This window comes from Allorhizobium borbori (assembly GCF_014196535.1).
Classification (GTDB): Bacteria; Pseudomonadota; Alphaproteobacteria; order Rhizobiales; family Rhizobiaceae; genus Ectorhizobium; species Ectorhizobium borbori.
Genome location: NZ_JACIDU010000017.1, coordinates 1 through 114721, shown reverse-complemented (window position 1 = coordinate 114721; position 114721 = coordinate 1). Strand labels below are relative to the sequence as shown.

General features: G+C 62.3%; 102 protein-coding genes, 1 tRNA gene, 1 other RNA gene and 1 pseudogene (1 of these 105 cut by a window edge). 35 read left to right on the top strand and 70 right to left on the bottom strand.

Features of this window, described 5'->3' with window-relative positions; all coding sequences use genetic code 11:
- The 3 genes from GGQ66_RS18525 to GGQ66_RS18515 all read left to right on the top strand — a co-directional run.
- Nucleotides 1–34, top strand: partial view of a DUF4169 family protein gene (locus GGQ66_RS18525; RefSeq protein WP_183794397.1) — the 3' end only. The gene continues 161 nt to the left of window position 1, outside the view; only the last 34 of its 195 coding nucleotides appear in the window; its start codon lies beyond the left edge, outside the window; its stop codon occupies nt 32–34.
- A 130-nt stretch (nt 35–164) separates the two neighbouring features.
- Nucleotides 165–374: a ribbon-helix-helix domain-containing protein gene (locus GGQ66_RS18520; RefSeq protein ID WP_183794395.1), complete on the top strand. Its 210-nt coding sequence runs from the start codon at nt 165–167 to the stop codon at nt 372–374.
- A gap of 148 nt (nt 375–522) precedes the next feature.
- A complete protein-coding gene (locus GGQ66_RS18515; protein ID WP_183794393.1) occupies nt 523–897 on the top strand; it encodes a hypothetical protein in 375 nt (124 codons plus the stop codon).
- A 36-nt stretch (nt 898–933) separates the two neighbouring features.
- On the opposite strand, the gene GGQ66_RS18510 is transcribed toward GGQ66_RS18515, so the two are convergent.
- The 4 genes from GGQ66_RS18510 to GGQ66_RS18495 all read right to left on the bottom strand — a co-directional run bounded on the left by GGQ66_RS18510 (nt 934) and on the right by GGQ66_RS18495 (nt 10629).
- Nucleotides 934–4551, bottom strand: coding sequence for an AsmA family protein (locus GGQ66_RS18510; protein WP_183794391.1), 3618 nt, complete (start codon nt 4549–4551; stop codon nt 934–936).
- A 258-nt stretch (nt 4552–4809) separates the two neighbouring features.
- On the bottom strand, nt 4810–6222 hold the full coding sequence (locus GGQ66_RS18505) for an FAD-binding oxidoreductase (protein WP_183794389.1): 1413 nt from the start codon (nt 6220–6222) through the stop codon (nt 4810–4812).
- A gap of 106 nt (nt 6223–6328) precedes the next feature.
- Complete coding sequence (locus tag GGQ66_RS18500) at nt 6329–9451, bottom strand: efflux RND transporter permease subunit (protein WP_183794387.1); 3123 nt, start codon at nt 9449–9451, stop codon at nt 6329–6331.
- On the bottom strand, nt 9448–10629 hold the full coding sequence (locus GGQ66_RS18495; protein ID WP_183794384.1) for an efflux RND transporter periplasmic adaptor subunit: 1182 nt from the start codon (nt 10627–10629) through the stop codon (nt 9448–9450). Before GGQ66_RS18495 ends, GGQ66_RS18500 begins: the two co-directional genes overlap by 4 nt.
- Nucleotides 10630–10880: 251 nt before the next feature.
- On the opposite strand from GGQ66_RS18495, the gene GGQ66_RS18490 reads away from it, so the two are divergent.
- The 3 genes from GGQ66_RS18490 to GGQ66_RS18480 are packed head-to-tail and all read left to right on the top strand — an operon-like array spanning nt 10881 to nt 14920.
- Nucleotides 10881–13334 (top strand): ATP-dependent helicase, encoded by a 2454-nt coding sequence (locus tag GGQ66_RS18490; protein WP_183794434.1) that lies wholly within the window; start codon nt 10881–10883, stop codon nt 13332–13334.
- 17 nt (nt 13335–13351) lie between these two features.
- Nucleotides 13352–13726, top strand: coding sequence for a VOC family protein (locus GGQ66_RS18485; RefSeq protein WP_183794382.1), 375 nt, complete (start codon nt 13352–13354; stop codon nt 13724–13726).
- A gap of 48 nt (nt 13727–13774) precedes the next feature.
- Nucleotides 13775–14920: an amidohydrolase gene (locus GGQ66_RS18480; protein WP_183794380.1), complete on the top strand. Its 1146-nt coding sequence runs from the start codon at nt 13775–13777 to the stop codon at nt 14918–14920.
- 2 nt (nt 14921–14922) lie between these two features.
- Here GGQ66_RS18480 and GGQ66_RS18475 read toward each other — a convergent pair whose 3' ends face one another.
- Nucleotides 14923–16251 (bottom strand): DUF2778 domain-containing protein, encoded by a 1329-nt coding sequence (locus tag GGQ66_RS18475; protein ID WP_183794378.1) that lies wholly within the window; start codon nt 16249–16251, stop codon nt 14923–14925.
- 310 nt (nt 16252–16561) lie between these two features.
- On the opposite strand from GGQ66_RS18475, the gene pncA reads away from it, so the two are divergent.
- The 3 genes from pncA to panB all read left to right on the top strand — a co-directional run bounded on the left by pncA (nt 16562) and on the right by panB (nt 18979).
- Nucleotides 16562–17182 carry a bifunctional nicotinamidase/pyrazinamidase gene (pncA, locus tag GGQ66_RS18470; RefSeq protein ID WP_183794376.1) on the top strand — a complete coding sequence of 207 codons (621 nt, stop codon included), beginning with the start codon at nt 16562–16564 and terminating at the stop codon, nt 17180–17182.
- 113 nt (nt 17183–17295) lie between these two features.
- Nucleotides 17296–18150: a pantoate--beta-alanine ligase gene (gene panC / locus GGQ66_RS18465; RefSeq protein WP_183794374.1), complete on the top strand. Its 855-nt coding sequence runs from the start codon at nt 17296–17298 to the stop codon at nt 18148–18150.
- 1 nt (nt 18151) lies between these two features.
- Nucleotides 18152–18979, top strand: coding sequence for a 3-methyl-2-oxobutanoate hydroxymethyltransferase (panB, locus tag GGQ66_RS18460; RefSeq protein WP_183794372.1), 828 nt, complete (start codon nt 18152–18154; stop codon nt 18977–18979).
- 2 nt (nt 18980–18981) lie between these two features.
- On the opposite strand, the gene GGQ66_RS18455 is transcribed toward panB, so the two are convergent.
- The 5 genes from GGQ66_RS18455 to GGQ66_RS18435 all read right to left on the bottom strand — a co-directional run bounded on the left by GGQ66_RS18455 (nt 18982) and on the right by GGQ66_RS18435 (nt 23022).
- A complete protein-coding gene (locus tag GGQ66_RS18455) occupies nt 18982–19236 on the bottom strand; it encodes a DUF2164 domain-containing protein (protein ID WP_183794370.1) in 255 nt (84 codons plus the stop codon).
- On the bottom strand, nt 19229–21079 hold the full coding sequence (locus GGQ66_RS18450) for an aminopeptidase P family protein (RefSeq protein WP_183794368.1): 1851 nt from the start codon (nt 21077–21079) through the stop codon (nt 19229–19231). Before GGQ66_RS18450 ends, GGQ66_RS18455 begins: the two co-directional genes overlap by 8 nt.
- A gap of 87 nt (nt 21080–21166) precedes the next feature.
- Nucleotides 21167–22048: a 50S ribosomal protein L11 methyltransferase gene (locus GGQ66_RS18445; protein ID WP_183794366.1), complete on the bottom strand. Its 882-nt coding sequence runs from the start codon at nt 22046–22048 to the stop codon at nt 21167–21169.
- 112 nt (nt 22049–22160) lie between these two features.
- Nucleotides 22161–22751 carry an SCO family protein gene (locus GGQ66_RS18440; protein ID WP_183794364.1) on the bottom strand — a complete coding sequence of 197 codons (591 nt, stop codon included), beginning with the start codon at nt 22749–22751 and terminating at the stop codon, nt 22161–22163.
- Between the two features lie 106 nt (nt 22752–22857).
- On the bottom strand, nt 22858–23022 hold the full coding sequence (locus GGQ66_RS18435) for a hypothetical protein (RefSeq protein ID WP_183794362.1): 165 nt from the start codon (nt 23020–23022) through the stop codon (nt 22858–22860).
- A gap of 247 nt (nt 23023–23269) precedes the next feature.
- On the opposite strand from GGQ66_RS18435, the gene GGQ66_RS18430 reads away from it, so the two are divergent.
- The gene (locus GGQ66_RS18430) at nt 23270–23734 is read left to right on the top strand and encodes a chemotaxis protein CheW (protein WP_183794360.1); all 465 of its coding nucleotides are present in this window, start codon (nt 23270–23272) and stop codon (nt 23732–23734) included.
- Nucleotides 23735–23915: 181 nt separating this feature from the next.
- Here GGQ66_RS18430 and GGQ66_RS18425 read toward each other — a convergent pair whose 3' ends face one another.
- From GGQ66_RS18425 to GGQ66_RS18415, 3 genes are all read right to left on the bottom strand, one after another.
- The gene (locus GGQ66_RS18425) at nt 23916–24407 is read right to left on the bottom strand and encodes a CreA family protein (RefSeq protein WP_183794359.1); all 492 of its coding nucleotides are present in this window, start codon (nt 24405–24407) and stop codon (nt 23916–23918) included.
- An 89-nt stretch (nt 24408–24496) separates the two neighbouring features.
- Entirely contained in the window at nt 24497–25315 is an 819-nt protein-coding gene (locus tag GGQ66_RS18420) for an endonuclease/exonuclease/phosphatase family protein (protein ID WP_183794357.1), read from the bottom strand.
- Nucleotides 25316–25366: 51 nt separating this feature from the next.
- Nucleotides 25367–26824: a phospholipase D-like domain-containing protein gene (locus GGQ66_RS18415; RefSeq protein ID WP_237358986.1), complete on the bottom strand. Its 1458-nt coding sequence runs from the start codon at nt 26822–26824 to the stop codon at nt 25367–25369.
- A gap of 259 nt (nt 26825–27083) precedes the next feature.
- Between GGQ66_RS18415 and GGQ66_RS18410 the strand changes: the two genes are divergently transcribed.
- Nucleotides 27084–27617 carry a GNAT family N-acetyltransferase gene (locus GGQ66_RS18410; RefSeq protein WP_183794345.1) on the top strand — a complete coding sequence of 178 codons (534 nt, stop codon included), beginning with the start codon at nt 27084–27086 and terminating at the stop codon, nt 27615–27617.
- Nucleotides 27618–27635: 18 nt separating this feature from the next.
- Here the strand turns inward: GGQ66_RS18410 and ligA are convergent, their stop codons facing one another.
- The 26 genes from ligA to GGQ66_RS18280 all read right to left on the bottom strand — a co-directional run bounded on the left by ligA (nt 27636) and on the right by GGQ66_RS18280 (nt 58207).
- Nucleotides 27636–29804, bottom strand: a complete 2169-nt coding sequence (gene ligA / locus GGQ66_RS18405) for an NAD-dependent DNA ligase LigA (RefSeq protein WP_183794332.1) — start codon at nt 29802–29804, stop codon at nt 27636–27638.
- Between the two features lie 80 nt (nt 29805–29884).
- Nucleotides 29885–30268: a hypothetical protein gene (locus GGQ66_RS18400; RefSeq protein WP_183794329.1), complete on the bottom strand. Its 384-nt coding sequence runs from the start codon at nt 30266–30268 to the stop codon at nt 29885–29887.
- Between the two features lie 69 nt (nt 30269–30337).
- Nucleotides 30338–32011: a DNA repair protein RecN gene (recN, locus tag GGQ66_RS18395; RefSeq protein WP_183794326.1), complete on the bottom strand. Its 1674-nt coding sequence runs from the start codon at nt 32009–32011 to the stop codon at nt 30338–30340.
- Nucleotides 32012–32024: 13 nt separating this feature from the next.
- Nucleotides 32025–32891, bottom strand: a complete 867-nt coding sequence (locus tag GGQ66_RS18390) for an outer membrane protein assembly factor BamD (protein ID WP_183794323.1) — start codon at nt 32889–32891, stop codon at nt 32025–32027.
- A 223-nt stretch (nt 32892–33114) separates the two neighbouring features.
- Nucleotides 33115–34068 carry a UDP-3-O-acyl-N-acetylglucosamine deacetylase gene (gene lpxC / locus GGQ66_RS18385; RefSeq protein ID WP_183794320.1) on the bottom strand — a complete coding sequence of 318 codons (954 nt, stop codon included), beginning with the start codon at nt 34066–34068 and terminating at the stop codon, nt 33115–33117.
- 280 nt (nt 34069–34348) lie between these two features.
- Complete coding sequence (gene ftsZ, locus GGQ66_RS18380; RefSeq protein ID WP_183794318.1) at nt 34349–36190, bottom strand: cell division protein FtsZ; 1842 nt, start codon at nt 36188–36190, stop codon at nt 34349–34351.
- Between the two features lie 90 nt (nt 36191–36280).
- On the bottom strand, nt 36281–37603 hold the full coding sequence (gene ftsA / locus GGQ66_RS18375; RefSeq protein ID WP_183794316.1) for a cell division protein FtsA: 1323 nt from the start codon (nt 37601–37603) through the stop codon (nt 36281–36283).
- Nucleotides 37600–38499, bottom strand: coding sequence for a cell division protein FtsQ/DivIB (locus GGQ66_RS18370; RefSeq protein ID WP_272872542.1), 900 nt, complete (start codon nt 38497–38499; stop codon nt 37600–37602). The genes ftsA and GGQ66_RS18370 overlap by 4 nt, the downstream gene beginning before the upstream one ends.
- A gap of 17 nt (nt 38500–38516) precedes the next feature.
- On the bottom strand, nt 38517–39443 hold the full coding sequence (locus GGQ66_RS18365) for a D-alanine--D-alanine ligase (protein ID WP_183794312.1): 927 nt from the start codon (nt 39441–39443) through the stop codon (nt 38517–38519).
- 322 nt (nt 39444–39765) lie between these two features.
- The gene (gene aqpZ, locus GGQ66_RS18360; protein ID WP_183794310.1) at nt 39766–40452 is read right to left on the bottom strand and encodes an aquaporin Z; all 687 of its coding nucleotides are present in this window, start codon (nt 40450–40452) and stop codon (nt 39766–39768) included.
- 218 nt (nt 40453–40670) lie between these two features.
- A complete protein-coding gene (murB, locus tag GGQ66_RS18355; protein ID WP_183794308.1) occupies nt 40671–41645 on the bottom strand; it encodes a UDP-N-acetylmuramate dehydrogenase in 975 nt (324 codons plus the stop codon).
- The gene (gene murC / locus GGQ66_RS18350) at nt 41645–43057 is read right to left on the bottom strand and encodes a UDP-N-acetylmuramate--L-alanine ligase (RefSeq protein ID WP_183794306.1); all 1413 of its coding nucleotides are present in this window, start codon (nt 43055–43057) and stop codon (nt 41645–41647) included. The genes murB and murC overlap by 1 nt, the downstream gene beginning before the upstream one ends.
- A complete protein-coding gene (gene murG / locus GGQ66_RS18345; RefSeq protein WP_183794304.1) occupies nt 43054–44196 on the bottom strand; it encodes an undecaprenyldiphospho-muramoylpentapeptide beta-N-acetylglucosaminyltransferase in 1143 nt (380 codons plus the stop codon). The genes murC and murG overlap by 4 nt, the downstream gene beginning before the upstream one ends.
- A 7-nt stretch (nt 44197–44203) precedes the next feature.
- On the bottom strand, nt 44204–45358 hold the full coding sequence (gene ftsW / locus GGQ66_RS18340; protein ID WP_183794302.1) for a putative lipid II flippase FtsW: 1155 nt from the start codon (nt 45356–45358) through the stop codon (nt 44204–44206).
- A 1-nt stretch (nt 45359) separates the two neighbouring features.
- Entirely contained in the window at nt 45360–46769 is a 1410-nt protein-coding gene (gene murD / locus GGQ66_RS18335; RefSeq protein WP_183794300.1) for a UDP-N-acetylmuramoyl-L-alanine--D-glutamate ligase, read from the bottom strand.
- A gap of 6 nt (nt 46770–46775) precedes the next feature.
- Complete coding sequence (gene mraY / locus GGQ66_RS18330) at nt 46776–47876, bottom strand: phospho-N-acetylmuramoyl-pentapeptide-transferase (protein ID WP_183794298.1); 1101 nt, start codon at nt 47874–47876, stop codon at nt 46776–46778.
- 25 nt (nt 47877–47901) lie between these two features.
- Nucleotides 47902–49335 carry a UDP-N-acetylmuramoylalanyl-D-glutamyl-2,6-diaminopimelate--D-alanyl-D-alanine ligase gene (locus tag GGQ66_RS18325; protein WP_183794295.1) on the bottom strand — a complete coding sequence of 478 codons (1434 nt, stop codon included), beginning with the start codon at nt 49333–49335 and terminating at the stop codon, nt 47902–47904.
- Nucleotides 49335–50792, bottom strand: coding sequence for a UDP-N-acetylmuramoyl-L-alanyl-D-glutamate--2,6-diaminopimelate ligase (locus tag GGQ66_RS18320; RefSeq protein ID WP_183794293.1), 1458 nt, complete (start codon nt 50790–50792; stop codon nt 49335–49337). The genes GGQ66_RS18325 and GGQ66_RS18320 overlap by 1 nt, the downstream gene beginning before the upstream one ends.
- A gap of 74 nt (nt 50793–50866) precedes the next feature.
- Entirely contained in the window at nt 50867–52603 is a 1737-nt protein-coding gene (locus tag GGQ66_RS18315; protein WP_183794291.1) for a peptidoglycan D,D-transpeptidase FtsI family protein, read from the bottom strand.
- The gene (gene ftsL / locus GGQ66_RS18310; RefSeq protein ID WP_183794289.1) at nt 52603–53031 is read right to left on the bottom strand and encodes a cell division protein FtsL; all 429 of its coding nucleotides are present in this window, start codon (nt 53029–53031) and stop codon (nt 52603–52605) included. Before ftsL ends, GGQ66_RS18315 begins: the two co-directional genes overlap by 1 nt.
- 1 nt (nt 53032) lies before the next feature.
- Complete coding sequence (gene rsmH / locus GGQ66_RS18305; RefSeq protein WP_183794287.1) at nt 53033–54058, bottom strand: 16S rRNA (cytosine(1402)-N(4))-methyltransferase RsmH; 1026 nt, start codon at nt 54056–54058, stop codon at nt 53033–53035.
- Between the two features lie 65 nt (nt 54059–54123).
- Nucleotides 54124–54564, bottom strand: a complete 441-nt coding sequence (mraZ, locus tag GGQ66_RS18300; RefSeq protein WP_183794285.1) for a division/cell wall cluster transcriptional repressor MraZ — start codon at nt 54562–54564, stop codon at nt 54124–54126.
- Between the two features lie 386 nt (nt 54565–54950).
- Nucleotides 54951–55381: RNase P RNA component class A (gene rnpB, locus GGQ66_RS18295), an RNA gene on the bottom strand.
- A 59-nt stretch (nt 55382–55440) separates the two neighbouring features.
- Complete coding sequence (locus tag GGQ66_RS18290; RefSeq protein ID WP_183794283.1) at nt 55441–56631, bottom strand: NAD(P)/FAD-dependent oxidoreductase; 1191 nt, start codon at nt 56629–56631, stop codon at nt 55441–55443.
- Between the two features lie 68 nt (nt 56632–56699).
- The gene (locus GGQ66_RS18285) at nt 56700–57467 is read right to left on the bottom strand and encodes an N-acetylmuramoyl-L-alanine amidase (protein WP_183794281.1); all 768 of its coding nucleotides are present in this window, start codon (nt 57465–57467) and stop codon (nt 56700–56702) included.
- Nucleotides 57464–58207, bottom strand: a complete 744-nt coding sequence (locus GGQ66_RS18280) for a J domain-containing protein (protein ID WP_183794279.1) — start codon at nt 58205–58207, stop codon at nt 57464–57466. The genes GGQ66_RS18285 and GGQ66_RS18280 overlap by 4 nt, the downstream gene beginning before the upstream one ends.
- Before the next feature lie 267 nt (nt 58208–58474).
- Between GGQ66_RS18280 and GGQ66_RS18275 the strand changes: the two genes are divergently transcribed.
- From GGQ66_RS18275 to GGQ66_RS18265, 3 genes are all read left to right on the top strand, one after another.
- On the top strand, nt 58475–59686 hold the full coding sequence (locus GGQ66_RS18275) for a pyrophosphate--fructose-6-phosphate 1-phosphotransferase (protein WP_183794277.1): 1212 nt from the start codon (nt 58475–58477) through the stop codon (nt 59684–59686).
- A 19-nt stretch (nt 59687–59705) separates the two neighbouring features.
- A complete protein-coding gene (locus GGQ66_RS18270) occupies nt 59706–60341 on the top strand; it encodes a hypothetical protein (protein WP_183794275.1) in 636 nt (211 codons plus the stop codon).
- Nucleotides 60342–60446: 105 nt separating this feature from the next.
- Nucleotides 60447–61520, top strand: a complete 1074-nt coding sequence (locus tag GGQ66_RS18265) for a lytic transglycosylase domain-containing protein (RefSeq protein WP_237358983.1) — start codon at nt 60447–60449, stop codon at nt 61518–61520.
- A gap of 25 nt (nt 61521–61545) precedes the next feature.
- On the opposite strand, the gene GGQ66_RS18260 is transcribed toward GGQ66_RS18265, so the two are convergent.
- Nucleotides 61546–62976, bottom strand: a complete 1431-nt coding sequence (locus GGQ66_RS18260) for a putative bifunctional diguanylate cyclase/phosphodiesterase (RefSeq protein ID WP_183794273.1) — start codon at nt 62974–62976, stop codon at nt 61546–61548.
- Nucleotides 62977–63294: 318 nt separating this feature from the next.
- On the opposite strand from GGQ66_RS18260, the gene GGQ66_RS18255 reads away from it, so the two are divergent.
- The 4 genes from GGQ66_RS18255 to GGQ66_RS18240 all read left to right on the top strand — a co-directional run bounded on the left by GGQ66_RS18255 (nt 63295) and on the right by GGQ66_RS18240 (nt 67508).
- On the top strand, nt 63295–64560 hold the full coding sequence (locus GGQ66_RS18255) for a BtaA family protein (RefSeq protein WP_183794271.1): 1266 nt from the start codon (nt 63295–63297) through the stop codon (nt 64558–64560).
- Nucleotides 64557–65237: a class I SAM-dependent methyltransferase gene (locus GGQ66_RS18250; RefSeq protein ID WP_183794269.1), complete on the top strand. Its 681-nt coding sequence runs from the start codon at nt 64557–64559 to the stop codon at nt 65235–65237. Before GGQ66_RS18255 ends, GGQ66_RS18250 begins: the two co-directional genes overlap by 4 nt.
- A gap of 124 nt (nt 65238–65361) precedes the next feature.
- Nucleotides 65362–66141 (top strand): glycoside hydrolase family 25 protein, encoded by a 780-nt coding sequence (locus GGQ66_RS18245; RefSeq protein WP_183794267.1) that lies wholly within the window; start codon nt 65362–65364, stop codon nt 66139–66141.
- Between the two features lie 170 nt (nt 66142–66311).
- Nucleotides 66312–67508 carry a lytic murein transglycosylase gene (locus GGQ66_RS18240; RefSeq protein WP_183794265.1) on the top strand — a complete coding sequence of 399 codons (1197 nt, stop codon included), beginning with the start codon at nt 66312–66314 and terminating at the stop codon, nt 67506–67508.
- A gap of 485 nt (nt 67509–67993) precedes the next feature.
- On the opposite strand, the gene metF is transcribed toward GGQ66_RS18240, so the two are convergent.
- From metF to ettA, 4 genes are all read right to left on the bottom strand, one after another.
- A complete protein-coding gene (metF, locus tag GGQ66_RS18235) occupies nt 67994–68890 on the bottom strand; it encodes a methylenetetrahydrofolate reductase [NAD(P)H] (RefSeq protein WP_183794263.1) in 897 nt (298 codons plus the stop codon).
- A 35-nt stretch (nt 68891–68925) separates the two neighbouring features.
- Complete coding sequence (locus tag GGQ66_RS18230) at nt 68926–69909, bottom strand: ArsR/SmtB family transcription factor (RefSeq protein ID WP_183794261.1); 984 nt, start codon at nt 69907–69909, stop codon at nt 68926–68928.
- Between the two features lie 141 nt (nt 69910–70050).
- Nucleotides 70051–72390, bottom strand: a complete 2340-nt coding sequence (locus tag GGQ66_RS18225; RefSeq protein ID WP_183794259.1) for a methyl-accepting chemotaxis protein — start codon at nt 72388–72390, stop codon at nt 70051–70053.
- A 182-nt stretch (nt 72391–72572) separates the two neighbouring features.
- Nucleotides 72573–74222, bottom strand: coding sequence for an energy-dependent translational throttle protein EttA (gene ettA / locus GGQ66_RS18220; protein ID WP_183794258.1), 1650 nt, complete (start codon nt 74220–74222; stop codon nt 72573–72575).
- Between the two features lie 122 nt (nt 74223–74344).
- Here ettA and GGQ66_RS18215 point away from each other — a divergent pair, with 122 nt between their 5' ends.
- The 5 genes from GGQ66_RS18215 to GGQ66_RS18195 all read left to right on the top strand — a co-directional run bounded on the left by GGQ66_RS18215 (nt 74345) and on the right by GGQ66_RS18195 (nt 79726).
- Nucleotides 74345–75310, top strand: coding sequence for an alpha/beta fold hydrolase (locus GGQ66_RS18215; RefSeq protein ID WP_183794256.1), 966 nt, complete (start codon nt 74345–74347; stop codon nt 75308–75310).
- Nucleotides 75282–75731, top strand: coding sequence for a GNAT family N-acetyltransferase (locus GGQ66_RS18210; protein WP_183794254.1), 450 nt, complete (start codon nt 75282–75284; stop codon nt 75729–75731). The genes GGQ66_RS18215 and GGQ66_RS18210 overlap by 29 nt, the downstream gene beginning before the upstream one ends.
- A 139-nt stretch (nt 75732–75870) precedes the next feature.
- On the top strand, nt 75871–76842 hold the full coding sequence (locus tag GGQ66_RS18205; RefSeq protein ID WP_183794252.1) for a DMT family transporter: 972 nt from the start codon (nt 75871–75873) through the stop codon (nt 76840–76842).
- A gap of 25 nt (nt 76843–76867) precedes the next feature.
- On the top strand, nt 76868–78052 hold the full coding sequence (caiB, locus tag GGQ66_RS18200) for a succinate--glutarate CoA-transferase (protein WP_183794250.1): 1185 nt from the start codon (nt 76868–76870) through the stop codon (nt 78050–78052).
- A gap of 21 nt (nt 78053–78073) precedes the next feature.
- The gene (locus tag GGQ66_RS18195) at nt 78074–79726 is read left to right on the top strand and encodes a thiamine pyrophosphate-binding protein (RefSeq protein WP_183794248.1); all 1653 of its coding nucleotides are present in this window, start codon (nt 78074–78076) and stop codon (nt 79724–79726) included.
- A gap of 42 nt (nt 79727–79768) precedes the next feature.
- On the opposite strand, the gene GGQ66_RS18190 is transcribed toward GGQ66_RS18195, so the two are convergent.
- The 4 genes from GGQ66_RS18190 to GGQ66_RS18175 all read right to left on the bottom strand — a co-directional run bounded on the left by GGQ66_RS18190 (nt 79769) and on the right by GGQ66_RS18175 (nt 82318).
- Nucleotides 79769–80605 carry a glycosyltransferase family 32 protein gene (locus GGQ66_RS18190; protein WP_183794246.1) on the bottom strand — a complete coding sequence of 279 codons (837 nt, stop codon included), beginning with the start codon at nt 80603–80605 and terminating at the stop codon, nt 79769–79771.
- Between the two features lie 66 nt (nt 80606–80671).
- Complete coding sequence (locus tag GGQ66_RS18185; protein ID WP_183794244.1) at nt 80672–81016, bottom strand: RidA family protein; 345 nt, start codon at nt 81014–81016, stop codon at nt 80672–80674.
- A gap of 50 nt (nt 81017–81066) precedes the next feature.
- Nucleotides 81067–81408 (bottom strand): protein tyrosine phosphatase family protein, encoded by a 342-nt coding sequence (locus GGQ66_RS18180; RefSeq protein WP_183794242.1) that lies wholly within the window; start codon nt 81406–81408, stop codon nt 81067–81069.
- A 67-nt stretch (nt 81409–81475) separates the two neighbouring features.
- Nucleotides 81476–82318 (bottom strand): DUF4432 family protein, encoded by an 843-nt coding sequence (locus GGQ66_RS18175; protein WP_183794240.1) that lies wholly within the window; start codon nt 82316–82318, stop codon nt 81476–81478.
- 176 nt (nt 82319–82494) lie between these two features.
- Here GGQ66_RS18175 and GGQ66_RS18170 point away from each other — a divergent pair, with 176 nt between their 5' ends.
- Complete coding sequence (locus GGQ66_RS18170; protein WP_370686388.1) at nt 82495–83865, top strand: L,D-transpeptidase; 1371 nt, start codon at nt 82495–82497, stop codon at nt 83863–83865.
- Nucleotides 83866–83949: 84 nt separating this feature from the next.
- Here the strand turns inward: GGQ66_RS18170 and GGQ66_RS18165 are convergent, their stop codons facing one another.
- On the bottom strand, nt 83950–84666 hold the full coding sequence (locus tag GGQ66_RS18165) for an AAA family ATPase (protein WP_183794239.1): 717 nt from the start codon (nt 84664–84666) through the stop codon (nt 83950–83952).
- Between the two features lie 250 nt (nt 84667–84916).
- Between GGQ66_RS18165 and GGQ66_RS18160 the strand changes: the two genes are divergently transcribed.
- Complete coding sequence (locus GGQ66_RS18160; protein ID WP_183794237.1) at nt 84917–85537, top strand: DAK2 domain-containing protein; 621 nt, start codon at nt 84917–84919, stop codon at nt 85535–85537.
- Between the two features lie 81 nt (nt 85538–85618).
- Here GGQ66_RS18160 and metH read toward each other — a convergent pair whose 3' ends face one another.
- Nucleotides 85619–89389, bottom strand: a complete 3771-nt coding sequence (gene metH / locus GGQ66_RS18155; protein WP_183794235.1) for a methionine synthase — start codon at nt 89387–89389, stop codon at nt 85619–85621.
- A 400-nt stretch (nt 89390–89789) separates the two neighbouring features.
- Here metH and GGQ66_RS18150 point away from each other — a divergent pair, with 400 nt between their 5' ends.
- The 6 genes from GGQ66_RS18150 to GGQ66_RS18125 all read left to right on the top strand — a co-directional run bounded on the left by GGQ66_RS18150 (nt 89790) and on the right by GGQ66_RS18125 (nt 95504).
- Entirely contained in the window at nt 89790–91223 is a 1434-nt protein-coding gene (locus tag GGQ66_RS18150) for a DEAD/DEAH box helicase (protein WP_183794233.1), read from the top strand.
- Nucleotides 91224–91516: 293 nt separating this feature from the next.
- A complete protein-coding gene (locus tag GGQ66_RS18145) occupies nt 91517–92926 on the top strand; it encodes a circularly permuted type 2 ATP-grasp protein (protein ID WP_183794231.1) in 1410 nt (469 codons plus the stop codon).
- A 3-nt stretch (nt 92927–92929) separates the two neighbouring features.
- Nucleotides 92930–93868 carry an alpha-E domain-containing protein gene (locus tag GGQ66_RS18140; protein WP_183794229.1) on the top strand — a complete coding sequence of 313 codons (939 nt, stop codon included), beginning with the start codon at nt 92930–92932 and terminating at the stop codon, nt 93866–93868.
- Nucleotides 93869–93962: 94 nt separating this feature from the next.
- Nucleotides 93963–94778, top strand: coding sequence for a transglutaminase family protein (locus GGQ66_RS18135; RefSeq protein ID WP_183794227.1), 816 nt, complete (start codon nt 93963–93965; stop codon nt 94776–94778).
- Between the two features lie 67 nt (nt 94779–94845).
- On the top strand, nt 94846–95328 hold the full coding sequence (locus GGQ66_RS18130) for a hypothetical protein (protein WP_183794224.1): 483 nt from the start codon (nt 94846–94848) through the stop codon (nt 95326–95328).
- A 99-nt stretch (nt 95329–95427) separates the two neighbouring features.
- Nucleotides 95428–95504, top strand: a tRNA-Arg gene (locus GGQ66_RS18125).
- Here the strand turns inward: GGQ66_RS18125 and GGQ66_RS18120 are convergent.
- From GGQ66_RS18120 to trbG, 7 genes are all read right to left on the bottom strand, one after another.
- Nucleotides 95475–97133, bottom strand: coding sequence for a recombinase family protein (locus GGQ66_RS18120; RefSeq protein WP_090612816.1), 1659 nt, complete (start codon nt 97131–97133; stop codon nt 95475–95477). The genes GGQ66_RS18125 and GGQ66_RS18120 overlap by 30 nt on opposite strands.
- Nucleotides 97130–97528 carry an HVO_A0114 family putative DNA-binding protein gene (locus tag GGQ66_RS18115; protein WP_183794222.1) on the bottom strand — a complete coding sequence of 133 codons (399 nt, stop codon included), beginning with the start codon at nt 97526–97528 and terminating at the stop codon, nt 97130–97132. Before GGQ66_RS18115 ends, GGQ66_RS18120 begins: the two co-directional genes overlap by 4 nt.
- Nucleotides 97525–97878, bottom strand: coding sequence for a toxin-antitoxin system TumE family protein (locus GGQ66_RS18110; protein ID WP_029074250.1), 354 nt, complete (start codon nt 97876–97878; stop codon nt 97525–97527). Before GGQ66_RS18110 ends, GGQ66_RS18115 begins: the two co-directional genes overlap by 4 nt.
- Entirely contained in the window at nt 97875–98192 is a 318-nt protein-coding gene (locus tag GGQ66_RS18105) for a hypothetical protein (protein WP_029074251.1), read from the bottom strand. The genes GGQ66_RS18110 and GGQ66_RS18105 overlap by 4 nt, the downstream gene beginning before the upstream one ends.
- 135 nt (nt 98193–98327) lie before the next feature.
- Nucleotides 98328–98549, bottom strand: a complete 222-nt coding sequence (locus GGQ66_RS18100) for a DUF2274 domain-containing protein (protein WP_029074252.1) — start codon at nt 98547–98549, stop codon at nt 98328–98330.
- A 2-nt stretch (nt 98550–98551) separates the two neighbouring features.
- Entirely contained in the window at nt 98552–99688 is a 1137-nt protein-coding gene (locus GGQ66_RS18095) for a TraB/TrbI/VirB10 family type IV secretion system protein (RefSeq protein WP_031623920.1), read from the bottom strand.
- Nucleotides 99685–100602, bottom strand: a complete 918-nt coding sequence (trbG, locus tag GGQ66_RS18090) for a P-type conjugative transfer protein TrbG (protein ID WP_200523655.1) — start codon at nt 100600–100602, stop codon at nt 99685–99687. The genes GGQ66_RS18095 and trbG overlap by 4 nt, the downstream gene beginning before the upstream one ends.
- A 96-nt stretch (nt 100603–100698) precedes the next feature.
- On the opposite strand from trbG, the gene GGQ66_RS18085 reads away from it, so the two are divergent.
- A complete protein-coding gene (locus GGQ66_RS18085) occupies nt 100699–101076 on the top strand; it encodes a nuclear transport factor 2 family protein (protein ID WP_029074878.1) in 378 nt (125 codons plus the stop codon).
- A 5-nt stretch (nt 101077–101081) separates the two neighbouring features.
- Here the strand turns inward: GGQ66_RS18085 and trbF are convergent, their stop codons facing one another.
- From trbF to GGQ66_RS18040, 9 genes are all read right to left on the bottom strand, one after another.
- Nucleotides 101082–101771, bottom strand: coding sequence for a conjugal transfer protein TrbF (gene trbF / locus GGQ66_RS18080; RefSeq protein ID WP_183794220.1), 690 nt, complete (start codon nt 101769–101771; stop codon nt 101082–101084).
- A complete protein-coding gene (gene trbL, locus GGQ66_RS18075; RefSeq protein ID WP_183794218.1) occupies nt 101768–103123 on the bottom strand; it encodes a P-type conjugative transfer protein TrbL in 1356 nt (451 codons plus the stop codon). The genes trbF and trbL overlap by 4 nt, the downstream gene beginning before the upstream one ends.
- A gap of 2 nt (nt 103124–103125) precedes the next feature.
- Nucleotides 103126–103392, bottom strand: a complete 267-nt coding sequence (gene trbK-alt / locus GGQ66_RS18070; RefSeq protein ID WP_031623918.1) for a putative entry exclusion protein TrbK-alt — start codon at nt 103390–103392, stop codon at nt 103126–103128.
- Between the two features lie 14 nt (nt 103393–103406).
- Nucleotides 103407–104183 carry a P-type conjugative transfer protein TrbJ gene (gene trbJ / locus GGQ66_RS18065; RefSeq protein ID WP_029074258.1) on the bottom strand — a complete coding sequence of 259 codons (777 nt, stop codon included), beginning with the start codon at nt 104181–104183 and terminating at the stop codon, nt 103407–103409.
- Nucleotides 104180–106672, bottom strand: a complete 2493-nt coding sequence (gene trbE / locus GGQ66_RS18060) for a conjugal transfer protein TrbE (RefSeq protein WP_029074259.1) — start codon at nt 106670–106672, stop codon at nt 104180–104182. Before trbE ends, trbJ begins: the two co-directional genes overlap by 4 nt.
- 10 nt (nt 106673–106682) lie before the next feature.
- Nucleotides 106683–106964 carry a VirB3 family type IV secretion system protein gene (locus GGQ66_RS18055; RefSeq protein ID WP_029074260.1) on the bottom strand — a complete coding sequence of 94 codons (282 nt, stop codon included), beginning with the start codon at nt 106962–106964 and terminating at the stop codon, nt 106683–106685.
- Nucleotides 106964–107296: a TrbC/VirB2 family type IV secretion system protein gene (locus GGQ66_RS18050; protein WP_029074261.1), complete on the bottom strand. Its 333-nt coding sequence runs from the start codon at nt 107294–107296 to the stop codon at nt 106964–106966. Before GGQ66_RS18050 ends, GGQ66_RS18055 begins: the two co-directional genes overlap by 1 nt.
- On the bottom strand, nt 107293–108288 hold the full coding sequence (gene trbB, locus GGQ66_RS18045; protein WP_029074262.1) for a P-type conjugative transfer ATPase TrbB: 996 nt from the start codon (nt 108286–108288) through the stop codon (nt 107293–107295). The genes GGQ66_RS18050 and trbB overlap by 4 nt, the downstream gene beginning before the upstream one ends.
- 146 nt (nt 108289–108434) lie before the next feature.
- Nucleotides 108435–108569: a hypothetical protein gene (locus tag GGQ66_RS18040; RefSeq protein WP_255302509.1), complete on the bottom strand. Its 135-nt coding sequence runs from the start codon at nt 108567–108569 to the stop codon at nt 108435–108437.
- 49 nt (nt 108570–108618) lie between these two features.
- On the opposite strand from GGQ66_RS18040, the gene GGQ66_RS18035 reads away from it, so the two are divergent.
- Nucleotides 108619–109389: an alpha/beta fold hydrolase gene (locus GGQ66_RS18035; protein ID WP_031623917.1), complete on the top strand. Its 771-nt coding sequence runs from the start codon at nt 108619–108621 to the stop codon at nt 109387–109389.
- 76 nt (nt 109390–109465) lie between these two features.
- On the opposite strand, the gene GGQ66_RS18030 is transcribed toward GGQ66_RS18035, so the two are convergent.
- Nucleotides 109466–109939 (bottom strand): hypothetical protein, encoded by a 474-nt coding sequence (locus GGQ66_RS18030; RefSeq protein ID WP_029074263.1) that lies wholly within the window; start codon nt 109937–109939, stop codon nt 109466–109468.
- Between the two features lie 10 nt (nt 109940–109949).
- A complete protein-coding gene (locus GGQ66_RS18025; RefSeq protein ID WP_183794216.1) occupies nt 109950–111938 on the bottom strand; it encodes a conjugal transfer protein TraG in 1989 nt (662 codons plus the stop codon).
- 269 nt (nt 111939–112207) lie between these two features.
- On the opposite strand from GGQ66_RS18025, the gene GGQ66_RS18020 reads away from it, so the two are divergent.
- Together GGQ66_RS18020 and fabF are read left to right on the top strand one after the other, a co-directional pair.
- On the top strand, nt 112208–112714 hold the full coding sequence (locus GGQ66_RS18020) for a winged helix-turn-helix transcriptional regulator (RefSeq protein WP_031623797.1): 507 nt from the start codon (nt 112208–112210) through the stop codon (nt 112712–112714).
- Nucleotides 112715–112718: 4 nt separating this feature from the next.
- A complete protein-coding gene (gene fabF, locus GGQ66_RS18015) occupies nt 112719–113981 on the top strand; it encodes a beta-ketoacyl-ACP synthase II (RefSeq protein ID WP_084639837.1) in 1263 nt (420 codons plus the stop codon).
- A 123-nt stretch (nt 113982–114104) separates the two neighbouring features.
- Here fabF and GGQ66_RS23135 read toward each other — a convergent pair.
- A pseudogene (locus GGQ66_RS23135) lies at nt 114105–114290 on the bottom strand (DUF3363 domain-containing protein); the annotation flags it as partial.
- Nucleotides 114227–114721: LysR family substrate-binding domain-containing protein (locus GGQ66_RS23130; protein ID WP_237358982.1), on the bottom strand; the 495-nt coding region annotated here is incomplete at its 5' end. The pseudogene GGQ66_RS23135 and the gene GGQ66_RS23130, both read right to left, overlap by 64 nt.

The window sequence follows — 114721 nt, the reverse complement described above, 5'->3', positions numbered from 1 at the left end:
CGGTCGCCTCGAAGGCAAGGATAGCGAGGAATAACACTCCGCCCTGACCGGAAATGAATCCCGGAACAGGCACTTGGCTGCAAAAGCTGAATCAATTTGCCAAGCCCCTCACCCGTGACATGAGCGGCTTTTCTCCGTCGAACCACCAACGGAAACGTCCCGCAATGATCCGCAAACACTCGATCACCCTGCACGGACACCGCACCAGCCTGTCGCTGGAAGACGCTTTCTGGAGCGAACTCAAGTCGATCGCAGATGCGCGGCACATTTCCATTGCCGCCCTCATTGCCGAAATCGATGACGCCCGCGAGACCGAAAGCAATCTCTCCTCCGCCTTGCGCATCCATGTGCTGAACTGGCTGAAGGCCCGTTAAAACCAGCCTCCCCCGCCGCAATCTTTCATTTACCAATCAGGGCTAGAGTGCCTCTATGAAAAGTGGGAAATATTCCCACATAATCGGGTGAATGATTGCCCGGACCGGCTGCATGAAGCGGCTCGCTCCAACGTCCGCGAGACTTTCCATGACCAACATCTCATCCGTTTCCAGCGTCTCCACCATCCTGTCCTCTGCGACATCCACCACCTCGTCGTCCGATAGCAGCAGCACGGTGGCCGAGCTTCAGTCGCAGATCGCTGCCAAGCAGGCCGAACTCTCCTCCGCGAAGACGGATGAGGAAAAGCAGGAGGTTGAGGACGAAATCACCGAACTCAAGGCCGAACTCGCCAAGGCACAGGCCGCCGCAAAGCAGGCAAGCGAGAAGCCTTCGGCAAGTGCCAGCCAATCCCAGAAGCCCGTCTCCTATGCCAGCGAAAAACTGGCCGGCGAAAGCGAGCGGATCGGCACGGTGAATTTCTCGGAAGATACGCCGTTCGGCGACCGCACCGCCTGGGTCTGATCGAAGCGATCAGGACGCCTTCATCGGGAGCCGCCGTCAGGGTGCGGCGCTGGCTGGCGGCAGGGGCCGCTGGATGACGCGTTCGCGATCCGGCACCGGCATCTGGCTGGGCACCGGATTGCCGATTTCCTCGGCCGCGCGGCGCGCATCCTCCTCCGCGCGGGCTTTTGCCTCGGCATCGGCCTTCGCCTTGGCAATGCGGGCGGCTTCCGCCTTGCGTTCCTCGTCACGGAACTTGTAGAGGGCTGCTTCACGCCGCAGCCGCTGCTTTTCCATCACATTCGCCTGCGTGCGTTCAACACGCCGCCGCTCACGCTCATAAGCCCTGAGCGAGAGGAAGTTGGCGCTCTCCGACACATCCACACTGAGTGCCGGCGCGGCAACAGGGCCATCGAAATGCAGCCGCGCACCCGGCGTCGCCCCGCCTTCGGCGAACGCGCCGGCATTGAAGGCCAGTTCCAGCGTGGCGTTGAGAACGCCGGTATCGGCCCGCAGCCGTCCATCGGCCGAAATCTGGCCCTTGGGCGTAGCAAACATCACGCTCTGCGCCCTGAATTCGCCATCGGCGATCTGGAATGGCAGGGAGACCGCGCCCAGATCTGTCCGCCCGTTGACCACCAGCGTTTCCAGAATGGGGGCGATCTTGGCCGTGGTAATCTCTCCCTGCATCATGTCAGCGGCCGTCACCAGCGGCCCCATCACGTCGAGATTGAGGCCGTCGACCGCAAGCCCCGTGAAGCGCGCGATCCCCGATCCGCCAAGGCCGGAACGCAGGCCGGCAAGGTTCGGCGCCGTGCTTTCAGCCGAAAGCGTCAGGTCGAAACGCCCTGCGGCAATCGCCCGGCCATCGCGCTTCCAGGCCAGCGCCGCAACATCCGCGCCCGCCAGGTCGAAACCGAACCGCAAAATGCCGTCGCCCCCACCATTGGCAAGCGTCATGCGCCCACCAGAGAGGGTACCGCCCAGCCACTTGCCCTTGGCATCGCTAAGTTCCAGCGTGCCGGAGCGGTAGGCAAGACGAGCGCTCGCCTCGGTCACAATGCCCAGTCGGCCGGGATCAAACGTGTCAGCCGACAGTTGCAGCGTGATTTCGGAATTACCGGCCAGCGGCTTGCCGAGTGCAGCATCCGGCAAGTCACCCGACACAGGATCGACAATCGGGCCGAACATGGCTTCGGCAAGCCAGGGCATTTCGACCTGCCCAAGCTTCAAGGCGCCATCGATCTTCGGCACCCCATCGCCGGTGAACAGGGTCAACTGCCCGGAAACGGGATTGTCCGCCACATGTCCTTCCAGCCCGGACAGACCAATCCGGTTTGCTGCAACAGACACCTTGCCCGTCAGCTTCGTCGGAAGGCTGAAGCCGAACTGCGGCGGAACGAGGCCGTTCATGGTGAGGTAGGGCTCGATATTCTCGCTTTCGAGCTGCACCGTCCCTTCACCCTGGGCAAAGTCCGCGCCATTGAGCGAGAAGGCGCCATCGATCTGGAACCGGGTCTGGTCTGTAGAGAAGCTGACCGATGTATCGGCAGGCTTGCGCCCGTCCGATTTCAGCGTCACGGCCAGAAGCCCGGCCCCATCCGCCTCCAAAGGCAGGGGCGAAAGGCCGGCCTGTCCAAGCAGGATCGTCGTGTCGGTGTTCTCAAGCGTCGCATCGAGCCGAAGCTTCGGCGCAGCATCGCCAAGCAGCGCCAGACTGTCGAACATGTCGAACTGAAGCTCGGTTCCGATGCGCGAGCCGTTCGCCGTGCCATTGACGCGCACCTGCACGGCCTTGTCATCGCGCGGCACCGGCCCTGCCTCAACAGCGAGGTCGAGATTGGCATAGTAGTTCGCATTCCGCTCCAGCATCGACAGCAGAGGATGCGCAGGCAGCCGCTCGCGCAGCAACCGGAACAGGGACTGCGGATCGCTGGCACGAACGGAGCCGCTGAGAACACCCGCCAGCGGCTGACCATGCAGCGTGATGGAGGCACCTGCCAGATTACCGATGGACAGCCGGTTGATATCGACCACGCCATCCGCCCGCGTCAGCACCGCATCCACGTTTTCCGCGTCAACCCCGTCTGCCGTGAAACGGGCCAGATCGAGCTTGGCGGCAATCTCATGGTTCGCCAGAAGATCGCCGGAGCCGAAGAGGGCCAGGAGCGCACGCCCTTCGTCAAGGTCAAGCAACTCGCCCTTCAGATCGGCAGACAGCGAAGGCGTATGCCCCTTCATCGACTGGTGCTCCAGACGACCCTTCAAATGGCTCTCGCCCACGACGAGTTCCAGCCGCTCGAAGCGTTGCAGCGTCTCCGACAGGCTGACGGCAGCGGAAAAGCCGGCCTTCGAAAGGCCGCGCACCGCGGGATCGACGGCACCGTTCAGCCAGTTTGCAAGGCCCGTCGGCTGGGCCGACGCGACCAGCAGGTTACCGGCAAAGGTCGGCTCATCCACCAGGCGAAGGCGACCGGAGGCCTCCACCTGCGTGCGCCCCGGCAAGACGGCAACGGCGCGATCAACAATCCAGCCGGTACCCGAAGGCCGCACATCGAGCTGGATGTCGCGCAACGTCGTATCACCGGCAACAACGGCAGGCAGGCGCAGCGTCGCCTTGCCCTCGACCTGCGGCACCGGAATGGCGGACGCCACGGAGATCAGCGCCCGAAGCCGCCGTTCCAGTGTGCCTTCCGGCTGGCGGCCCGTCTTGGCCGTCGGACCGTTCGTACCGAGATCGTTGACATCGATCTGTTGCCCCTCGGCCTTGAGCAGGAATTCCGGTTTGGTGCCGACATCAAGCGTCGCCTCGCCCGTCACCTGATAAGGCGAATTGGCGGCACCGATCTCAAGCCTGTATTCCGGCACGCGCACACGCTCGTTGGTCAACTCGAAGGTGCCCTTGACGCGCGGCTGTGGCTGCTTGTCCTCACCGCCGGTCAGGGCTGCGGCAAAGGTGCCCTTGTAGATCGGACGGGCCTCCTCGATGGTCAAAACACCGTCCATCTCGACCTCGACCGGATGCGCCTGCGGAATGATCTTCGCGCGCAACCCGAGCCCGGTCGCCTTGTCGGCAAGCTCCGTGGTCGAAAGCGTAAAGCGACCCTTCTCGCCATCGACGGCGGCAGAGCCTTCCACGCGCCAGGGACCGGCCAGCGAATGGGCGGACATGGCCGCATCGAGACCCGTGACCTGCCGCACGCGGCCCGATTGCGCATCGATGAATTCAATGCTGCCACCGGTGATCTTGACGTTTTCCAGAACCACGGTTTTCGCCGGCACCGCAGGCGCGCTGCCCCGCATCCAGTCCAGCCGCCCGTCGGCGAGAACGCGAACCCGCGCCTTGGGCTTGTCGATCCGCATGTCGAAAATGCGCGCTTCGCCGGAGAGGAACGGCGCAAGCTCGGCATCCATGGAGAAGCGTTCAATCTGCACGATGGGCGAACCGTCGATATCCTGCCCGACACGCACATCATTCATGGTCACGGACGGAAACGGCAGGATGCGCGCCTCGACCTTGCCGTGAACCGTCACCTTCTTGCCGAAGATGCGGCTTGCCTGAAGTTCGAAATCCGTGCGGAAATTCGTCCAGTCCACGAAATAGGGCGCCAGCAGTGCCGCAAACAGCACTGTCGCCAAAAGCCCGCCCAGCGTTACCAGAACCCTTCCGAGCACGTCCGTCCTCGCATTGTCACAATAGCCCGGCCGGGCGCAAATCTCTTGCTACCACCGGAGTTTACGAAAATTATGTCGGTAGACTAAAGCATTTCCGGCAAAAGTGTTAAACGGTTTGCGTCCGGAAATGCGCAAAAAACAAAAGGATAGAGCATTTTCGCAACGTCGCGCGAACGCAGATGCCCTATCCTCCGACAGGCCTTAGGCAAGGCGTAACCAACCTTGCCCGGCACAGTTCAGCGTTTTTATCCTCCAGGCTCAATCCTGTGGAAAAATCTTGCCCGGATTGAAGATGTTTTGCGGATCGAGCGCCGTCTTGATCGCCCGCATCGTATCGAGCGCCGGGCCGACTTCCTCGTCCATATAGGCGGCCTTGCCCTGCCCCACGCCATGCTCCCCGGTGCAGGTCCCGTCCATCGCGATGGCGCGGTGCACGAGACGCTCCACAAACGCCTCCACCTTTTCCACTTCCTTCGGGTCCTTGCCATCGTAAAGCAGCAGGGTGTGGAAGTTGCCGTCGCCGGCATGGCCAACGATGGGCGCCAGCAAGCCATGCTCCAGAATATCGGCCTGGGTTTCGGCCACACATTCAGCCAGCCGCGAAATCGGCACACAGGCGTCGGTCGAGAAGCCATCGAGCTGCGGTGCGAGTGCACGGGACGCCCAGTAGGCGTTATGCCGTGCCTTCCACAGCTTCGCGCGCTCGACCGGATCGGAAGTCCAGACGAAATCTTCTGCGCCGAACTCCATGGCAATGTCGCGGAACTGGTCGGCCTGCAACGGCACTGTATCTGCGGTGCCGTGGAATTCGAGGAAAAGCGTCGGCTTTTCCGGCAGCGTCAGGCCGGAATAGGCGTTGCAGGCGCGCACCTGAATATCGTCCAGCAACTCGATGCGGGCAACCGGAATACCCATCTGGATGGTCATGATCACCGCATCGCAGGCGGATTTGACGTCCGGAAAAGCACAGACACCGCCGCCGATGAGCTCCGGAATACCCTGCAACTTGAGCGTGATCGAGGTCAGCGCGCCAAGCGTGCCCTCCGCCCCCACGAAGAGCCGCGTCAGATCGTACCCGGCGGACGACTTGCGGGCGCGACGCCCGGTGCGGATTTCCTCGCCATTCGCCAGAACGGCGGTCACGGCCAGAACGTTGTCTTTCATCGTGCCGTAGCGCACGGCGTTGGTGCCGGAAGCACGGGTCGAGGCCATACCGCCGATGGAAGCGTTGGCGCCGGGATCGATCGGAAAGAACAGACCGGTGTCGCGCAGATATTCGTTAAGCTGTTCGCGGGTTACGCCTGGCTCGACCGTGCAGTCGAGATCCTCGGCATTCACCGCGAGAATGCGGTTCATGCGGGTGAAATCCACGGAAATGCCACCGCTTGGCGCATTCACCTGACCTTCCAGAGAAGAGCCCGTGCCGAACGGCACCAGCGGCACGCGATGTTCGGCGCAGACCTTGACGACGGCCTTCACATCCTCTGCGCTCTCGACGAAAACCACGCCGTCGGGAAGCTGCGATTTCAGGCCCGTCGCGGTATGGGCATGCTGTTCACGGAAGGATTGACCGGTCTGGAACCGCTCTCCGAATGCCTGCTTCAGGATGCCGAGAACCGCCGAAATCCCCGCCTCGTTGCGCGGACCCGCCTTCACATTGCTGACCGTCATAAACCAACTCCTGGACTGGAAACGACCACCGCCGCCCCCTTGAAACTCAACGTCGTTCGGCAGCCGATATGCGCCGGAAATCCAGAGTTGTCCAGACCATTCAGGTCTATTCAGCCGCCGCGAGACGGGCGTCCGAAAGCTCCTTCGCCAACCGCTCTTCCTCATGCACGCGCGGCTTGGAGAAGCGGGCGAGCAGCAGATAGGCAACGGGGGTGAGATAGAGCGTGACGACGGTGGCAAGCCCCAGTCCTCCCGCCAGAACCCAGCCGAGCGCAATGCGCGCTTCCGCCCCTGCCCCCTTGGCCAGAACCAGTGGCACAGCGCCCAGGATGGTGCAGATCATCGTCATCATGACCGGGCGCAGGCGGATGCTCGCGGCTTTTTCAATGGCCGAGCGCACGCTTTCGCCCTGATCGCGAAGCTGGTTGGCGAATTCCACAACAAGAATGCCGTTCTTCGCCATGACACCGACAATCAGCACCAGCCCGATCTGGCTGTAGACATTGAGGCTCGACCCTGTGAGCGCCAGCGCGAAGACGGCGCAGGCCAGCCCCAGCGGCACCGTGACCATGATGATGATCGCCGACAGGAAACTTTCGAACTGGGCGGCGAGAACGAGGAAAATGATGACGATGGCGAAAGCGAAGGTCAGCGCCATGCCGCTCGAATTCTCCTGAAGGGTAGCGGCCTCCGCCAGCGGCACCAGTCGCGCGCCGGGCGGCAGAAGCGGTGCGGCCAGAACCTTTGCCTCCTCCAGCGCCGCGCTCAGCGCCACGCCATCCTTCAACCCGGCGGAAATTGCCACGGAGGAAAGCTGCTGTTCGCGCGAGAGCGTCGGCACCACGGACTTTTCCGTGAGCGAGGCGATGGTCGAGATCGGCACGATCTTGCCATCGCCGGTCTTGAGGAAGATGTTTTCCAGATCGGTCGGATCATCGATCGGGCGCATATCGGACGTCAGCTTGACCGGGATGGCTTTGCCTTCCAGGAAGACATCGCCCACCGAACGACCTTCCAGCAGGGATTGCAGCGCCTGCGACAGGCCGGCAATATTGATGCCCAGATCCGAGGCCCGCTCGCGGTTGATGGTGACGGAAAGCTGCGCCTGCGTGGCATCGTTGTTGAGGCGCGGCGTGTCGTAACGGCCGCTCTCGTCCATGGCCCGCACCAGCTTTTCGGCAGCGGTCAGAAGCTGCGGCGTATCGTTACCGACCAGCGCGAACTGGAGGCCGGACCCCGCGCCGCGAATGCGAAGCGAATTCGGTTGCATGACCGTCGCCCGCAAGGCAGGCACGCGGTTTGCGGCCTGCTGCACGTCACGCACGATGTCGTTCTGGTTGCGCTCGCGCGCTTCCCACGGCGCCAGCGTCAGCACCATGAAACCGCTATTGTTGCTGTTGTTCATGCCGGTCATCGAGAAGATGTTGCGGATCTCGCCGGACTGCACGAGCGGTTGGAGATTTTCCTCGATGCGCTGCATGCGGTCGCGGGTGAAATCGAGGCTGACGCCCTGCGGCGCGTTGACCCGCACCATCACCATGGAGCGATCCTCGCGCGGCATGAGTTCGCTGGTCACGCCCAGGAACGTGGCAAGCGCCGCCAGCGATACCAGCAGGCAAACGGAGATGACGACAAGCGGCGCGCGCAGGCAGCCAGCCAGGGTGCGGCGGTAGGCCGCTGCAAAGCCACGGCCGAACAGACCGATCAGCCCCCGCTGATGCCCTTCCTCATCCACCGCCGGCATGCGCGAGGCGAGCATGGGGCAGAGCGTCAGCGCCACGATGGACGACAGAAGCACGGCAAAGGCCAGCACGAAGCCGAATTCACGGAACAGCCCGCCCACCTGCCCCGGCAGGAAGGAGAGCGGCACGAAGACGGCGGCCAGCGTGAAGGTCGTGGCAATGACCGCGAAAAACACTTCCTGCGTACCGAGCACAGCGGCAGCACGCGGCCCGAGCCCTTCCGAGCGGCGGCGCACGATATTTTCCAGTACCACGATGGCGTCGTCCACCACCATGCCGGTGGCAAGAACAATGGCGAGCAGCGTCAGAATGTTCACCGAGAAGCCCGCGAGATAAACGGCGGCCATGGTGCCGATCAACGCCACAGGCAAGGTGACGGCGGGAACCAGCGTCGCACGCCAGTCACGCAGGAAGAGAAAAATGACGGCGATCACGATGACCGACGCCTCGATCAGCGCCTTCACCACCTCATCGATGGAGCCCTGAATGAACACGGCGTCATCACTGGTGATAACGAGCTGCGTTCCTTCCGGCAGCGTCGGGGTGATTTCGGCCACCGCCGCTTTGACGCCGTTCGAGATCGACAGCGTGTTGGACTGCGCCTGACGAATGATCCCAAGCCCGATGCCGACCCGGCCGTTGGAACGCAGCACGGTCGAATTCGTATCCGGCCCGAGCGTGATTGCGGCGACATCGCCAAGGCGCACATTGTCACCGATCAGAAGGCGCGCGAACTGTTCGGGCGTTTCGATGGTCGCCGTGGCGCGCACGACGATATCCTGCGTCGAACTCGTCATCGACCCCGCCGGCACATCGAGCGCAACGCCCGTCAGCGCCGCAGACAGGTTGGCGATGGTCATGCCGCGGGCGGCGAGTGCCGACTGGTCCACATCGATGCGGAACGTCTTGGTCTGGTCGCCATAGACCTGTACGTCCGCCACGCCATCGACCGATGCCAGCCGGTCCGAAATCCGGTCGTCCACAAGCTGGCTCAGATCCTCGCGGCTGAGCGTGGTCGAGGTCACGGCCAGGCGCATGATCGCGTCGGAATCGGCATCCGTCTTGACGATCTGCGGTTCGTCTACGTCATCAGGCAGGTTGTTGCGCACCCGCCCCACGGCATCGCGCACGTCGGTCGAGGCCACATTCACATCGATCTTGTCGGAAAATTCCAGCGTCACGCGGCTGCGCCCGAACGAGGAACTGGAAGACATCGACTTGAGGCCGGAGACGCGCGCCACCGCCCCCTCGATGATCTTCGTTACTTCCTGTTCGATGGTCTGCGCCGAAGCGCCGGTATAGGTCGTCGTCACCGTCACGATAGGCCGGTCGACATCGGGCAGTTCGCGCACTTCCACCCCGGCAAGCGCGGCAAGGCCGGCCACGACGATCAGCGCATTCAGCACCATGGCCAGAATGGGCCTGCGGATGAAAAGTGCTGTGAAGTGCGCCTTGGCTTCGGCGTGACGGGCCCCGCTTGCGCTCATTGCTTCACCGCCAGGCGGTCGGTTCCGCCTTCCGTTTTGCTTTCGCGACCGGGCAGGCGCACTTCGCCGCCTTCGCGCACCCGCTGCAAGCCTTCGGTCACCACCGGATCACCGATCTTGAGATCGGCCTCGACCAGCACGCTGTCGGGGTTGCGCTGCACGATGCGCACACGGACCTTTTCCGTCTTCATATCCTTGTTGACGCGCCAGATGTAGGAGCCGTTGGAATCCCACTGAACCGATAGCGGGTTGACGGCGGGATAGGCCTCGCCGGCAAAGGTCATGCCGACCGAGAAGGCCATGCCCGCGCGCAAGACGTCATCGACATTGGGAATGCGGGCTCGAACCCGGAGCGTGCGGCTCGCCTGATCGATGCGGTTATCGATCGCAGCGACTTCGCCAGGAAAAACCTTGCCGGGCTGCGCCACAGGCGACGCCTCGACCGGCTGGCCGATAGCCAGAACATTGGAAAAACGCTCCGGCACCCAATAATCCACCAGCAGCTCGGAACGGTCGTCCACCGTGGCAATCACCGTCTGGGTGGTGACATTATCGCCCGGATTGATGGTGACGATACCGGCCACACCGGAAATCGGCGCCACGATATCGCGGCGTTTCAGGTTGAGTTCCGCCGTTTCAAGCGCCAGTTCCGCCGTCTCGACGGCAATCTTCGCGTTGAACACGTCGAGCCGCGCCATACTGGAGGTCATGTTGCCATAGGCATTCGCCTTTTCGGTCGCGCTTCTGAGCGCCACCTTGGCCTGATCGCGGGCAATGATCTGTTCTGCATTGTCGAGCCGCGCCAGAAGCGCGCCCTTTTCCACCCGGTCACCGGATTTCACCAGAACCTCGGCAATCGGACCCACCACCTGCGACGTCACCGCAACGGACTGGATCGCCTCGCCGGTGCCGATGGCCGAAAGCCGGTCGTTGATCTTGTCCTCGATGACGGCCGCAGTCAGCACGAGAGGTGCGCCGGCGCCGCGTTGGGCACCGCCCTGCCCGGCGCCTTCTGCGGGTTTTGCGCCATCACCACTCTTCGGCAGCACGGCGATCACACCGTCAGGCACACCAACGCGGGCCAGCACGGCGGGCGCCGCAGGCGATAGAAAGAGCCACAGACAGAGCCCGCCGACAAGCACGGCAAGACTTATGAGGATCTGCCTGCGCAAACTCATGGGTACTCTTCTCCGTATTTCAAATGTCACGCTGGACAAGGCAGATGCGGCATCCGCCAATTGCCACGGACCCTGTGCCGGGAAGTATGGTCAGTTTGATGACCGGGACAAGTCACGTTGACTTTCATTACCAAAATTTCATACGCCGTAATAAAGCCGCCGGCACGCAGTACGTACGCTTTCAAGGGGATCGGAATAAAACCAGAACGTCTTGACTGGTCTTTGCCGCCCGAATCACTACATTGAGCCGCATGATGAACGGTTACGACGATATTCCCTTCTTCGAGGACGAACCGCCGAAGCGGCCCGAGCAGCAACAGCCCGCCGGTGGCGGCATCGCCGCGCGTGCGCTGGCCGCCCGCGAGCGCAGCCGCGAAGCCCCCGATTACCTCTCCGGCCTCAATCCGGAACAGCGCGAGGCGGTGGAAACGCTGGAAGGCCCGGTTCTGGTGCTGGCCGGCGCAGGCACCGGCAAGACCCGCGTTCTGACCACCCGCATCGCCCACATTCTCTCGACTGGACGTGCCTTCCCCTCGCAGATCCTTGCCGTGACCTTCACCAACAAGGCCGCCCGCGAGATGAAGGAGCGCATCGCGCTTCTCGTCGGCGGCGCGGTGGAAGGCATGCCCTGGCTCGGCACCTTCCACTCCATCGGCGTCAAGCTCCTGCGCCGCCACGGCCAGCTTGCCGGACTGACGTCCGATTTCACCATTCTCGATACCGATGACGTGATCCGCCTCATCAAGCAGCTCATCCAGGCGGAAGGGCTGGACGACAAGCGCTGGCCGGCCAAGCAGTTCGCCGGCATGATCGACGGCTGGAAGAACAAGGGCCTCGGCCCAGCCGAAATTCCCGAGGGCGATGCCCGCGCCTTCGCTAATGGCAAGGGCCGCGAACTCTACGCGGCCTATCAGGCCCGGTTGAAGAGCCTGAACGCCTGCGATTTCGGCGACCTGCTGATGCACCCGATCACCATCTTCAAGAAGAACCCGGATCTTCTGAAAGAGTATCACCAGCGCTTCCGCTATATCCTGGTGGACGAGTATCAGGACACCAACACCGCGCAGTATATGTGGCTGCGCCTGCTCGCCCAGCGCCCCAAGGGCGAGCCGCAGAACGTCTGCTGCGTCGGTGACGACGACCAGTCGATCTATGGCTGGCGTGGTGCGGAGGTGGACAATATCCTGCGCTTCGAAAAGGATTTTCCGGGCGCCAAGGTCATCCGCCTCGAACGCAACTACCGTTCGACAGCCCATATTCTGGGGGCCGCTTCCCACCTCATCACCCATAATGAAGGCCGGCTTGGCAAGACACTCTTCACCGACCGCACGGACCCTGACGACGAGAAGGTCAAGGTTCACGCCGCCTGGGACTCGGAAGAGGAAGCCCGCGCCGTGGGCGAGGAAATCGAACAGCTCCAGCGCAAGCAACACAAGCTGAACGACATGGCCATCCTCGTGCGCGCCTCCTTCCAGATGCGCGAATTCGAAGACCGTTTCGTCACGCTCGGCCTCAATTACCGCGTCATCGGCGGCCCGCGCTTCTACGAGCGCCTCGAAATCCGCGACGCCATGGCCTATTTCCGCCTTGTCTGCCAGCCGGCCGACGACCTTGCCTTCGAACGCATCGTCAACACGCCGAAGCGCGGTCTGGGCGATACTACGATCCGCAATCTTCACGACTATGCCCGCGCCCGTAACCTGCCGATGCTGGCCGCCGCCGACGATATCGTCAATACCGACGAGCTGAAGCCGAAGGCGCGCAAGGCACTGTTCGATGTGGTCACGGATTTCCGCCGCTGGCAGTCGCTGCTCGAAAACACGCCGCACACCGACCTCGCCGAGCAGATCCTCGAGGAGTCCGGCTACACGGACATGTGGAAGAACGACAAGTCGGCGGAGGCACCGGGGCGTCTGGAAAACCTCAAGGAACTCATCCGTTCCATGGAGGCTTTCGAAAGCCTGCGCGGCTTCCTCGAACACGTCTCGCTGGTCATGGACACCGAACAGAACGAAAACCTCGATGCCGTCTCGATCATGACGCTGCATTCGGCCAAGGGGCTGGAATTCGACACCGTTTTCCTGCCCGGCTGGGAGGAAGGCCTCTTCCCCCACCAGCGCGCGCTGGACGAAGGCGGTCGCTCCGGGTTGGAGGAGGAACGCCGCCTCGCCTATGTCGGCCTCACCCGCGCCAAACACCGGCTGCACATCTGGTTCGTTTCCAACCGCCGCATTCACGGCCTGTGGCAATCGACGCTGCCCTCGCGCTTCCTCGACGAATTGCCGGCAAGCCATGTCGATGTCGCAGAACCCGAGACGTCCTATGGCGGTTACGGACGCGGCGGCTATGGCCAGTCACGGTTCGACAAGGCCGAGCCCTTCGCCAACACCTATTCGACACCGGGCTGGAAGCGCGCGCAGGAAAACCGCACCGAAGCCACCCGCACCAACTGGGGCAACCGCTCCGGCCATGCGGTGGAGCGCATCGGTTACGGCGAGAGCGGCCCGCGCGCCCGCACCATCGAGGGTGAACTGGTGGCAAAATCCGTGGCCGACCAGCCCTCGCGCTTCACCGTCGGCGACCGGGTGTTCCACATGAAGTTCGGCAATGGCAACGTGACGGCGATCGAAGGCAACAAGCTCACCATCGAGTTCGACCGTGCCGGCCAGAAACGGGTTCTGGATGGCTTCGTGGAAAAAGCCTGAGAAAGAGGAGGATATGCATGCTCGACCACCTGTCCATCGCGGTTTCGGATATCGCCCGCAGCAAGGCGTTCTACACTGCCGTTCTGGCCACACTCGGCTATCAGCCACAGAAGGATTTCGGCGATGCCGTAGGCTTCGGTGACGGCAAGGGCTCCGATCCCGGCGGCGATTTCTGGATTGTCGAAAAGCCTCCTGCCATGCCGCTGCCGCACTTCGCATTCAGCGCGACAACCCGCGAAGAGGTCGATGCCTTCCACGCTGCCGCCATTGCCGCCGGCGGCACGGACAACGGCCCGCCCGGCATTCGCCAGGCCTATCATCCCCACTATTACGCCACCTTCGTGATCGATCCTGATGGCTACAACATCGAAGCGGTCTGCCATTCCGGCTGAACGTCTTCTCTGTCAGTCGATAGCCTACCCTGCCGCAGGAACATCATCATGCCGTTCACCGCCTCCGATCTCGATGCCGTCACCGCGTGGCGGCGCAAGCTGCATGCCATGCCCGAAGTCTCCGGCGACGAGCATGAGACGGCACGGGAGGTGATTACCTTCTTGTCGCATACGAAGCCGGACGGGGTGATCGCGGGCCTCGGCGGCACCGGCGTCGCAGTCATCTATCATGGTGACGAGCCCGGTCCGACGGTAGCGATCCGCGCCGAGCTCGATGCCCTGCCGATTGCCGAGACAGGAACGCCCGCCTGGCGCTCCGGATTTGCCGGCAAGGGCCACATGTGCGGCCATGACGGGCACATGGCGATCCTTGCCGCCGTTGGCTTGGCACTTGGTCAAAAACGCCCGAAGCGAGGCCGTGCCGTGCTTCTGTTCCAACCGGCGGAAGAAACCGGCGCTGGCTCTGCCGCCATGATCGCCGACCACAAGTTCATCGGCGCCAGGCCCGACATCACCCTTTCGCTGCACAACATGCCGGGCGTGCCGCGCGGCCATGTCTGGCTGAAGACCGGCACCGCCAATTGCGCCTCGCAGGGGCTCCGGATCGTCTTCACCGGCCGAACGGCCCATGCCGCCCAACCGCAGACCGGGCTTTCGCCGGCAGGTGCCATCGCCTCGATCATCCCGGCGCTGATCGGCCTCAGCCGGGGCACGCTGGAGACCGGCGATTTCACGCTGGCGACCATCACGCACGTCAAGATAGGCGAACCGGCCTTCGGCATTTCACCGGCGAATGGAGAGATCTGGGTGACCCTGCGCAGCCAGACGGATGCGGGCATGGCGGCGCTGCTGACCGCCGCCGAAACGCTGGCGAGAGAGGCCGCCGTACGCGACGGGCTGAAAATCGCCTTCGAAAACCATGATGTCTTCCGCGCTTCGGTCAACCACCCTGACGCGGTCGCGCTGCTCACGGCGGCGCTCGAGGCGGAAGGGGTTCCCCATAGCGAAGGGGAAACCATGCGGGCCTCGGAGGATTTCGGTCGCTTCGCCGATGTCTCCACCTCGGCGATGTTCTTCCTTGGCGCGGGCGAAGACCACCCCGCCCTGCACAATTCCGATTACGATTTTCCCGATGAACTCATTCCGGTGGGCGCGCGCATCTTTCTGCGCGCCATCCACGCGGTTCTCGGCTGATTTCAGTCGGTGCCTTCGCCGCGCATATAGTCGATCAACGTGCGCTTCGGCTTGTCCTCGTTGCGGGCGATGGCCAGTGTCGGGATGCGACCGTCATGGCGCTCGACGATGACCATATGGGTTACTTCGCCACGCTGGAAGGCGCTGAGGAACTGCGGATAGTTGGCAAACGCCACGCAGCCGTGGGAATCGCCGCGCCGCGCCAGCAGGTAGCTGTGGGCGAGAAGGCCTGTGCGACCCTTGGGCGCCACACCATCGGTCGGCGTCAGGCGGATAGCGGCGACACCATGGAACAGCTTTTCGCGCATCGACAGCTTGTAGGTGCCGGGCGGCGTCGGGCCGCGCATGCTGACATGGGTGAACTTTGGATTGTCGCGCATTTCACCGATACCCGAATGGGCTTCGAGCTTCTGGCCGTTCGGCATATGCACGACACCGTTGGTGATGTCATAGACGGCGATCTTCGTGCCGCGATCCGGCCACGGAACCGAGCGACCGGCGCTCTTCATCGGGTTTTCCGGGCGAGCGAAGGCGAGCGCCTTGGTGGCGGGCTCTTCTTCCTGGGCAACGGCCGGCGCAGGCTTTGCAACACGAGCGGGTTTGGCGACAGCAGCGGGCGCAACGCTTGCGACTGTTACCGGCGCGACAGCGGCAATCACCGGACGGCGCACGGGAAGCGGCCCGACATTCGGCAGCGAACCGGAACCGGCTTCCGCCACGGTTTCCTCGACAGCCGCCTGTTCGATGATGCGGATCGTATCCACATCGACCGAGGCAACCTCGACGGACGGCTTCAGCGGCTCATCCCAGGCAACGTCCGTCTTCGGCGCAACGGTCATGGTATCGGCCATGGCGACGGTCAGCGCGGCGCGGATGGCGTTTGCATCCGGGCGCTTTTCACGCAGCGACGCGATACGGCGGTTTTCTTCTTCGATCTTGACGGCGGCCTGAAGGCGCTCGCGCACCAGATCGGCATCCGGCCGGTTGATGGCGCGGTAAGCGAGTTCGGCATGGGTCAGCCGCTCGGCCTTGTCGGCAGCAGGCGCAATGCGCTTGAACTTGACGGCATGAACCATCTTTGCCCCGGCAATGGGTGCGGGGCGCATCTCGGCGGCCTGTGCGGCCAGCGGTGCGGACAAAGGACGATCAGCCTTGGTGAGTGCCAGACCGTGCATGGTGGCAAGGCTGCCGGCGACCCAGCCGCCGACCGCCAGCCCGACCCCGATCAGAACCGTGCGGCTGAAAAAGCCGTGACGTTCCGCCCGTTTACGGTTGGGAATAGAGCGGACAACGCCGCCTTTAGCAGATTGATTGGCCATAACACGCGCCATTTACCCGTTACTCCTCACCAACTGTCATAACACCTACCGGACAGTCAGGCACTTGAGCAGGATCAAGAACAGGCCCCCACATACGGGGCTGCCCTTCCGCTCGATGAAAGCAAGCATGACCAATTATGGTAACCAATCCGTTTACGCTCCCCCACAATCACGAAGAATGTGAAGTGGGCCTTAACCAAGCAAGGCGACGGAAGTTTAACCGCAATGAGACCGGAAAGGGGCAATTGACCGCAGGGGCAGGCCCTTGCCCCACCCTCCACGGCTTGGCATGGTGTTCTTTGGATCATTGGAAGGAGACATCATGAAGGCGTTGCTCATCATCGACATTCAGAACGGTTTCTGCCCCGGCGGCAATCTTCCGGTACCGGACGGCGATTCGGTCGTGCCGGTCGCCAACCGTCTGATGGCGAGCGGTCGCTACGACCTCATCATCGCCTCGCAGGACTGGCATCCGCGCAATCACGGTAGCTTCGCCTCCCAGCATCCCGGCAAGCAACCCTTTGAAATGGGAGAACTTTCCGGAAAGCCACAGATGATGTGGCCGGACCATTGCGTGCAGGACACGAAAGACGCGGAATTCCATCCCGATCTCAACACCGGCAAGTTCGCCTATGTGCAGCACAAGGGCGAGAACCCGGAGATCGACAGCTACTCGGCCTTCCGCGATAACGACCGCACCGCCTCCACCGGCCTTTCCACCTACCTGCGCAGCAAGGGCGTGAACGAACTCGATCTCTGCGGGCTCGCCACGGATTATTGCGTGAAGTTCTCGGCGCTCGATGCCGTCGACCTTCTACCTGGCGTCAAGGTGCGCTTCATCGAAGATGCGAGCCGCGGCATCGACCCCGCGGGCGTTGAAGCCGCTATCGCCGAAATGAAGGCTGCGGGCGTGGAAATCGTCACATCCGCCGATCTCATCTGACGCATCGTTCCTTCGCATGATTGCATTTCAGCCCCGCCCGGGTTAGGTCCGCCACACTCTGGAGGAGACCCGGCGGGCGTCCATGCTCCGCCTTTGCATCGGGAGGAACACGAATGCAAACGGTGAAGACCATCGCAGACTTGCGGGCAGGCCTTGCCACCGCCCGCGCTGGCGGCAAACGCATCGGCTTCGTGCCCACCATGGGTTATCTGCACAAGGGCCATCTGGAACTCGTGGCACGCGCCCGCGCCGAGAACGAGATTTCCGTGGTGTCGATCTTCGTCAATCCGCTGCAATTCGGCGCGAACGAGGATCTGGCCGCCTATCCGCGCGATCTCGCCCGCGACAGCAAGCTTCTGGAAGAAGCTGGCGTCGACTTCCTGTTCGCCCCCGAGGTTGCGGATATGTATCCGCGCCCGATGGAAACCATGGTGGATGTGCCCACCCTCGGTTCGGAGTTGGAAGGGTCAGTACGGCCCGGCCATTTCGCCGGCGTCGCCACCGTCGTCACCAAGCTCTTCAACATCGTCGGTCCCGACGCCGCCTATTTCGGTGAGAAGGACTACCAGCAGGTCGCCGTCATCCGCCGCATGGTGGAGGATCTGGCCCAGCCGGTCCGCGTCGTTCCGGTGCCCACGGTGCGGGAGGACGACGGCCTCGCCTGCTCATCGCGCAATGTCTACCTTTCGGCGGAAGAGCGCGCCGCCGCCGTCATCGTGCCGAACACTCTTGCCGAAGCGGAGCGCCTTCACAAAGGCGGCATCGCCACCGCCGCCGAACTGGAAGCCGCACTGACCCGTTTCGTGGAGGCAGAGCCGCGCGCCGTGCCGGAAGTGATCGCCGTGCGCGATCCCGACACGCTGGCCCCTTTGGCGGAGATTGCCGGCCGCCCGGTTCTGGTGCTGCTCTTCATCCGCATCGGCAAGACAAAGCTTCTCGATAACCGCGTCATCGGAAGGAACGGCTGAGATGAGCACCTCCACCCGCCCGAAGCGGATGAGCCCCGCCGCCATTACCGCCTTGAAGGGCAACCGCCCTATCGTTTCGCTGACCGCCTATACGGCCCCCATGGCGCGTCTGCTCGATCCCCACTGCGATCTGCTGCTGGTCGGCGATTCGCTCGGCATGGTGCTCTACGGGCTGGAAAGCACCGTCGGCGTGACCATGGAAATAATGATCGCCCACGGGCAGGCCGTCATGCGCGGTGCGTCACAGGCCTGCGTGGTGGTGGACATGCCTTTCGGCTCCTATCAGGAATCGAAGGAGCAGGCCTTCCGCAATGCCGCGCGTCTTCTCAAGGAAACCGGCTGCGATGCCGTGAAGCTTGAAGGCGGCGCGGAAATGGCCGAGACCATCGCCTTCCTGACCAGTCGCGGCGTGCCGGTCTGCGGTCATGTCGGCCTCATGCCCCAGCAGGTCAACGCCACCGGCTACCGCTCGCAGGGCCACACCGAAAAGGAAGCGGAAAAGATCCACCGCGATGCCTTGGCCATCGATGAAGCCGGCGCCTTTGCCATCGTCATCGAAGGCACGGTCGAGCCGCTTGCCCGCGAAATATCCTCGAAGCTGTCGGCCCCCACCATCGGCATCGGCGCCTCACCCGCCTGTGATGGACAGGTGCTCGTTTCCGACGACATGCTCGGCCTGTTCAATGAATTCAAGCCGCGCTTTGTCAAGCACTTCGCCGAACTCGCACCGCTCATTTCCGAAGCGGCGCAGGCCTATGCGGCCGAGGTGAAGGCTCGCACCTTCCCCGGCCCGGAATACACGTTCCAGCCACGCGCACGCAAGGACTGAGTTCAGCGTTTGACCGGCAGCGGCCGTTCCAGCATGCGGACCGCATCGGAAAGGTCGTCCATCTTCTTCATCATCGCGGCCTCGGCATCGAGGAGGCCGCGATTGTAGAAAACGGGGCCTATGGCCTCACCGATGAAATCGAGAAACAGCTCGGCCTGAAGCCCGCCGATGTCCTGATCCAGTTCATCGGTGAAATAACGCCTGATGGCATCCGCAAGGGCAGCGCGCTCGGTCTTCGAAAACTCGATCTTATCCAAGGTTCACCCGTTCCAGCGGTTCGGTTGCCCGCAACAGCCACGTCTTCGCCTCCTCGGTGCGGATCAGCGGCATCAGCATTTCGCGGGTACGGGTGTGGTAATCGTTCAGCCACAGGAGTTCCTCGCTGGAGAGCAGCGAGGTCAGCACCAGCCGCGTATCGATCGGGCACCAGGTCAGTGTCTCGAAGCTCAGCATCGGCATGTCGCCGCCCTCCACCTCTTCCGGCTCGCGCACATAGATGAGGTTTTCGATGCGGATACCGAACTCGCCGGGACGATAGTAGCCGGGCTCGTTGGAAAGGATCATGCCGGGCAAGAGAACCTGCATGGCGGCGCGCGAAATACGCTGCGGTCCCTCATGGACTGAGAGATAGGAACCGACACCGTGGCCGGTGCCGTGGCCATAATCGACACCCGCCCGCCACAGCGCCACACGCGCCAGGGGATCGAGATCGACGCCGCGGGTGTTCTTCGGGAACCGCGCCATGGAAATGGTGATCATGCCCTTCAGCACCAACGTGAAGAAACGCCGCTGCTCCACCGGCACTTCGCCGCCGATAGCCACCGTGCGGGTGATGTCGGTCGTACCGTTCACATATTGCCCGCCGGAATCGAGCAGAAACATCTCGCCGGCTTCAAGCACGCGGTCGGTCTCGTGGGTCACGCGATAATGGATGATCGCGGCATTCGGACCGGCACCGGAAATCGTGTCGAAGGACACGTCCTTCAGCGGGTTCTGCATCGCCTCGCCCATGCGCCGGCGCGCTTCCTCCAGCGCCGTCACCGCCTTGATCTCGGTCACGGAACCCAGCGGCTGGGCGTCGAGCCAGGCGAGGAATTCCACCATCGCCGCTCCGTCCTGGAGATGCGCGGCGGCAGAGCCGTTGATTTCGATCGTGTTCTTGCAGGCGCGCGGCAGTTTGGCCGGGTCCGTTGCCTCGACGACGGTCCCGCCGGCTGCACGCACGATCTCCGCCAGCGCAAACGAGGCGATATCCGGGTCCAGCATGATCTTCGCGCCACCGGCGGAAATCCCGGCCAGATAATCCGGCAGGTCTTCGGGTGCCACCTGCTCGGCCATCTGTGTCAGATAAGCCTCCTGCTCCACGCCCGTTTTGCGCCGGTCGAGGAAGATCGCCGCACTGCCATCCGCCTTGATGATGGCGCGCGAAAGCGGATGCGGCGTGTGCGGCACATCATCGCCGCGGATGTTGAAGATCCATGCCACTGAGGACGGATCGGCGATCAGCGCCGCATCCGCATCCGCCTTGCGCAGACCGGTAGCGATGTCGAGGATCTTCTCGTGGGCCGAAAGACCGGAGAGATTTTCCGGCTGGATGGCGACGGCACCGAGCGGAGCGCCGGGACGATCCACCCAGATGTCATCGAGCGGATTCGTTTCAAGGAAGACGAGCGTGCCACTGACGCTGGCGAGTGCCTTTTCCAGTCGCTTGACCTCCGCGCCCGTGTGAAGCCAGGGATCGATACCGAGGCGGAAGCCCTTGCCGGCATGTTCCTCGATCCACACCGGCGGCGGCGCGCCGACGAGATCGCCGCCCGTGAAAACCTCCGGATCGACCTGCTGCACAAGCTGTGTCGTGTAGCGGCCATCGACGAAGACAACGGCCTGCCGCGCCGTCACCAGAACCACGCCGGCTGAGCCGGTAAACCCCGTCAGCCAGGACAGACGTTCGGCCGAGGCCGGCACATATTCGCCCTGATAGTCATCGGCGCGCGGTACGAGAAAGCCGTCAATGCCGAGATCGGGGAAACGGGCGCGAAGCGCAGCCACCCTCTCCTTGCCGAATTGCGGCTCGGAGGCATTATCGAACGACTGGAACATGGCGGGCCTTTCTGAATGCGAAACGAATCCATGGGGCCGGATGTTATACGAAGTCGCTGTGATAGGAACCCGCTGCCGGGTTTGTGATCAACCCTGCCGCTCCAGATGGATCGTCACCCAGCCATTGCGCCAGATGGTGCGCACATGCGCGAGCCCCGCGCCGTTATAGGCCGACAGCACCTTCCAGCGCTGGGCCGCAAGAATGCCGGAGAGAATGACCGTACCATGCGGCGCGAGATGGTTGACCAGTTCCGGCGCCATCTTGATGAGCGGCCGCGCCAGAATATTGGCGATGATGAGGTCGAACGGTCCGTATTTGCGGAAGGCGGAGGAATGGAAGCCCGGTGCCGTCTCGAAAGCGATGCCGCCGACGATGCCGTTGAGGCGCGCATTCTCGCGGGCGACCTTCGTGGCGACGGGATCGATATCCGTGGCCAGAACCGGCACGTTGCGCAGCTTGCGCACGGCAATGGCCAGCACACCGGAGCCGGTGCCGAGATCAAGCGCATTGCCGATGCTGCGCGCCTTGAGGACGTTCTCGATGACCTCCAGGCAGCCGGCGGTCGTGCCGTGATGCCCGGTGCCGAAGGCCTGTCCCGCATCGATCTCGATGGCCAGATCGTTGGCCCGCACCTTGTCGCGGTCATGACTGCCATGCACGATGAAGCGCCCTGCCCGCACGGGCTTGAGCCCTTCCAGCGACATGGCGATCCAATCGGCATCGGGAATGATTTCCTTTTCAACGGGAAAATCGGGATAAGCTTCGGCAATCGCCTCGACGAAGCGGGCACGAACCTCGTCCTCGTCCTCCGCCATCAGATAGACGGAAGCTTCCCAGATATCGTTCCGTTCATCGATTTCCTGCGTCGCCAGCGCGATATCCTCTTCACCGAAGGCAATGGTCAGAAGATCGAGGATGTCCTCGGCCTGGCGTTCGGTGGCGCGCACATACAAGCGGATTTCACTCACGGGACCGGTCTTTCTCGTTAAAGCATGAGAGACGAGAGGCGCGCCCGCAAGGGGCCGCGCGTCAAGGGCTTTTGCCGCGTGGATTGCCACAAAGCGCCGCCTGCCGCAAGCGTCAGTCCTTGGCGATCAGGTCCTTGATCTTGGCGATGGCGCTGTCGGTCTGCTCGCCATAGGAAATCGTTCCACGGAACCGGCCCTGACTGTCGAGCAGATAGACCGCTGCCGTGTGATCCATGGTGTATTCGCCGCCATCCACCGGCACCTTGCGGGCATAGACGCGGTAACCCTTCAGCACACGCGCCACCTCCGCCGGGTCACCGGCGATGCCATACACCCGATCGGACACCGAAGACACGTAGTCGCCCAGCACGGCGGGCGTATCGCGCTCGGGATCGACGGTTACGAAAAAGGCATGAACCTTGTCGCCGGCGGGATCGACATCCTTCAGCCAGCCTTCCATTTCAAACAGCGTGGTCGGGCAAATTTCCGGACAATGGGTAAAGCCGAAGAACAGCAGGGTCGGTTTGCCGCGCAGCTTCTGCTCGGTCACCGGCTGCCCGTCCTGCCCCGTCAAATTGAAGGACACGCCGAAGGGCTGTTCGCTGATTTCGCGATGGGAACGGTTGAGCTCCAGCGCCAGCCAGCCGAGAGCACCAGCAAGCACCACGATGGCGGCAATAATGCCGATGCGAAACGTCTTCATTGGAGTGTCCATGTGTCTCTGTCTGCAAGCGCAGTAGCGCTCCGGCGCGACAAAGGCAAATCACAGCCGCGTTCCAGCGCCTGCCCTCGCCTTCGTGACGCAAGGGTCACAGGCACCAGCTGATACCGTTATCGGAAAGAACGAGGAAGATTTCCGGCCCGTATCGCATCCAGGCGGCAAAAACGAGGGCGGCAAGCGCCATCGCCACGGCGCTGCCCGCCACAATGGCCAGCGGTCGAAACCAGAATGTCTGTTCGGTGATCGTCGTCATGAGATAATCCTAGCATAGGAAATTCCGTATGTCTTTCTGTTGCGAGAGATTGGCGGCTTCCTCGACAAAATCTTTACCGAAGATTAAAGTCTCGCTGGCAACATGAACACTGCGGACTTTCCAATTCCTCCTGCAACGGTGAGCGATAACGGACAGCCTTCGACATGACGTCAACCGGAACATTCCGGCCCGCCGCATCCAGGAAGAATGCGCTTTGCCGTACAGGACGGCGGGAGACTCTCGTATCATGAGCAACACGATCAAACAGTCGGGTGCCTATCTCGAAATCGTGTCCTTCCATCTTGGCGATCAGGAATTCTGCATCGACATCATGGCGATCCGGGAAATTCGCGGCTGGGCTCCGGTCACGCCGATGCCCCACACGCCACCTTACGTTCTCGGCCTCATCAACCTGCGCGGCGCCGTGATCCCGGTCATCGACATGGCCTGCCGCCTTGGCATGAAGTCCACCGAACCCTCCGAACGCGCGGCCATCATCGTTACCGACATCGCCGGCAAGCTGGTCGGCCTTCTGGTCGAACAGGTTTCCGACATGATGACGATCCGCAGCGAAGACCTTCAGCCCGCCCCGGAAATCATCCCGAGCGCCCAGCGCGATTTCTGCCGCGGCATCGTGGCACTCGAAAAGAACATGATCTGCTTCCTCAACCTCGACACGGTGATCGCCGACGAGCTTGTGGCCGCCGCCTGACGTTTGTCAGGAAAAAGCGGGAGCCGATTTTCCCGAAAAGACAGACGAAAACGAGTTACCTTGAGAGTCTCACAGACTCTCAAGCGAAGCGGATACCGAATCCACCGCCCTGGCCGCGAAAACCGTTGACTCGGTCTTCGCGGCCTCGACGTTTTCAGAGGTCGCGGCAGCGCTCGCCCTGTTACGGCTTGCCGTTCTTCCAGTTCACGGACTGCCCGAACAGCGGCACCGTCGAAATCGCCATCTTGGCCGAACCGTCGGTCAACTCGCGGGTATGGACGAGATAGATCAGCGTGTCGTTGGCACGGTCATAGATGCGGTTGATGACCAGCTTCTTCCACACGAGCGACATGCCCTCGCGGAACACCTCCTCACCATCCTTGGATAGATCGATATCGCCAATCGTCACCGGCCCAGTCTGGCGGCAGGCGATGGAGTTGTTGGACGGGTCCTCGAACCAGTTACCGTTTTTCAGCCGGTCGATAATGCCGCGGTCGAAATAACTGACATGGCAGGTCACGCCCTCGATCTTCGGATCGTGAAAGGCCTCGACGACGATATCGTTGCCGGTCCAGTCGACACCGACCTTGCCCACCACCTCGGCGCGTGCCGGAAGGGATGCGCCTGCCAGCACCAGACCGGCGGCAAGCAGCGAACGAAGAAACGAGGTCATGGCCATCTCCTTTGTGAACGCGACAAACGCGCCGCCCTCACAAAGATATGATGGCCCCGGAAGTTTACAAGAAACGCCAGCCACCGGGCTCACGAAAAATGGAGAAAAGCCTTGATCGGCAGGTGGTCGGAGGCCATCCGCGCCAGCGGACTGTCATGCACCTCGATCTGCCGAATGAGACCGGGCCGATTTGCCATGATGCGGTCAAGCGCCAGAACCGGAAGGCCGGCGGGGAAACTTGGCACCGCAACCGTCGAATCGAATACCGGCGCCAGCGCCTTGAGCGCAGAGCCCTTGCCCAGCCGCCATTCGTTGAGATCACCAACCAGCAGCGTCGGACAATCCTCGCCCGCACGCAGGATATCGAGAATGCGACCGGCCTGCTGGCGGCGCGAATGACGCAGCAAACCGAAATGGGCGGCAACAATGCGCAGCGCCTGCCCGTTCTTCAGCTCCAGTTCGGTAATCAGCGCCCCGCGCGGTTCAAGCCCCGGCAACTTCACCGGATGCAGGTCGCGCACCAGCCCTTCGCGGAACAACAGCGTATTGCCGTGAAACCCGTGCGCGCGGCTCGCTATCGTCAGCGGCACGCGGGTCAGGCCCGTTTCCCGCTCCAGCCAGTCAAGATCGAGCAGGCCGGTACGCTCGCCAAAGCGGGTGTCCGCTTCCTGAAGCGCGATCACATCGGCTCCGATTTCGCGAATGACCTCCGCTGTGCGGACGGGATCGAAACGCCGGTCGCGACCCACGCATTTGTGGACATTGTAGGACGCGACCGTCAGATCGCAGACCGGCGCCGTCGGGGAGAAGGGCATCTGGCGGCGATGCTGGCGATGCCGGAGGCTGGCCAGAATGCGCTTGGGCAGACTGTTCGGCAGATCACCGGTCAGGAATGTTTCCCGTTTCATTTCGCCTTCGATCCCTTGTGAATGTTCACCCGACAAGACTCCTGCTTCGCGTTACAAATAAGGCGATCCAAGCCACAGGATGCGTTCGAGAAGCCGCACCGGGAAAGGCCGGGCCTGCAGCGCCTCCAGCGTTACCGGTTGGGCATCGGCAATCGCCGCATCGATCCGGCGCTCCACCTGGGCGGCAAAGGCAGAATCATAGACTTCGAGATCGATTTCGAAGTTGAGCCGGAGCGACCGCCCGTCGAGGTTGGAGGAGCCGGTATAGGACCAGCGTCCATCGATGGTCATCAGCTTGGAATGGTTGAACGGCCCGGAGGAACGCCAGATGCGGCAGTAGTTTTTCAGGAACTGGTCGAACTGCGCCGTCATCGCCCGGTCGACCAGAACGAGATTGCTCACGCCGGGAACAACGATATCCACCTCCACCCCGCGCCGCGCCGCCGTGGTCAGTGCACTGATCAATTCGCGGTCGGGCAGAAAGTAAGGCGACATGATGCGAATATTGCTGCGCGCCACCGAAAGCGCGCCCATCAGAAGCCGCGCATTGGTCTCGACGCTCCTGTCGGGACCGGACGGCACCGCGCGAATGATGACCGGCCCGCCGGGCGTGCCGTCGGGATCGACGATCCGCCAGGCATCGCCATCCAGCGTTTCGCCGCTGGCAAAGCGCCAATCGGCGGCGGCGATGAAGAAGAGGTCGGCCACCACCCGGCCCCGCACCCGGAAATGCGTGTCCAGCAGCGTCCTCTCGCCGTTCAGCCGATGCGAGAAACCGGCACGGATGTTCATGCCGCCGGTAAAGGCCACCGCACCGTCGATCACCAGAATCTTGCGGTGGGTGCGCAGGTTGGCGTAGGGCAGCCGCAGGCCGACGATGACATTGCCGTTGAACACATTAACCGGCACACCGGCCTTGCGGAAGCGGCTGAGGATGGAGGGAAACGAGTAGCGAGCACCCACCGCATCCACCAGCACGCGCACGGCAACGCCGCGGCGATGGGCGGCAATCAGGCAATCCGCCAGCCGCTTGCCGACCGGGTCACGGTCGAAGATGTAGCTTTCCAGAATAATGCTGCGCTGCGCCGTATCGATGGCCGCGCACATCGCGTCATACGCATCATCCCCACGCTCCAGCATCTCGATGCCGTTGCCCGTGGTGAGTTGATGCGGCGTGATGCGGTTTCCAAGCACCATCAGCGACGTGAAGCGCCGCCCGTAGCATTCGGTGATCGTTTCCGGGTTCACATCGTAACGGGCGATATGCTCCGGCGGACCGGTCAGCATTCGCGTCCATTGCAGGCCGACATTCGACCGGCGAATACGGTTCACCCCGGCAAACAGATAGAGCGCGGCGCCGACGAAGGGCGAAAGCATGATGACGCCCACCCAGCCGATTGCAGAGCGCACCTCATCCTTGTTCATCGCGGCATGAACAGCCGCCAAAGCCCCCACACAGAAGGAGAGCACGGCCAGAATATGCGGCCAGTAATGCGAAACAAGCTCCATGGAAGCAATATAGGGCGCGACAGCCGCGGAAAACAATGTCGACCGACTGAAACTTGACGGCATTCAGAATTCCGGAAACAATCTGCCACATGATCACAACCGCCGCCCACACTGCCAACATGCCTCATACGCGCCGAGCAGGGCGCGTGGAGGTCGTGCTGCGCCGTTAAGGCTTGGTCATACCCCACCTCAACCCTGCCCTTAACCAGAGGCAGGGGATGAAGTTCACACTCTGCCTCAATCACAGAGGAGAGTTTGGATGTCAGTCCCGCCTGTCAATACGCGCATCCAATGGCCTGAAGGCCTGGCGATACGCGCCCGCATACCTGCCGATGCCGCCACAATCGCAACCATGCACAATCTGCCGGGCTACCGCGCCGGAACCCTGCGTCCTCCCTATGAGAATGCCGAGACCATCCGCAAAACCATCGAAGCCACGACACCGGGCACAGTCAATCTCGTGGCCATTCTGGCGGATCAGGTGGTTGGAGAGATCAGCCTGAACATGTCATCCGGGCGGCGCAACCACGCCGCGTCAATCGGCATGGGTGTCCATGACGATTTCACGGGACGCGGCATCGGAAGCGCCTTGATGGGCGAAGTGGTCGCCATGGCGGATGCATGGCTCAACCTGCTGCGCCTCGAACTGACCGTCTTCGTCGATAATGCGCCAGCGATTGCCCTCTACCAAAAATTCGGGTTCGAGGTGGAGGGATGCCACAAGGCTTTCGCCTTCCGAGACGGCACTTTTGTCGACGCTCTGAGCATGGCCAGAATCAACACACGACGTTAATGCCACCGGACGCAGTCCTCACCCGCCGATCAGCGCCAGCCATTCGTCCTCGTCCATGGTGGCGATACCGAGTTCGCGGGCCTTGTCGAGCTTGGAGCCGGCGCCCGGCCCGGCGACGAGAATGTCCGTCTTCTTCGAGACGGAGCCCGCGACCTTGGCGCCCAGTGCCTCGGCGCGGGCCTTGGCCTCGTCACGGGTCATCTTTTCCAGCGAGCCGGTGAACACCACCGTCTTGCCGGCGACGGGGCTGCCCTCAGTCGTCGGCCTTTCGGCTTCCTGGGGGCGCACCTCGTCCAGCAGGGCTTTGAGCACGGTCAGGTTGCGCGGCTCCTTGTAGAATTCCACGATGGAGCGGGCAACAACCTCGCCAATGCCGTCAATGGCGTTCAGGTCGGCCCAGGCCTCGCTGCCTGGCTCGGCCGCGGCCTTCATCGCCGCCTCAAAGGCCTCATAGGTGCCATAGGAACGCGCCAGAAGCTTGGCGGTGGTTTCGCCGACATGGCGAATGCCCAGACCGAAGATCAGCCTGTGGAGGGCAATGTCGCGCCGTGCCTCGATGGCATCGTAAAGCTTCTTCACGCTGACTTTGCCGAAACCGTCGATATTTTCCAGCTTGATGAGCGGCGACGCCTCCTGCCTGCGCTGAAGCGTAAAGATCTCCGGCGCGGTCTTGATCTGCATCAGCGGGTCTTCGCTGCCAAAGAAGAAATCGATCTGCTTGGTTCCAAGCCCTTCGATATCGAAGGCATTACGGGAAACGAAGTGCTTCAGATGCTCCACAGCCTGCGCCGCGCAGGTGAAGCCGCCGGTGCAGCGCATGACCGAATCCATCTTGCCGGTCTTCTCGTTGGTCTCGCGTACCGCATGGCTGCCGCAGACCGGACATTTGGTCGGGAAGGCATAGGGCACGGCATGAGGCGGGCGCTTGTCCAGCACCACATCGACGATCTGCGGGATGACATCGCCGGCGCGCTGCACGATCACGGTATCGCCGATGCGGATATCGCGGCCCTCGCGGATCGGTTCGCCGGAATTACCGATGCCTTTGATATAGTCCTCGTTATGCAGCGTGGCATTGGTCACGACCACGCCACCGACGGTGATCGGTTCCAGCCGGGCAACAGGCGTCAGCGCCCCGGTGCGGCCGACCTGAATATCGATGCCGGTGAGCGTCGTAAAAGCCTGTTCGGCTGGAAACTTGTGGGCAGTGGCCCAGCGCGGACTGCGTGAACGGAAGCCCAACCGCTCCTGAAGATCCAGCCGGTCGACCTTGTAGACCACGCCGTCGATATCGTAATCGAGGCTGGAGCGCGCCTCGCCGATGGCGTGGTAATGCGCCAGCAGTTCCTCGACGGAGTTCACCTTCGTCATCAGCGGATTGACCGGAAAGCCCCAGTCGCGGAACCGTTGCACGATACCTGATTGCGTATCGGCGAGCGGCGCGGAGACATCGCCCAGCGCATAGGCGAAGAATTTCAGCTTGCGCGCCGCCGTCACCTTTGGATCAAGCTGGCGCAGCGAACCGGATGCGGTATTGCGCGGGTTCACATAGGTCTGCTTGCCCTCGGCCTCCATGCGGGCGTTAAGGTCGAGGAAATCACTCTTGGCCATGTAGACCTCGCCGCGCACCTCCACCACATCCGGCGCATCGGCCGGCAGCACCTGCGGTATCTCGGCGATGGTGCGGATGTTCGCCGTAACATTCTCGCCCGTCGTGCCATCGCCACGCGTCGCCGCCGTCACCATGCGGCCCTTCTCGTAGCGGATCGACATGGAAAGCCCGTCGATCTTCGGCTCGGCGGTAAAGGCGATGGAATTGTCGGGCAGCACGCCGAGGAAACGATAGACGGAACCAACGAAATCCGCTGCATCCTCATCCGAAAACACGTTGTCGAGCGAAAGCATCGGCTTGGCATGGGTAACCGCCGAAAACGTCGCCAGAGGCTCGAAGCCCACCCGCTTCGACGGGCTGTCGGCCCGCACCAGATGCGGGAAACGCGCCTCGATGGCATCGTTGCGGCGCTTCAGCGCATCATACTCGGCGTCGGTGATCTCCGGCGCGTCCTTACCGTGATAGAGCGCATCGTGATGAGCGATCTGTTCGGCCAGTACGGCCAGTTCGGCCACGGCCTCGAGTTCAGTCAGAGCATCGACCGGAATAGTCGGCGAAAAGGCGGGACGGGACATGGCAGGGCTCACTCAATTCACAATCGCTGCTGTTTTAGAGCATCGGATCGAAAAGTGGAGTCGCTTTCAGCTTATCCCCGCTACATCCGATCCACCAGCGGGCAGCCCGGCGATTTCGAAATCACTAGCCGCACGCTCTTGTCGGCATTGTAGTCGTAGCCATCGATGAACATCGTCTTCGTGCCAACCGAAGCCAGTCGCGCATCCGAAAGGCCGTAACGGCGGGCAAGCCGCACCGCCTGTTCCGGCGTGCATTCCGGCGGCGGCGGCGCGTCACGGAACGCGTCCCCCTGTCCGGGCGCGATCTCGTATCCGTCATAGACCGGCGGGGGTGGCGGAGGCGGCAGCCGTCGCTGCGGCGGGCACGTCACCACGCGGCCATCACCGGCATCGCACCATATGCCATCGGCCGCAGCCGGAAAGGCGGCAAAAGCAGCGAGGAAAAAGAGCCAGAACCTGTTCATGAGACACACCCGGAACCAAAGACATGACGTCAGTCTAAAGGTCAAACCTGAACGATCCGCGAAGGCCCGTCAGTCCGTGGCGGCCAGAAGCTTGGCGGCGGCAGCACGGGCTTCTTCGGTAATCTCGGCGCCCGCCAGCATGCGCGCGATTTCCTCGCGGCGATGGGATGGCTCCATCGGCGTCACGCGGGTCGCAATGCGGCTTGCGTCCCCTTCCACAGGCCCTTTGGCAATAAGCAGATGCGTCGCGGCGCGGGCAGCGACCTGCGGTGCGTGCGTGACCGACAACACCTGCACGGTGGCGGAAAGCCGCTTCAACCGCTGGCCGATGGCATCTGCCACCGCACCACCGACACCCGTGTCGATTTCATCGAAGACCAGCGTCGGCGCCGAGCCGCGATCGGCCAGCGCCACCTTGAGCGCCAGCAGGAAGCGTGAAAGTTCGCCGCCGGAGGCCACCTTCATGATCGGACCGGGACGCGTGCCGGGATTGGTCTGGACGTGGAATTCAACGAGGTCGATGCCTTCCGCCCCGGCATTCTCGCCATCGGTAGAAACCGACACCATGAAGCGTGCGCGCTCCAGCTTCAACGCCGGCAATTCCGCCATCACGGCGGCGGAAAGCGCCTCGGCACCATGGTGGCGTTTTTCGGAAAGCGTGCGGGCGGCGGCCTGATAGGCGTCAGCCGCCACACCCACGGCCTTTTCCAGCAGCTTCAGCTTTTCCTCGCCGGCATCGAGATCGGCAAGATCGGACACCATCTTTTCGGCAAGCGCCGGCAGCGCCGTGACCGGCACGGAATATTTGCGGGCGGCGGCGCGAAGCGCAAACAGCCGCTCTTCGACACGCTCCAGTTCCTTGGGGTCGAATTCGGTGCGGCGCAGCGCCCGCTCCACTTCCATCTGGGCGTTGGACAGCGTGTCGAGCGCCTGATCGAGAAGCTGCACGGTTTCTTCCAGAAGACCCGGCGCCTCATGGCTCTTGCGCTCCAGCCTGCGCATCAGCGAGGCGATTTCCGGCACGGGCGAACCATTGCCGTTCAGAAATTCGCTGGCCTCGGCAATATCGGAGGCGACGCGCTCGATCTTCATCATCCGCGCGCGGGCTTCCGCCAATTCATCCTCTTCGCCATTGACGGGCGAGAGCGCTTCCAGCTCCTCGACGGAGGAACGGAGATAATCGGCCTCGCGGGCCGCAGCCTCCACCTTCTCGCGGTGTTTCTTCAGCGCCCGTTCCGCTTCGCGCCAGGAACGATAAAGACCGGAAAGCGCGGCCACGTCTTCACCCAGCCCAGCAAAGGCATCCAGAAGGGCGCGATGAGCATCGGTATCGGTCAGCGCCCGGTCGGCATGCTGGCCGTGGATTTCGACAAGGAACTGACCGGCCTGCCGCATGAGCTGTACGCCCACCGGCTGGTCGTTGATGAAGGCTTTGGTACGGCCATCGGCGGACTGAATGCGGCGGAAGATGAGGTCGCCGTCGTCATCGAGATCGTTCTCGCGCAGCACCTTGCGGGCCGGGTGGTCCATCGGCACGTCGAAGACCGCCGTCACCTGCCCCTTGTCCTCGCCATGGCGCACGAGGCCACCATCGCCGCGCCCGCCGAGCGCCAGCGAAAGACTGTCGAGAAGAATGGATTTGCCGGCCCCGGTTTCGCCGGTCAGCACGGAAAGGCCCTGCGAAAAGGCAAGATCCAGCCGGTCGATCAGAACGATGTCACGGATCGAAAGCTGGATCAGCATGGCCTATCCGTTATCAAGCGCCAACGAGCTTCTTGCCCGCTCTGGAAATCCAGGAGCCGGTGTTTTCGCGCGGCTCATGACCGGCACTCTTCAGCAGCTTGAAGGAATCTGCATACCACTGGCTGTCGGGATAGTTGCGGCCGAGAACGGCGGCGGCGGTCTGCGCCTCGTCGGTCAGGCCCATCGCGTAATAAGCCTCGGTCAGACGGGCCAGCGCCTCTTCCACCTGATTGGTGTTGTTGTACTGCTCCACCACGGCCCGGAAGCGCGAAATGGCCGCCAGATATTCCTTGCGCTCGAGATAGTAGCGGCCCACCTGCATTTCCTTGCCGGCGAGCTGGTCACGGGCAAAGCGGATCTTCGCCTGCGCATCATCGACATATTCGGAGTCCGGATAGTCGTTCACGACCTTCTGCATGGCGTCGATGGTCTTGCGGGCAGAACCCTGATCCTGCGTCACCGAGGCAATCTGGCGCGAATAGGCCAGACCGATCAGGTACTGCACATAGGCGCTGTCCTGCGAACGCGGATATTGCTGCAGATAGCGCTGGCCAGCGGCAACCGCCTCGTCCGAGCGACCCATGCGGTAATTGGTGAAGGTGGTCATGACCAGCGCCTTGCGCGACCATTCCGTAAACGGATACTGGCGGTCGACGGCAAGGAACTTGCGGCTGGCTTCCGGCATCTTGCCGGCCTTGATGTTGGCAAGGCCCTGATTGTAGAGCACATCCGGCGGATCGCTTTCCGGCACCAGCTTGGTGATGTCGATATCCTTGTCGGACTGGCAGCCGGCAAGACCCGCGCCCGCCCCGCCCAAGGCGAGCGTCAGCATGATCGCTCTCAGCGTCGTCTTCGTCATGCCGGAAATTGCATTGCTCATAGAACGGATCCCGTTTGCCGCGCCCTGCCCGTGCGCCACTTGATGACTGGCGTTTCTAGCCACAAAAGCAGCAGGAGGGCAACGCAATGATGGTGCAATTACGCATTTTTGTGGCAGACCGCCAATTTACTGCGCAAAATCTGTCGGTTGCGGCCCCACGACCCCCAAGAAAAAGCCCGCATGCCTGAGGCCTGCGGGCTTTCGAATCTCGATCTTTTCAGCCTCAGGCAGACCAGGGCGCAAAGCCCGGTGCATTGACAGCGACGAATTCGCGGGCGCGAACGCGCTGGCTGCGGGCTGGAGCCTCGACGACTTCATAAGCCGAAACGTCGGACAGAAGAGCCTTGAGCGCGATGGCGTTGACCTTGTGACCACCACGATACGAACGGTAACAGCCGATGAACTGCGCGCCGGCAAGCGCCAGATCGCCCACGGCATCAAGCGACTTGTGGCGAACGAATTCGTCCTCGTAGCGCAGGCCTTCGACATTCACGATGCTGTTGTCGTCGGAAATGACGACGGAATTTTCAAGCGAGGAACCGAGCGCATAGCCGGCAGCCCACAGGCGCTCCACATCGCGCATGAAACCGAAGGTGCGGGCACGGGAAAGCTCGTCCTTGAAGGTGGAAGCCGTCAGGTCCCCTTCCCACTTCTGCCGACCGATGGCCGGGCTGTCGAAATCGATCTCAACCTCGAAGCGGGTGCCGTCATAGGGGCGGAATTCAGCCCAGCTTGCGCCCTGCTCGATACGAACCGGCTTGATGACGCGGATATAGCGGCGCTTGACGCCCAGCGAGGTGATGCCAACCTGCTCGATGGCGTCGATGAACATGCGCGAGGAACCGTCCATGATCGGCATCTCGGCCGAATCAACCTCGACGGTAATGTTGTCGATGCCAAGCGCGTAGAGCGCGGCCATCACATGTTCGATGGTGGCAACGGACCGGGCCGGCGTGAAGCCGAGAACGGTGGAAAGGTCGGTGGCGCCAACCTGCGAGGACACGGCCTTGAGCTCGGTCACCGAACCATCGGCGTGGAGGCGATTGAAAACGATGCCCGAGCCGGCTTCAGCCGGATGAAACGTCAGCGTAACGGGAGCGCCGGAGTGAACGCCGATACCCGAAAGGGTAACGGATGTTGCAATCGTCGTTTGAAAACCCAGCAATCCCAGAGACATTCATTTCACCTTGCTTGCTTGGATCGCGAAACATCTCGTGTTCCGGCTCTCCATTTCCCCTCGCGCCCAACTGGCGCGGCATGCGCATCGAGTCATCTGCACGCATGTCATATCGTCTTCATACGTCTCGTCTCGACACAATCCAAATCACTGTTTCTTTCGCATTGTAACGAAATCATCACACTGGAAATAAAAGGCTTTTCAACCTTTCTCCAAGGCACTGAAACAAAAAGCCCGGACGTTTCCGCCCGGGCTCTTCAAAGGGTTCGGCGCTAAGGCCTCAGTTCGTCTGACGGCGCAGGAAGGCCGGGATTTCGAGCTGCTCATCCTCGCCCATGGAGGACTGCGGGATGGAGCGGCCCTGATCGTCGAGCTGGCCGCGACGCGGTGCATAAAGGCTCGCTTCGGCGGACAGCGGACGGCGCTGCTGGGCAACCGGCGCGGCGGCCGGAGCAGCCGCAGCGGCATGGTCTTCCTCATCGCGACGACCGAGCGAATTCGTGATCCGCTTCAGGAGACCCATCGGGCCACGCTCCTCAGTGTGAGCCGGAGCTGCGTGCGAGCGGTGTTCCATCTCGGCCTTCACGACCGGCGGAAAGTCTTCGACCTTCGGCATGCGAACCGGCTCGATCGTCTGACGGATCACCGGGGCGGCCTGCTCGGCCATGACCGGAGCCGGCTGGCTCATGACCGGGGGAACGCGCGGTGCGGCAACCGAAGCGGCCGGAGCGTGCATCTGGGTCTGCATCGGAGCGGGCTGCGGCGCCGGTGCCGGTGCAGCCGGTGCGGCTCCGAACAGGCGGCTCTGCGGACGGAATTCATCCTGAACCGGCTGCTGGGCAACCGGTTGCGGCGCCGGAGCGTAGGCGTTGTGCTGCTGGTGCGATACGGCCATCTGAAGCTCGCGCTCCATTTCGGCTTCCGCATTGCGGATCGTTTCGGCAACCGGATCGAAGGCCGGCTTCGGAGCCGGGGCAACGGGGGCGTGCTGAACCGGTGCGTGCTGCACGGGCGCCTGCATGACGGGGGCCGGAGCCGGAGCGGCTGCAACCGGGGCATGCTGCTGCGGAACGGCGGCCGACGGGCGAACCAGCGGCTTGGCAACGGCAGCCGGGCGAATGTCGGCGGTACGGACATCCTGCGGCTGGACCTGCGCACCACGGTCGATACCGGTGGCGACGACCGACACACGGATCAGACCTTCCAGCGCTTCGTCGAAAGTGGCGCCGAGAATGATGTTGGCATCCGGATCGACTTCTTCACGGATGCGAGTCGCGGCTTCGTCGACTTCGAACAGCGTCATGTCGCGGCCGCCGGTGATCGAGATCAGGAGGCCCTGGGCGCCCTTCATCGACGCATCGTCGAGCAGCGGGTTGGCAATCGCTGCTTCGGCAGCCTGCATGGCGCGGCCGGAACCGGAAGCCTCGCCGGTGCCCATCATCGCGCGGCCCATCTCGCGCATCACGGAGCGAACGTCCGCGAAGTCGAGGTTGATGAGGCCTTCCTTGACCATTAGGTCGGTGATGCAGGCAACGCCGGAATAGAGCACCTGGTCGGCCATGGCGAACGCGTCGGCGAAGGTGGTCTTGTCGTTGGCGATACGGAAGAGGTTCTGGTTCGGGATGACGATAAGCGTATCGACCGACTTCTGCAGTTCCTTGATGCCGGATTCGGCAAGGCGCATGCGGCGCTGGCCTTCGAAGTGGAACGGCTTGGTAACGACGCCGACCGTCAGGATGCCCTTGTTGCGGGCGGCCTGGGCCACGACCGGGGCCGCACCCGTGCCGGTGCCGCCGCCCATGCCGGCGGTGACGAAGCACATATGCGTACCGTTCAGGTGCTCGATGATCTCATCGATGCACTCTTCGGCGGCTGCACGGCCGACCTCGGGCTGCGAACCGGCGCCGAGACCCTGCGTGACATTGGCGCCGAGCTGGATGATGCGGTTGGCCTTGGTCATGGTCAGCGCCTGGGCATCGGTATTGGCGACGACGAAATCGACGCCTTCGAGACCTGCGGTGATCATGTTGTTGACGGCGTTGCCGCCACCGCCGCCCACACCGAACACGGTGATACGCGGCTTAAGCTCGGTAATGTCTGGCTTCTGCAGCTTGATGGTCATGCTCCGGTTCCTTTCCCCTTGGCCGCATCGCCATGCCGGCCAAATTCATTGCAACTGTTGACTTGAACTGCGCGCCGTCATGCGCGCGGCTCAGAAACTTTCCTTGATCCAACGCCCCACGCGGGCAATCCGTCCGCCGCCGATCAGCAGCGAGGAACCAACGTTGGCATAGGTTTCCATCTCCGCGACCTGCGGATAGATCATCAGGCCGACCGCCGTCGAAAAGGCCGGGCCCTTGGCCGCCGCCGGCAAGCCGGAAACCCCCATCGGGCGACCGATCCGCACATTGCGGGCGAGAATGCGCCGGGCTGTATCGGACAGACCTGTAAGCTGGCTTGCGCCGCCGGTCAGCACGACCCGTTTTCCGACGATCGGGCTGAAACCCGATTTCTGGATACGGTCACGGATCAGTTCCAGCGTTTCCTCGATGCGGGCGCGCACGATGCGCGTGACCAGCGAACGCGAGACCTGAATGGGCTGATCACGATCATCCTCACCGATCGGCGGAACGGAAACGACTTCGCGTTCGTCCGCACCGGTCGAAAGCGAGGAACCATGCACCACCTTGATACGCTCGGCATCCTCGATACGGGTTGAAAGACCGCGTGCCAGATCCATCGTCACATGGTTGCCGCCCAGGCTGATGGCGTCGGTGTGGACCAGACGGCCCTCGGCGAAAACGGAAATGGTCGTGGTGCCGCCGCCCATGTCGATGGCAGCGCAGCCAAGCTCGACCTCGTCGTCCACCAGTGCGGCAAGACCGCTTGCATAGGGTGTCGCGACAATGCCTTCGACGGAAAGATGCGCGCGATTGATCGCCAGCTCCAGGTTCTTCAGAGCCGCACGCTCGGAGGTCACGACATGCATGTCCACGCCCAGGAGATCGCCGAACATGCCCTGCGGATCGCGAATGCCGCGCTCGCCGTCCAGCGAGAAGCCGGTCGGCATGGAATGCAGCACGACGCGGTCCTGACGCAGCGACTGGAGACTTGCCGCCGTCAGCACCTTGCGCAGGTCGCTCTCGTCCACTTCCTGACCGCCGAGATCGATAGTCGCGGTGTAGATGTCGCTCGACAGGCGTCCTGCCGATACATTGACGATCAGGCTATCGACCGTCAGGCCCGCCATCCGCTCGGCCGCATCGACGGCAAGACGAATGACGCTTTCGACCGCATCGAGATCGGCGATGACACCGGACTTGATGCCCCGCGAGCGCTGGTGGCCGATGCCGATCACTTCGATCGTATGGGTGCGACCCGGCAGGATGTGACTCTCCTTGCAGGGTGTCAGACGGCCGATCATCGCCACGACCTTGGTCGAGCCGATGTCGAGCACCGAAACGATGTGTGTCCGCTTCGAGGAAAGCGGCTTGATGCGCGGCAGGCCGAGATGGTTGTGACCGAAAATGCTCATATCTTCTGCCCCGCTTTCTTCAGGGCCTTGTCGCGCGCGTCAACGGCAACCTGCCGCCGTTCCGTCGCACCCGGCGTCAACTGAATGGTCATGCGATCACTGAGTCTGAGGTCCACGGCGGCGATATCGCGCTCCAGAACCTTCTGCTGCGCTTCCAGACGGGCCAGACGGCCGAGCGCGTCATCGACGCCCTCTTCCGGCAGGCGAATGACAACGCCGTTGTCGAGATGCAGATCCCAGCGACGACCGGCAACGCGAACATAGGCTTTCACCCGCTCGCGCAGTTCCGGCCAGCCGGTGAACAGCGTTTCGAAGGTCACGGCGGCCTGCTCGGCATCGCGTCCCACGAACAGCGGCAGGCTGGCAAACTTGTTGTCGCGCAGCGGCGCAATCACGCTGCCACTCTTTTCGATCAGCGAAAGCTCCGTGCCGTGTTGCCAGATGGCATAGGCCTGACGCTCCTTCAGCTTCACCTCGATGGTGCCGGGGTAGACCTTGCGGATCTCCACATCGCTGATCCACGGCAGATCGAGCAGCTTCTTGCGGGCATCGACGATGTCGAGCGCCACGAGCGAGGTCGTGCCATCGAGACCGAGAAGCTGGAGAATGTCGATCTCGGATGTCTCGACATTACCGGACACCTTGACGTCTTCGATGGAGAAACCGGCCGCAGCCGTCACCGACTGCTCGACGACGGGCGCATGCCCGCCGACATAGACCCCATAGCCAGCCGTCGCACCGTAGAAGACGAGCGCGGCAATCGTGCCGGTATGATTCGGAATGGCGATGCGGCCAGCGACAAGGCTGGCGCAGAAACGGAAAGCGCGACGCAGCGGACGCGGCAGAACGCGCCGTTCGGCGTCGAGCGCGGGCATAGCGACCCGCTCGTCCAGCATCTTCCCGTTTCTACCCTTCAACGCTGACAAGACGCGTCCTCCACCATCCACCGGAGAAATTCACCAAAGGAAAGCCCTGCATGCAGCGCCATTTCCGGAACCAGAGACGTCGGGGTCATGCCCGGCTGGTTATTGAGTTCCAGCCAGATCACCTCCCCCTCTTCGGAGAAACGGTCGTCGAAACGGAAGTCGGAGCGGCTGACGCCACGGCACCCGAGAGCCTGATGAGCCTTCAGGGCCAAGGATTGTACTTTTTGGTAAATATTCGGTGAAATTTGTGCCGGAATGACATGCTTGGAGCCGCCCGGCGCATACTTGGATTCGTAATTGTAGAAGGCCAGCCCCTGCGGCAACACCTCGGTCACGCCCAGCGCTTTGTCACCCATCACGCCACAGGTCAGCTCGCGCCCATAGATATAGCGCTCAACCATGACGAGATCGCCATAGCGCCATTCGTCGCTGGTCAGGATCTGGGGCGGATGCGCCTGATCTTCCTTGACGATGACGACACCGAAGGACGAGCCCTCGCGCACCGGCTTGACGACATAAGGCGGCGCGATCGGATGCTCGCTGCCGAAATCGAAGCGGTTCATGATCTTGGCTTCCGCCACCGGAATACCGGAGGCGGCGGCAACGATCTTTGCCTGCCCCTTGTCCATGGCAAGCGCGGAAGCCAGCACACCGGAATGGGTGTAGGGAATTTCCAGATATTCGAGAATGCCCTGAATGGTGCCATCCTCGCCGAACGGACCGTGCAGCGCATTGAAAACGACATCGGGACGAAGCTCGGCCAGAACGGCGGCGACATCGCGCTCGACGTCGATGCGGGTAACGCGATAGCCCTCGGCTTCCAGCGCATCGGCGCATGCCTTGCCCGAAGCAAGGCTCACCGGCCGCTCCGAGGAAAATCCGCCCATCAGGACAGCTACATGCTTGCCGCTCATCACTTGACCCTCAATATGCCGCAGAACGCCGGCCGAGACCTAAAGACACCGGCGAAGAAGGGAATCGCCCACTCTCCGCCATTGACCCCATTCAAACGACATTAAGGTTAATGAAGCGTTTACTAACGTTAACCCTGGACCTGAGCGCCGGAAAAAAGCCCTCAAAAACCGAATCAAGTCACTCAATGGATTATCCACAAGAATCAGAGCCTTGGCGACAGATCAAGATTCTGATTCAAAACTTTAAGAAAAACAGAGCCCCCGTGGCATGGAGACCACGGGGGCTTCGTTAACACGAAACCGTAAACCGGTTGGTTCCGCCTCAGTCCTTCTCGCCCACGACCTTCCAGACGACTGCGCCGATGATGGCGCCGACGATCGGCGCGACCCAGAACAGCCAGAGCTGTTCGATGGCCCAGCCGCCGGCAAAGATCGCCTGCCCCGTGGAGCGCGCGGGATTGACCGACGTGTTCGTGACCGGGATCGAGATCAGGTGGATCAGCGTCAGGCCGAGACCGATGGCAATGGGTGCGAAACCCGCCGGCGCGCGGCCATGTGTGGAGCCGAGAATGATCAGCAGGAAGAAGGCCGTCAGCACGACTTCGATGACGAGCGCCGCCGTCAGCGAATAGCCACCCGGCGAATGTTCGCCGTAACCATTCGAGGCGAAGCCGCCAAGTTCGGCACCGGCCTTGCCGGTGGCGACGACGTAGAGCACGCCCGCGGCGGCAATCGCACCGAGAACCTGCGCAATGATGTAGGGCACGAGGCTCGATGCCGGGAAGCGCCCGGCAACGGTGAGGCCGACGGAAACCGCCGGGTTGAAATGGCCACCGGAAATACCGCCGACAGTATAAGCCATCGTCAGAACCGTGAGACCGAACGCGAAGGATACGCCGAGAAGGCCGATACCGACCTCAGGAAAAGCCGCAGCCAGAACCGCGCTGCCGCAGCCGCCGAACACAAGCCAGAAAGTGCCGAGAAATTCGGCGCCCAGTTTTTTGATCATGTCCCTCTCCTTTCCGCATCATCTTGCGGTAGTGAAGGTGGTTCGCGCCGTAGTCGGGCAAATCCCCGCCCGCAGCGACGCAACCACCACGATTGGGACTTATCGCGGCAAAGTTGAACCGAATATGAATATTTAAGCGCTGTGAAACATCCATAAATGGAAACGGGGGCCAGAGGCCCCCGCATATCGTTCAATTGAGACGGTTCTCACCGGCATTCTCAGTCCGTGACGGTCCCGAGGAACGGCTTGATTTCGCGACCGGGAATGAACTTGCCGATGCGTTTGATCTCCCATTCCAGCTTGACGCCGGAATGTTCGAACACGCGCTGGCGCACGCTCTCGCCGAGATATTCGAGGTCATAGGCCGAGGCATGACCGGTGTTGATCATGAAATTGCAATGCAGCGACGACATTTGTGCACCGCCGATCATCATGCCGCGGCAACCCGCCTCGTCGATCAGTTCCCAGGCCGAATGACCTTCCGGGTTCTTGAAGGTCGAACCGCCGGTCTTTTCCCGGATCGGCTGCACGGTTTCGCGGTGATGGCGCACGGCATCCATGTCGGCGCGGATTTTCGCCTTGTCTTCCGGGAAGCCTTCGAAGACCGCATGCGTGAAGATCAATCCTTCCGGCGGATGCGAATGCCGGTAGCTGTAAGCCATATCGGCGTTCTTCAGCACATGCCTGTTGCCCTTGCGGTCAACGGCATGGATCTCCACCACCCGTTCGGAAGTCTCGCCGCCATTCGCGCCGGCATTCATCGTCAGCGCGCCGCCGATGGAGCCAGGAATACCGTAATAGAAATGGAAGCCGCCAAGGGCATTGTCCATCGCAACCGCCGAAATCGTCTTGTCCGGGCAGATCGCGCCGGCCCGAATGCGGTTGTCGCCGATGAATTCGGCCTGACCGAACCCCTTGGCCGACAGACGCACCACGGCGCCGTTGATGCCGCCATCGCGCACCAACAGGTTGGAGCCGAGACCGATCACGGTCAGCGGCACCTCTTCGGGCAGCACCTTGAGGAAGGCGATGAGATCGTCTTCGTCATGGGGATGGAACAGGAGTTCCGCCATGCCCCCGGCCTGAAACCACGTCGCGCGATCCATCGGCGCATCCGTCGAGATCCGGCCCCGCAGTTCCTTCACGCCCTCACCCAGAGACGCCAGCAGTTTTTCCCCATCGACCTGTTTCATCAAGACTTTCCCGAATAGCTTTCCAATCCAACCGGCAGCGCCTGCGCCCACTGGGTAATGCTGCCAGCCCCCAAACAAACCACAAAGTCACCCGGCTTCGCAATGCCGGCAACCGATTCAGCCAGACCTTCCGGCGATGGCAGGAAGCGGGCATCGCGATGACCGGCCGCTTTCAGCGCCGAAACCAGCGATTCCGCGTCCGCACCCTCAATTCTGTCTTCACCGGCCGCATAAACGGGTGCGATAAAAATCACGTCTGCATCGTTGAAGCAGTGCGTGAACTCATCGAACAGGCTCGAAAGGCGCGAATAGCGATGCGGCTGATGCACCGCAATGATTCGGCCCTTGCACGCTTCGCGTGCGGCCTTGAGCACGGCCCGGATTTCAACCGGATGGTGTCCGTAATCGTCGAATACCTGCACGCCGTTCCATTCGCCCGTCAGCGTGAAGCGACGCTTGACGCCGCCGAAGGAGGCAAGCCCCCTGGCAATCGCCTCGCCATCGATGCCGAGACGATTGGCGACCGCAATTGCAGCCGTTGCGTTCGACACATTGTGACGGCCGGGCATCGGCAGCATCAGATCCTTGAAGAAGAACACCTTGCCGGTGCGACGGCGGCGGATTTCAACGTCGAAATAGGAGCGCGTACCTTCCATGCGCACATTCATGAAGCGCACATCGGCTTGCGGGTTCTCGCCATAAGTGATGACCTTGCGGTCTTCGATGCGTCCCACCAGCGCCTGCACTTCCGGATGATCGACGCACATAACACCGAAGCCGTAAAACGGTACGTTTTCCACGAACTGGCGGAACGCCGCGCGCACGGCATCGAACGTGCCGTAGTGATCGAGATGCTCCGGGTCGATATTGGTCACGACCGCCACTTCCGCCGGCAACTTGAGGAAGGTGCCGTCGGACTCGTCGGCCTCCACCACCATCCAGTCACCCGCGCCCATGCGGGCATTGGTGCCATAGGCATTGATGATGCCGCCATTGATGACGGTCGGGTCCAGCCCGCCAGCGACCAGGAGCGCCGCGACAAGCGAGGTCGTCGTCGTCTTGCCATGGGTGCCGCCGATGGCAATGGCGTTACGGAAACGCATCAGCTCGGCCAGCATTTCAGCGCGGCGCACGATGGGCAACGACTTCTCGCGAGCGGCGATCAGCTCCGGATTGTCCTTCTTGATCGCCGTCGAAACGACCACCACCTCGGCATCGCCAAGGTTTTCTGCCCTGTGGCCGACAAAGACGGGAATGCCCTTGTCGCGCAGGCGCTGCACATTGGCGCTGTCGGACTGGTCCGAGCCCTGAACGCGATGGCCGAGATTATGCAGAACCTCCGCGATACCGCTCATACCGATACCGCCAATGCCGATAAAATGTACGAGACCGATGGCTTGCGGCATCTTCATGGCCGTGCCCCCTTGTTGTTACGGTTTGTCTTGAATTGTTCGACCGTCTGCCCCGTGGCGATGGCCACGACGAGGTCCGCGAGTTCCGTGGTCGCCTCCGGCCGGCCTGCGAGCTTTGCTGAAGCCGCGGCAGCCGAAAGCCGTGCCGGTTCGTTCATGGCCGAGGTGATGATTTCGCAAAGGCGTTCGGGCGAGAGATCGGCCTGTTTGATGACCTCGGCCCCGCCGGTCTTCGCCAACGCGGCGGCATTCGCCGCCTGGTCATGATCGAGCGCATAGGGATAAGGCACGAGAACGGAAGGCCGCCCGATGGCCGACAATTCGGAAACGGTCGAGGCGCCGGAGCGTGAAATGACGAGATGGGCCGTCGCGATGCGGGCCGCCATATCGGTAAAGAACGGCGAGACCTCGGCCGGAATGCCCATCGACTTGTAGGCGGCGATCACCCCGTCCTTGTCTTCCGCCCGTGCCTGCTGCGTCACGCGAAGACGTGCCTTGAGATCGGCCGGCAGAAGCGCGATGGCTGCGGGAATGGCATTGGAAAAGAACTGCGCGCCCTGGCTGCCGCCGAACACGACGAGATGAAACGGCTCGCCCGGCCTCGAAGGTGTATAGGGTTCGAGCGATGCCTCAATGACGGCGGGGCGCACCGGATTGCCGGTGGTCACGGTCTTCGTGGCAAAGGTGCCGCCCGTTTCCGGCAGAAAGCCACCGGCAATAGCCTTCACGCGCGGCGCCAGCGCCTTGTTCGCCCGGCCCATCACGGCATTCTGCTCGTGAATGATGCTCGCGATGTTGAAGCGCACGGCAGACATCAGCGGCGGCACGGTCGGGTATCCGCCAAAGCCAACGATGGCGGCAGGCCGATACTTGCTCAGGATGCGGCGCGCCGTCGTCAACCCACGCCACAGGGTCCACGCGGTCTTTGCCACGGCAATCGGATTTTTCGAGGCAAGCGTTGCCGAAGGAACGATATGGATTTCCTCCGCCGGAAACTTGCCGGCATAACGTTCGGCGCGGCTGTCGGTCACGAGATGCACGGCATAGCCGCGCGCCTTCAGTTCGTGCGCCAGCGCCTCTGCCGGAAACAGGTGGCCGCCGGTGCCACCGGCGGCGAGAAAGATCAGCTTGTCAGCCATGAAGGTCCTATTCTGCGGGCAGCCCTTGCGTCGAACGGAACAGGCTGCGTTCCTGCGCGCGCTTTTCCGGACGATGACGGGTCAGCGCCAGCAGGAAGCCCGCCGTCACGCAGATCGCGATCATCGACGAACCGCCGTAGGAAATGAGCGGCAGCGTCATGCCCTTGGCGGGCAGAAGCTCCAGGTTCACGCCGACATTGATGAAGGATTGCAGGCCGAGCAGAAGCACGAGGCCGGCAACGGAGAAACGGTTGAAATCGTCGCGTTCGCGGAAGGCATGGTTCAGACCGCGCAGCACGATGAAGGCAAAGATTGCCACCAGCGCCATGCAGAACAGGATGCCGAACTCCTCGGCCGCGACGGAGAACACGAAGTCGGTGTGACCGTCCGGGATGATGCGCTTGACGATGCCTTCACCCGGCCCCTGCCCGAACCAGTCGCCGCGAATGATCGCCTCGCGCGCCGTATCTACCTGGAACGTATCGCCTTCCCCGGTCAGGAATCGGTCGATACGACCGGCAACGTGCGGCAACGCGAAATAGGCTGCGCATAGGCCGCCGACACCAAGCCCGCCGAGAAGAACGATCCAGAACCACGGCAGGCCGGCCATGAAGAACATGCCGCCCCATACCGCGCTGGTCAGGATAGTCTGGCCAAGGTCGGGCTGCGAAACCAGCAGCACGACCACGATGCCGTAAAGCAGCATCGCGAAGAAATTGCCGGGAATATCCGGCTGACGGGAGTTTTCCGAAAACAGCCAGGCGCAGACGATGACGAAGGCCGGCTTCATGAATTCCGACGGCTGGATGGAAAGCGATCCGAAATTGACCCAGCGCCGCGCACCCTTCACCTCGATGCCGAAAAACAGCGCGAAGACCATGAGCAGCACGGAGACGATCAGCAGGATCATCGCCACGCGCCGCACCTGCCGGGGCGTGAGAAACGACAGGCCAACCATCACCGCAATCGAGGGAACGAGAAACATTGCGTGGCGCGTCACGAAATGGAAGCTGTCGAGACCAATGCGCTCGGCCACAGGCGGCGAAGCGGCGAAAGACAGCATGAAGCCGATGCCGAGCAGCAGAATGAACGCCGCCAGGAAATAACGGTCGATGGTCCAGAACCAATCGGCCAGCACGCCACGTTCCGCTCTGCTTACCATGTCACTTCGTCCCCGCGTTCGGTTCCACCAGCATGGTCACGCCTTCGATGTCCGCCACATGCGAAACGAAGGCATCGCCTCTTACCTCAAAGTTCTTGTACTGATCGAAGCTTGCGCAAGCCGGGGACAGCATCACGACCGCCTCCCCGCCCTTCGCCGCGGCATCCGCCGCCGCATGGGCAACGGCCAACGCCAGCGTGCCGGAAATTTCGAACGGCACTGCCTCTCCCAGCGTTGCCGCAAATTCCGGAGCCGCCTCGCCGATCAGATAGGCCTTGGCGATGCGAGGAAAGAGCGGCGCGAGCGAGGTTATGCCGCCCGCCTTCGGTAGACCACCGGCAATCCAGTAGATGTTTTCGTAGCTCGAAAGCGCCGGCGCGGAGGCATCCGCATTGGTCGCCTTGGAATCGTTCACGAACAGCACATTACCCTTGCGGCCCACCGGCTGCATGCGGTGCTTGAGACCGGGGAAAGAGGAAAGCCCCGCCCGGATTTCCTCGCGGCTCACGCCGACGGCAAGGCAGGCGGCGATCGCGGCGCAGGCGTTCTGCGCATTATGGCCGCCGCGCAGCGTCGTAATACCATCGAGATCGGCCAGAAGCGTCACTGCCCCCTGATGCGCCTCCATGATCTTCATGCCATCGGCATAAAGACCCTCGGCCACCGGCTGACGGCGCGAAATCCGCACCACCTTGACGCCTGCCCGCTCCACACGGTCGGCAATCAGCGCGCAGAACGTGTCGTCAACACCGACAATGCCGGTGTCCGAACCGGCGATCAGCCGCTCCTTGATGTCGGCATAGTGCTGCATCGTGCCGTGACGATCGAGATGGTCGGGCGTCAGGTTGAGCAGGATGCCCGCAGACGGGTTCAGCGTCGGCGCCAGATCGATCTGGTAGGACGAGCATTCAACCACGTAGAACCGGCCAGCCTTCTGCGGATCAAGCGTCAGCACGGCCGTGCCGATATTGCCGCCAAGCTGGGTATCACGCCCGCTTGATGTCAGGATATGGGCAATCAAGGCCGTGGTGGTCGATTTGCCGTTGGTGCCGGTAATGGCAATGAACGGGCAATCCGGCGCATGTGCCCGGCGTTCGCGCACGAAAAGTTCGACGTCACCGATGACTTCGACACCCGCAGCCCGCGCCAGATCGACAGACCAGTGCGGCTTCGGATGGGTGAGCGGCACACCGGGTGAGAGTACGAGAGCAGCAAAGCCGCTCCAGTCGAGCGTCCTGAGATCGGCGGTCTTCAACCCTTCAGCCGCAGCCTTCGCCACGCTTTGCGGATTGTCGTCATAGACGACCGCATCCGCACCGCCGGCAACAAGCGCCTTGGCCGTGGCGAGGCCGGAGCCGCCGAGCCCGAAAAGCGCTACCTTCCTGTCCTTGAAGACCGAAACCGGGATCATCGCCTGTTACCTGAGCTTGAGGGTTGAGAGGCCGACGAGGGCGAGCACGACGGCGATGATCCAGAAGCGGATCACGACCTGGCTCTCGGTCCAGCCCTTCTTTTCGAAATGGTGGTGAATGGGCGCCATGAGGAACACGCGGCGGCCGGTGCGCTTGAACCAGAACACCTGGATGATGACCGACAGCGTTTCCATGACGAACAGGCCGCCGACGATGACCATGACGATCTCGTGCTTGGTGGCGACGGCAATGGAACCGATCAGGCCGCCGAGCGCCAGCGACCCGGTATCGCCCATGAAGATGGCGGCCGGCGGCGCGTTGAACCACAGGAAGCCGAGCCCCGCCCCGATCACCGCCCCAACGATGACGGCAAGTTCACCCGTGCCGGGCACGAAGTTGATCTGCAGGTAATTCGCGAAGATGGCGTTACCGGCGACATAGGCAATGACGCCGAAGGTGGCGCAGGCAATCATCACCGGCACGATGGCCAGACCGTCCAGACCGTCCGTCAGGTTCACCGCATTGCCCGCACCGACGATGACGAAGGCGCCGAACAGCACGAAGAAATAGCTGAGATTGAGCATCAGTTCCTTGAAGAACGGAAAGCTGACGGACGTGCCGATGATGGAGCCGGGCGGCGTGGTGGCAATGGCATGGCGCATCATGAAGAACACGGCAATCGCCGCGATCACGGCCTCGATGCCAAGGCGGGCGCGGCCCGAAAAGCCCTTGTCAGACTGCTTGGTGACCTTGAGGTAATCGTCGTAGAAGCCGATGGCCCCGAAGCCCAGCGTCACGAGCAGCGTCGCGACCACATAGGTGTTCGACAGATCGGCCCACAGAAGCGAACCGGCGACGATGCCGGCAAGGATCATCAGCCCGCCCATGGTGGGCGTGCCGGCCTTCTTGAAATGCGTCTGCGGTCCGTCGGCACGGATCGGCTGACCCTTGCCCTGACGCACGCGCAGCGAATTGATCATTGCCGGGCCGAACAGAAAGACGATAGTCGCCGAGGTGGCCAGCGCCGCGCCGGTGCGGAAGGTAATGTAGCGGAACAGGTTGAAGGCCTGAAAATGATCCGCAAGTTGCACGAGCCAAAGCAGCATTTCTGTCTTTCCCCGAAGACGTGACTTAAAAACCGGCCTGCGTGTCGGCCAGCGGCGGGAACTTGTCAAGCAAGGCGGCGACAATCTTGCCGAAACCAAGCCCCAGAGACGACTTGACCATCACCGCATCGCCCGGAACGACGGCCTGGGCGGCAAAAGCGGCAAGATCCTCGGTCTTTTCGCGATATTCGACGGTCACGCTTTCCGGCAGTGCATCACGGAGATGCACCATGGCCGGACCGGCCAGCCAAACATGGGTGATTCCCGCCGAAAGCAGCGGTCCGGCGAGATCGGCATGCACGGCGTCAGAATGGACACCCATTTCCAGCATGTCGCCCAGAACGGCAATGCGCCGGCCCTCGCCCGAAGTCCGCGCCGCCGCCAGCACGGCAATGGCCGCGCGCATGGAGGCCGGGTTCGCATTGTAACTTTCATCGATCAGCGTGAAGGTGCCGCTGCCGATCTGCAGAGTGTGACGCTGGCCACGGCCCTTGACGCCGCCGAAGCTCGCCAGCGCCTCGATGGCCTCGACCAGATCGGCATCGGCCAGTTGCGCGGCGCCCAGTGCTGCGACGGCATTTTCCGCAATGTGAAGACCGGGCGCACCGACTTCCGCCACGAAGCGTTCGACGCCCGCGACGAAGGTAAAGCGGGACCCTTCCGCCCAGCCCTCGAAATCCTCGACGCGATAATGGGCATGCACGTTCTGCCCGAACGAGAAGATGCGGGTGACGCCAGCCGACCTTGCCGCCGCCTCAAGCAGACCGAATTCGGCATTGTCCTGATTGATTAGTGCCGCACCACCCGGCAGGAGCCCCTCGAAAATCTCGGCCTTGGCGAGCGCGATTTCCTCGACGCTTGAGAAATTGCCAAGGTGGGCCGGCGCAATCGTGGTGATGATCGCGATATGCGGCTCCACCATCTTCACCAGCGGTCGGATTTCTCCGGGATGGTTCATGCCGATCTCGAACACGCCATAACGCGCCGTGACAGGCATGCGCGCCAGCGTCAGCGGCACGCCCCAGTGATTGTTGAAGGAGGCGACGGCGGCATGCACCTCGCCCGAAGGCGCCAGCAGCGTGCGCAGCATTTCCTTGGTGGTCGTCTTGCCGACCGAACCAGTTACGGCCAGGATTGTCGCATCGCTGCGTTCGCGCGCGGCAATGCCCAGCAATTCCAGCGCGTGCAGAACATCGTGCACGACGATCTTCGGGCAGGTCAGGCGTCCAAGCGCGGGCAGCTTGCCTTCGGAAACGACGATCAGCGAAGCGCCATTGGCCATAGCCAGGCCGGCATAGTCATGACCGTCAACCCGGTCGCCCTTGATCGCGAAGAAGGCATCGCCCGGCTTCACTGAACGGCTGTCGATGGAAATGCCGGTGATGCCTTCGGGCAAGGTGCCGAGCGGGCGTCCGGCGACGGCCTTGACGAGATCGGCGGATGTCCAGAGCAAATCCATCAGGAACCCTCCTCCAGGGCAGTCAGCACTTCGGCATGGTCGGAGAAAGGCAGGACCGTCGCGCCGACGATCTGGCCTTCCTCGTGCCCCTTGCCGGCAACGATCAGCGTGTCACCGCCTTGCAGAAGCGCCACCGCATGGCGGATCGCGGCGCGGCGGTCGGCGATTTCGGTGGCGCCGGGTGCGGCGGCCATGATTTCGGAACGGATGGTTTCCGGCACTTCCGAACGCGGGTTGTCGTCGGTGACGATGACGATATCGGCGAACTTCGTGGCGATTTCACCCATGATCGGGCGCTTGCCCTTGTCGCGATCGCCGCCGCAGCCGAACACAACGACGATGCGGCCGGACGTGAAGGGACGCACGGACGCCAGCACATTGGCTAGCGCATCAGGCTTGTGGGCGTAGTCGACATAGGTCAACGCGCCGTTCTTTGCCTTGCCGACGAGTTCGAGACGGCCGGGCGCACCCTTCAGCTTGCCGAGTGCCTCGAAGGCAACGGCCGGCTTGACGCCGGTGGAAATGGCAAAGCCTGCGGCCACCAGCGCATTGGAAATCTGGAAATCGCCGGCCAGCGGCACGCGCACCTCATAGATTTCACCGGCATGATGCACCTCGGCAATCTGCGCATCACGCAGGTGCTCGACCCGCTTCACAGTGATGAATGTGCCGGCACGGCCAACGGTGCGGACATCCTGTCCCGCATCCCGTGCGGCGGCGGCGGCCTTCGCGGACCATTCGTCATCGGCGAAAATGATGGCGGGCGAGTCCTTCGGCAGAAGATCGAAAAGCCGCATCTTGGCAGCGAAATAGTCCTCGACGGTCGGGTGGTAATCCATGTGATCACGGCCGAGATTGGTGAAGCCTGCGGCGGCAAGCGTCACACCGTCGAGGCGGGACTGGTCGAGGCCATGGCTTGAGGCTTCCATCGCCGCATGGGTCACGCCCTCGCCCGCAAGTTCCGCCAGAAGCTTCATCAGCGAAACCGGGTCGGGCGTGGTCAACGAACCGTAATCGTCACGGCCCGGCGCAATCACACCGGTGGTGCCGATCTGCGCGGCTTTCAGACCGGCATGAGCCCAGATCTGGCGGGTGAAGGACACGACGGAGGTCTTGCCGGCGGTGCCGGTTACGGCCACCATAACCTCAGGTTGCACACCGAAGAAGCGGGCGGCGGCGAGCGCCAGAAAGCGGCGCGGATTTTCACAAACGAGAACCGGGACGGATACGCCTTCGACGGGATGGCCGGAGACGACGGCAGCCGCACCGTTGGCAACTGCATCGGCCACGAAAGCCGAACCATCAGCCTTGACACCCGCGAGCGCCACGAAGAGATCACCGGGACCGATCTTGCGGCTGTCGGCGGAAATGCCGGAAATTCCAACCTCGCCTGACGCCCCTTTGAGGGCTTCCGCAACTTGCCGGTCGATGTCTCCGGCCAGATCCCGCAGCTTCATCTCTTTGCTTTTCTTTCGTTCAAAACCCGGTGTCCTTCACGCTCGTGTGAATCACCTTGCCCTTCTTGATACTATCAATAAGACTGCAACAAGGCAGTCCCGCCCTCGCCAAACTTCGGCTCGACACCGAGCACAGCGGCAGAACGGCGAATGATTTCGCCCGCCATCGGCGCAGCCGACGTGCCGGCGAGCGCCGCGCCATTACCCTTGTCGGTCTTAGGTTCATCGATGAAGGTCAGCACGACATATTGCGGATTTTCCATCGGAAAGGCCGCAAGAAAGGCGTTGAAGTTCTTGTCATGCGAGTATCGACCGTTGACCACCTTGTCGGCCGTACCGGTCTTGCCGCCCACATTGAAGCCTTCCACGCGGGCATTGCGGCCCGAACCGTTGACGCCGTTCCACTCGAACAGGAAGCGCATGTCCTTGCTGGTCGACGGCTTGATGACGTCGACCGCCACCTTGTCCGCTTCCTCGCGAGTGCGCGGCAGAAAGGTCGGCTGGATCAGCTTGCCGCCATTGACCAGGGCCGCACCGGCGACAGCCGTCTGCAGCGGCGTGGTGGAGACGCCGTGACCGAAGGAAATGGTGATCGAGTTGATCTTCTTCCATACGCGCGGCTGGCTGGGCGTGGCCACTTCCGGCAGTTCGGTGTGCATGCGCTTGGTCAGGCCAAGCCGCTCGAGGAACTCCTTGTGGCCTTCCGTGCCAACCGTGTCGGCGATCTTTGCCGTACCGATGTTGGAGGAATACTGGAAGATCTCGGGAACGGTCAGGAACCGCCCCTTGCCGTGGAAATCCTTGATGGTGAAGCCGCCAATGCGGATCGGCGCGCGTGCATCGAAACTGTCGGAAAGCTTCACCTTGCCGGAATCGAGACCCATGGCCAGCGTGAAGGACTTGAAAGTGGAGCCCATTTCGAACGTCCCGTTCGAAACGCGGTTCAGCCAGCCCTCTTCCTTGCCTTCGGTCGGGTTGTTCGGGTCGAAATCCGGCAGTGAGGCCATGGCGAGAATTTCACCGGTGTGGACATCGAGAACGACGGCGCCAGCGCCAAGCGATTCATATTTCGCCATGGCGTTGACCAGCACATCGCGCAGGATCGACTGGACGCGCAGATCGATGGAAAGGTGCATCGGCTCCAGCGGCGCGTCGCTGGTCATGCCCAACGCCGTCAGGTCCGCCAGACCCTGATTGTCCATGAAGCGCTCCATGCCGGCAGCGCCCCGGTTATCGATGTTGACGAAGCCGAGAATATGCGCAGCGGTCGAGCCGCCCGGATAGAAGCGGCGCTTTTCCGGACGAAAGCCGATGCCGGGAATGCCGAGCGCCAGAATCTGGCTCTGCTGCTTCGGCGTCAACTGACGACGCAGCCACTGGAAACGGGAATTCTTCATGGAAAGGCGCTTGTAGGTGCCCTTCACGTCGAGATCGGTCAGAACCGTTGCCAGCTTTTCGACGGCTTCATCGGCGTCAACGATCTTGTGCGGTTCGGCAAACAGCGAAACAGTACGGATATCGGTGGCCAGAAGTTCGCCGTTACGATCGAGCAGGTCGGGACGCGAGGCCATCAGCCGGTCTGCGGGCATGATGGAGGACACGGTTTCCGGCGAGGTCAGGCCGTACTGGACAAGGCGCCCACCGACGAGGGCATAGACACCGACAAAGGCCAGCATCATCAGGCCGACGCGGTTTTTCGCCTGCTTTGCCTTCTTCTTGGCGGCCCCCTGAAACGCCGCCGGGCGCTTCGCACCGCCTGCAGCGAAGTGAGCCTGACTCTTCACGACCATGATGCGGGAGAGGAAAGACATCAGCGGTTCACCGATCCAGTTGTCATCGTGTCGGGCCGAATGGCGGGAATGGCGATGCCGCCAATTACCGTGCCGAAAACCGAACCCGTCTTGTTGCCGGTGGCATCCACGCCGGCGGACGCTTCCGTCTGCGGGGCCTGTGCACGGTACATCGGCAGTTCCGAAGGCCGGGCAAGCTGCGTCGGCTGCGTCGGCGCAAGCTTCAGTTCGCCATTATATGACTCGACAAGCTTGCGCAGACGGTTCGGCTGGGAGAGCAGCGCCCAGTCGGCCTTGAGAAGGTCGATCGTGTCATGCTCCAGCTTGATCTCGGCTTCGAGACGCCGCACTTCCTGCAGTTTCTCATCGGCCCGGTGCTTGATCTGATAGGTAATGGTGGCTGCCACCACCATCATCGCGATCAGGAGAAGGTCGAAAGCCCTGAACATATCAACCTCCAAGCCGTGCGATATCGGCCAGTAACGGCAGATCGAAAATGGAATGGTCTGCCTTGCCCGCCGGCTCGGCCGTGCGCAGCGCCGCCCGCAGCTTGGCGGAACGGGCGCGCGGATTTTCCTCGGCCTCTGCCTCGCCCGCCGTCACCACCTGACGGGTCAGCATGTCGAAATAAGCCGGTTGCGCGAAAGCCGCCGGCATGTGCCGCGAGCCAGACGCCTTGCCGGAGCGGGCCGCGAAGAACTTCTTGACGATGCGATCTTCCAGCGAATGAAAGGTGACGACCACCAGCCGCCCGCCGGGCTTCAACGCGCGCTCGGCGGCAAACAGCGCCGAGGCCAGTTCACCCAGCTCGTCGTTGACGAAGATGCGCAGCGCCTGGAAAACGCGCGTCGCCGGATGGATACGGTCCTTTGCCTTGCGCGGCGTGACGGTCTCGATGAGACCGGCCAGATCGCGCGTCGTGCGGAACGGTTCTTCAGCGCGGCGCTTTTCGATGGCGCGCGCGATGCGGCCCGACTGGCTCTCTTCACCGAGAAACCCGAAGATACGGATGAGATCGCCCACCTTCGCCCGGTTCACCACATCGGCAGCGGACACGCCATCGGCGGACATACGCATGTCGAGCGGGCCATTTTTCTGGAAGGAGAAGCCGCGTTCAGCCTCATCGATCTGCATGGAGGAAACGCCGATATCGAGAACCACGCCATCGAGCCCACCGGACGGCGCGTATTCATCGAGACGCGAAAAGCGGGTGTGGATGAGTTGGAGGCGGCCACCGCTTGCCTCGACCAGCACCTGCCCGCCGGCAATGGCGGTCGGGTCACGGTCGAGTGCGATGACGTTTGCACCCGCGTCGAGAATGGCGGAGGTATAGCCGCCCGCGCCAAAGGTGCCATCAAGAATGGTGTCGCCTGCCTTGGGCGCCAGCGCCGCAAGAACTTCAGCGAGAAGGACCGGAATGTGACGAACCGGTCCGCCACCGGCCAGGGAGTTGTCCTCGCCAGAATTCGACGTCATTCCGATCCCTCTTCGCTCTATGCCTGAAGGCAACGGCGAGATGCGGAGCGCGTCCTGCCGATACCCTACCCCGAACGCGGGCCCGAAAAGCCCCGCTCCGATCTGGCTGTCGCCTGCGCCTCGTGAAACGCCTGCGGCTGCCACAACTGAAAATGATCCGCCCGGCCAACGAAGGTCACTTCTTCGGTGATCCCGGTGAAGGCGCGGATGAAGTCCGTCACCATCAACCGCCCTTCCGGGTCGAGCTTCATGAAGACGCCGCCGCCATGAACGAGCAGCGACATCCGGTTTGCTTCCGGCGAAAACGGATCCATGCCCGCCAACTGCCGTTCGTAGCGCTCCAGAAGGTCCGGACCACCACAACTGATTGCCGGAAAGATGAAATCCTGGAGACAGTAAAGCTCCCGGATATCCCGGCTTGCGAGCACAGCACGGAAGGTCGCCGGCACGGAAACCCGCCCCTTGGCATCTATCCGGTTGGTCGCATGCGACAGGAAGCGGTCCATGACTCGGTACTGACGTCTCCCTCATGCGGCCAGCAAAAAACAACGGCCGCGAACGCAAAACACCACCCCGCCGCAAAACGCAAAACGTCTTGCCAGCCCCCCGAAGGTACTCACGCTTTTCCTGCAATGAGCGGGCAACAAATGGCCCGTAGGTGATGTTGATTTGGGATACCATGGGACAATATGGGCGTCAATGGGAAGAGACGGCACGACGCACCGCCCCCGATCAAATCTTTATAAGCTGTTAAGTTTAACGAATGGTTATGATGGCCCGCGCACGGGCACCTTCCCGGCCCCATGAAGCGGGAAGAAAACCATTGTTTTCCAATGCCTTGAAAAACAAAGCCCGCGAAGCGCGGGCCTCGCCGGGCATGACCCGGGATTTTTTTGCCAGTCGGCCTGTAAGCCGGGTTCTGTATGGCCCCGGAACCCCTTGCGGGGTGCCGGAACGTGGCAGCCATTCATCTGGGACGCCGCTCGCGCGTCGCCTCTCGCAACCCACCCGGACAACGGGCCCGGAAACAGGCCTGTGACGTGCTTGCGCACGCCCCGTGTCGTCCCTATTCGGTCTTGCTCCCGGTGGGGTTTACCATGCCGTCCCCGTTGCCGGGTCCGCGGTGGGCTCTTACCCCACCCTTTCACCCTTACGCCGCGAATGTGCCCCAGGCGGGCACGTCGGCGCGGTCTACTCTCTGTGGCACTTTCCCTGGGGTCGCCCCCGCCGGACGTTATCCGGCACCGTGTTTCCGTGGAGCCCGGACTTTCCTCACCTCACCGCCTTTCGGCATTGGTGAAGCGCGGCTGCCCGGCCGACTGGCAGGCGCGTGATAACCGGGAACGGGAACAAACGCCACCGAAATGTTCAGCTTCGGCCGCTCAAAGAAAATCGGGAGCGAAATCCGTGGCGTAGGCGGGATCGTTGATTCGACCTTCGAGGAGAAGCGACGCCCCCAGACGACCGATCTCGTCCGAGCTTTTCGCCGCTGCGCCGCAGCCGCCCGCAAGCACGGCAAGCCGCTCGGAGCCCGGCGCAAAACCGATAGCCGGATAGCCCGATGGCGTGAACGACGTAACGCAGGCTGCCATGGTCGGTTCGGGTGCCTTCAGCCCCGGCACCAGAGCACGGATGGCGATTTCCAGATGGTCGCGCGTCGAGGCGCGGCCGCCGCTGCGGAACCATGCGCGGATTTCCGGCTCGCTCGGCAGCGCGTAGTCGTCCGGATCGCCGCCGATCTTCAGATAGGTCTTGCCATCCGGATAGGTCACGGGCGGCAGGAAATAGAACTCCTTCGACTGCTCTTCCGGCTTGAAGATCAGCGAGGGCATGGCCGCAAAGCGCGCCTGTTCGTCCGCGTCCAGTTCTAAGAAGGCGACCGTGCGGGCAAAGACCTGAAGCGCCAGCGGTTTCGGCAACAGGTTGCGATTGATGGTGAAGCCACCCGCCGCAACGATCACCTTCTCGGCCCGGTAAACCTGTCCTTCGTCGGTATGGACGCTCACGTCGCCGTTTTCCTCGCGGATGGCCGACACGGTTTCGGGAATGATCGCAGCCCCGTGGCGGGCCGCCAGATAGGCCTGCGCCTGCACCAGTCGCCGCGGGTTGATATGGCCGGCGCCGGCGCGTTCATGCACGCCGTCATAGCCTTCGGGAAAGTGGAAGAAGGGGAATGTCTGTGCCAGACCGTCAGCATCGAGACGCACCGGATCAGCGCCGGCCTTCATCCCCGCCTCGGCCACCTTGTCGGCGTAGCCTTCGCCGTAACCGGTCGGCGAACCGACGAGAAGACAGCCGGTTTCGTGGTAGAACTGCACGCCGCTCTCGCGGGTGATCTCGCCATAGCGGGCAATGGAACGGTTGGCGAGCAGCGCCCAGTCCGGATCGGGGTCGATGGTGCGGGTAATGCGGGCTTCGTCGTAATGGCTGGCAAAGACGCCGGTATGGTTGGCTGCATCAACCGGTTCACCCGGCCCGATCAGCGCCACACCATCCGTCTGCATCGCGAGATGGCGCGCGGCGGCAGCCCCCATCATACCCCGACCGACGACAATATATTTGAAACGGCTCATTCCCGACGTTCCCCTGCCCTTGCATTCCGTCCCGGTATATCGAGCCTCGCCGCCAGAAAAAAGCCTGCTTAGGCCACGGCCAGACGCGGCTGGGACACCAGCAGCCGGTGCAGCGTGTCGATAGTCGACATGTCCGCGATCCCATCCACCCGCTCAGGGCGGAAATGCCGCTGGAACGCCTCGACGACACCCTCGGTCCTGGCGCAATAGTCACCGGTAATCTCGATGCCGTAACCGTAAAAGGCCAACATGGATTGCAGCGCCTCCACCGGCTGACCGCCATCGCCGCGCTGGAAGAAGCGCCCGCCGGTGATCGGCGTCGGCTCGACCCAGTGGCCGACACCGGCCGCGGCCAGACGCGCCCACGGGAAATTCTCGCCGGGATCGGCCTTGCGCACCGGCGCTACATCCGAATGGCCAAGCACGCGTTCCGCCGGGATATACCAGCGCGTCGCACAATCCTTGCAGAGATCGATCACCGCCTCGATCTGCGCATCCGTGAAATCCGGCAGGCCGGCGGGATGACCGGCATTGGCAATCTCGATACCGATGGAGCGTGAGTTGATGTCCTCCTCGCCTCCCCAGGCGCTCTTGCCCGCATGCCAGGCCCGCAGCCGCTCCGGCACGAGTTGCAGCACACGGCCGTCCTGATGGATGAAGTAGTGACAGGACACCTGACTTTCCGGGTTGCACAGCCAGCTTACTGCCTGCTCGTCATCGGACATGCCGGTGTAGTGCAGCAGGATCATGTCAGGATCGCGTCCCTCCTTGCGCTCGCCAAAGTTCGGCGACGGCTGCACGAGGGCGCGGGAATAATCGGCGGTGAAGGACGTCATGCGGCGCGGCGTTCTTTCTCGATGGCTTCATAGGCCGCGTTCAACGCGGCCATGCGCTCATGGGCGACGGCGTGGAATTCCGACGGCACGCCACGGGCTATCAGCCGGTCGGGGTGATGCTCGGAAACGAGGCTGCGATATTTGCGGCGGATTTCCGGAAAATCGTCGGAAGGCGAAACGCCAAGCACCGCATAGGGATTCACCCCGTCGGTATGCACATGCCGCGCCCTGACGCGCTCGAAGCCGGCTTCATCGAATCCGAAGATTTCACCGATCCGCTCCAGATAGTGCATTTCGCCTTCATGAATCAGACCATCGGCCTTGGCGATATGGAACAGGCCGTCCAGCACATCCTCGAGCATCTGGCACGGGCCACCCGTGCAGGTCCGGCACAGCTTCGCCATCTGCGTCGCATAGGCCTCGATGCCCGCAACGTCCTGCTTGGCAAGATTATAGAGCCGCGCGACATGCGCCGCTTCACTCTCGGGAAATTCGAACACCTGCCGGAACGCATCCACCTCGGCGCGGCTGACGACACCATCCGCCTTGGCGATCTTGGCCGACAATGCAATCATCGCCACGGAAAATGCCACCTTCTTCCGCGTTTCCGGATCGCCCTCGAACACCGTCCGCACCGCCTCGACGACGCGAGTGAGTACGCTGCCGGCGGTTTCACCCACGGCGCTCAGCACTTTTTCGAGAAAGGTCGTCAATTGCCCGCGGGCCTGATCAAATAACATGCTGCCAGATTGACCAAATTCGTCGCGGAAAAGCAACAAAAAGCACCGCCCGCAGCATTAAACTTTCTTCATGCTTCGTGAAATTGCCTGAACGATTGTCGCCGGGAACGTCTTTTTGGCGCCACCGGACAACAAGCCGTGAAGCCGTGGCAAAATGCCTCTTTCATCATGATTTTATCCCTTTACAGCGCCGCACGCCTGTCGCATCCATTCCCTTCGACACGGTGAGGATGAATGAGCGGCGAAGACCGCCCAAGGAGGGAAGAAATGGCCAAGCAGAAAGTTGCAATGTTGACCGCCGGCGGCCTCGCGCCGTGCCTGTCTTCCGCAGTGGGCGGACTGATCGAGCGCTACACGGACATCGCCCCGGAAATCGAGCTTGTCGCCTATCGCTCCGGTTATCAGGGCCTCCTGCTCGGCGATTCCATCGAAATCACCAAGCAGATGCGTGAACAGGCCCACCTTCTTCATCGCTACGGCGGCTCGCCCATCGGCAACAGCCGCGTGAAGCTGACCAATGCCGCCGACTGCGTCAAGCGCGGGCTGGTGAAGGAAGGCGCAAACCCGTTGCAGGTGGCTGCCGAGCGGCTGGCTGCGGACGGCGTCACCATTCTCCACACCATCGGCGGTGACGACACCAACACCACCGCCGCCGATCTCGCCGCCTGGCTCGGCGCCAACGGCTATGAACTGACCGTGGTCGGCCTGCCGAAGACGGTTGACAACGATATCGTGCCGATCCGCCAGTCCCTCGGCGCCTGGACCGCCGCGGAGTACGGCGCGGCCTTCTTCGACAACGTCTCAAACGAGCAGAGCGCGGCACCCCGCACACTGGTCGTGCATGAGGTCATGGGCCGCCATTGCGGCTGGCTGACCGCCGCCACCGCGCAGGCCTACATCAAGCGCACCGGTGGCAACGACTATCCCGACGGCTTCATGATGAACACGCAGATGAAGAACATCGACGGCCTCTACCTGCCGGAAATCGCCTTCGATCTGGAATCCGAGGCCGCCCGTCTCAAGGAAATCATGGATCGCAGCGGCTTCGTGACGCTCTTCGTGTCGGAAGGCGCCTGCCTCGACGCCATCGTCGCCGAGCGCGAAGCCGCCGGCGAAACGGTGAAGCGCGACGCCTTCGGCCATGTGAAGATCGACACGATCAATGTCGGCGGCTGGTTCTCCAAGCAGATGGCCGCCCTGATCGGTGCCGAGCGCGCCATGGTGCAGAAGTCCGGCTACTATGCCCGCTCGGCCCCCGCCAATGCCGATGACCTGCGGCTTATCCATTCCATGGTCGATCTTGCGGTCGAAAGCGCGCTGAACCATATCTCCGGTGTGACCGGTCATGACGAGGACCAGAACGGCAAGCTGCGCACCATCGAATTCCCGCGCATCAAGGGCGGCAAGCACTTCGATATCGACCAGCCCTGGTTTGGCGAGGTCATGGCAACAATCGGCCAGATCTACAAGCCGGCCTGAGACACGAAACGGAAAACGGATGCAGACGGAACACTGGCTCCCCTTCGCGGCCCTAACGGCTTTCTGGCTGGCCATACCCGGTCGTCCGGCTTTTCTCGTTGCATCCTATGCACAGGGAAAGGGCCGGCTTTCGGCCCTCTTCTCCGTGCCGGGCTTCGTGCTGGCGCATGTCGCGGCAGCGCTTGCAGCAAGTCATCTGACGCTGGGGGCCTATCTGCTTTCGCCGGCAGCCATGACCGCCCTGATCGCCATCGGCGGGCTCTTGTTGTTCTTTGCGATTCTCGCAATCGCCATCGCACCGGAGGTCGTCGGCCCTTTCGCGGATAACGACAATCTCAGGGTAAGGCGCCTGCCGCGCATCTTTTTCGATGTCTTCGCCCAGACGTTCTTCGAACGGCGCACGCTGTTCTTCTATCCGGCGGTTGCGCCGTATTTCCTTGCACCGACCGCCGAATGGCAGCCTCAGGTTGCGTGGCTAATTGTCGCGACGGCGTTGCCCGCCGCATTTTTCGCCCTCTATCCGGCACTCGCTTCCAATCGTTACCTCGCCCGCATGCATCGTCGCACCAGCCTGCGGCGCAAGGCAGTACGCGGTGGAATGGTGTCGCTGGCCTCGGGCGCGGTCACCGCCGGATACCGAAAAATCGCTGCTTAACCGCTGCAACTTGTGGGTAGCTTGCGGTGCCCGCGCCAATCAGTTAATAAATTGCGCATCGAACGAAGCTCCCCCAAAAGATGGGGGGCGCATAAGGGAGGTGTCATGACAGGGAAAACGGCGAAGAGAAAAAGCCCGCAAGTTCACCTGGCATTGATGGTGTCCTTCTGCGCTATCCTGACCGGTTGCGAAACCACCGGTCAGCAGGCATCCTCCTCTTCCAAGTCCCCCCGTCAGATTTCCGGCCAACCGCAACTTGCCGCACCCGGCGCTGCCGTGGCGATGATCCAGCTTCCCGCCACACCCGCCGAAACGCTCTATCCCGTCACTGTCGCCTATCAGCCCGCCGTCGATCCGGTTCTCGCCGCAGAAGCCGTCGATCCGGCGCAGGTGCCCGGCGCAGTTCCCGTTCCCCGCCCCTCGCCGATTGCGCTTGCTCAGGCGCAGGCAGCCCAGGCCGGTGCGGCCGTGGCCGCCCTTCAGCCTCCGGCAGGCACCGCCGTTCCCGGCCAGCCCAATACGGGCATTCCCGCCGAACAGGCACAGGCCATGGCAGCTTCGACCATTCCCGCCTCGCCGCTTGCTACGAAAGGCGCCCGTCCGGGCACGCCGGTCACCGTTGCCAGCGCCGCTGGCATCCCGACCAGCGTGATGCTGAACGACCAGTCCGCGCCCATTCAGGCAGCGGTTCCGCGTCCGCGACCCGTCGCGGCCCTCGGTTACGCCGCGCCCGGCGTGCAGAATGCAGCGCTTGCGGCGATCGACGGCAATGCCTCGTCCCTGTCGAACAGCGCATCCATCCGGATGGACCCGACCGGTGCCGACCGCGATCGGATCGATGATCTGATTGCCCGTTATTCCGCCGAATACGGTGTTCCTGAAAAGCTGGTGCATCGCGTCGTTCACCGCGAAAGCCGCTATAATCCGGCGGCGCATAACCGCCGCGGCCCCTATTTCGGGCTGATGCAGATCAGCTATCCCACGGCAAAGTCCATGGGCTATCAGGGTCCTGCATCCGGTCTTCTGGATGCCGAAACCAACCTGCGCTACGCGATCAAATATCTGCGCGGCGCCTACCTCGTGGCCGACACCAATCACGACAACGCGGTCCGTCTCTACGCGCGGGGCTATTATTTCGACGCCAAGCGCAAGGGCATGCTGAACGTGCTGGAAAAGTAAGACGCCTTAAGCGTCTCACTGGCTGTCACGCAGACATCGCGACCGGCGACACCTCAAACCCGTTTGTGAGCAGTTCGGCAACCTGATCGGCCGGAATCGGCCGTGAAATCAAGAAGCCCTGCACGTTCTGAATCCCCATCAACCGCGCGAATTCAAGCTGCATATGCGTCTCGATGCCTTCGATGGTGGTCGAAAGCTGGAACGCATCGCCGAGCCGCGACATGAGGCTTACAAGCTCGCCATCGCTGCCACCCTTCAGCATCGCATCGGTAAAGCACTTGTCGATCTTCAGATGATCGAGCGGAAAGCGCTTCAGATTGTTGATCGAGGAAAAGCCCGTGCCGAAATCATCGAGCGCGATCTTCACGCCTATCGCCCGCAGATCGCTCAGGCTTTTCTGGATCACCGAAACGTCGACGGTAAAGACGGACTCCGTCACCTCGATTGTCAGGCGACGCGCCTCAAGCCCTGCCTCGGCCAGCACGTCGCGCACGAAGGGTACAAAGCCCGAGTCCTTGAACTGGTCGCCGGACACATTGACGGCCACTCCGGCCTCACCCGGCCATGAAGCGGCCGCGCGGCAAGCCTCCCGCAACACCCAGCGCCCGATGGGCAGAATGAGCCCGGTCCGTTCGGCAAGAGGGATGAAGGCATCGGGCGCCATCATGCCCCGCACCGGATGGTTCCAGCGCAGCAAGGCTTCGAGGCTCATGACCCGGTGGGAATGGATATCGAGGATCGGCTGGTACTCGATGAAAAATTCCTGGTCTGCGAGACCGCGCAACAGATCGCGTTCAATGGCAATGCGGTCGAGCGCTTCCGCTGCCAGCGCCGGATCGAAGAAGGCATGGGAGGGACCACTGATTTCCTTGGCCCTGTAAAGCGCGAGATCCGCCCGCTTGAAGATCGTCGCGAAGTCATATTCGCTGGCCGCAATGAAAGTCACGCCGATGCTGACGCCAGCCACGACCCTGCCCTGGGGCAGGTTGAGCGGTTCTCCAACCGAGATCTCTATGGACCGGCATATGTCGATAATGGAAGCTTCATCGCGCGTGCCGGTTGCCAGCACGACGAATTCATCGCCACCGAGGCGATAGAGCCGCCCGGCCTGCGCCACGGCCATCCGGACGCGATTGGCCACCACCTGCAACATCGCGTCGCCGGCATCGTGCCCCATCGTGTCATTGACGAATTTGAACTTGTCGATGTCGATGGCCAGCATGACACCGGCCTCGTTGCGAACGGCGAGGTCGTGAAGGTCCACCTCCAGCCGCCGGCGGTTCGGCAGGCCCGTCAACGCATCGAAAAACGCGTCCTGCATCAACCGGTGCTGATGAACCTCACGCTCGCAGACGAGTTCGGCCAGTTGCCGGCGCGATTCGGCCAGTCGATGCATATAGATCGTGGCGAGCAGCGGAATACCGAGAGATGCGATGTGGAAAGGATCCGTGACCATCAGATGCGCGGCGGTCTCAAGACCTTTGGCCTGCGTCTCCATCAGGAAGGCGAATAACGGAATGGACGCCCCGAGACAGGAGGTCGCGAGAACACCATGTTGGCCAGAGGCCCGGAAGAATGACTTTAACATCATGTTAAACCTGACGAAATATGTGCCTCCTTCACGGAAGCTGCCTTTCATGGGCAAGACAGAAACAATCAGAAAAATTATACAAAACCGTGAAAAGAGACGGTTAGCGCCCGTTAACGCACTGTCATCATTCCTTTGCATCACGCGCCTATGACGTCCGGAAGCTTCACAGACCGGATGGACGCGATGGCACGGCACGAACGTACCCTGATCGACAATGGCGAGTACAGAGGGGGCGAGAACAAGGTCGGCGAAGCCATGCTGCGCCACTCCGCCCTTTCGGCGGAAGGCCTGTCCGAACGCCTTTTCCGCCTGCTTTTTTCCGGCCTCGTCTACCCGCAGATCTGGGAGGACCCGGAAGTCGACATGGAGGCCATGGCTCTGGCCGAAGGTCACCGCATCGTCACCATCGGCTCCGGCGGCTGCAACATGCTGGCCTACCTCTCCCGCCTGCCCGGCCGCATCGATGTGGTCGATCTGAACCGTCACCACATCGCGCTCAACCGACTGAAGCTTGCCGCCTTCCGGCATCTGCCGACCTATGAAGATGTGCTGCGTCACTTCATCGGCCACAAGAAGCGCGGTAACGTCGAAGCCTATGACCGCTTCATTGCCCCCCACCTCGATCAGGAAACCCGCGACCACTGGAACCATCGCGGGTTGACGGCGCGCCGTCGCATCACGGTCTTCAACGGCAATATCTATCACAAGGGCCTGCTTGGCCGTTTCATCGGCACAGGCCACGCCATCGCCCGGCTGCATGGCGTGAAACTGAAGGACATCACGGCTGCCCGCTCCATCGCGGAGCAGGAGCATTTCTTCGAGACCCGTGTCGCCCCCCTCTTCGACAAGCCGGCCATCCGCTGGGCCACCAGCCGCAAAAGCTCGCTCTTCGGCCTCGGCATTCCGCCGCAGCAGTTCGATGAACTGGCAAGCGTTTCAGCCGATGGCTCGGTGGCTCCGGTCCTCAAGAATCGTCTGCGCCGGCTGGCCTGCGGCTTTCCCATCGAGAATAATTACTTTGCCTGGCAGGCCTTTGCCCGGCGCTATGCCGCCCCCGGCGAGGGCCCGCTGCCGGCCTATCTCCGCCCCGATTATTACGACGCCATAAAGAAGGCGGCACCCCGGGTCGAGGTGCACCACGAAAGCGTCACCGATCTGCTTTCCCGCAAACCGGAAGCCTCCGTCGACCGTTACTGTCTGCTCGATGCGCAGGACTGGATGACCCCGCATCAGCTCAACGGGCTATGGCGGGAGATCACCCGCACCGCGGCGCCCGGCGCCCGGGTCGTGTTCCGCACCGCCGCCGAGGCCTCGATCCTCGCCGACAGGCTCGATCCCGGCCTGACGAGCCGCTGGACCTACCGCGAGACGGAATCGCTGGCCTTCACCCACAACGACCGTTCCGCAATCTATGGCGGCTTCCACCTTTACGAACTGAACGACGCATGAGCAGCGAGAACACCGCCGAACACGTCGATCACGCCCGCCTGATGGATCGCGTCTACCGCGGCCAGCGGCACATCTACGATGCGACGCGCAAATACTATCTCTTCGGCCGCGACAGCGCGATCGCCGGGCTTGAGGCTTCGGCTGGCCAAACGCTGCTGGAACTCGGCTGCGGCACGGGCCGCAACCTGATGCTCGCGTCCCGCCGCTTTCCCGGTCTGCGGCTTTACGGGCTCGACATCTCCCGCGCGATGCTGGAAACCGCGCGCGCCAAATTCGCCCCCACCGGCTTGCATGCGAGCTTCGTGGCCGGCGATGCAACGCGGTTTACGCCGGCCGAATTCGGTGTACCCGGCTTCGACCGCATCATGATTTCCTATGCGCTTTCCATGATCCCGGACTGGCGGGCCACCATCGTCACTGCCCTCGATGCGCTCTCGCCCGGCGGCTCGCTGCATATCGTCGATTTCGGTGATCAGGCCCACCTGCCCCGTTGGTTCAGATCCGGGCTGCGCACCTGGCTGAAAAAATTCCACGTCACCCCGCGCGACGAGATGGTCCCGTATCTGGAAGCGATTTGCCGCGAAAGGGGGCTGGGTCTGACCGTTCGCACCCTCGGCGGCGGCTATGCCATCCGTGCCATCGTGGAGCGTAAACCGTCGGTTAACCACTTGCTCTAAGCGTTTGTTTACGTTGTTATGGTGAATATGCGTTAGGAGACGCGCCCACTGGACCCGCGTTCTCTCCGCTCGCCACCCGGATAGGGGAAGGTGGAGGGGCGGCAACGCGATGAACGGGCAAACCATGCAACGGTTTCTTTTGGCGCTTCTGCCTTTGACGATGCTGCTCGGCGGCTGCACGGCCGTGGGCTACGACATGATTGAAACCGCCTCGATCAGCCCGCGTTTCGAGGATACGAAGCCGATGGATTTCGGCGCACGCAATCCCCACAAGCATCAGATCCACGGCATCGACGTTTCCAAATGGAACGGCGATATCGATTGGTTCTCGGTGCGCAAGTCAGGTGTCTCCTTCGCCTTCATCAAGGCCACGGAAGGCAAGGACACGATCGACCCGAAGTTCGATGGCAACTGGCGCGCCGCCGCCTCAGCCGGTCTGCCGCACGCGCCCTACCACTTCTACTACTGGTGCTCGAGTGCCGACGAACAGGCCGACTGGTTCATCGCCAACATTCCGAAGGCGGCGATGAAGATGCCGCCGGTTCTGGACGTGGAATGGAACCACGATTCCAAGACCTGCCAGTACAAGCCGAGCCCGCTGACCGTGCGTTCGGAAATGCAGCGCTTCATGGATCGCCTCGAAGCCTATTACGGAAAACGTCCGATCATCTATACGAGCGTCGATTTCCATCGCGACAATCTCGTCGGCCAGTTCAAGGACTATTATTTCTGGGTCCGCTCGGTGGCTTCTCATCCATCCGAAAAGTACGATGAACGTCGCTGGGCCTTCTGGCAGTACACGGCGACGGGTGCCATTCCGGGCATCAAGGGCAGCACGGACATCAACGTCTTCGCCGGAGACGCGCAGAACTGGAAGCGCTGGCTGGTCGCGATGAACAAGTGACACACGGCGGTTCGTGGCCGCCGCGCATCGCCAGAAATCAACTTGACGGCATTTTCCGTCAGAAAAGCCTTATTTTCTTGCTTCTGTCACAATCTTCCTGAAAACCCTCTGACAGATATATGCGGCGCGCAGCGAAAAAGACGGCTTCGCGCCAGACAAGGGATTTCATGATGTTCGGCGCACTTTCTCGTTCCATCGCTCTCTCCATCGCGCTCGGCGCGGTTGCAGCCGGCTCGGCCTCTGCGCAGCAGGCGGCCTGCGGCGGCGACTTCAATGCATTTCTGGAAGGCGTGAAGGCCGAAGCGCTGCAAAAGGGTCTTTCCGCCGAGGCGATCGACAAGACGCTTTCCGGCGCAACCATCGACCAGAAGGTTCTCTCGCGTGACCGCGCCCAGGGTGTGTTCCGCCAGACATTTACCGAATTTTCGCAGCGCACGGTTTCCCAGAGCCGTCTCAACACCGGTAAGCAGAAGATCGCACAGCTCAAGTCCGTGTTCGACCGCGCGGAAGCCGAATACGGCGTGCCGGCCGGCGTCATCACCGCCTTCTGGGCGATGGAAACCGACTTCGGTGCCGTGCAGGGCGATTTCAACACCCGCAACGCGCTGGTCACGCTTTCGCATGATTGCCGCCGCCCGGAACTCTTCCGGCCGCAGCTTCTGTCGCTGATCGAGATGGTGCAGCATGGCGATTTCGACCCGGCGGTCGAAACCGGGGCCTGGGCCGGTGAAATCGGTCAGGTGCAGATGCTTCCGAAGGACATCATCGCGCAGGGCGTCGATGGCGATGGTGATGGCCATGTCCGCCTCAAGACCAGTGCGCCCGATGCCATCATGACCGCCGCCAAGTTCATCAACAGCCTCGGCTATCGCCGCGGCGAGCCGTGGATTCAGGAAGTGAAGATCCCGCAGGATCTGCCCTTCGAAAAGTCCGGCCTCGGCGGCACGATGACCGCTGGCGAATGGTTCGCCCTCGGCGTCCAGCCGCGCGATGGCAACAAGAATTTTGCCGCCCTGCCCGCCGCCCTCGTGCTGCCGCAGGGCCGTTTCGGACCGGCCTTCATCACCTATCCGAACTTCAACATCTACCTCGAATGGAACCAGTCCTTCGTCTACACCACCTCGGCCGCCTACTTCGCGACGCGCCTGATGGGCGCAGAGCCCTACGAGAAGGGTAACCCGGAGCCAGGTCTCGATGTCGATGCCATGAAAGCGCTGCAGACGAAGCTCCAGACCATCACCCACGATGTCGGCAAGATCGACGGCATCCTCGGCTCGGGCACCCGCATCGCCGTGCAGAAGGAGCAGAAGCGCCTGGGCATGCCGGCCGACGGCTGGCCGACTCGCGCCCTCCTCGACGCGCTCTGAGCCGTCTCATCCATTTGACGAAAGTCGAAAAAGGGCTGCGACAAAGCGGCCCTTTTTCTTTTTTTCGCTCATATTCGTCTCGCTGATAGAATAATATTTTCAAAGTGATGGATAATTGGTCCGATCCGCATGAATCCGACGGATCGCAGCGCACAATCGAATCCGGCTTCCCAAGCGACAAAAAACCGACATATTATCGGTTGGTAAACGCGAGGAGGCAGAGATGGGAATTACCAACTCACTCAATAGACTGATCGTCAGTGCAGCGTTTGTTTTCATCGCGGCCATGCTGTTCATCTGAACGGGTCGCCTGAAGCCTGAGCCGGCGTCATAGCCGCCGGCCAAACCATTCACCGAATGACCGCTGCCCTGATTGATCCGCACCGCCGATGACCTGACGCCATCCGCGTGCGCTTGGACGGCAAGAAAAAGGGGCCTGACTTCGCGTCAGGCCCCTTCCCTTGAGTTGGTACATTCCTCGAATGTCAGGCCGCCTTCGCATCCTTGCGGGCAAGGCCGAGCCGCGACAGGACCGCATTCGTCAATGGTGCACGGTTCATCGTGTAAAGATGGAAATCGCTGACGCCCCGGCGCACGAGATCGGCAATCTGCTCGGCGGCGACATCGGCGGCAACTTCGAAGCGGTGCGTGGCATCATCCTCGGTGCCGGCAAAGCGCTCATCCAGAAAAGCGGGAATACTGGTGCCGCAACGGCCGGCGAAACGCTTGAGCTGCGTCAGGTTCTGGATCGGCATGATGCCCGGCAGAACCGGAATGGTGATGCCCGCCGCCCGTACGGCGGTGAGGTAACGCTCGAACTGGTCATTGTCGAAGAAGAATTGCGTCAGCGCCCGGTCGGCGCCATTGTCGGCCTTCCGCTTCAGCATGTCGATATCGACGGCGACGCTCTCGCTTTCCGGGTGTTTTTCCGGATAGGCGGATACCGAGATGTCGAAGTCGCCCAGCGCCTTCAGCCCCTTCACCAGTTCGGCGGCGTTGGCGTAGCCTTCCGGATGCGCGCGATAGGTGGAGCCCGGACCTTCCTGCGGATCGCCGCGCAGCGCCACGAAGCGCTGGACGCCCGCCGCCTTGAGTTCCTCGACAACGCGGTGCACCTCGTCCTTCGACGAGCCGACGCAGGTAAGATGCGAGGCGGTGCGCAGGGCGGTTTCGGCAATCAGCTTGCGCACCGTCACCAGCGTCGGCTCACGGGTGGAGCCGCCGGCGCCATAGGTCACCGATACGAAATCTGGCTCCCAGCCGCCGAGATCGGCCACCGTATCCCACAACTGGCCATCCATTTCCGGCGATTTCGGCGGGAAGAATTCAAAGGAAATCTTCAGCCGCGCGATTTCCGCAGCACTCAGAAGGGGCGTTGCCATGGGTGTTTCTCCTGCTTTTCTTGTTGTGTCGCGGTTCAGACGGTGGCGACCGTGACCGGGCTTCGCGCCAGCCAGATCGTTACCGTCAGTGCCCGCTCCGCCTGTCCTCCCGGCGGAATGTCGATGATGCGTTCAACCGTCAGGCCGGCCTTGCCAAGCCATTCGGCCATGACGTCATGCGAGAAGCCCATGCGCACATGGGCGTGTTCCTCGCGCAAATGGTCGAGTACGTGGGGAGCGAGGTCGATGACCGCCAGCCGTCCGCCGGGCTTGAGAACCCGCGCCGCCTCGCTCAGCGCCAGTTGCGGCTGGTCAAGGAAGTGCAGCACCTGGTGGATGGTGACGAGATCGAACTCCTGCCCGTCCACCGGCAGGTTGAAGATATCGCCCTGGCGGACGGACGCCTTGACGATGCCATCCTTGTCCAGATTGGCGCGGGCGACCGTCAGCATGTCCCGGCTGGCGTCGATACCGGTGCCGTAATCGTAGAGATGTTCCAGCAGTTGCAGCATGCGGCCCGTGCCGGTACCGAGATCGAGCAGTGAACCGACCCGCACGGCGCCCACGGCATCGAGCAATGCGGCTTCCACCGCCTCGTCACTCACATGCAGGCGGCGCAACTCATCCCATTCGGAGGCGTTGCGGCTGAAATAGGCCTGCGCCCGCTCCGAACGCGTCTGCTTCACCGCCACAAGGCGCTGCGCATCACGCACCAGAACGGGATCGGCAGGATCGGTGGTCGCAAGGATCGCCCGCACCAGTTCCGCCGCCGCGCCATCGCGACGCAGCCGGAAATAAGCCCAGGCGCCTTCCTGATAGCGCTCGACAAGTTCATCTTCGGCAAGCAGCTTGAGATGGCGGGAAATGCGCGGCTGCGACTGGCCGAGAATGTCGGTCAGGTCCGTCACCGTCAGATCACCGGCGGAGAGCAGCACGAGAAGGCGCAGCCGGGTTGCCTCCCCTGCCGCCTTCAATATATCAACCAGCTTGTCCAGACCAAATGTCGCCACGATGCCCAATCACACAGTCAATCAAGATATAAACATATCTTTATGTGATTGATACGGCCTTGGCAAGCCTGCGAATGGAACAGTCCCCGTGAATATGAAAAGGGGCGTTGCCGCCCCCTTCCGTTCGGATTTTACATTGCTGGAACAGGATCAGAATTCTTCCCACGTATCCTTGGCGGCAGCAGTGGCGGCCGAAGCCGACCGCGGCGCAGGGCGCGAACGCTGAACGGGCACCGCAGGGCGGGCGGCGGGCGCAGCCTCCCGCATCCGGCTTGCGGTCTGGTGCAGGGCGGCGGCCCCATTGCCGAGACGGAACTGCTGCAACAACGCGCCAAGCCCCGCACTCTCCTGTGCCAGCGCCACGCTGGCCGCGTTCATCTCTTCCACCATGGCCGCGTTCTGCTGGGTGGACTGGTCCATGTGGTTGACGGCCGTGTTGACCTGCGCGAGCCCGGCGGACTGTTCATGCGCTGCGGTCGCAATCGCATCCATATGCTCGTTTATGGTCTGCACCAGCTTTTCGATGGCGGCGAGACCCGCGCCGGTGTCGTTCACCAGTTTCACGCCCTCGCCCACCGCATGGGCCGAATTGGAGATCAGCGACTTGATCTCCTTGGCCGCCTGCGCCGAACGCTGCGCCAGTTCGCGCACTTCCTGCGCCACAACGGCGAAGCCCTTGCCCGCATCACCGGCGCGGGCTGCTTCAACACCGGCGTTCAAAGCCAAAAGGTTGGTCTGGAAGGCAATCTCATCGATAACGCTGATGATCTGCCCAATCTGTTCCGAGCTTTTCTCGATGCGCTCCATGGCAACGACTGCGTTGCGAACAACGATCGCCGACTGATCGGCCCGCGTCTTGGCATCCGACACGACATTGCGCGCCTCGACCGTACGGTGGCTGGTGGCCTTGACGTTAGAGGTGATCTCTTCGAGCGCGGCAGCGGTTTCCTCCAGCGCGGCGGCCTGCTGTTCGGTCCGTTTGGCAAGATCGCCAGTGGCCGAAGAAATCTCGGAACTGCCGCTACCGACAGAACCGGCAGCATGTTCGACGGTGGACAGCGCCTGACGCAATTGCCCGACGGAGGCATTGAAATCCGAGCGCAGGTTTTCGAACTGCGGCGCAAGCGGCTCGGCGATTTCGCACAGCATGTCTCCACTCGCCAGCCGCTGCAGGCCGGTGGCAAGCGTCGCCATGGCGTTGTTCATCCGCTGCTCCGCTTCGGCTTCAGCGCGCAGACGCAGTTCCTCGCGCTCGCTTTCCGAACGCACCCGCTCCTCCTCGGCCTGCCGCTCAAGCTGGCGGTTACGCAGGCCCGCCTCGCGGAACACTTCGACCGAACGGGCCATCTCGCCGATTTCATCGGAACGACCGGCGCCCGGAATATCGATGTCGAGGCGGCCCTCGGCCAGAACTGTCATGCAACGCGTCAGGGCGGAAACCGGGTTGATGATACGGCGGATCACCAGAACCATGCTCGCCACGCCAAGCACAACGACGCCAACCAGCGCAACCGCCAGCAGAACGAGCCTGTTAAAGGCGTCGTCGGAACGTTCACGGGCAACGGCACTCAGTTCCGCCACGGCCTTGGAGGCGACGCCCGCAATCGTACCAAGCGCGCCGGTCACGGCGGGGCGCCATTCGTCGATACCGATGGCAGCGACCTGACCATTTTGAATCTGTGTCATGATCTTGTCGCGCAAGACTTTGAAGTCACCGCCGAAATAACCTTTCTCGGCATTGGCGAACGCTTCCTTCAACGCGGCCGGCGTATCGGCGTGGTTCACCAGTACCTTGACGGCATTCCAGCCAAAACCGATTGCACCTTCCAGCTCGGCCACTTTAGCCGCCTCGGTGACGGTGAGCGGACGGGCGCCGACAATCGCGGCATTGAAGAGAATGGCGGAACTGCCACCATTGGCACGCACGGCCCAGGCCTGCGACCGGATCTGGATGAGATCGACCAGTTCACCGTCCAGCGTGCGCACTTCGCCTTCAAGCGCGGTGGAGGCCTCTTCAAGCGTCATCAGGAATTGCTGGCCAAGATCGAGAACTGCTTTGTCGAGGCCGGCCTCGCGCTTGTCGAGTTCCACCGAAAGCGCCTTGTCGATGGCCTGCCGCTGGCTCAGCACCTTGTCGTAAACCGCGCCCACCGAGGCCAGCGCCGATGTCACGGCCGCGTTGGAGGCACCGGCCCCCAAGCTGCGCGCTTCCTGCATGGCCGCATCCACCTTCTGGCGCTGTGTGCTCATGCTGTTGATCGAACCGGAAGCCTTGGCGATGGGAAGGCTCAGGGCGGAGGCGCCATCCCCGCGCTCGCTGCGGTAACTCAGAAGAACATTGAAAAGGGCCTCATCCAGACGCGCCAGCACGGCAACTGTCTGGTTGGTCTGATAGGCTGAATAAGCGGCGTAATTGGCCTGCCCGGTCAACAGAGCCAGCACAATGCTGAAAAACAGAAAAGTACCAATTAATATGTTCTTAACGGTCACGGCGCCTCGCTCCCAAAGTGACACAATTTTACTAAACCAAAGTAGGAGGGAGCGATTGAAGCCGGTGTAAATTGTCGCAGGCAAGTAATGACGGGCAAAAAACAATACCCGGCACGCCAAAACGTACCGGGTATTGAAGACTGGACACGCACCGCGCGAAAAAAGGCGCGATGTCGGGTCAATCAGCGCGTCAGGCGCTTGTAGCTCATGCGGCTCGGGTTGAGCGCATCGGGGCCAAGACGGCGCACCTTGTCCTTTTCGTAGTCTTCAAAGTTGCCTTCGAACCATTCCACATGGCCATCACCCTCATAGGCGAGAATGTGGGTGGCCAGACGGTCGAGGAACATGCGGTCGTGCGAGATGATGACGGCGCAACCGGCGAAGTTTTCCAGCGCATCTTCGAGCGCACCCAGCGTTTCCGTATCGAGGTCGTTGGTCGGTTCGTCGAGCAGGAGAACGTTGTGGCCGCCCTTCAGCATCTTCGCGAGATGAACGCGGTTACGCTGACCGCCAGAGAGATTGCCGACCTTCTGCTGCTGGTCGCCACCCTTGAAGTTGAAGGCGCCGCAATAGGCACGGCTGTTCATTTCAAACTTGCCGAGCTTGAGGATATCGTTGCCCTCGGAGATTTCCTCCCAGACGGTCTTGTTCGCGGCAAGCGAGTCACGGCTCTGGTCGACATAACCGAGATCGACGGTGTCGCCGATGGTGATCGAACCGGAATCCGGCTTTTCCTGACCGGTGATCATGCGGAACAGCGTCGTCTTGCCGGCGCCGTTCGGGCCGATGATGCCGACGATGCCGCCGGGCGGCAGCTTGAAGGAGAGGTTCTCGATAAGAACACGATCACCGTAGGACTTGGTGATGTTCTCGGCCTCGATGACCACGCGGCCAAGACGCTCGCCGATCGGGATGGCGATCTGCGTGTCGGACGGACGGCGCTCCGCAGCGGAATCGACCAGTTCGTTATAGGCGTTGATACGCGCCTTCGACTTGGCCTGACGGGCCTTGGGCGAAGAAGCGATCCATTCCTGCTCGCGCGAAATGGCCTTCTGGCGACCGGCCTCCTCGCGGGCTTCCTGCTGCATGCGCTTGGCCTTGGCCTGAAGATAGGCCGAGTAGTTGCCTTCGTAGGGAATGCCGCGACCACGGTCGAGTTCGAGAATCCAGCCCGTGACGTTATCGAGGAAGTAGCGGTCGTGGGTCACCATCAGGATGGCGCCCGGATATTCGCGCAGGTGCTTTTCCAGCCAGGCGATGGTTTCGGCATCAAGATGGTTGGTCGGTTCGTCGAGCAGCAGCAGGTCGGGCTGGCGCAGCAGAAGCTGGCAAAGCGCGATACGGCGCTTTTCACCACCCGAAAGGCTGGTCACGTCGGCATCGCCCGGCGGGCAGCGCAGCGCGTCCATGGCCATCTCGACCTGATTTTCCAGATCCCAGAGGTTCTGGCTGTCGATGATGTCCTGCAGCTTGGCGCCCTCGTCCGCCGTCTCGTCGGAATAGTTCATCATCAGTTCGTTGTAACGGTCGACGATCGCCTTCTTGTGGGCGACGCCTTCCATCACGTTCTCGAACACGGTCTTGTTCGGATCGAGCTGCGGCTCCTGCGCGAGGTAGCCGAGGGTCGCGCCGTCAGCCAGCCAGGCTTCCCCGGTCCATTCCTTGTCGAGACCGGCCATGATCTTCAGCACGGTGGACTTACCGGCGCCGTTCGGACCAAGGATACCGATCTTGGCGTCGGGATAGAACGAGAGGTGAATATTCTCGAGAATCTTCTTGTTGCCGTAGGACTTGTTAAGCCCCGTCATATGGTAGATGAACTGACGCGCCATCGCTCTAAAGCTCCGCAAGGGGGAATGGGATTTGAGCCGCTATGTAGGCGAATTCAGGCCGGGGGGCAACCGGCGCACCTGCCTTTCCCGCCACGCATTGTCTTGAGAGAGGATTTGCCTGGATGAAAAACGTCGAACGCCTCGAAAGCCCGACCGGCGCCTCGCTTGCCATGCGGTATTGGCTGCCTGCGGGAACGCCCCGCGCGGTTCTCATCGTCTGCCACGGGCTTGGCGAACATGCGGGACGTTATGGCGGCCTTGGCGAAGCGATGGCGGAACACGGCTTTGCAACGCTTGCCCACGATCATCGCGGCCACGGCCTGACCACCGCACCCGATGCCCCGCGCGGCCGCTTTGCCTGGCGTGGTGGCGCAGACCTCGTGATAGCCGACGTGCTGGCCGTGCGCGACCATGCGGAAAGGCTCCATCCCGGCCTGCCCGTCTTCCTTCTCGGTCACTCCATGGGCGGCCTCATTGCTCTTAACGTTGCGATGACCGCGCCCGAGCGCTTCGCCGGCGTGGCCCCGTGGAACATGAACGCCGTGCCCGGCGCCTTCCTCATCGGCCTTGCCCGCTTCATCCTCAAGGCCGAACGCGCGCTGAAGGGCTCGGACGTACCCGCCGACCTCCTGCCCCGCCTGACGCTTCAGGCGTGGAACGCCACGATCCCCGGCCGCCGCACCGATGCCGACTGGCTGAGCCATGATCCGGCGGAAGTGGATGCCGTGCTGGCAGATCCCCTCTGCAACAACCCGGCCACCGTCTCGCTCTGGCTCGACCTTTTCGACCTGATTGCCGGCTGGCCGGCCCGCGCCGGCTATGCCCGTGCCCGGTCGCGACCCGTCTTTCTTCTGGGCGGCGGCGAAGACCCTGGAACCGATGGCGGAAAAGCCATCGAAAAGCTTGCAAAAAGGCTGCGGGATGACGGCTTCAGCTCTGTAAAACATTCGATATACCGATATACTAGGCATGACACGTTTCATGACACCGGCAGCCGAGAGGCGATCGCGGAACTTGCCGCATGGTGTGAAACAGCCCTCGGTCATCAAGGAGGACGGCATGCCAGTCATCGAGAAAGCCAACCCTGAGGATCAGGCGGCGGTTCAGGCCATCGTCATGGCCGCCTATGCCCATTACATTGACCGCAACGGCCTGACGCCCGGGCCGATGAAGGACGATTACGCAGCGTTGATCGCGGCGGGACGTGTCAATGTGTTGCGCGATGAAACCGGCGTTGCCGGCGTTCTCGTACTCATTCCCGAGGAGGATTGCCTCCTGCTTGACAATGTTGCCGTGAGCCCCACCGCCCAGGGCAAGGGCTATGGTCGCATCCTGCTGGACTACGCGGAGAGTATCGCCCGTGCCATGAGTTTTGCCCGTATCCGCCTCTACACGCAGGTCATCATGACCGAGAACCAGGCGATCTATGCCAAGCGCGGCTATATCGAAACCCACCGGGCGGTGGAAAAAGGCCTGCACCGGGTCTTTATGGAAAAGGTGCTGGCCTGAGCCGGAAGCATCGCGGCCTTGCCGAAATGGAATAAGGCCATGAGTTTATATCAAGTGCACTGAAACTGCCGTGTGGCTATACCTTGAATTCGAGGAATTCAGGGGGTTGGCTGCCCGGCCATGAGGAACACACACCGACATGACACGCAATCCCAGCGCAAACGCTGCGTCTGCGCCGGTGCCGGGCGTGAGCCGTGGCATCACTTACGCGATGATTTCCATTCTCGCTGCGCCGCTCATCGACGTTTTCTCGAAACTGGCCGCAGAAACCTTGCCGCCGGTGGAGATCACGGCGGGGCGCTTTCTGGTACAGGCTCTCGTCATGGTGCCCTTTCTGCTATGGCGGGCCGGTCCGAAAGCCTTGCAACAGGGCACCCGCCGCAACACGCAGGCTTTTCACGCCATGCGTGGTGCGCTGATCACCATTTCGATGCTTTCTTTTGTCACCACCTTGCGGGTGATGGAACTGGCGGACGCCATCGCCATCTTCTTCGTGGAACCAGTCATCCTCACCGTGCTTGGCGCAATCTTTCTCAAGGAAACAGTCGGCTGGCGGCGCTACACGGCCTGTGCCGTGGGCTTCTTCGGCGCAATGCTGGTCATCCAGCCGAGTTTTCAGGAAGTGGGGGCGATTGCGTTCCTGCCCGTCGTCGCAGCCTTTGCAATTGCCGTCTTCGCGCTTTTGACGCGCATGCAGGCGCAGAAGGAAAACCCGTTTTCCATGCAGTTCCAGACCGGTTTATGGGGGCTCGGCTTCTGCCTTGCGATCATGGCTGCGGCGCAACTGACCGGGCTGGAGGATTTCAGTCCCGTCTGGCCGGATACACCCCACCTCGGCTTCATGCTGGCAACCGGCCTGGCAGCCGCCTTTACCGGAATCCTGAGCGTCTTCTCCTATCGCTACGCCCCGGCCTCGACGCTCGCGCCGCTGCAATACATGGAAATCGTCTCGGCCACTGCGCTGGGCTGGCTGGTGTTCAACGACTTCCCGGATGGCATGAAGTGGCTGGGCATAGCCATCATCATCGCATCAGGCCTCTACATCATCTGGCGGGAACGCCGCGTGAAGGCACCGATCGTTACCGCCGTTCAGGAAACCACGACCCCCTGATTTTCATTGCCCGGAAGGAAACGCCATGAGCGAGAGGAAACCGCCGCTTGCCGGCATTCGCGTCATCGAACTGGCCCGCGTGCTGGCCGGTCCCTGGGCCGGTCAGATGCTGGCCGATATGGGCGCGGATGTCATCAAGGTGGAAAACCCGAAAGGCGGTGACGATACCCGCGCCTGGGGGCCGCCCTTCGTGGAGGGCAAGGACGGCGAGAACCTGTCCGCGGCCTATTACCACTCCACCAATCGCGGCAAGCGCTCCATCGATATCGACTTCCGCGAGGAAGAAGGCCGCGCCATCGTGCTCGATCTGATCCGCGATGCCGACATCGTCATCGAGAACTTCAAGCGTGGCGGCCTCGTGAAATACGGCCTCGATTACGAGAGCCTCAAGGCCATCAACCCGAAGCTGATCTATTGCTCGATCACCGGTTTCGGCCAGACCGGCCCCTATGCCGATTTCGCCGGCTATGATTACATCGTGCAGGGCATGTCCGGCTTCATGTCCGTGACCGGCGCGCCGGACGGCGAACCGATGAAAGCAGGCGTTGCGATTGCCGATATCTTCACCGGCATCTACGCCGTCACCGCCATTCAGGCCGCCCTCATCCACGTCATGAAGACCGGCGAAGGCCAGATGATCGACATGGCGCTGCTCGACGTGCAGGCCGGTGTGATGGCAAACCAGAACCTCAACTATCTGGTTTCCGGCAAGTCACCGGTCCGTCTCGGCAACACCCACCCGAATATCAGCCCCTATGAGGTCATGCCGACAGAAGACGGGCACCTGATCCTTGCCGTCGGCAATGACGGCCAGTTTGCGAGGCTCTGCACCATCCTCGGCCTCGATGGCGTGGCCGAAGATGAGCGCTTTTCCACCAACAAGGCCCGTGTCGCCCACAAGACCGAGGTGCGGCGGATCGTTTCCACTGAGACGGCCAAGTGGAAGAAACGCGACCTTTTGACTGCCTGCGAGAAGAATGCCGTTCCAGCTGGCCCGATCAACACCATCGGCGAAATGTTCGAGGACCCGCAGGTCAAAGCTCGTGGTCTTCGCATCGATCTCGAAACCGCCGATGGGGTCAGCATTCCCGGCGTGCGCAATCCCATCGTGATGTCGAAAACGCCGCTGACCTATCAGCGCCCTAGCCCGAAACTCGGCGAGCATCGCGCGGAAATTCTCGCGGAACTCGAGGCGCGCAACAAGAACTGAGACATTGTCTGGGAGGACAACATGGAAAGAACCGGAGGACAACTGATCGTCGAGGCCCTGAAGGCAAACGGGGTGAAGCGGGTTTCCTGCGTGCCGGGCGAGAGCTATCTTGCCGTACTCGACGCACTCTATGAAAGCGGCATCGAAACCATCGTATGCCGTCAGGAAGGCGGCGCGGCGATGATGGCCGATTGCTGGGGGCGCCTGACCGGCGAACCGGGCGTGTGCTTCGTCACGCGCGGGCCGGGCGCCACCAATGCTTCCGCCGGCCTGCATGTGGCCCGGCAGGATTCGATCCCGATGATCCTGTTCATCGGCCAGGTGCAGGGCGACGCCCGCGAACGTGAAGCCTTCCAGGAGGTGGAATACCGCCGCGCCTTCACCGAATTCGCCAAATGGGTTGGCGAGATCGATGATGCCGCCCGCATTCCCGAATTCGTCACCCGTGCCTTCGCCGTCGCGACCTCGGGCCGCCCCGGCCCGGTCGTGCTGTCATTGCCGGAAGACATGCTGGTCAGGCTCGCCGATGCGCCGGCCGCAAAACCCTACATGCCCGTCGAAAGCCATCCCGGCGCAGCCCAGATCGCAGCACTTGGCGACCTGCTGGAAAAGGCGAAACGCCCGCTGGTCATCCTCGGCGGCACCCGCTGGGACGAAGAGAGCGTGGCCGAAATCCGCGCTTTCGCCGAGACGTGGAAGCTGCCGGTTGGTTGCTCCTTCCGCCGCCAGATGCTGTTTGACCACACCAGCCCCTCCTATGCCGGCGATGTCGGCATCGGCATCAACCCGGCGCTGGCCAAGGAAGTGAAAGACGCGGACCTCCTGCTTCTCATCGGTGGCCGTTTCTCGGAAATGCCGTCGTCGTCGTATACGCTGATGGACATTCCCTATCCGAAGCAGACGCTCGTTCACGTCTATCCCGAACCGGAAGAACTTGGCCGCGTCTATCGCCCCGATCTGGCGATTGCCGCAGCGCCGAAGCATTTCGCCGCCGCCCTTGCGGGGCTGGAACCGAAGGCCGAGCCGCACTGGGCGACCCGCACCGAAGCGATGCATGCCGGTTATCTCAAGTGGTCGACACCGCCCGCGTCAGGTCCCGGCGCCGTTCACATGGGTCCGATCATGGAATGGATCGAGGCCAACACGCCAAAGGATACAATCTTCACCAACGGTGCCGGCAACTACGCCACCTGGGTGCACCGCTTCCATCGGTTCGAGCGCTATGCGACGCAGGCCGCCCCGGCCTCCGGTTCCATGGGCTATGGCCTGCCCGCCGCCGTCGCGGCCAAGGCCGAGTTCCCGAACCGCGAAGTCATCTGCTTTGCCGGCGATGGCTGCTTCATGATGCACGGGCAGGAATTCGCAACCGCCGTGCGCTATAACCTGCCAATCATCACGGTTCTGGTGAACAACGGTATGTACGGCACCATCCGCATGCATCAGGAGCGGGAATATCCGGGCCGTGTCTCCGCGACTGGTCTCACCAACCCGGATTTCGCCGATCTTGCCCGCGCCTATGGCGGCCATGGCGAAACCGTCCGCGAGACGGCAGAATTCGCAGGCGCCTTCCAACGCGCCCGCGCCAGCGGCAAGCCGTCGATCATCGAGATCATCCTCGATCCGGAGGCGATCACGCCTGCCCGCACGCTGACTGACATTCGCGAGAAAAGGTAGGATGGCTGGTGCTCGCAAACACCAGCCTGTGCGTATCTAGCTTCAAGCCTTGGCGTAACGTTCCTTAGCCCAGCCGATCAGGCTGGTGCTCGGGGCCGCGTCAAACCATTCTTGCGATTTGCGAAAGCAATGCAACCCAACGACCTGCGGATCGTCGAGAAGATGCTGAGAACTTCCCGCGCGAAATGGAGCGTCAGAATAGCACTCTTCCGAATAAAAAGCCTTATAGCCCAATTGCCGGGAACGAAGCCTGTATTTGCGCACATAATAGGCGCAGGCGTGGCGGCCCCAATGGTTCCAAGGATAGGATGTGAAATCTAATCGTTTACCGATCAGCTTTTTTGCAAAGCGCCTCCAGCGGAGCTTGAGATGCGCCCAAGCCCCATCCTCGCGACGCTCAAAAGCCGTGAGAATTTCAGTTAGCGCTGGATGATCCGCCGGCCACCACATGACGGCAACACACGGTAATCCGTGCTTTTCCACCCCGAGAAGAAGTCCTTCTGGCCATTGGATTGGTTTCAGCAGCAATAGATCGGAATCGCACCAGATACCCAGTCCCTTGCGCAACATAGCAATCCGCCAGATGTCCGACTTGATTACCAGAGGTATGTTGCGTTCGGGATCGTCCAGTTCCGCCCGTGGAAACACCGTCTCAGCGTCCAGGCACGCCATTCCCTCCGGCAAGTTGTCAACGGGCTCGTAGGCGTAGAAAAGAACGTCGTGGCCCATGGCCCGCCAACTTTGCAGGCACAATCTTTGAAAATCGGGGAGATGAGATCCGATCCAGAATGTGACCAGAGTCGGCAAGTCAGCCTCACCGATCACCCTTCCGTCGGCGACGGCTCGATTACGCATCCGTTTCCGATCTTCAGATTGCATTGGCCTTCCATTCAAAAACCGGGAAGCGCTGCTTCCCGGCCCTTGATCATTGCTTTGGAAACCCGCTCAATCGAGAGCAGCGGTGACGATGAACTCAACCTTGTAGTCCGGCGTTGCCAGAGCAGCCTGGCTGGTGGCGCGGGCCGGCGGGTTCTTCGGGTCGATCCAGCCTTCCCACACGGCGTTCATTTCGCCGAAGGTGGACATATCGGAAAGGTAGATGATCGTCTGAAGGATCTTCGCCTTGCTGGAGCCGGCGGCGGCCAGCAGACGATCGACTTCAGCCAGCGCCGACTTCGACTGTTCCGTCACGGTCTTGCCGTCGCCAACCTGGCCGGCGAGGTAAACGACATTGCCGTGAACGACTGCACCGCTCATGCGGGCGCCGGGTTCGATACGCTTGATGGTCATGATATGCTCCTGTGATTGAAAAGGGGCTTTAGGGATCTGAATGCGCAGCCTCAGCCGCGCATGTGTTGGCTTTTTTCGTAAATCGCGGTGGAACGCGCTCCGGAACGGCAATAGGCCAGCATCGGACGCGGCAGTTCGTCCAGCACGTCCACCATGCCGGCAACGGCATCCGCATCGACGCCCATCCGTCCGACAGGCACATGGGCCGTTTCCAGACCCAGTTCGGCAGCGCGCGCGGCGATCACCGAAAACGGCGTCTGGCCGGGTTCTTCCTCATCCGGACGGTTGCAAACGATTGACTTGAAACCAAGGGCCTTGATCGTGTCGAGATCGCTGACACTGATCTGGCCGCTGACGGAATATTCACCGTCGATTTCCCTGATGTCGAACATCGTCGTTCCTTTCGTGAATCGAACAAGATGTAAGGTCCGCAACGGGTTGCGTCAATGCATCCGCCCGTCATTCCCCCACGGCAAAGAGGAAGGAAAGGCGGTATTCCACGGCCTCACTCGGTTGGAGTGGCACGAGCTCTCCGGCTGCCGCCAGATCGGGCCGCTTGGTCCAGCGATGGGAAGCAGGTTCGATGCCCAGAACATTGGCTGGAGCCGACTGGTTACGCCAGACCTGCAGGAACGGCAGCGTTTTCGTGGAGAACCCCACTGTGAGTGACAGCCCGGAAAGCGAGGCAACAGGACCGAGCCGGACTTTGGCCTCTCCGGCGTTTCCTGCTGCCACACAGAACACGCCGCCGTCTCCCTCGCCAAAAGCCCAGGGGAGCGCCCCCCCCTCCAGCATCGCGCCGGAAAGGCGCGTACCGGGGTCGAACAGCCGGGCGGCAAGGTTCATGTGATACATAAGCATCGGTGCGAAAGGACGGTCGCCATCATTGACCAGCCGGTCTTCCAACGACACAGCACCGGTCACGCCATCGATCCGCCAGCGACGGTAAAGCCGGGCATGGCCGCCATTGGCGAGCCGCACGGGAACCTCCCCGCAGCACAGTGCATCGTCACCCACGCGATGCATCACCACGTTTTCGGCGGGGCTCGCCGAAAAGGAGCCGTGCAGTGGATAGCGCACGCCCTCGCCAGCCCCCTCCACCGGCTCGGGATGGCGAATATGGTCCGGCCCGCAGGTGAAAAGGAAACCTTCGAGCGAATGGTCGATGCGCGGATCGCCGTCATCGGGAATGGCCCGGCCGGGCGATACGTCGACGCAGCCCACGAAAACCTTGCCGATATCAAGGACGGAGGTCGGATCGAGAAGGATCACGGGACCGTGCGCTGCCGAAAACTCGATCATGAAAGCCTCACTTCCGCCTCTTCCCCGCGCGGCGGCCAAAACCCGGCGCAAACCGACAACAACAGGGAATCGTTACAAATTAACGTTACCTTCACCCTAAGTTCACTCTTTCCATATTAGCGTCAAATTTACCATGTGAGAGATGGGTGCATAAGATTACAAGGATCAGATTCGCCGTGACGCTTTCCAGAACCACCAGCCTCGGCCTTGCGCTTGCCGTTCTGTTCCAGGTCCCGCTGGCAGAGCGCGCCGCGGCCCAGAGCACCTATCGGCCCTTTACGGAGATGGTGCTGGTCAGCCCCGAAGGCGACCTGCTCGATTACACGCCGGAGCGCGGTTCGGTCGTCATCAGCCGCGACCGCATGGGCCGCCGCGTGCTGCTTGATCATTCCGGCAATGTGGTAGCGCTGGAAATTCCGGCCGAGACCTACTTCCCGCGTCCCAGCAACGCACGCCCTGGCGACGCCTATGGCGGCGTTCCCGATTACCGCACCTATCGCGGCAATGGCGATGACATCGCGACCGGCACTATTCCTGCACCGACGCGGGTAGAGCGCACGCCGCTCGATGCCCAACCGCTCCCCGGCCAGCAGGGTGAGGCCGCACAGGACGAACCGACCGAAACGCTCGCCTCCCTCGAGACAGAGAACGCACGCCCGGAAGTGACCGTTCGCCCCCAGACGCCGTTGGCGCTGAACGGCAAGTCGCGGTCGGAAATCGCCGCGCTGCAAACCTTCCTCGATCGTGAAGGCGCCTCCCCCGGTGTCATCGACGGCCGCAACGGCTCGAACGTCGCCAAGGCGCTGGCCGCTTACGAAACGATGACGGGCGAGCGGCTCGACCCCGCCAATTCCGAAGACATCATGCAGCGCCTCAGCGTCAGCGGTGGCCTGCCCATCGTCAACTACACGATCACCCCGGAAGACGCCGCAGGCCCCTATGTCGCTTCCATTCCGGAGGATTACGGCCTCAAGGCACAGCTCCCTGCCATGTCCTACACCTCGGTCACCGAAGCGCTGGCCGAACGGTTCCACATGGATGAGGCCTATCTGAAAGAACTTAATCCGGGCGTCGACTTCACCATTCCCGGCTCCATCATCAAGGTCATTTCGCCCGGCGAGCGCAAGACCGGTACGGTGACGCGCATCGTCGCCGACAAGGCACAGAAGCAGGTCTTCGCCTATGACGATACCGGCGCGCTGATTGCCGCCTATCCGGCGACCATCGGCTCATCGGATACGCCCTCGCCGTCCGGCACGCATACGGTCGACCGTATCGCGCTTGATCCGGGTTATACCTACAATCCGAAGATCAACTTCAAGCAGGGTGAGAACCACGGCATTCTCCAGATTCCGCCGGGTCCGAACGGCCCCGTCGGCAATGTCTGGATCGCGCTCTCGAAGCCCACATATGGCATTCACGGTACGCCGGAACCCTCCAAGATCGGTAAGACCAACAGCCACGGCTGCGTGCGCCTGACCAACTGGGACGCGACCGAACTCGCCAAGATGGTGAAGGTCGGCGCCACGGTCGAATTCATCGACTGAGCGGCTCACCAGTTCCCGAGTATGAAAAAAGCCGCCGGGGCGACCCGGCGGCTTTTTTCATATGCGATCGGGAAAGGTCGCGCCTCAGGCGGCCCAGACGAGGCGGAAGACGTTCTTGCGGCGGGGCGAGGCAATGACGCGCGCAGGCATCATGCGTTCCACTTCCATCGCAAAGGCCTGGGCATTTTCCTGGGCCTTGTCGAGATTGGAGACGCGGGCCGGATCGAGCGAGTAGAGCGTTTCGCCGGCGTCGAAGATTTCCTTGTAGGCGGCACGTTCGGTAATGGCCGTGTTGAGCACGTTGACACCGCGCTGGGCCAGCATGCCCTTGATCGCGAGCATGGCCCGCGTCGTCAGCACAGAGGCAACGCGGGTGAGCACGACCGAATGCGGGATTTCAAGACCGGCCTTTTCCTTGAGGAAAGCAATGAGATCGAGGATCTGCGCGCCGCCGCGGGCATCCATCGCCGATCCCTGGATCGGGATGAACACATGGTCGGACAGGCTGATTGCCGCTGTCGTCAGCGCATCGCGCGCGCCGGCCAGATCGATGATGAAATAGTCGGTGCGATCTGCCGATTCGCGAATGTGACAGTGTAGGGCCGCCACGGTGATTTCCGAAATGACGGTCAGGCCGCTCATGCCGCCGCTTGCCTCGACCCATTGGGAAATCCAGCGCTGCGGATCCGCGTCGATCAGTGTCACGCGCCGGCCCATGCGCACCAGTTCACAGGCAAGAAGAAGGGCTGCGGTCGTCTTTCCGGCACCGCCCTTGGCATTGGCAAAGGAAATCACTGGCATGACAAATGTCCTTGTCGAAACATGAAGGCGGTCATCGCTTTGGGCTCGCGCACTGAATTGCGCCATCGGATATGACTTTGTCCCGTCGTGGTTAATAAACGGCAAAAGGTCGATATCCTTTCACTCGCGAAAAACTTGCAGTCAGGTCGACGATCTGCCCGCAGAACGTCTTGCAATTGGAAGCCGCTTGGAAAACATTAGTCAGGAAAATGATGCAGCGCACACGCAGCAAGATAGAGTTGGAACTAGAATGATCAGAAGCCTCGACCTTATCGAGATGTTTTCGGAGATCGCCGTCGCGATGACCGAAAACCGGGAGCGCCTCTGTCAACTCGACAGCGAAGGCGGCGACGGTGATCATGGCATGACCATGACCTACGTCTTCACGGCCCTTGAAGATGCCTTCTCGGCGCTGGAACCTGCCGCGACAACGCCGGCGGAACTGTTCGACATGACCGCGGAAACGTTTCTCAAGGTCGATTCGCGCGCCGCTGCCCTTTATGCCAGCGGCTTTCGCCGCGCCGGCAGCGTCTTGATGCGCCGCAAGACAATCTCCCCCGAAGAGTTCGGCAAGGCGCTTTCGGCCATCGGCAGCAGCTTCCGCGACAAGGGAAAACCTGGCGTTGAAAGGCGCAACGTGGCCGATGTCTGGGAACTGGCGATCGGCGCCTATCTCGACTCACTCAAGCAGGGGCTGACCTTGCCGGAGGCGCTGGACACGGCGCTTGCCGCCGCAAACAACAACCGCACGATGGCCGAAGCCGGCCGCAAGGCCGGCAGCGACAACAAGCCGGATTTCACAGGCTACGATGCCGGCGGCGCCTCAGCACTGCTCATCATTCGCGCCATGCGCGACACGTTTTCGGAATAATGCTGCTTTTCAAATACTTGGCGGGGCAACCTGAATCACCCCGCCAACGCATTGAATCAGAATATGAGCTGGCGACCGCGCTCAGGCGGCCGCCTCCGTATCGGCCACAGCGCCCGGCACATAGTTCAGAACCGGACCGAGCCAGCGCTCGACTTCCGTAATGGGCATGCCCTTGCGCGCCGCATAATCTTCCACCTGATCGCGCTCGACCTTGGCCACACCGAAATAATAGCTCGCGGGATGGCCGATATAGAGGCCCGAAACGGAAGAACCCGGCCACATCGCATAGCTCTCTGTCAGCGTCACACCGGTCGTCTTTTCGGCATCGAGAATCTCGAACAGCGTCGCCTTTTCCGTGTGATCAGGCTGGGCGGGATAGCCCGGCGCGGGGCGAATGCCCGCATAGGCTTCCGAAATCAGATCGTCGCCGGAATAGGCTTCATCCGGCGCATAGCCCCAGAACTCCTTGCGCACCCGCTCATGCATGCGCTCGGCAAAAGCTTCCGCAAAGCGATCGGCCAGCGCCTTGACGAGGATCGCCGAATAGTCGTCGTTCGCCCGCTCGAAGCGCTCGGCAATTGCCACTTCCTCGATACCCGCCGTCACGACGAAACCGCCGACATAATCAGCGACGCCCGTTTCCTTTGGTGCGACGAAATCCGACAGCGCCACATTGGGCCGGCCGTCACGTTTCGAAAGCTGCTGGCGCAGCGTGTAGAAGGTTGCGAGATCACGCGAGCGGCTGTCGTCGGTATAGACGTGGATGTCGTCGCCCACGGCATTGGCCGGCCAGAAGCCGATCACGGCACGCGGCCGGAACCACTTTTCCTCGATCACCTTCTTCAGCATGGCCTGGGCATCACGCCAGAGGTTACGCGCCGCCTCGCCCTGTTTTTCATCTTCCAGAATAGCGGGATAGCGGCCTTTCAGCTCCCAGGTCTGGAAGAAAGGCGTCCAGTCGATGTATTCCGCAAGCTCAGCCAGATCGTAATCCTCGAACACGCGGGTACCGAAGAATTGCGGCCGCGTTGGCTTGTACGAGGTCCAATCGACCTTCTCCGCATTCTCGCGGGCGCGGGCAATCGGAAGGCGCTTCTTCTCGGATTCCGCCCGTGCATGGGCTGCGGCAACCTTCGCGTATTCGGCGCGAATATCTGCGACATAGGTGTTGCGCGTATCCGGCGACAGGAGGTTTGAGACAACGCCCACCGCCCGCGACGCGTCGGTGACATAGATCGCCTGACCGCGATTATAACCCGGATGGATCTTGACCGCAGTATGCACGCGGCTCGTCGTCGCCCCGCCAATCAGCAGAGGAATATCGAAGCCCTGACGCTCCATCTCGGCGGCGACATGCACCATCTCGTCCAGCGAAGGCGTGATGAGGCCGGAAAGGCCGATGATATCCGCCTTCTCGCGCACCGCCGCTTCAAGAATGGTCGCCGTCGGCACCATGACGCCCAGATCGACAATATCGTAATTGTTGCAGGCCAGAACGACGCCGACGATGTTCTTGCCGATATCGTGCACGTCGCCCTTGACGGTTGCCATGATGACCTTGCCCGCTGACTGGCGGCCCTCGCCGCCGGCCAGACGCTTTTCTTCTTCCATGTAGGGCAGAAGAACGGCCACGGCCTGCTTCATCACGCGCGCCGATTTCACCACCTGCGGCAGGAACATCTTGCCCGCGCCGAAGAGGTCACCAACGACATTCATGCCGGCCATCAGCGGACCTTCGATAACGTGCAAAGGCCGGGCGGCGGCAAGACGCGCCTCCTCCGTATCGGCCTCGATATATTCCGTAATGCCGTTGACCAGCGCATGTTCCAGCCGCTTTTCGACCGACCATTCCCGCCAGCTCAGATCCTGCTTCTTGGCTTCCTGAGCGCCCGCACCACGGTATTTTTCGGCCACATCCAGCATGCGCTCGGTGGCGTCGGGACGGCGGTTCAAAACCACATCCTCACAGGCGTCGCGCAATTCCTTGTCAATCGTCTCGTAGACGATGAGCTGGCCGGCATTGACGATGCCCATGTCCATCCCCGCCTGAATGGCATGGTAGAGGAACACGGCATGCATGGCCTGTCGCACGGTTTCATTACCGCGGAAGGAGAAGGAGAGATTCGAGACGCCGCCCGAAATATGGGCATGCGGCAGCGTCTGGCGGATCGTCTTCGTCGCCTCGATAAAGTCGACGCCGTAATTGTTGTGCTCCTCGATGCCGGTCGCCACGGCAAAGATGTTCGGATCGAACACGATGTCTTCCGGCGGGAAACCGACTTCCTCGGTGAGGATGCGATAGGCGCGGGTGCAGATTTCCACCTTGCGCTCATAGGTGTCGGCCTGCCCCGTCTCATCGAAGGCCATGACGACCACGGCAGCACCATAGGCGCGCACCAGCCGCGCATGGTGAAGGAAGGACTCCTCCCCTTCCTTCAGCGAGATCGAGTTGACGATCGGCTTGCCCTGAACGCATTTCAGGCCCGCTTCGATGACCGAAAACTTCGACGAGTCGATCATCAGCGGTACGCGGGCGATATCCGGTTCGGAAGCGATCAGGTTCAGGAATTCGACCATCGCCTTTTCGGAATCGATCAGGCCTTCGTCCATATTGACGTCGATGACCTGCGCACCGCTTTCCACCTGCTCACGCGCCACGTCGAGCGCGGCTGCATAGTCGCCCGCCGTGATCAACTTGCGGAACTTGGCGGAGCCGGTGACGTTGGTGCGTTCGCCGACGTTCACAAAGGGAATGTCGGAAGTCAGCACGAAGGGTTCGAGGCCGGACAGCGACAGAAACGGCTTGTGTTCCGGCACCTGGCGCGGCGCCAGCCCCTTCATGCTGTCGGCAATCGCAGCGATATGCTCGGGCGTGGAGCCGCAGCAACCGCCGACGATATTGACGAGGCCATCCTGTGCGAAGCCGGAAACCTGCTTCGCCATCATTTCCGGCGTTTCGTCATACTGTCCGAACTCGTTCGGCAGGCCGGCATTCGGGTAGGCTGAAATCAGCGTATCGGCGACGCCGGAAAGCTCCTGAATGTGCGGGCGCATGGCCTCGGCACCCAGCGCACAGTTCAGACCGACTGCGAAGGGCCGCGCATGGCGCACCGAATACCAGAAGGCCGAGGGCGTCTGGCCGGACAGCGTGCGGCCGGAAAGATCGGTGATCGTGCCGGAAATCATGACCGGCAGGCGAATGCCCTTGGCAATGAAACGCTCCTCGCAGGCGAAGATCGCCGCCTTGGCGTTCAGCGTATCGAAGATCGTTTCGATCAGGATGATGTCGGAGCCACCGTCGATCAGGCCGTCGATCTGCTCGGCATAGGCCGTGGTCAGCTCATCGAAGGAGACGGCGCGGAAACCGGGATTGTTCACATCCGGAGACATGGAGGCGGTTCGGTTGGTCGGGCCGATCGCGCCGGCCACGAACCGGCGCTTGCCATCCTGCTTTTCGGCACGCAGCATGGCGCGACGGGCAAGACGCGCGCCATCGCGGTTCAGTTCGTAGACCGCGTTCTCCATCTCGTAATCCGCCTGCGCGATACGGGTCGAGGAAAACGTATTGGTTTCGACGATATCCGCACCGGCCATTGCGTAGCGGTAATGAATGTCTTCGATAGCCTGCGGCTGTGTGAGGATAAGGAGGTCGTTATTGCCCTTTTGATGGCAGGCGCAGCCGATGAAGCGATCCCCGCGGAACTGGTCCTCGTCCAGCTTGAGGCTCTGGATCTGCGTGCCCATGGCGCCATCGAGAATGAGGATACGTTCGCGCGCCGCCTGCTCGAGGGCTGCAAAGATTTCCTTGCCATCGCGTTTTGCGGCTTCCTTGCCGAAGAGATCGTCAAACACGGGCATGCTCCTGTTTCTCGTGGTGTCGGCACCCAGATCACATAAAGATATCTTTATGTCAACATATCGCAGGGCAATCAACGCCATCGGGTGCGATCGTTTACTTATATAGGCGTCATATCCGCTAAAAACGAAAAGAAACCTTGACTTATCGCCGCGGAAACCGCATCTGAACCTCAGCTTTCCACCTTCCGGCCGCCGCGTGAGCGTGCCCTGCATCAAGGATATCGCAGAAGAAGGACGAAGGCGCGACACATAACCGCCGCGCAAGCGGCGCTCATGCGCCTGAAAGCATCTCCAACCCACAAGTTCCCATTTCACGCGGGGTTCTTGACGTCGAACGAAGCTCGACCGGAATAATCCGGCCGGCCGTTTTTCGACGCCCCGAAAGGCAATTGACTTGACGAATTTCAATGAACTCGGCCTCGACCAGCAGATTCTGGCCACCCTGACGCAGGCCGGCTATGAAAAGCCGACCCCGATCCAGGCCCAGGCCATTCCGCTGGTTCTGGCCGGACGCGACCTGATCGGCCTCGCCCAGACCGGCACCGGCAAGACCGCCGCTTTCGGCCTGCCGATCATCCAGCAGCTTTCCAAGGACGGCAAGACCGTCGGTCCGCATGGCGTTCGCGCCCTTATTCTTGCTCCGACTCGCGAGCTGGTGAACCAGATCGCCACCAACCTGAAGAACTTCATGCGCAAGACCCCGCTGCGCATCAACATGGTCGTCGGAGGCGTGTCCATCAACCGCCAGCAGCAGAACCTTCTGCGTGGCACCGATATTCTCGTCGCCACGCCGGGCCGCCTGCTCGACCTGATCAGCCGTCGTGCCGTCACGCTGGCCGCCGTTACCCATCTCGTGCTTGATGAAGCCGACCAGATGCTTGACCTCGGCTTCATCCACGACCTCAAGAAGATCGCGAAGCTCATTCCGGCCAAGCGCCAGACGCTGCTGTTCTCGGCCACCATGCCCAAGGCCATCTCCGATCTCGCCAAGGACTACCTGACGAATCCGGAAAAGGTCGAAGTGACCCCGCCCGGCAAGGCAGCCGACAAGATCGAGCAGTATGTTCACTTCGTGGGCGGCAAGAACGACAAGACGGCGATCCTCAAGGAGCAGCTCACCGCCAATCCGGATGGCCGCGCCATCGTCTTCCTACGCACCAAGCACGGCGCTGAAAAGCTGGCGAAGCATCTGGAGCAGGTCGGCTATTCCGTGGCCTCCATCCACGGCAACAAGAGCCAGGGCCAGCGCGACCGCGCGCTCAAGGGCTTCCGCGACGGTGAAGTCGCCGTTCTCGTGGCAACCGACGTGGCCGCCCGCGGCATCGATATTCCCGGCGTCAGCCACGTCTATAACTACGACCTGCCGGAAGTGCCGGATGCCTATGTGCACCGTATCGGCCGCACGGCCCGCGCCGGCCGCGAAGGCATCGCGATCGCTTTCTGCGCTCCGGACGAAGCCAAGTTGCTGCGTGACATCGAACGTCTGATGGGCATCTCGATTGCCGTCGCAAGCGGCGAACCGCATGCCGGCGTTGCCCCTGCACGGCCAGCCCGCGGCAACAACAATGGCGGTCGCGGCCGCTCCGATCAGGCCCGCGGTCCGCGCCCGCCCCGGCCCGCACGCGGCCACGACGGCAAGCCGTCCGGCGACGGCGCCGAAGCTGCCGGCGGTCGTTCGGAGCACGGCAACCGCCCGCCCCGGAACCGCAACAACCGTCCGAAATTCGGCCATGGTCGCGACAATGCCGGTGGGCAGGGCGAACGCGGCAACGAAGGCCGCAAGCGCGGCTTCGGTGGCGGACGTCCCCAGCGCCAGAACCAGGCCTGAGACAGGCTGAACGGATCGACTTCAGGGCGGCGTAAAAGCGCCGCCCTGATGGATGCACACAAAACGTGCATTCGCTTATTTTCGAATCAAAAAACCGGCCACAACTTGTACGCATGCGCGAAGCGCACAGCGTTCGTGATCAAATTCAGTGCAGGCCAATACCTCAGAGAGTGCCAAACATCTGTAAAATCAAGAAAATGAGCCCTCCCAAAATTATTGCCCCGAACTGAGCATGGTTCTTGCATTGCCAAGAACGTTGTATTCAAATGGTCAAAAAATCGGGGACCGCACCTTTGGCATTTGACGAAATGATGAATGCGGACAATGTTCCGCGCGAACCCTACCAGTCCTACCACGAGTGGTATTCCAGTCAGGACCCGGCACACCTCAAAGCCAAGACCCGGGATGCCGAGAACATCTTCAGACGAACCGGGATCACCTTTGCCGTTTACGGCCACGCCGATTCCTCCGAAAAGCTCATTCCCTTCGACATCGTTCCCCGCATCATTTCCGGCCGTGAATGGCGGAAGCTGGCCCAGGGCATCGAACAGCGCGTCATCGCGCTCAACGCCTTCCTCGATGACATCTACCACAAGCAGGAAATCATCCGCGCCGGCCGCATCCCGCGCGAACTGATCGAGAAAAACGACGCCTTTCTGCCGGAGATGATTGGGTTTTCGCCGCCGGGCGGCGTCTATACCCACATCGTCGGCACGGATATCGTACGCACCGGCGAGGACCAGTTCTACGTTCTGGAAGACAATGCCCGCACGCCCTCCGGCGTCTCCTACATGCTGGAGAACCGCGAGACGATGATGCAGATGTTCCCCGAACTGTTTCAGGCGAACAAGGTCCAGCGCGTGGAGGACTATCCGTTCCTGCTGCGCCAGTCGCTGGCCTCACTCGCCCCTCCGGGATGCAAGGGCAAGCCGCGCGTGGCCGTCCTGACCCCCGGCATCTACAACTCCGCCTATTACGAACATTCCTTCCTCGCCGACATGATGGGCGTGGAACTGGTGGAGGGCTCGGACCTGCGCGTCATCGACGGCAAGGTGAAGATGCGCACGACCCGCGGTTATGAGGCGATCGACGTGCTTTACCGCCGCGTGGACGACGATTTCCTCGATCCGCTGACCTTCCGTCCGGATAGCTGTCTCGGCGTTCCCGGCATCATGGATGTCTACCGTTCCGGCAACATCACCATTGCCAATGCACCGGGCACCGGCATTTCCGACGACAAGGCGATCTATTCCTACATGCCGGAGATCGTCGAGTTCTATACCGGCTCGAAGCCACTGCTCCAGAACGTGCCGACCTGGCGTTGTTCCGAGCCGGACAGCCTGAAATACGTGCTCGACAACATTGCCGATCTCGTCATCAAGGAAGTGCATGGTTCGGGCGGCTACGGCATGCTCGTCGGCCCGACGGCCTCGAAGAAGGAGCGCGAGGCCTTCGCCGAAAAGCTGCGCGCCAAGCCGGGCAACTACATTGCCCAGCCGACACTCTCGCTCTCCACAGTCCCGATTTTCGTCGACAAGGGCATCGCGCCCCGTCACGTCGATCTTCGTCCTTACGTTCTCGTCTCCGACAAGGTGAGAATCATACCCGGCGGGCTTACGCGCGTCGCCTTGAAGAAGGGCTCCCTGGTAGTGAATTCCAGCCAGGGCGGCGGCACCAAGGACACCTGGGTTCTGGAGGACTGATACATGCTGGGAAGAACCGCCAACGGACTCTACTGGATGTTCCGTTACATCGAGCGCGCCGAAAATATTGCGCGTCTGGTCGATGCGGGCGTGCGCATGTCGCTGACCCGTTCGCAGGCCGCCGATTCCGATTGGGATGGCGTGCTGCAAAGTGCCGGCGTGCGTGAAATTTTCGGCGAAGACCGGACCGTTACGTCCGCCGACGCCATCGACTTCATGCTGCGCGACAAGGCCAATCCGTCGAGCGTCATGTCCTGCATCGAGCAGGGCCGAAACAACGCCCGCATGGTGCGCACCGCGCTGACCCGGGAAACCTGGGAAGCGACCAACGAATACTGGATCGAGCTGAAGCAGCTTCTGGCGCGGCGCGTAAAGCCGCAGGACCTGCCGGAAGTGATCGACGTCATCAAGCGGCGCGCGGGCCTCGTGCGTGGTGCCTTTCACGGCTCCATGCTGCGCAACGAGCTTTACAACTTCTCGCGCATCGGCACGTTCATAGAACGCGCCGACAATACGAGCCGCATTCTGGACGTGAAATATTACGTCCTTCTGCCGGGTGCTTCCCATGTCGGCTCCTCGCTCGACAACGCCCAGTGGGAATCGATCCTGCGTTCCGTTTCGGCCCATCGCTCCTATCGCTGGGTCTATGACGGCGAATACAAGCCCGCCGACATCGCCCATTTCCTGATCCTGAACGGCCAGATGCCGCGCTCGCTGATCTACTGCTACGAGAAAATCGTCAGCAATCTCGGCTATCTCGCCCGGGAATATGGCGAACGCCATGCGGCCCACGAAACGGCGGATGCGATCAACAGTAAGCTGCAGAGCCTGACGATCAATGCCGTGATGGAACAGGGCCTGCACGAATTCCTTGAGGATTTCGTTGGTCACAACGGTCAGCTCGGACAGGAAATCACGGACGGCTACCGCTTCTACAGTTAAGGCCGGGGCCTTGCGCCCAGCCGGACACGAACAGGGTGCCTCACCGTTTCAGGAAACGCGCGGGGCGCCCTGATTGCCAACCAGGGTTACATTCATGCGACTGAAGATCACGCACAAGACGGAATACGTGTACGACCAGCCGGTTCCCTACACGCTGCAGCGCCTGCGGCTGACGCCGCTTTCCGACCGCAGTCAGAATGTGCTCGACTGGAGCGTGTCGGTAGAAGGCGCGACGATTGAAGTCTCCTTCCACGATCAGTTCGGCAATCTCAACGAACTGGTCTCCGTCGATGGCGAGCGCCATACGGTGAAGATCACCGCCACCGGCACGGTCGAGACCCGGGACGTGAACGGCGTCATCGGCCCGCATCAGGGCTTCGTGCCGCTATGGCTTTACCTGCGTGAAACCCCGCGCACCAAAGCCGGAAAGCTGGTGCGTGAACTGGCGCGCGGTGTTACCGGCGACGGCGAACTGGCCAGGATGCACGCTTTGATGGAAACGATCCACGAGACCGTGACCTACACGCCCGGTTCGACCGACAGCGAAACCACCGCCGAGCAGGCGCTGGAAGCGAAGAAGGGCGTTTGTCAGGATCACGCCCATCTCTTCATTGCCGCCGCCCGCACCCTCGGCATTCCCGCGCGCTACGTGTCCGGCTATCTATGGATGGACGACCAGCCGGAGCAGGTTGCGACCCATGCCTGGGCGGAAGCACACATTCCCGGTCTCGGCTGGGTCGGCTTCGATCCCGCCAACAAGATCTGCCCGGACGAGCGCTACGTCCGCGTGGCAACGGGCATGTGCTATCGCGATTGCGTACCAGTCTCCGGCTTGCGGATTGGCGCGGCTGGCGAAACACTCACCGTGTATCTGACTGTGGAGCAGGAACAGAGCCAGAGCCAGTCCTGACGCGCCGACGCAAGTCTCGCGCAAGCTTCGGCTGATTCCCTTCCGTTCTCAGCGAGCGGGAGGGTTCATGCTTTTTGGGCGTTCTGTTTTTCACTCCGTCGTCGAACGCCTGCGCGAGGAAGCGGATAAAGCCGCCTCCGCCGAGACTGACGAAGCACCCTCCTCCCACCGCGTTTTCGGGCTGAACATGTCCTTCGCGGCGCAGACCGCCGAGACCGAACAGACCCGCATGTATCGTTCCGCCGGCGCCTATGCCGACATTCTCGCCGATCGGCCCGAACCTCGCCCGACCCTGACCTTTACCGAGGACGAACCGGCGGCCGGCCCCGAAATGCCGGCCCACCTCATCGTCCTGGAACCGGCAGCGATTGCCGCCGAACTCGGCATCGATAGCAACACGACCACCGCCGAACTGAACGAAAAGCGCCGCCTCTTCGCCCGGCAAAACCATCCCGATTGCGTCGCCGCCGCCTTCCGTAGCAACGCCACCGTCCGCATGACCATCGCCAACCAGCTCATCGACACCGCACTACGCGAACGCCAGCCCTGACAAACGAACAGGCATCAACGAATTCTGTGTTTTAACCGTTGATGCGACAGCAAAGCTGGGCTATGAACCGGCTACCGGCGAATCCGTTTCGCCTCGAGCGCACCCGTAGCTCAGCTGGATAGAGTGTTGGATTCCGATTCCAAAGGTCACAGGTTCGAATCCTGTCGGGTGCGCCATTTCAGAACAGAACTATGAACGCCGAACGCCGCCGTTTCTACGCTTGAAGCGGCGACCAGCGTTCGCAGCAGTTCCGACTTCGATCCCATGATGCGAACCTCGTCGTCGGCAACCTCGACACGCTGCGCCAGCGCGCGTAGATGGTCGCGGCGGTAGCCGCCATCGTTGAGCCTGATCCGTTCACGGGCTTTGCGGGCAAACCCCTTGAGCATATCGGGGGTGACGCCCTGATTGCCTGAACTATCGAGCGCGAGCTGCGTGCGCTCCGCGTCGGCGGCGGCTTGATCCCGCAATGCCTTGAGGCTCACCATGCGTTCCTTTGCCATGGCGTCGTCCTTGTCCACCATGCCGGCTTCGATGGCGTCAAAGAGACGGCCGAGCCGCTGGTCGGCTTCCGTGATTCGCCTTTGAAGCTCGGCAAGATGCTCGCGGCGGCGCTCGGTGCGTTCCTGTCGGCGGTCGATGACGCTGGCAAGGACGGTTTCCAACCGCTTGGGCAGGAGCAGGCGGTCCCCGATATAATCGGCGACCGTATGGTCCAGCTTGTCCATGGGGATCGTGCGACCCTTGCAGCCGGTCTTGCCCTGCCGGGCCTTGGTCGAGCAGGTATAGTAGCGGTATGTCGCGCCCGTGCTGCCTTGGCCGGTGCGAAGCGTCATCGCTCCCCCGCACTTGGCGCAGAAGCAAATGCCGGTCAGGAGCGTCGGGCCGCTGGAGACACGTGCAGGCGTCACCATGGGATTGCGGGACTTGAGGCGGGCTTGCACCGCGTCGAACGTCTCGCGCTCGATTAGGGGCGGCACCGCCATGATGGCGACCTCGCTCTCCGGCTTCTTCTCCCGATCCTTGTGCGAGCGGGTGTTGAACCTGTGCTCGCCGATATAGGTGGTGCGGGTCAGGATGGCGTGGATTTGCGCCAATCCCCAACGCCCTCCGTCGCGGGTGAAGAAGCGGCGCTCGTTGAGATAGGTGGCGATGGCCTTGACGCCCATCGCGCCGGACGTGCCGTCTCCTTCGAGGAACAGGCGATAGATCAGCCGCACGGTGTCGGCGTGCAGCGGGTCGATCTCCAGCTTCTTCTTGATCTTCGATCCGCGCTGCTCGGCCGCGACGATGCGATAGCCGATGGGCGGCCGTGCGCCGTTCCAGAAACCCTGCCGGGCATTCTCGTTCATGGCGCGCAGGACGTGCTTGGCGTTCTCCTTGGACTGGTATTCGTCGAACAGCGCCATGATCTGCCGCATCATCTGGTGCATGGGATCGTCGCCCATTTCCTGCGTGATGGACACGAGCTTGACGCCGTTCTTCGCCAGCTTGCGAACGTAGAACTCCATCTCGAAGTGATCGCGGAAGAAGCGCGAGAAGCTATGCACCACGACAATGTCGAAGGGCGCGGGCTTCGACGTGCCCGCCTCGATCATGCGCTGGAATTCGGGGCGCTTGTCGTTGGTGGCGGTTGCGCCCGGTTCCACATAAGTCTCAACGAGCTGATAGCCGCGCTGCTCGCAATAGGCTTCGCCCTGCCGCTTCTGGTCGGGAATGGAAATATCATGCTCCGCCTGCCGGGCAGTCGAAACGCGCAGGTAGAGCGCGGCGCGGGCGGTAGTGGTTGGGCTGTGAATGTTCATGGTCGGCCTCCCATAGCTTTCTTCATCTTGGGGTGGTCGATCAGGGGCAACGCCAGCTCCACGCGGTCATGCACCACCTTGGGCGCGAGCTTACGCCCATGCCCCGGTTCGAGTCGCACAAGACCGTAGTTCTCCATGGTTTTCAGGGTGCGTGACAGATTGGAGCCGGCCCGGCCGGTGATTTCCGCCAGTTCCTCCAGCGATGCCGGGGCTTTCTCGGCGATGATGCGCAGCAGTTCGCGGTTGCCGGCCGACAGCACCTTGGCAAAGGATTCGGTCGAGGTGAACCACACCTTCGGATCGCTGGGCACAGGTTTTTCCTCGCCGCGCGCGATCCGCATGGTGCGGGCCTTCATTTCTTCATAGTCGGCAATCCCGACTTTCAATGTGGTCATAGGGCACCTCGTTCCTTCAATACCGCGTCCACGGCCTGCCAGAAGTCGGCCAGCAGCGTGGCCGCATCCTCGTAGGCGTAAGGCTTCACGGTCTGAAAGCGGTGCCGATGGTCCATCGGCGCGCCGCGCCTGCCTCGGCCGACCGGATGGGCATTGTCGAAGCCGACCAGCCGTTCGCCCGAAGGCTCGTGAAGCGTGAGCGAATAATCGAGGCCGTGCGGCTTTTCCGGCGAGGCCGGAACGCGGGTGACGACGAACTTCACCCAATGGCCGCCCTCGGGATCGACAAAGAGCATCTGTCCGTCGAGGTCCAGAAGCGTGTCGAGGCTTGGATCACGATCCACGCTCACGTCTTTTTCCTATCAGTTTGTGATAGGTATTGCAAGCTGTCATTCGGCTTTCTCGGGTTCAAGAGTTCGTCGAACACATCGCCGAACCAACGCTCGAACACGTCAATCTCGGCTTCGGTGACGGGAATGTCTTCGGGCCAGTCGTCGGTGACACGCATCCTCTGCCCATCCGGGCCGAGAAGTGGCATGTTGCCGGCTCGCGTCCGGCCGTCGGGCGTAGGATCGTCGGCGTAGTCGAAAAGATCGTCGGGAAGTGGTTCGGGGATCGACTGTCGCGGTCGCCCTCTCCGGGCGCGGCGGCGCTCTGCGCACATGGAATCCTCCTTGGTTCTGTTGGAATCCGAGGCGCTCAAGGCCCCGGAATTAGGCGAACCATGGAGGGCAGTCGGCGGCCTGTGGCGTGCCGCATTTGCGCCTATGCGCTGGCGGCACCCCTGCCGGGATGGGACTCAGTTGGCGGCTCGCCGTGCCTTGGCGAAGCCGCGATCCGTTGCGATGAACCGCTCCAGCATCGGCACGATGAGCCTGACGGGATCGGCGGCGGGCTGGCCGCTCTCGCGGGCCAGCACCTCGGCATAGGCGACCAGATCGCGGTGAAGTGGCGCAGGCAGCTCCACGGTGATCTTCACGGGCTTGTCGTCGGGCAGCGGGCCGAGTTTCAGCTTGGTCATGGTCAACCTCCTGCCGGTTCGAATACAAGGTCGCGGGTGACGATGATCCTGACCGGGAAGCCGGGCCGGATGGTCAGCGTCGGTGCGACCTGCAACTGGCGCTGGACGATCTGCTGCCCCGCCTGATTGACGGTATCCTGCGCCCCGTCGCGGATGGCCCGGATAAGCCGGTCCTCGTCGCTGGTCGCCAGTTCCGTGCCGACTGCGAGCAGCGTGGACAGCCCTGCGGCCTTCATCAGATCCCACCAGTGGTAATCCACGCCATCCTCAAGCCCGGCGTAACCGGAAGCGTCCGCACCCGGCAGACGCTCAAGGACGATGGAACGGCCGCCCGGCAGGATCAGGCGGTTCCACACCAAGAGCACCCTTCGCTGGCCGAAGGTCACGCCGTCATCGTATTGGCCGATGATGCGCGTTCCCTGCGGGATCAGCAGCAGCGACCCGGTCGGGCTGTCATAGACGTTCTCGGTCACTTGAGCCGTGATCTGGCCCGGCAGGTCCGAACGGATGCCGGTGATGAGCGCGGCCGGAATCACGGCCCCGGCCTGAAGGATGTAGGGCGATGCCGGCGGCGCGACACGATCCGGCGCGACAGTCTGCCGGTCCACGGGTCCATTGAGGAAAGCCGCGTGCCGGTCCTGCGTCGCGGGCTGTCCGCCGAGGCCAAGACCGGCAAGGCTGGGCATGGCCGTCCCTGCCGGCGATCCCGTGCGCGGGCCGGACTGGAAGAACACATTGCTTAAGCGCGCGGCTTCTTCCTCGGCGCGGCGGCGTTCCTCGGCGGGATCGACGGCGGGCGTCGCCATCGTAGGCGGTGCGACGGGCTGCCCTCGGTTCTGCGCGTCGAGGATCGGACGGCCCAAATCTCCGGGCAGCGCGGGGCCGAGCACCGGCCCGCTATAGTCGCTTGGCAGACCGGCGAGGCCGTCCGCCGTGGGCCGGTTCTCGGTCGAGTAGAGTTCGCCGCCGTCCGGCCCTCCGTCGCGGGTCTGGAGCGCATAGATGAGTGCGCCGCCGATGCCGAGCAACGCAACCGCGCCGACGCCCGCCAGCATCTTGCGGGACAGGCGGGTGACGCGCGGCGGCTCGGCGCGCAGCCGCATGGGGGCTGCGGTTTCGGTGATGGTGTTGTCGGTCATGACGGGGAGCCTCCGGTCGCGCTGGCGGGCTGCGCGTCGGCGGCCTGCGTCGGGTTGGTGCGGACGATCCTGACGACCTGCTGGCGGCTGCCAGAGCCAAGGCGCAGCTCGGCCGCGCCGAACAGGCGGTCCACGATCAGGACGTTCTGGTGGACTCGGCTGTTGACGATCTGCGGCTCGCCGTTCGCGCCAAGCACGAAGATGGGCGGCATCTCGCCCTGCACGATCCCGGCCGGGAAGACGACATAGACGCGGCGGCCATCGTCGAAGACGGAGACGGGCCGCCATGGCGGGCTATCGCCCTGCACCTGCAAGGCGTAGCGATAGTTCCGCGCCGCCTCGGCGGGGATGATCGGGGCTGTCGGAACGGTGCGGCGCTGGCCGGGCGTCGCGGGATAGGCCCAGGCGACGGCGGGCATGTAGAGCGATTCCCGGGCGCGCAGCTCGATCATGTAGGTGCGCCGGTCGGTGGTGACGACAAGGTTGGTGGCGATGTCGGGTCGCGTCGGCTTCACGAGGATATGGACGCGGCGGTTCGCGCCCGAACCGGATTCCGTGTCGCCGATGATCCAGCGGGCGGTGTCGCCCGCCGCGATTGGCCCCGCGCCGGTCAGGCTCTCGCCCGGCTCCAGCGCGATCGTCGTGATCTGCCCGACTGCGGCATAGACCTGATAGAGCGCGCCTTCCGACCACGGATATATCTGGATGGCGTTGTAGTAGCCTTCGCGGCGCGGCTCGACGCGGGCGGCTGCATTGGCGTTCTCGACGCGGCCGGTCGGCGTGCCGGCAGCCGTACCGCCCCGCGCCACGGTCCATGCCGGGGGCACATGCAGCGGCCGGGGCGTGTTGTCGACTGCTGCCGCCTGCACGGTCGGCAGCGGCGGAACGCTGGCGTCATAGCTGAATTGCGGCATCCGATTGGTGGCGCAGCCGGTCAAAGCGATTGCCACGACCGTCACAAAAATAGCATACGATAGCGGCTTTAGGATTAGTAGTGAGGAACTGACAGGATGGATACTGTCCCGACGATTGTTGCCCGGTATATCGACGCCTACAACACGATGAATGTTCAGGCGATGCTCGACTGCCTGTCGGGCGACGTTCGGTTTATCAACAGATCGAACGGAGAAGTGACGAACGAGACGCATGGGATTGAGGCATTTCGCGCGTTGGCGGAACAGGGTGTTGAATTGTTTGCGGAAAGAGAACAGACAATTCTCGACTGCATCGCCATTGAGGACCGTGCAGCGGTGCGCATCGGCTATCGCGCCAAGGTCAAGGCCGACCTGCCCAACGGCTGGAAGGCTGGGCAGAAGATCGAGATAGCGGGCACCTCGTTCTTCATGATCTCCAAGGGAAAGATCAGCGAGGTGATTGATGCAAGCTGACGTTTTCATTGGCTCATCTCCCGCGACCACGAAATTGCATTGACGTAGATTCCCAGCGGATTGGCGCGCAGGCGCTCGGCGTCGCGCGGCGGCTGGATGACGATAGTGAGGATGGCCGTCCATCGTTCCGTGGTGGAAAGCTGGCCGTTCTCGAAATGCCTTTCCGTCCACGCGACGCGGAAGCTGTTGGGCGAGGCCCGGATGACGCTGGACACCTCGACGGCGACCTGTTGGCGGCCGACCTTGGTGAAAGGGTCATTGGCGCGGGCGTAATCGTTCAATGCCGCCGCGCCGCGATCCGTGGTCCATTCATAGGCGCGAAGCCAGTTCTGGCGGACGATGATCGCGTCGGCCGGGATCGCGCGGACCTGTTCGATGAAGCGGCCGAGATGGAAAGCAATCTGCGGATCGGTCGGGCGATAGTCGGCATTGGCTGGCGCGACGGTCTGCGCCTGACCGAGATTGTCCACCTGCACGACCCAAGGCACCACGGTCCCACGCGCGGACTGCCAGACCAGCGCAGAGGCGAAGCCGGCCGAGAGGATCAGCGAGCCGAAGGCCATGAGCCGCCAGTTCCGCGCCTGCACGCGGGCCGAGCCGATACGCTCGTCCCACACTTGCGCGGCGCGCTGATAAGGCGTCTCGGGTTCCGGCGTCTTGCCGTATTGAGTTGCTGGTCGTTTGAAGATGCTCATGAGCGGTCACTTTCGGAAAGATTGATGGAGGAACCGGAGCCGTGGCTGTCGCCGGAGCGCACCGCATGGGCGGCCATGGTCGTGCCGTGGTTGAGGGCTTGCGAACGCTGCATGCGCTGCGCCCAGGCCGGAGGACCGGCGGATGGTGCCGGCGATGCGGGCGCAGCATCGCTCCCGCCGACCGTTCCCATGGTGGAGCTGCCGCCGCTTGCGCCGAATCCGGCCTTCGAACCTTCGGAGAAGCTGGATTTGACGGATTCGCTGGCCCGCGCGGCGGCGCGTTTGAGGGGTGAGATGGCGGCCGAACCTGCTGCGCGGCCGACGCCGCCGAGACCGGAGGCGACGCCTGCCGCGCCGGACTGGCCAAGCGATCCGACGCTATAGGCGGCGGTCGCCGCGCCCGCGGTGGCCGCGCCGCCGCGGACGGCCGCGGCCCCGCCGGACAGGGCAGCGGCACCACCTTTGGCGGCGAGCATGGCCCCGCCGCCAGCGGCGACGCCTGCACCTGCGACCGCAAGCCCGGTTCCCACGGCAGCACCCGCGCCGAGCTGCGGGCCGCCCGAAACGATGCCGTTTGCTATGCCGGGGCCGAAGATGCCGAGGCCGAGCAGCGACAGAGCTGCCAGCACAATCGCCATGGCGTCGTCGATGGTCGGGGTCGCCCCGCCGAAACCGGCCGTGAATTGCGAAAACAAGGTGCTGCCGATACCGATGATGACGGCGAGCACCAGAACCTTGATGCCGGAGGACACCACGTTGCCCAAGACCTTCTCGGCCATGAAGGCGGTCTTGCCGAACAGGCCGAAGGGGATGAGGACGAAGCCGGCAAGCGTGGTCAGCTTGAACTCGATGAGGGTCACGAAAAGCTGGATGGCGAGGATGAAGAAGGCCAACACCACGAGCGCCCATGCGAACAGCAGGCACGCGATCTGGATGAAGTTCTCGAAGAAGGCGATCCAGCCCATCAGGTCGGAAATGGAGTCGAGCAGCGGGCGGCCGGCGTCGAGGCCGGTCTGCGCTACGCGGCCCGGCCGCGTCAGACCGGTGACAGAAAAGCCGGTGCCCGACGCCATGAGACCGAGGCCGGCGAAGCTCTCGAAGACGATCCGGGCGAGGTTGTTCCAATTGCCGATGATGTAGGCGAAGACGCCCACGAAAAGGGTCTTCTTCACCAGCCGAGCGATGATGTCGTCATCTGCGCCCCATGCCCAAAAGAGCGCGGCAAGCGTCACGTCGATGACGATCAGGGTGGTAGCGATGAAGGCGACTTCGCCAGACAACAGCCCGAACCCGCTGTCGATGTAGCGCGTGAATACGCCGAGGAAATTGTCGATGACGCCCGTGTTTCCCATGGTCAGCGCGCCTCGCTGCGGTCACGGCCGAGGAAGCGGTCGCGGGATTCAGCCCATGCGGCGAGGCAGTCGGTGTCGCTCGCCGCCGCCTCGCCGAGTTGCTGGCAACGGCGCAGGGTTTCGCGCAGGGGATCGGCCGGGGGCTGGAGGGCCGATGCCGGCCGTGACGCGGAAGGCTCGTCCTTCCGCGTCATGTCGATTGCGGTCACTGTCAAGGCAATCGCAACGAACACCACGGCCCCGAGCCGGACCAGCATCTTGCCGTCCATGGCGAGCCTCCCGGTCAGTTGTTGCCGTTGTTGAACATCTGCGCGTTACCCGGCTGATAGCCGCTGCCGGGCGTCAGGAAACGCTCGCGCTGGATGCGGCCCTGTTCGGCGGCGGTCGCGCGCTCGGCTTCGGTCAGCGCGTCGGCGCGGCCGTTCGCCGAGATGACCGCGATCAGATCGGAAAGCTGCTGTGACTGGAGCGCGAGAAGCTGGTTGCCGGCCTGCGTGGCTTGCAGCGCGCCGGTCGCGCCTTGGCTCTGGCCGACAAGCGCGGCCATCTCGGCGCGGTTGCTGTCGATGTTGCCGACCGCACCCGCCTGCACGCGCATTGCGTCCTGCAAGCCGCCGACCGTGTTCTCCCACCGGCTGCGCGCATCGGCGACAAGCTGGGCGTCGGTCGTCGAAAGCGAGACGTTGCCGTATTGCTGTTGAAACGCTTGGTCGATCTGCCCGACCTCGAACGCGATGTTCTGCGCTTGGCTAAGAAGCTGCTGCGTCCGGCTCACGTTCTGCTGGAGCTGCTGGAGCGACGAATACGGCAGGCTCGCCAGATTGCGGGCCTGATTGATGAGCATCTGCGCCTCGTTCTGGAGGCTGGTGATCTGGTTGTTGATCTGCTCCAGCGTGCGCGCTGCCGTGAGCAGGTTTTGCGCGTAGTTGCTCGGGTCATAGACGATCCGGCCGAAACCGAATTGCGCATGGGCCGGGCTTGCCAGCATGGGCGACAGCGCGACGGGCACTGCGAGCGCCAGCGCGAGGGCCGAAGCCCCGACAAACTTGGGATAGGTCATGGAAGAATCTCCTGTGTGGGGTGGGTATCGAGCCGGGCCGGCGCGGCGGATTCCGGCCGGTCGGCAAGATTGGTGAGGTTGGGGATCAGCTCGGCCGCCCACTCGACGCCGCGCGCGCGTAGCCATGCGGCGAGGAAGCCGTCGCGGCCGTGTTCGGCGACGATCTGTGCAATGAGCGTCTGGTCGGATTTGGCGGATGCGGCGCAGAGCGCGAGGCCGATTTCGGACAGGCCAAGCTCGAACAGGCGATTGCCGCGCCTCGACTGGCAGTAGTAGTCGCGCTTGGGCGTGGCCCGTGCGAGGATTTCGATCTGCCGGTCATTCAACCCGAAACGCCGGTAAATCTCGGTAATCTGCGGCTCGATGGCGCGCTCGTTCGGCAGCAGAAGCCGCGTCGGGCAGCTCTCGATGATCGCGGGCGCGATGTTGCTGCCGTCAATGTCGGACAGGCTTTGCGTGGCGAAGATGACGCTGGCGTTCTTTTTGCGGAGCGTTTTCAGCCATTCGCGGAGCTGGCCGGCGAAACCCTCGTCGTCCAGCGCAAGCCAGCCTTCATCTATGATGAGAAGCGTCGGCCGCCCGTCGAGCCGGTCGCCGATGCGGTGGAACAGGTAGGACAGCACGGCCGGGGCCGCTCCAGTCCCGACAAGGCCCTCGATCTCGAACGCCTGCACATCCGCCGAGCCGAGATGTTCGGCTTCGGCGTCGAGCAGCCGGCCATAGGCACCGCCGACGCAGAACGGCCGGAGCGCCTGTTTCAGATCGTTGGATTGCAGCAGCACCGCAAGGCCGGTGATGGTGCGTTCCTCGACCGGGGCCGAGGCCAGCGAAGTCAGCGCCGTCCAAAGATACTCTTTGACCTCGGGCGTGATGGCGATGCCTTCCCGCATGAGGATGGCGGCGATCCAGTCCGCCGCCCATGCGCGTTCATAGGTGTCGTGGATGCGGGCGAGCGGCTGGAGCGAGACGGACGCCTCGGCCCCTTCTGTCAGCCCGCCACCAAGGTCGTGCCAGTCGCCGCCCATGGCGAGCGCGGCGGCGCGGATGCTGCCGCCGAAGTCGAAGGCGAAGACCTGCGATCCGGCGTAGCGCCGGAACTGCAAGGCCATAAGGGCGAGCAGCACGCTCTTGCCCGCGCCCGTGGGGCCGACGACAAGGGTGTGCCCTACGTCGCCGACATGCAAAGACAACCGGAACGGGGTTGAGCCTTCGGTCTTTCCAAAGAGCAGAGGGGGCGCACCGAAATGCTCGTCCCGTTCCGGCCCCGCCCACACCGCCGACAGCGGGATCATGTGGGCGAGATTCAATGTGCTGATGGGCGGCTGGCGGACATTGGCGTAGGCGTGTCCGGGCAGGCTGCCGAGCCATGCGTCAACCGCGTTGACGCTCTCGGGCATGGCGGTGAAGTCGCGCCCCTGAACGATCTTCTCGACCAGGCGCAGCTTCTCGTCGGCTAGGCGCGGGTCGGCATCCCATACGGTGACGGTGGCCGTGACATAGGCCATGCCCGCCACGTCCGCGCCGAGTTCCTGCAAGGCCATGTCGGCGTCGAGCGCCTTGTTGGCCGCGTCGGTGTCCACCAGCGCGGACGCCTCGTTGGTCATCACCTCTTTCAAGATCGCGGCGATGCTCTTGCGCTTCGCAAACCATTGGCGGCGGATGCGGGTCAGCAGCCGCGTCGCGTCGGTCTTGTCGAGCAGGATCGCGCGCGTGCTCCACCTGTAGGGGAACGGCAGGCGGTTCATTTCGTCGAGCAGGCCCGGCGTCGTCGCGGTCGGGAATCCCACGATGGTCAGCACGCGCAGATGCTTGGTCCCAAGGCGCGGCTCCAGCCCGCCGGTCAAGGGCTGGTCGGCGAGCAGCGCATCGAGGTGCATGGGCACCTCGGGCACGCGCACGCGATGCCGGTTGGTCGAGATGGTGGAGTGGAGATAGGTCAGCGTCGCGCCATCATCCATCCAACGGCACTCGGGCATGAAGCCGTCGAGCAAAGCCAACACGCGGTCGGTGCGGTCGATGAAGCCGCGCAGCAGCTCCCACGGGTCCACGCCGGTTTTCTCGCGGCCCTCGTAGAGCCATGTTTCGGCGCGGGCGGCTTCCTCGGCCGGGGGCAGCCAGAGGAAGGTCAGGAAATAGCCCGACACGAAATGCGTGCCTGCTTCCTCGAACCCGGCTTTGCGCTCGGCATCGACCAGCGCCGATGCCGCATCGGGAAAGGTGCTGTCGGGATAGGTCGCGGCCTCGCTGCGCTGCGCCTCAACAAAGATGCTCCAGCCGGAGCCGAGGCGGCGCACGGCGTTATTGATGCGGCCGGCGACGGCGACCAGCTCGGCCGCGACGGCGGAATCCAGATCGGGACCGCGAAACTTCGCGGTCCTCTGAAAACTGCCGTCCTTGTTCAAGACGACGCCGGAGCCGAGCAATGCGGCCCATGGCAAATAGTCGGCGAGCCGGGCGGCGGTGCGGCGATATTCGGAAAGGTTCATCATGGCCGCGCCCTCACACCGCCAGATGGCCGGGGACGCGCAGATGCCTACGCCCGACCTCGACGAATTGGGGATCGCGCTTCGCCGCCCATACGGCTGCGAAATGGCCGATTGCCCAAATGGCGATGCCGACCAGCCAGAGGCGCAAACCGAGGCCCACGGCTCCGGCCAGCGTTCCGTTCATGATGGCGATGGAGCGCGGTGCGCCGCCGAGCAAAATATGCTCGGTCAGCGCCCGGTGGACCGGGACCGTGAAGCCCGGCACCGCGTCGAGCAGTTCGAGGCCGCCCGCCATCAAACGAGCGCCCCGCCGCCGAACGAGAAGAAAGACAGGAAGAAGCTCGATGCGGCGAACGCGATGGACAGGCCGAAAACGATCTGGATCAGGCGACGGAAGCCGCCGCTGGTATCGCCGAACGCGAGGGTCAGGCCCGTCACGATGATGATGATGACGGCGATGATCTTGGCGACCGGCCCCTCGATGGACTGGAGGATTTGCTGCAAGGGCTGTTCCCATGGCATCGACGAACCGGACGCATGGGCGGCCGGGGCAAGCATGAGGCTGATGGCAAGGGCAGATGCGGCGGTCGTGGCGAAGCGATAGCCGCGCGTAAGGGTGCGGATCATGAAGATTCTCCTGTGCTGGTGGGGATTGCCGAAGGGATGGGATGCGTGATGCGGTAGTCGCCGTCCGGCCCCAGCCCCTCGACGCGGGCAAGCTCGGCCAGCCGGCGCGCGGAACCGCGCCCGGAAAGGACGGCAACAAGGTCGATAGTCTCGGCGATCAGCGCACGCGGGACCGTGACGACAGCCTCTTGGATGAGCTGTTCAAGGCGACGAAGCGCGCCGATGCCGGTGCCGGCGTGAATGGTGCCGATCCCGCCGGGATGGCCCGTGCCCCATGCTTTGAGCAGGTCGAGGGCTTCCGATCCGCGCACCTCCCCAATCGGGATGCGGTCGGGGCGCAGGCGCAGCGAGGACCGCACAAGGTCCGACAGGCTGGCGACGCCATCCTTGGTGCGCAGCGCCACCAGATTGGGCGCGGCACATTGCAGCTCGCGGGTGTCTTCGATGATGACGACACGATCCGCGCCCTTGGCGACCTCCGCCAAAAGGGCATTGGTGAGCGTGGTCTTGCCGGTGGAAGTGCCGCCCGCCACCAAGATATTGGCGCGGGCTGCGACGGCTTCGCGCAGCGTTTCCGCCTGATCGGCAGACATGATGCCGGCGGCCACATAGTCGTCGAGCGTGAACACCGCGACGGCAGGTTTACGGATGGCGAAGGCCGGCGCGGCGACCACGGGCGGCAAAAGGCCCTCGAACCGTTCCCCGCTCTCGGGCAGCTCTGCCGAGACGCGGGGGCTGCGGGCATGAACCTCTGCGCCGACATGATGCGCGACCAGCCGCACGATGCGTTCGCCATCGGCGGCGGACAGGCGTTCGCCCGTGTCGGAAAGCCCTTCGGACAGCCGGTCCACCCAAAGGCGACCGTCCGGGTTCAACATTACCTCGACCACGGCCGGGTCTTCGAGCAGCCGGGCAATGGCGGGGCCGAGCGCGGTGCGCAACATGCGCGCGCCGCGCTGGATCGCTTCCTGTCTGTGGTGGTTGGTGGTCATGTCGGCCCCGGCTTCTGGCGGGGCGCAACAGGCGGTCCCCGGATCGGGGTCGATTAAGAAAGCCCGGAATTGGGCCGGTTCAACAAGTATCTAAGCGGCGGCGGCAATCGGCGGCCATCGGCGGTAAATAGGACGGGTCCGAATACTTATTCTTGATCGCCGTTGCTCTCGGATTCGTCCGGCAACGGATCGTCGGGAAGTGAGTCGAGGTCGCGCGACAGCTCTTTGAGGAACCTGTCGCCGGTCGCCAGACGCCGGCCGAGATTCTGCTGCCTTTCCACCTCTCCTTTTTGCTACCGAAGTTGCGATCAGGCTTGTCGCACGTTATTGATGGTCATGCCCTATGTTAAAAATGACGACGTTCTCGTGAGGTATGAGACGTTTGGTGATGAAACGAACCTGCCTCTTGTCCTGATCTTTGGCATCAGCATGACCTGTGAGGACTGGTTAGAACTTGGCTACATCTCAGGATTGGCTAAGGAATTTCATGTCGTATGTGTCGAACCTCGCGGGCACGGGCTAAGCACATGCCCCACGAATTCGTCCTCTTACGCATTGCCCAAAATGGCTTCTGACATTGAAACGGTAATCAACACCCTAGATCTAGTAAATCCATTAGTCTGGGGATACTCGCTCGGCGCAAAAATAGCGCTCGCTGCCGCCGTTCAAAATCCAGAGGCTTATCGAGGATTGATTCTTGGGGGGTTCGAGCTTCACTCTGAAGTCGATTTGGCGACAGATATGGTTGCCGAAACATTTTCCAGTGGAGCACAAGCTTGGCTTGCTGTTTGGATGCAAATGTTCGATGTGCCGGACGGCATGGCCACCCGTCTTGCTCGCGTCAACACCAACGCACTTCATGCATTACGCACCGCTGAAGCTGAATGGCCGCCCTTGGGTGCGGCTTCTGAGTCGTTCACTGCGCCAGTTTTACTTTATGCAGGCGAAAAGTGCTTTTTTCGGAATGCAACAGCCGCCGCCGTCGCACATTTCCCATCAGCACGGTATCTCGAACGCCCTGGGCGAAATCACTTTGATCTGATGCCTGATAGCGCGTGGATAACCGGAGAGGTAGTTCAGCAATTCGGAAGCTCTAGATAACATTGATGCGTTGACGGAGAGAAGTAGGCGAACCTAGCGCCGCGCATAGCGACTATAGTCGGTGCAATAATCTTCATCAGCGCTCCTGCGTTGGATGATTGTTCAACCCCGGAAGACCTTCTTCAGGCCCAACATCTCTCGTAATCTCCTTCAAGAACCTGTCGCCCGTCGCCAGACGCCGGCCGAGATTCTGCATGAATCCTTCAAACCGTTCCGCACCTTTCGCGCGGGCAGCAGATTGCGCGGCTCCTGAAAGCGGCGGCGTGATGGTCATCCAGAAATGGATGAACTGCGCGACCGTCTCGCCGAGGACGGCGAGATCTAGGTCGAGCGTGTCGATCTGGCGGCCGAGTTTATCCAAGCGGCGAGACATGGCGGCTTCAAGCTGGTCGTCGGCATCGCCGGACAGGTAGGACATGACCGCCGCCTCCACGATGGCGGATTTCGAGACATTGCGGCGCAGCGCCGCCGAGCGGCGCAGCGCCATCGCCTCGATCTGCGGGATGAGCGCTGGGTCGAAATAGAGATTCAGGCGGGTGCGTGTGGTCATAGGCGTGTCCTCAAAGCTCGATTCCATCATCGGGGTTCATCGCCACCTGCCGCGCCACCATCCTCATGCGCTGGCGGATAGTGCGGGCCTTGGCCGCGTCAACATCCGGCTCGTCGTCCAGAATGTCGAACTCCTGTTCGGGGGATGGCGGCGGGGTGACGATTTCCTCATGCTCGGGCAATTCCGGCTCGCGGCGGATGCCGGCGTTGGCCGGATCGCCCTCGGTCGCATCTGCGGCGACCGTTGCGGAACGGCTTCCCGCCGCGACCACGCGGCCGGACCAGTCATCGGCGGATGGGCTGGGCGCCAGCGGAGCGGCGACCAGATCGGGCGGGGTCAGGATGCGTTCCTGAAACCGCGCATCCTCGAAATAGCGGGCCTTGGTTGCGCGGATCGGCGGCGTGCCCGCGACCATGACGATTTCGTCGGTTGGCGGAAGCTGCATGATCTCGCCCGGCGTGAGCAGCGGCCGAGCCGTCTCCTGCCGTGAAACCATCAAGTGACCTAACCACGGTGCAAGGCGATGGCCGGCGTAGTTGGTGGAATCGCGCAACTCGGTCGCGGTGCCAAGCGCGTCGCTCACCCGCTTGGCCGTCCGCTCGTCATTCGTGGCGAAGCTGACGCGGACGTGGCAGTTGTCGAGGATGGCGTTGTTCGGCCCATAGGCGCGCTCGATCTGGTTGAGGCTCTGCGCGATCAGGAAGCCTTTGATTCCATACCCCGCCATGAAGGCGAGCGCCGATTCAAAGAAGTCGAGCCGGCCGAGCGCCGGAAACTCGTCCAGCATCAACAGCAGGCGATGGCGCTTGCCGGAGGTGGTCAGTTCCTCGGTCAACCGCCTGCCGATCTGGTTGAGGATCAGGCGGATAAGCGGCTTGGTGCGGTTTATGTCGGACGGCGGCACGACCAGATAGAGCGTGACGGGCCGGCGGCTGCCGACCAGATCGGCAATGCGCCAGTCGCATCGTGCCGTCACCTGCGCCACCACGGGATCGCGGTAGAGGCCGAGAAATGACATGGCTGTGGAAAGGACGCCGCTGCGCTCGTTCTCGCTCTTGTTCAGCAGCTCGCGGGCCGACGACGCGATGACGGGATGAACGCCAGCCTCGCCGAGATGCGGCGTATCCATCATGGCGCGCAAGGTCGCCTCGACCGGGCGACGCGGATCGGACAGGAAGTTGGCAACGCCCGCCAAGGTCTTGTCCTTCTCCGCATAGAGGATATGCAGGATCGCGCCGACCAGCAGCGAATGACTGGTCTTTTCCCAATGGTTCCTTTTGTCCAAGCTGCCTTCGGGATCGACCAGAATATCCGCGATGTTCTGCACGTCGCGGACTTCCCATTCCCCTTGCCGGACCTCCAGCAGCGGGTTGTAGGCCGACGATCTGGCGTTGGTTGGATCGAACAGCAGCACGCGGCCATGCTTCGCGCGGAAGCCCGCTGTCAGCGTCCAGTTTTCGCCTTTTATGTCGTGGACGATGGCGGATGCGGACCATGTCAGCAGCGTCGGCACCACCAGCCCGACACCTTTGCCGCTGCGCGTCGGGGCGAAGCATAGGACATGCTCCGGGCCATCATGGCGCAGGTAGTCCCGGTTGTATCGGCCGAGCAGGACGCCATCGGGACCGAGCAGGCCGGCGGTGCGGATTTCCCTATCCTCTGCCCATCGCGCCGAACCATAGGTGGCGACGTTGCGCGCCTCCCGTGCCCGGATGATCGACATGAGGATGGCGGCGGCGATGGCGAGGAAACCGCCCGATACGGCGATGATGCCGCCCTCGACGAAGATCGCGGGCGCGTAGGCGTCGAACGAAAACCACCACCAAAAGAAGGCCGGCGGATAATAGACCGGCAGGCCAACCAGCTCGAACCACGGATTGCCAAGCTGGGGCTGGAAGCCGAGACGAAACGCTACCCATTGCGTCGCCGCCCACGTCATCACCAAGACGATGGTGAAGACTACGGCGATCTGACCCCAAAGGATTCGGCCTCCGCGCAATGCAGGCTCCAGTCGGCAAAAGAGACGGAGCCGATCAGAGAGTAGGCAAAATCGGGACAGGCAACAGGAAAGCGGATGCGAGAGGGCTGCCGGATACTATCGGCGGCAAATAGGACGGGTTGCATTCACCGCCATCCGGCCGGGTGATCGCCGCTGCTCAACTGGTCGGGCGAATCGCCGCAATGGATGCCTCGGATAGCCCTCGCGTCATGTCGCCGCTGTCACATAGGTAACTTGCATAATGGAAGTAACGCCATTATGGATGTGCCATGCAACGAACAAGCTTTCTATCATCCGAATGTCCCGCAGCCCGAGCGCTGGAAAGCGTCGGTGACTGGTGGAGCATCCTGATCCTGCGGGACGCCTTCCAAGGGTTGAGCAAATTCGATGAATTCGAGAAGAATCTCGGTATTTCCACGAACATTTTGGCGAGGCGATTGAAACATCTCACAGCCGAAGGGTTGTTTGAAAGGCAACGATACAATGATCATCCGCCTCGATTTGAATACGTCCTTACCGACAAGGGGCGAGATTTCTATCCGGTAGCAATCGCCCTGTTCGCATGGGGAAACCGGAATCTTGCGCCCAATGAAATAGCCATGCGCCTTGGCGACAGGGAAACCGGTAGGGAACGAAACGCCATCATAGTCGATGCGGATACTGGAGAAAAAATCACTCCTGAAAACACGGTTCTTCTAGCAGGCCCAGCGGCGACGGAAGAAACGATGCGCGTCATAAACCGTGTGAAGCGGGTAAACTCAGAAAAAGCGGAATAATCAAATGCGTCGAATTGTTATAACCGGCATGGGTCTGGTGGGCCCTCTTGGTTCCGGGACCGAAACAAGCTGGAAAAGGCTCTTGGAAGGAAAATCAGGAATTAGGAGTTTGCCCGATGAAATCTCCAGCGACCTGCCGGTGAAAATCGGAGGACTCGTTCCCAGCCTGATTGAAGATTCCGAAGCCGGTTTCGATCCCGATGTGATCGTTGACACAAAGGATCAACGAAAAATGGATCGCTTCATTCTGTTCGCACTAGCGGCCGCGATGGAGGCTCTTGAAACGGCGGGATGGCATCCTACGTGCGACTACGAACGTGAGCGCACGGCGACAATTATTGCCTCTGGTATAGGCGGATTTCCTGCAATTGCTTCAGCAGTTCGTATAACGGATACACGGGGAGCACGGAGGCTATCACCCTTTACCGTGCCATCGTTTCTGGCCAATCTCGCGGCAGGACATGTTACCATCAGGCATGGATTTACAGGTCCTATTGGCACGCCTGTAACCGCCTGCGCTGCCAGCGTTCAAGCCATCGGCGACGCCGCGCGGCTGATACGCTCTAACGAGGCCGACATCGCTCTGTGCGGCGGGGCAGAAGCATGCATTGATAAGGTTAGTCTTGGGGCATTTGCTGCCGCGCGAGCACTATCCACCGGCTACAATACTACCCCGGAACTGGCGTCGAGGCCGTTCGACACCGGGCGCGATGGTTTCGTAATGTCTGAAGGGGCGGGTCTGATCGTCATAGAGGAATTAGAACATGCCCTCGCTCGGGGTGCCAAGCCCATAGCGGAATTGGTGGGATACGGCACAAGCGCCGATGCACATCATATGACTGCCGGTCCAGATGACGGCCGAGGCGCGGCCCGTGCGATGGGAATTGCACTCCACAGTGCTGGGTTGAAACCAATCGATATTCAACATTTGAACGCACATTCCACCTCCACCCCCGTAGGAGATCGAGGAGAAATTGCCGCGATACAATCCGTGTTCGGCAATCATGATGTGGTCGTAAGCGCCACGAAATCGGCTACGGGGCACCTACTTGGTGCCGCAGGCGGTATTGAGGCAATCTTCACGGTGCTCGCTTTGCGCGATCAAATTGCTCCCCCAACGAGAAATTTAGAAACCCCCGATCCTGTTGCCGCTGGTATCGACCTCGTTCGCCAATCTGCGCGGCCCATTCTCATGGAACATGCCATTTCCAACGGATTCGGCTTTGGCGGTGTTAATGCAAGTGTCGCTTTCCGGCGATGGCAGTAACAGTCCCGGACTGTGCTTCCGCAAACACTTCGGTTCGCTACGCAACGATGGTCAGATAACGCTTTTGAGAGGAAGGTCGAATAGAGCATTGATCCTATAGCGCCGGTCCTATCTGCCCGCGCAGACCTCGCTGCTGAGCTGGCGGTTGATGACCGGCCGCCACGGGACAAGGGTGCATTTATGGCTCTTTTCAACCACAGCGAACTGGCTGCTGGATAATTGTACGGTGCCGTTGGACTTGTCGCTCACGCCTTCGCTATCCGTGGTAGTATCGAACGGTAGTCCGTGCAGACCTTCCGGCCCATGTCGTTGGCGAGGCTGAGCAGGTTGCGAAGCGCCGCGCTGCGATTGGACGGCGACCAGACAGCCGAGAAGGCGACCGGCTCCGGCTCGTCGGTGAAGGGCAAAAAGACAATGCCGTTTGTCGGCAACAGCGCCGTGGCCGCGCCGACGATGGTGATGCCAAAGCCCTGTCCGACCAAAGACAAAAGGGTGCCACGCCCCACGTCGAAGCGCAGGATCGACGGCGCAGGCCAGCGCTCGGCATGGCGTAGCACGATATGGCTATGAACCTGCGGTCCAGTGCCGCCATGCCGGACAAGGAACGTCTCGCCTGCCAAATCGGGCCATGTGACGGCTGACCGCTTGGCGAGCGGATGCCGTTCCGGTAGCACCGCCAAGAGCGGTTCGGTCCATGTGCGACGGGAATGGCAGTCGGGTGGTTGGGGCGTGCCCGCGAC

What these genes read in the sequence shown, in the direction of transcription:
- GGQ66_RS18520 (WP_183794395.1), top strand. Translation starts at nt 165, where the DNA reads ATGATCCGCAAACACTCGATCACCCTGCACGGACACCGCACCAGCCTG.
- GGQ66_RS18515 (WP_183794393.1), top strand. Translation starts at nt 523, where the DNA reads ATGACCAACATCTCATCCGTTTCCAGCGTCTCCACCATCCTGTCCTCT.
- GGQ66_RS18505 (WP_183794389.1), bottom strand. Translation starts at nt 6,222, where the DNA reads ATGACGGTCAGCAATGTGAAGGCGGGTCCGCGCAACGAGGCGGGGATT.
- GGQ66_RS18500 (WP_183794387.1), bottom strand. Translation starts at nt 9,451, where the DNA reads ATGAGCGCAAGCGGGGCCCGTCACGCCGAAGCCAAGGCGCACTTCACA.
- GGQ66_RS18495 (WP_183794384.1), bottom strand. Translation starts at nt 10,629, where the DNA reads ATGAGTTTGCGCAGGCAGATCCTCATAAGTCTTGCCGTGCTTGTCGGC.
- GGQ66_RS18490 (WP_183794434.1), top strand. Translation starts at nt 10,881, where the DNA reads ATGATGAACGGTTACGACGATATTCCCTTCTTCGAGGACGAACCGCCG.
- GGQ66_RS18485 (WP_183794382.1), top strand. Translation starts at nt 13,352, where the DNA reads ATGCTCGACCACCTGTCCATCGCGGTTTCGGATATCGCCCGCAGCAAG.
- GGQ66_RS18480 (WP_183794380.1), top strand. Translation starts at nt 13,775, where the DNA reads ATGCCGTTCACCGCCTCCGATCTCGATGCCGTCACCGCGTGGCGGCGC.
- GGQ66_RS18475 (WP_183794378.1), bottom strand. Translation starts at nt 16,251, where the DNA reads ATGGCGCGTGTTATGGCCAATCAATCTGCTAAAGGCGGCGTTGTCCGC.
- pncA (WP_183794376.1), top strand. Translation starts at nt 16,562, where the DNA reads ATGAAGGCGTTGCTCATCATCGACATTCAGAACGGTTTCTGCCCCGGC.
- panC (WP_183794374.1), top strand. Translation starts at nt 17,296, where the DNA reads ATGCAAACGGTGAAGACCATCGCAGACTTGCGGGCAGGCCTTGCCACC.
- panB (WP_183794372.1), top strand. Translation starts at nt 18,152, where the DNA reads ATGAGCACCTCCACCCGCCCGAAGCGGATGAGCCCCGCCGCCATTACC.
- GGQ66_RS18450 (WP_183794368.1), bottom strand. Translation starts at nt 21,079, where the DNA reads ATGTTCCAGTCGTTCGATAATGCCTCCGAGCCGCAATTCGGCAAGGAG.
- GGQ66_RS18440 (WP_183794364.1), bottom strand. Translation starts at nt 22,751, where the DNA reads ATGAAGACGTTTCGCATCGGCATTATTGCCGCCATCGTGGTGCTTGCT.
- GGQ66_RS18435 (WP_183794362.1), bottom strand. Translation starts at nt 23,022, where the DNA reads ATGACGACGATCACCGAACAGACATTCTGGTTTCGACCGCTGGCCATT.
- GGQ66_RS18430 (WP_183794360.1), top strand. Translation starts at nt 23,270, where the DNA reads ATGAGCAACACGATCAAACAGTCGGGTGCCTATCTCGAAATCGTGTCC.
- GGQ66_RS18425 (WP_183794359.1), bottom strand. Translation starts at nt 24,407, where the DNA reads ATGACCTCGTTTCTTCGTTCGCTGCTTGCCGCCGGTCTGGTGCTGGCA.
- GGQ66_RS18420 (WP_183794357.1), bottom strand. Translation starts at nt 25,315, where the DNA reads ATGAAACGGGAAACATTCCTGACCGGTGATCTGCCGAACAGTCTGCCC.
- GGQ66_RS18415 (WP_237358986.1), bottom strand. Translation starts at nt 26,824, where the DNA reads ATGGAGCTTGTTTCGCATTACTGGCCGCATATTCTGGCCGTGCTCTCC.
- GGQ66_RS18410 (WP_183794345.1), top strand. Translation starts at nt 27,084, where the DNA reads ATGTCAGTCCCGCCTGTCAATACGCGCATCCAATGGCCTGAAGGCCTG.
- ligA (WP_183794332.1), bottom strand. Translation starts at nt 29,804, where the DNA reads ATGTCCCGTCCCGCCTTTTCGCCGACTATTCCGGTCGATGCTCTGACT.
- GGQ66_RS18400 (WP_183794329.1), bottom strand. Translation starts at nt 30,268, where the DNA reads ATGAACAGGTTCTGGCTCTTTTTCCTCGCTGCTTTTGCCGCCTTTCCG.
- recN (WP_183794326.1), bottom strand. Translation starts at nt 32,011, where the DNA reads ATGCTGATCCAGCTTTCGATCCGTGACATCGTTCTGATCGACCGGCTG.
- GGQ66_RS18390 (WP_183794323.1), bottom strand. Translation starts at nt 32,891, where the DNA reads ATGAGCAATGCAATTTCCGGCATGACGAAGACGACGCTGAGAGCGATC.
- lpxC (WP_183794320.1), bottom strand. Translation starts at nt 34,068, where the DNA reads ATGTCTCTGGGATTGCTGGGTTTTCAAACGACGATTGCAACATCCGTT.
- ftsZ (WP_183794318.1), bottom strand. Translation starts at nt 36,190, where the DNA reads ATGACCATCAAGCTGCAGAAGCCAGACATTACCGAGCTTAAGCCGCGT.
- ftsA (WP_183794316.1), bottom strand. Translation starts at nt 37,603, where the DNA reads ATGAGCATTTTCGGTCACAACCATCTCGGCCTGCCGCGCATCAAGCCG.
- GGQ66_RS18370 (WP_272872542.1), bottom strand. Translation starts at nt 38,499, where the DNA reads ATGCTGGACGAGCGGGTCGCTATGCCCGCGCTCGACGCCGAACGGCGC.
- GGQ66_RS18365 (WP_183794312.1), bottom strand. Translation starts at nt 39,443, where the DNA reads ATGAGCGGCAAGCATGTAGCTGTCCTGATGGGCGGATTTTCCTCGGAG.
- aqpZ (WP_183794310.1), bottom strand. Translation starts at nt 40,452, where the DNA reads ATGATCAAAAAACTGGGCGCCGAATTTCTCGGCACTTTCTGGCTTGTG.
- murB (WP_183794308.1), bottom strand. Translation starts at nt 41,645, where the DNA reads ATGAAACAGGTCGATGGGGAAAAACTGCTGGCGTCTCTGGGTGAGGGC.
- murC (WP_183794306.1), bottom strand. Translation starts at nt 43,057, where the DNA reads ATGAAGATGCCGCAAGCCATCGGTCTCGTACATTTTATCGGCATTGGC.
- murG (WP_183794304.1), bottom strand. Translation starts at nt 44,196, where the DNA reads ATGGCTGACAAGCTGATCTTTCTCGCCGCCGGTGGCACCGGCGGCCAC.
- ftsW (WP_183794302.1), bottom strand. Translation starts at nt 45,358, where the DNA reads ATGGTAAGCAGAGCGGAACGTGGCGTGCTGGCCGATTGGTTCTGGACC.
- murD (WP_183794300.1), bottom strand. Translation starts at nt 46,769, where the DNA reads ATGATCCCGGTTTCGGTCTTCAAGGACAGGAAGGTAGCGCTTTTCGGG.
- mraY (WP_183794298.1), bottom strand. Translation starts at nt 47,876, where the DNA reads ATGCTGCTTTGGCTCGTGCAACTTGCGGATCATTTTCAGGCCTTCAAC.
- GGQ66_RS18325 (WP_183794295.1), bottom strand. Translation starts at nt 49,335, where the DNA reads ATGGATTTGCTCTGGACATCCGCCGATCTCGTCAAGGCCGTCGCCGGA.
- GGQ66_RS18320 (WP_183794293.1), bottom strand. Translation starts at nt 50,792, where the DNA reads ATGAAGCTGCGGGATCTGGCCGGAGACATCGACCGGCAAGTTGCGGAA.
- GGQ66_RS18315 (WP_183794291.1), bottom strand. Translation starts at nt 52,603, where the DNA reads ATGTCTTTCCTCTCCCGCATCATGGTCGTGAAGAGTCAGGCTCACTTC.
- ftsL (WP_183794289.1), bottom strand. Translation starts at nt 53,031, where the DNA reads ATGTTCAGGGCTTTCGACCTTCTCCTGATCGCGATGATGGTGGTGGCA.
- rsmH (WP_183794287.1), bottom strand. Translation starts at nt 54,058, where the DNA reads ATGACGTCGAATTCTGGCGAGGACAACTCCCTGGCCGGTGGCGGACCG.
- mraZ (WP_183794285.1), bottom strand. Translation starts at nt 54,564, where the DNA reads ATGGACCGCTTCCTGTCGCATGCGACCAACCGGATAGATGCCAAGGGG.
- GGQ66_RS18290 (WP_183794283.1), bottom strand. Translation starts at nt 56,631, where the DNA reads ATGAGCCGTTTCAAATATATTGTCGTCGGTCGGGGTATGATGGGGGCT.
- GGQ66_RS18285 (WP_183794281.1), bottom strand. Translation starts at nt 57,467, where the DNA reads ATGACGTCCTTCACCGCCGATTATTCCCGCGCCCTCGTGCAGCCGTCG.
- GGQ66_RS18280 (WP_183794279.1), bottom strand. Translation starts at nt 58,207, where the DNA reads ATGTTATTTGATCAGGCCCGCGGGCAATTGACGACCTTTCTCGAAAAA.
- GGQ66_RS18275 (WP_183794277.1), top strand. Translation starts at nt 58,475, where the DNA reads ATGGCCAAGCAGAAAGTTGCAATGTTGACCGCCGGCGGCCTCGCGCCG.
- GGQ66_RS18270 (WP_183794275.1), top strand. Translation starts at nt 59,706, where the DNA reads ATGCAGACGGAACACTGGCTCCCCTTCGCGGCCCTAACGGCTTTCTGG.
- GGQ66_RS18265 (WP_237358983.1), top strand. Translation starts at nt 60,447, where the DNA reads ATGACAGGGAAAACGGCGAAGAGAAAAAGCCCGCAAGTTCACCTGGCA.
- GGQ66_RS18260 (WP_183794273.1), bottom strand. Translation starts at nt 62,976, where the DNA reads ATGGTCACGGATCCTTTCCACATCGCATCTCTCGGTATTCCGCTGCTC.
- GGQ66_RS18255 (WP_183794271.1), top strand. Translation starts at nt 63,295, where the DNA reads ATGGCACGGCACGAACGTACCCTGATCGACAATGGCGAGTACAGAGGG.
- GGQ66_RS18250 (WP_183794269.1), top strand. Translation starts at nt 64,557, where the DNA reads ATGAGCAGCGAGAACACCGCCGAACACGTCGATCACGCCCGCCTGATG.
- GGQ66_RS18245 (WP_183794267.1), top strand. Translation starts at nt 65,362, where the DNA reads ATGCAACGGTTTCTTTTGGCGCTTCTGCCTTTGACGATGCTGCTCGGC.
- GGQ66_RS18240 (WP_183794265.1), top strand. Translation starts at nt 66,312, where the DNA reads ATGTTCGGCGCACTTTCTCGTTCCATCGCTCTCTCCATCGCGCTCGGC.
- metF (WP_183794263.1), bottom strand. Translation starts at nt 68,890, where the DNA reads ATGGCAACGCCCCTTCTGAGTGCTGCGGAAATCGCGCGGCTGAAGATT.
- ettA (WP_183794258.1), bottom strand. Translation starts at nt 74,222, where the DNA reads ATGGCGCGTCAGTTCATCTACCATATGACGGGGCTTAACAAGTCCTAC.
- GGQ66_RS18215 (WP_183794256.1), top strand. Translation starts at nt 74,345, where the DNA reads ATGAAAAACGTCGAACGCCTCGAAAGCCCGACCGGCGCCTCGCTTGCC.
- GGQ66_RS18210 (WP_183794254.1), top strand. Translation starts at nt 75,282, where the DNA reads ATGCCAGTCATCGAGAAAGCCAACCCTGAGGATCAGGCGGCGGTTCAG.
- GGQ66_RS18205 (WP_183794252.1), top strand. Translation starts at nt 75,871, where the DNA reads ATGACACGCAATCCCAGCGCAAACGCTGCGTCTGCGCCGGTGCCGGGC.
- caiB (WP_183794250.1), top strand. Translation starts at nt 76,868, where the DNA reads ATGAGCGAGAGGAAACCGCCGCTTGCCGGCATTCGCGTCATCGAACTG.
- GGQ66_RS18195 (WP_183794248.1), top strand. Translation starts at nt 78,074, where the DNA reads ATGGAAAGAACCGGAGGACAACTGATCGTCGAGGCCCTGAAGGCAAAC.
- GGQ66_RS18190 (WP_183794246.1), bottom strand. Translation starts at nt 80,605, where the DNA reads ATGCAATCTGAAGATCGGAAACGGATGCGTAATCGAGCCGTCGCCGAC.
- GGQ66_RS18185 (WP_183794244.1), bottom strand. Translation starts at nt 81,016, where the DNA reads ATGACCATCAAGCGTATCGAACCCGGCGCCCGCATGAGCGGTGCAGTC.
- GGQ66_RS18180 (WP_183794242.1), bottom strand. Translation starts at nt 81,408, where the DNA reads ATGTTCGACATCAGGGAAATCGACGGTGAATATTCCGTCAGCGGCCAG.
- GGQ66_RS18175 (WP_183794240.1), bottom strand. Translation starts at nt 82,318, where the DNA reads ATGATCGAGTTTTCGGCAGCGCACGGTCCCGTGATCCTTCTCGATCCG.
- GGQ66_RS18165 (WP_183794239.1), bottom strand. Translation starts at nt 84,666, where the DNA reads ATGCCAGTGATTTCCTTTGCCAATGCCAAGGGCGGTGCCGGAAAGACG.
- GGQ66_RS18160 (WP_183794237.1), top strand. Translation starts at nt 84,917, where the DNA reads ATGATCAGAAGCCTCGACCTTATCGAGATGTTTTCGGAGATCGCCGTC.
- GGQ66_RS18140 (WP_183794229.1), top strand. Translation starts at nt 92,930, where the DNA reads ATGCTGGGAAGAACCGCCAACGGACTCTACTGGATGTTCCGTTACATC.
- GGQ66_RS18135 (WP_183794227.1), top strand. Translation starts at nt 93,963, where the DNA reads ATGCGACTGAAGATCACGCACAAGACGGAATACGTGTACGACCAGCCG.
- GGQ66_RS18130 (WP_183794224.1), top strand. Translation starts at nt 94,846, where the DNA reads ATGCTTTTTGGGCGTTCTGTTTTTCACTCCGTCGTCGAACGCCTGCGC.
- GGQ66_RS18120 (WP_090612816.1), bottom strand. Translation starts at nt 97,133, where the DNA reads ATGAACATTCACAGCCCAACCACTACCGCCCGCGCCGCGCTCTACCTG.
- GGQ66_RS18115 (WP_183794222.1), bottom strand. Translation starts at nt 97,528, where the DNA reads ATGACCACATTGAAAGTCGGGATTGCCGACTATGAAGAAATGAAGGCC.
- GGQ66_RS18105 (WP_029074251.1), bottom strand. Translation starts at nt 98,192, where the DNA reads ATGTGCGCAGAGCGCCGCCGCGCCCGGAGAGGGCGACCGCGACAGTCG.
- GGQ66_RS18100 (WP_029074252.1), bottom strand. Translation starts at nt 98,549, where the DNA reads ATGACCAAGCTGAAACTCGGCCCGCTGCCCGACGACAAGCCCGTGAAG.
- GGQ66_RS18095 (WP_031623920.1), bottom strand. Translation starts at nt 99,688, where the DNA reads ATGACCGACAACACCATCACCGAAACCGCAGCCCCCATGCGGCTGCGC.
- trbG (WP_200523655.1), bottom strand. Translation starts at nt 100,602, where the DNA reads ATGCCGCAATTCAGCTATGACGCCAGCGTTCCGCCGCTGCCGACCGTG.
- GGQ66_RS18085 (WP_029074878.1), top strand. Translation starts at nt 100,699, where the DNA reads ATGGATACTGTCCCGACGATTGTTGCCCGGTATATCGACGCCTACAAC.
- trbF (WP_183794220.1), bottom strand. Translation starts at nt 101,771, where the DNA reads ATGAGCATCTTCAAACGACCAGCAACTCAATACGGCAAGACGCCGGAA.
- trbL (WP_183794218.1), bottom strand. Translation starts at nt 103,123, where the DNA reads ATGGGAAACACGGGCGTCATCGACAATTTCCTCGGCGTATTCACGCGC.
- trbK-alt (WP_031623918.1), bottom strand. Translation starts at nt 103,392, where the DNA reads ATGGACGGCAAGATGCTGGTCCGGCTCGGGGCCGTGGTGTTCGTTGCG.
- trbJ (WP_029074258.1), bottom strand. Translation starts at nt 104,183, where the DNA reads ATGACCTATCCCAAGTTTGTCGGGGCTTCGGCCCTCGCGCTGGCGCTC.
- trbE (WP_029074259.1), bottom strand. Translation starts at nt 106,672, where the DNA reads ATGATGAACCTTTCCGAATATCGCCGCACCGCCGCCCGGCTCGCCGAC.
- GGQ66_RS18055 (WP_029074260.1), bottom strand. Translation starts at nt 106,964, where the DNA reads ATGGCGGGCGGCCTCGAACTGCTCGACGCGGTGCCGGGCTTCACGGTC.
- GGQ66_RS18050 (WP_029074261.1), bottom strand. Translation starts at nt 107,296, where the DNA reads ATGATCCGCACCCTTACGCGCGGCTATCGCTTCGCCACGACCGCCGCA.
- trbB (WP_029074262.1), bottom strand. Translation starts at nt 108,288, where the DNA reads ATGACCACCAACCACCACAGACAGGAAGCGATCCAGCGCGGCGCGCGC.
- GGQ66_RS18035 (WP_031623917.1), top strand. Translation starts at nt 108,619, where the DNA reads ATGGTCATGCCCTATGTTAAAAATGACGACGTTCTCGTGAGGTATGAG.
- GGQ66_RS18030 (WP_029074263.1), bottom strand. Translation starts at nt 109,939, where the DNA reads ATGACCACACGCACCCGCCTGAATCTCTATTTCGACCCAGCGCTCATC.
- GGQ66_RS18020 (WP_031623797.1), top strand. Translation starts at nt 112,208, where the DNA reads ATGCAACGAACAAGCTTTCTATCATCCGAATGTCCCGCAGCCCGAGCG.
- fabF (WP_084639837.1), top strand. Translation starts at nt 112,719, where the DNA reads ATGCGTCGAATTGTTATAACCGGCATGGGTCTGGTGGGCCCTCTTGGT.